This is a genomic window from Mycolicibacterium sp. 624, from assembly GCF_040548615.1.
Taxonomy (GTDB): domain Bacteria; phylum Actinomycetota; class Actinomycetes; order Mycobacteriales; family Mycobacteriaceae; genus Mycobacterium.
On the sequence record NZ_JBEPRZ010000005.1, the window covers coordinates 1 to 115,343 of the forward strand.

The following is a 115,343-nucleotide window of genomic DNA, read 5'->3' on the forward strand; positions in this document are numbered from 1 at the left end:
CGGCGGGGGCCCGGGGGGGGGGGGGCCCCCCCCCCCCCCGCCGCCCCCCCCCCCCCCGCCCCCCCCCCCCCCCCCCCCCCCCCCCCCCCCCGGGGGGGGGGGGGGGGGGCGCCCCCCCCCCCCCCCCCCCCCGCCGAAATCGCTTCAGGATTAGGAGGGGGTTGGCAGGACGTCGGCGATGGGCGCACCGTTGGCGATCTTGGCGCGCGTCTTCATCACCTTGCCCGGCATACCGCCGCCGACGACGCCCACCACGACACCGTCGCGCTCGTAGAAGGCCAGGAACTTGCGGCCGTCGTCCTCGACGATGTGCACGATGTCGTCGGCCTCGGGCTCGCCCAGGCACTGGATCTTGACGTCGTACTGATCGCTCCAGAAGTAGGGCACCACGACCGCCGACGAGGTCGCTTCCGCGCCAAGCAGCGCAGGCACGATCACGCGGGCCTGCTCGGCGACGTTGCTCCAATGCTCAACGCGCACTTGGTGTCCCGAGGCATCCTGCCAGGACGCCACATCACCGATCGCCCACACCTTCGGCGCTGAGGTTCGGCCCGCGGCGTCGCAGATCACGCCGTTGTCGACGGCGACGCCGCTGCCCTCGAGCCAGTCGGTGGACGGACGCGAGCCGATGCCGATCACGACGACGTCGGCGTCGAGCTCGGTGCCATCCGACAGCTGCACCTTCTCGACGTGGCCGGTGCCGCTGACACCCGAGACACCGACTCCACAGCGCACGTCAACACCCTCGGCGCGGTGCAGCCTGGCCACCAGATCGCCGATCTGGGTACCGAGCACCGAGGCCAGCGGGGCAGGCTGCGGCTCCACGATCGTCACCTCGGCGCCGAGCTTGCGCAGGCTTGCGGCCACCTCGCAGCCGATGAAACCGGCTCCGATGATCACGGCGCGCTTCACCGTGCCGGCGTGCTCACGCAGCGCGATGCTCTCGCCGAGAGTGCGCAGCACGCGGACGCCCTCGAGGTCGGGCAGCGACGGAATGCGCTTGGGCACGAGGCCTGTCGCGATGACGAGTTCCTCGTAGGCCACCGTCTCGCCGTTGGCCAGGGTCACGGTCTGCGCAGCGGTGTCCAGCGCGCTCGCCCCAGAGCCCAGCATCAGCGTGATGTTGTTCTCCTCGTAGAACTCTGCGGGTTTGAGCAGGACGTCATCGGTCTCCGCCCGCAGCACTTCCTTCGACAGTGGCGGCCGATCGTATGGCAGATGCTCCTCATCGCTGACGATGGTGATGGGTCCGCTGTACTCGGCACGACGCAGTTGCTCGGCGGTGCGCGACGCGGCAAGTCCACCCCCGACGATGACGATGCCTCCACTAGTAGTCACGTGGGCTTTCTTACACGATGCACCGACAATGCGGTAAGCCACCCCAACCCGGACAGGGCTTCAGGGACGGGTTCGCTCGATGATGTTGGACAGCACGACGATGCTCTCGCTGCGCTCGATGTCGGCGCTGGCGCGAATACGTTCCAGCGCCTCCTCCAGGTGACGCATGTCCCGCGCCAGCACGTGCAGGATGGCGTCGGACGTGCCCGTCACGGTGGCGGCACTGACCACTTCGGGGATATCGACCCAGGCCCGCCGCAACTCGTCAGGGGCGATCGTGCCGTGACAGTAGACCTGCACATAGGCCTCGGTGGTCCATCCGATGGCGTTGCGGTCGACGAGGGTCGTGAATCCACGAATCACACCACTGTCGAGCATGCGGTCGACACGCCTCTTGACCGCGGGTGCGGACAGGTTCACGCGCTGCCCGATCTCGGCGAAGGTCGCACGGGCGTGCTCGGCCAACTCGGCCAGGATTGCCTCGTCGGTCTCGTCCAGACGGTCCATGAGACAGCCCCTTCCCGCTCCACGCAACAAAGCTTCACAATCCTACGCCAGACACAATAGATCGCTACCTAACACGCAACGAGTGGTGATTGATTGCGAGATCAGGGCTCCATATCGTCTATTTCATGACGATCTCACATATCGCGGCGTCGGAGGCTGCGGCGACGCCGCGATCCCGCAGTCCGCGACTGCGCCACTACGTCATGACGGCCCCGACACACTTCGCCGTGGAGTACGCAATCAATCCCTGGATGGACACGTCGACACCCGCAGACGCCGACCTCGCGGTTCGCCAGTGGCAGGCGCTGCACCAGACCTACGTCTCGCTGGGGCACACCGTCGAACTGGTTGATCCGGTCGCCGGCCTCCCCGACATGGTGTACGCCGCCAACGGTGGCCTGATCGTGAACGGCGCCGCCGTCGTCGCGCGTTTCGCCTACCCGCAACGCGCCGATGAGGCAGTCGCGTACGGACGGTGGATGACTGACCACGGCTTCGAGACCGCCGTCACCGAGCACACCAACGAGGGCCAGGGCGACCTGCTGGTCATCGGCTCAATGGTGTTGGCGGGCCATGGATTTAGAACGGATCGTCGCGCGCACGACGAGGTGGCCGCCATCCTGGGAATGCCCGTCGTCAGCCTCGAGCTGATCGATCCGCGGTTCTATCACCTCGACACCGCACTCGCGGTCCTCGACGACGACACGATCGCCTACTACCCGCCCGCGTTCAGCGACGAGGCGCGCGCCAGGCTGCAGGACTTGTTCCCCGACGCCATCGAGGTCGCCACGGCGGATGCCTATGTGCTGGGGCTCAACGCCGTGTCGGACGGATTGCACGTCATGCACCCGGCCGCCGCCACCGGCTTTGCCAAACAACTCGACGATGCCGGGTTCGAGCCCATCGGTGTGGATCTGACCGAACTCCTCAAGGGCGGCGGATCTGTCAAATGCTGCACCTTGGAGGTGTATCCGTGACCATTCTTGAGGACATGATGACCGCAGCGGCTCCTCGGACCGGATCGGTCACCGCGGCGGCGATCGCGGTGGACGATCAGTACGCCGCGCACAACTACTCCCCGCTTCCGGTCGTCGCGGCCTCCGCCGAGGGTGTCTGGATCACCGACGTCGAGGGCCAGCGGTATCTGGACTGTCTGGCGGCGTACTCCGCTGTCAACTTCGGGCACCGCAATCCCGAGATCATCGCGACCGCCCACCATCAGCTCGATACCGTCACGCTGGTCAGCCGGGCGTTCCACTCCGACAGACTCGGACCGTTCTGCGCAGCCCTTGCACAACTGTGCGGCAAGGACATGGTGCTGCCAATGAACAGCGGCGCCGAAGCCGTGGAGAGCGGTATCAAGGTCGCCAGGAAATGGGGCACCGACGTCAAGGGCGTGCCCACCGACCAGTCCAACATCATTGTGGCGCGCAACAACTTCCACGGTCGAACGACGACGATCATCAGCTTCTCCGACGACGACACCGCCCGGCGTGGTTTCGGTCCGTACACGCCGGGTTTCCGCTCTGTGCCCTTCGGCCCCGACGATCCCCATGCCGATGCGCTGGCCGCCGCCATCGACGAGAACACCGTGGCCGTACTGATCGAGCCCATCCAGGGCGAGGCGGGCATCATCGTGCCTCCCGACGACTACCTGCCGAGGGTTCGCGCGCTCTGCACCGCGCACAACGTCCTGATGATCGCCGACGAGATCCAGGCGGGTCTGGCCCGGACCGGGCGCACCTTCGCCTGCGAGCACTGGGGCGTGGTGCCCGACGTCTATCTGCTCGGCAAGGCGCTCGGCGGTGGCGTGGTCCCGTTGTCGGCCGTCGTCGCCGACCGCGATGTGCTCGGCGTCCTGCACCCCGGTGAACACGGCTCCACCTTCGGCGGCAATCCGCTGGCGGCCGCGATCGGTACCACGGTGGTCTCGATGCTGGGTCGGGGCGAATACCAAACCCGCTCAGCAGAACTCGGTGGCGTCCTACATGGGCGACTACGCGCGCTGATCGGTCACGGCGTGCTGGCCGTGCGGGGCCTCGGCCTGTGGGCGGGTGTCGACGTGGACCCGAGCATCGGCTCCGGCAAGGAGATCACCCTGCGCTTGGCTCAGCGCCGGGTTCTCGTCAAGGACACCCACGGCTCCACGTTGCGCTTCGCACCGCCGCTGGTGATCACGGAGGAGGAGATCTGCTGGGCCGTTGACCAGTTCGCGGCCGCGCTGGCCGATGCCCGCGAGAACACCGCTCTCGACTGAACCCTCAACTGGAGGCACCATGACATCACCGACCGTCAGCCTGACAGAACAGATGCTTCGACGCCGACCCGTGATCGGTGCCCCGGTCGCCCATGGCGCCTCCGACCACCTCAAACGGACGATCGGGACCTTCCAGCTCACCATGTTCGGCGTTGGTGCCACCGTTGGGACGGGCATCTTCATCGTGCTGCAGCAGGCGGTGCCCAAGGCCGGTCCCGCGGTGCTGATCTCGTTCGTGATCGCAGGTATAGCCGCTGGGCTGTCAGCCATCTGCTACGCGGAAATGGCTTCCGCCGTTCCCGTTTCGGGATCAACCTATTCGTACGCCTACACCACGATGGGCGAGGTCGTGGCGATGGGTGTAGCCGCCTGCCTGCTTCTGGAGTACGGCGTCTCGATGTCTGCGACGGCAATTGGCTGGAGTGGTTATCTGAACAAGCTGCTGGACAACCTATTTGGGGTTCATCTTCCACACGCTCTGACCGCGGCGCCGTGGGGTGAGACACCGGGCATCGTCAACCTGCCTGCCATGATCCTGATCACCATGTGTGCGCTGTTGCTGATTCGCGGTGCCAGCGAGTCCGCGGCGGTCAACACCGTCATGGTGATCATCAAGTTGGGTGTGCTCGCGCTGTTCATCGCCATCGCGCTGACCGCATTCACCACCGACCACTTCGCTGGGTTCTGGAACGCGGGTTTTGCCGGAATCACAGCGGGTGCGGCCACCATCTTCTTCACCTTCATCGGACTCGACGCCGTGTCCACCGCCGGTGACGAGGTCAAGAACCCACAGAAGACCATGCCGCGCGCCATCCTCGCCGCACTGGTCGTCGTGACCCTCATCTACATCCTGGTGGCGTTCGCCGGCTTGGGCACTCAGTCCGCTGACGAGTTCGGATCCGATGCACAGTCCGAAGCCGGCCTGTCGGTCATCCTGGAGAACATCCTCAACGGTTCGACCTGGGCCAGCACGATCCTTGCTGCCGGCGCGGTGATCTCGATCTTCTCGGTGACCCTGGTGGTTATGTACGGCCAGACCCGCATCCTGTTCGCAATGGGTCGTGACGGGCTACTTCCCGCGATGTTCGCCAAGGTCAATCCGCGCAGCATGACACCGGTGAACAACACGATCATCGTGGCCACGATCACCTCGATCCTGGCCGGCTTCGTCCCACTCGACTACCTATGGGACCTGGTCTCGATCGGCACACTCGTCGCCTTCATCACGGTCTCGGTCGGCGTGATCATCCTGCGGGTCAGAGAACCAAACCTGCCTCGTGGCTTCAAGGTTCCGGGTTATCCGGTGACACCCATCCTGTCCATTGCCGCCTGCGTATGGGTGCTGTACGGCCTGCCCCCGAACACCTGGCTGTGGTTTGGGATTTGGGTGGCCGCGGTCTTGAGCTTCTACTTCCTCTGGAGCCGACGCCACAGCGCACTCAACGATGGCGGCGATGGCATCATCGCAACCGCCGCTCCTGGCGTCGATGATGTCGATGTCATCACGCCGCCGAAGGATCGCGCGTGACTGGCCGGCGAGAAGCGAAGGCGGGTCGCGCATGACAATCGTCGTGGGCTACCTGACCGGGAAGGCAGGAATATCGGCACTGCACCTCGGGGTGGAGGCAGCCCGGACCCGCAAGGTGCCGCTGGCCGTGGTCACCGTCGTCCCCAAGCCGTGGACCACTCCGTCTCCGGCGCGCATCGATGCCGAATATGCCGAGTATGCCGACAGACTGGCGTCCGACTCGGCCACCCAGGCCGGCGAGTGCATCGCATCGCTGGATGCGGGGCTCGAGGTCAGCTTCCACAAGTACGCGCATCGGTCCGCCTCAGGTGGCCTGCTGGATGCCGTACGGGATCTCGACGCCGACGCGCTGGTGCTGGGGTCGGCGGCCGACGGCCAGCTCGGACAGGTGGTCATCGGCTCGACCGCGGACCGGCTGCTGCACTCGTCTCCGGTTCCGCTGGCGATCAGCCCGCGCGGTTATCGCGGTGCGAAGACCCACGGTCTGACCCGAATCACCTGCGCCTATCCCGGTACACCGGAGTCTCGCCACGTCGTGGAGCGGGTCGCGGCGTTCGCGGCGACGCTGGCGGTTCCGATGCGGGTCATCACATTCGCGGTCCGTGGTCGCACGATGTACCCACCGTCGGTCGGCCTGCACGCCGAGGACACCCTTTTGGCCTCATGGGCGTCGCAGGCGCGAGAGGCGTTGGCCCAGTTGAGGTCCGACGGAATCGTGAGTGACGAGGTCGAGTTGCAGGTCGTCACCGGCAATGGTTGGGATCAGGCTCTCGACGCCGCCGAGTGGCTGGACGGTGAGCTGCTGGCGCTGGGCACATCGCCGCAGGGCGCGATCGCACGAGTGTTCCTCGGTTCGAAGGGCACCAAGATCGTGCGCCACAGTCCGGTGCCGGTGCTGGTGCTGCCGAGCTAGGTCCCGAAGGTCTCCGCTAAATAACCGACGAGATCGTTCCACGCCCGCCGGGCCGTGGTCTCGTCGTACTGGATACCGCGTTCGGGCGCATTGGCGAACGTCGCCATGAAGGCGTGCAGCGCATGTCCGTAGGCGTGTAGCTGCCAGTCGGCGCGGCGCTCGGTCAGTTCGGCCGCGAGAGCCAGGACGTCGGATGGCGGCGCGAAGGGGTCATCCCAGCCGTGGTAGACGGCCACCTTGGTGCCGATGGGCGCCTCGGGCGCGTCCGGCAGCGGCGTGAGCAGGCCGTGAAATGCGCCGATGGCCCTCAGCCCCACCCCGTGGCGTGCCGCGTCGAGGACACACAGACCGCCGAAGCAGAACCCGATGGCCGCCAGCGCGTCACGGTCGACGTCGGGCAGGTCACGGATCGCATCGACGACGCCGATGATCCGTTCCCGCAGGGCTTTCCGGTCCTTGAGGAACCCGTCCATCGCGGCTGCACATGCGTCGGGACCGGCGGCTGTGACGTCACGTCCGAACACGTCGACGGCGACGGCCCGATAACCCAACGCCGCCAGCCGAGTACAGAACTCCAGCTGCGCGTCGCTGCGGCCCTCCATACCGTGGAACACCAGGACGGTGGGTGCGCCGCGAAGCTCTCCGCCCACCAACACACCGTCGAACTCGATGCCGTCGAGCGCGTAACCGAAGGTCTGCGAAGTCATATCGCGAACCTACCCACGACGAGTCGCCGAGCGGAACTTCGTTCGCTCAGCGCTTAGGCAGTCAGTACGGTCAGTACTTCGCGGTGCCGCGGTCGATCGCGATCTGGGACCCCGAAATCGTCGCGGATCCGTCACCCGCCAGCCACGACACCACATCCGAAACCTCTTCGGGTGTCATGAACTCCTGTAGGCCCTTCTTGCCCTCGTGGTTGATGGGCTTGTACGGCATCGGGGAGAAGCTGTGCAGGAACTGCGGGTACTTGGTGAAGACCTCCATCATCGCCTCGGGCTCGACCATCGGGGTTCCGATCGAGTACGGGTGTATGGAGTTGACGCGAATTCCGAACTCGCCCACCTCAATCGCCAAGGCGTTGGTGATCGCGACGAGGCCGTGTTTGGACGCCGAGTAGTGCCCGTTGCCGGGTGTGGCCTTCGTTCCGGCCGACGAGCTCACGATGATGATGGAGCCGCCGTTGCCCGCCTCGATCATCGCGGGCACCGCGGCGCGGATGGTGCGCCATGTCCCGTTCAGGTTGACGTCGATGACGCTGTCCCACTGCTCCTCGGACATCTCGAACATCCGGCCCCAGCTGAGGATGCCCGCGTTGGCCACCACGATGTCGAGCCTGCCGAACTGCTCGATGCCGTCGGCGACGACCTTCTGCTGGGCCGCGAGGTCACGGATGTCAACCTCGCGGGCGAGCACCTTGCGGCCGGTCGCCTCGACGGCGCTCACGGTCTCGGCCAGTTCTGCCGACGTCGCGGGCGGGTAGGTGACGGTGTCCGACACCGGGCCGCAGATATCGATGGCGATGATGTCGGCGCCCTCGCTGGCCAGTCGCACGGCATGCGCGCGTCCCTGTCCGCGGGCGGCGCCCGTGATGAATGCCACGCGACCCTCGAGGGGTCCGTTCGCTGCCGCCATTGCCAGTCCTTTCATCAGCCCCGGCCCAGGCTAGCAGCCGAACTGAAACGTGTTCTAGAAAGTCTAAACCACGTCGAGACCGCCGCCACGGTCGCTGAGCGCGCGGCTCAACGACAGGGAACGCGGTTTCGGCGACGCTCTAGTAGTCGACCGCGTCGCGGATGATCGGGCAGGTCATGCAGTGCCCGCCGCCACGTCCGCGGCCCAGCTCTGCGCCGACGATGGTGATGACCTCGATCCCCGCCTTGCGCAGCAGGGAATTGGTGTGGGTGTTGCGGTCATAGGCGAACACCACGCCCGGCTCGACCGCGACGAGGTTGTTACCGCTGTCCCACTGCTGGCGCTCCGAGTCATACGCGGTGCCGCCTGTCTCGACCACCCGCAGCGCACCGAGCCCAAGGGCCGCGGCAACCACCTCGACGAAGGGTTTGGTCTCCACCACGACCTCGACACCGGGGGCCGCATCGCTGGGCAGCAGCGTGAAGGTCTGCATGTTGTCCACGATCTCGGGATAGATCGTCACCACGTCGCGGTCGGCGAACGTGAACACCGTGTCGAGATGCATCGCGGCGCGCAGCTTGGGCATCCCGGCGACGATCACCTTCTCCACCGCTCCCTCGGCGAACAGCTTCGCGGCGACCTGCGTGATGGCCTGACGCGAGGTTCGCTCGCTCATGCCGATGATGGCGACGCCGTTGCCGGGCACCAGAACGTCACCACCCTCGATCGTGGCCATCCCGAAGGAACTCTCGGGGTCACCCCACCACACCTTCGAGCCGACGTAGTCGGGATGGAACTCGTAGATGGCCTTCATCAACAGCGTCTCGTCGTGGCGGGCGGGCCAGAACAGCGGGTTCAACGTCACCCCGCCGTAGATCCAGCAGGTGGTGTCACGCGTGTAGAGGGTGTTGGGCAGCGGCGGCATCAGGTACTCGGTGACACCGGCGGCCTCGCGGGCCAGTGCCCGGTATCCCGACTGGATGTCCGCGGGCAGATCGCGGGTCGACATGCCGCCGATGAGAAACTCCGAGAGCCGACGCGTCTGCAGGGAGTCCAGGAACCCGCGAGTGTCATCGACCAGTCCGAGGCCCACTTCGTTGGGCACGATCTTGCGATCCAGCAGCCACTTCTTGGCCTCTGGAATGTCCATGGTCTCGGTCAGCAGATTGTGCAGTTCGACGACCTCGACGTCGCGATCACGCATCTTGTCCATGAAGTCGAAGTGATCCCGACGCGCGTTCTGCACCCACAGCACGTCGTCGAACAGCAGATCGTCGCAGTTGGACGGGGTGAGCCGCTCGTGAGCAAGGCCCGGCGAGCAGACCAGCACCTTGCGCAGCTTTCCGACCTCGGAGTGCACACCGTAGGAATCAGAAGTCGTGGTCATTTCGGTCCTCTCGGTGACTCTCGGGTGACTTTCGGTCCAGCTAGATTTGGATGGCGCCGGTCGCCAACGACACCACGCCGGCGATCGCGCCCAGCACGATGATCCCGAACAGCACCGCCTCCGCGGGGGTGAAAAGCGCAAGATTGCGCTCCCGGCGGGCCTTGGCGTACAGCAGGGCGCCCGGCGCGTAGAGGATGCACGACAACAGCAGGTGGTCCCATCCCGCCGCGTACACCAGGAACAGGGTGTAGAGCGTCGCCAACGCGGAGACGATCATGTCCGGAACCAGAGACCTTCTGTCGCCGTAGGTCTCCCGGGTGATGGTGAGCTTGAGGGCGTACCCGGCGGCGAGCAGGTAGGGAATCAATGCCAGCGCCGCCGTGAGATCAAGCATGAAGTCCAGGGCCTCGGAGGTGAACAGCAGCAGGATGAGCAGCAACTGCACCAGGCCGCCGGCCATGACGAGCGCGACGACCGGGGCACCCTTGGCGTTCTGCTTGGCCAAGAACTTCGGCATGTCCTCGGATTTCGCTGGGATGTAGAGGATCTCGGCGGCCATCAACGTCCAGGCGAGATACGCGCCCAGCACCGACAGGATGACGCCGACCCGGATGAGAATGGAACCCCATTCCCCGACAACCGATTCCAGCACCGAGGCCATGGACGGCTGTGCCACCCCGGCCAGTTCGGCCTGCGACATGACGCCGTAGGACGACAAAGTGACCAACATGAACACCGCGAGAACGGACAGGAATCCGATCACGGTTGCCCGGCCCACGTCCTCCCGCTTGCGCGCGAAACGGGAGTAGACGCTGGCTCCCTCGATACCGAGGAACACGAACACGGTGATCAGCATCGTGCCCTTGGCCTGCTCGAAGAGTGAACTCCACGAGTAGTTGCCGTCGCCGCCCCAGAAGTTGTCGGTGAAGACGTCCGCCTTGAATGCGATGACAACGATGACAACGAACATCAGAATCGGCACGATCTTGGCGAACGTGGCGATCTGGTTGATGATCGCGGCCTCCTTGACCCCGCGCAGGATCAGGAAGAAGAACAACCACACACCGACCGACGAACAGATCACCGCCAGCACGGTGTCGCCAGCGCCGAGACCGGGGAACAACGTACTGGTGGTCGCCATGATCAGCACCCAGTACGAGGTGTTTCCCGCGCACGCCGACGCCCAGAACCCGAACGCGGAGTTGAAGCCCACATAGTCGCCGAAACCCGCCTTGGCGTATGCGTAGATGCCTGCGTCCAGGTCAGGCTTGCGAGTCGCGAGCCGCTGAAAGACGAAGGCCAGCATCAACATGCCCGCACCGGCGATGGTCCACGCGATGAGCGCCCCGGCCACGCCGGCCTCGACGCTGAACCGCCTGGGCAGCAGGAAGACACCGGAGCCGATCATCGAACCGATGACCATCGCGGTCAGCGTCGGCAGGCTGACCTTCTGTTTGTCGACCGCGGCCTCGGTGCTGGTCATGTGACTCCTTCACCTTCCTGGGCGGGTGAACCGGGGACGATCTTGAAGCCGGTGAACCCGTAGATCACGCTCAGGGCCGGACTGGCGATGTTGAACAGCGCGAATGGCAGATAGGACAACGTCGCAACACCCAACGCCGCGCCCATGAACGCACCGCACGAGTTCCACGGAACCAGAGGCGATGTCACCGTAGCGCTATCTGCGGCGAGTCGAGAGAGGTTCTGTGGAGCCAGTTCACGCTTCTCGAACTCTGCGCGGAACATGCGACTGGGCAATACCAATGCGATGTACTGGTCGCCCGCAACGACGTTGAGACCGAAACCGCAGCCGAACACCGTGAGGTACAGACGGCCGCGGGACGTGGCCCTGGCGATCATCGGGTTGATCAGGCGGTCGATGAGGCCCAACTGTTCGAGCAGCGCTCCGAACGTCACCGCTCCGATGATCAGCCAGATGGTGAGCAGCATGCTGTCCATCCCGCCCCGAGACAGCAGGCGGTCGATATCGCCGATACCCGAGTTCATCGAGAATCCGTTGGCCATCACCTTCCAGATCGCCTGGATCGAACCGGTGACCGCCTCTGAGCTGCCGCCGATCGCCGCCGCGAACTGCTCCACCACATCACGCTGCAGAATCGTGGCCTGCACGCCGGCGAACAATGCCGAGGCCAGCAACGCCAACGACGCGGGTACCTTGCGGATCGACAGGACCGCCAGCAGGACCAGCGGCAACAGGTTGACCGGGTTTATCCAGAAGATGTCACCGAGCTTCGCCAGCTCCACGTCCTCACCGACGGTGTCGTGCACCGGCGGGCCCGCAATGCCCAGGATGGTGAACCCGACCGCCGCGATGATGAACGCCGGCACCGATGTCCACGCCTGACTCCGGATGTGGGTGTAGAGATCGACTCGGACCATCTGGGCGGTCAGGATCGTCGTCTCTGACAGCGGCGAGAGCTTGTCCCCCAGATAGGCACCCGAGATGACCGCGCCCGCGGTGATCGCGGTCGAGACCCCGAGCAGACCGCCGATGCCGACGAGGCCCACACCGATGGTCGCGGCGGTGGTCCAGGAGCTGCCGATCGACAACGCGACGACACCACAGATCACCGCCGCGGCGATGTAGAAGTACCCCGGGGACAGCGCTTGAATGCCGTAGTACACCAGGGTCGGGATGGTGCCCGACAGATTCCAGGTCCCGATCAGCGCACCGACGGCCAGCAGGATGAACAGGGCGCTGGTGATCGACGAGAGGGCGGACTGGCCGGCCTCCTGCACCGCCGACCAGGGGTGGCCGTTCTTGAGTCCGATCAGCGCGGCGACCGCACAACACAGGATCAACGCGACCTGGATGGGCCCATCGAGTGCATCCAACCCGAACAGTGCCAGCGCCGACGCGATCAGAAGCGCCAGCGCGACAAGCGGAACCAGCGCATCGGCTATCGATGGTTGGCGTGGTGGTCCGGGCTCATCGGGATCCGACGCCATCCGCACCGCCCCCGACCTCACGCTGGTTGGAGACGGACGTTACCAAAACTTCGGCCGGGCAATTCGGGTTCCGGCCAACAACAACCCGCTACAGGTCGGCGATGATCTGCTGGCGTTTCGCGCTGTACTCCGATTCAGAGATCGCACCCGTGGCTCGTAGCGTCTCGAGTTCCTGTAGCCGCTGCGATGTCGACGGATTCGGTGCCGACATGAACGATTGGGCAGGGGCTGCCGCGGCGGGGGCCGCCATCTGAGCCGCGGGCGGCGCCTGTTGGGCGGCAGCACGTCGCACGACGTTCATCACCTGGTTACGCACCGCGGGATTGGACCGGATGTCGATGGTCCCGTTCATGGGGACGTTGTTGGCCTTGAGGATTCCCATGATCTCCATCAGAGGCCCGGCCTGACCCGACAGGTCATAGGTGCGATTGTCCTCGGCGAGGCTGAACTGCGCGGGCACCATGCCACCGACCAGAGCGCTTCTGTTCCAGTCGATTTGGTAGGCGTTGGTCGCCGGATCGACGAGCACAACGAGCTTTCGCCCGGTGATGAGCGGCAGTCTCGTCACCGACGCGATCACCGAGTCCTGGGTGTCGAACGGTGTGAGGCCGGGACCCTCGATGTGGAGGCTGACCTTCACCAGCGGCTGTTCATTGATCCGGGTGCCGGTCTCGGCGATCCCCGTCACCTGGGCCAGCGCGAGCACCCCACTGGACTCGAGCATCTGGGTCTTGGCCTGGACCCTCTGTCCGTAGCTCGCCAGCCCCAACGCGATCAGCACGTCGAGGGCGGTGACCAACAGACCGACCCAGAACATCCACTTGACCAGAGGATCCTGGCCCAGCCCGAAGAACACCGCCAGGAAGATCGGGCCCACCAGGCCACCGCACAGCAGAACCATGAGCTGTGCCTTCACATAACGCCAGACCATCTCCCCCACGCTCCTCAGTTAGCCGAGCCGTTCTGGTTGCATCTGGGCGTCAGACTATCGCCGGATGCGATCTACCGATCCCAATGTCCGGCGATAACGTCCGGCTCAGGGGCCCGACTCACACGTCGGCGACATCGACGATGACGAACGAGAAGTTGTCATCGGCACCGTTGGCTCGGACCGCCTCGGTGATCGCGGCACACCACTGCGCGATGTCATCGGACTGCACCGCATCGGCGAACTCGGCGTCGGTCATCATGCCGCTCACCCCGTCGGAGCACATCAGATAACTCCCCTCCTTCAACGGGAGTCTCAGTACGTGGGGTCGCACCGCATCGGGCTGCCCCAATGACTGGGTGATGATGTTGGTGGGCCTGCCGTCGGCGCCGAAGATCGAGTCGTCGATCGACAGCTGCTGCAGCTGCGCGTCGGTGATCGAGTAGATGCGGCTGTCACCGACGTTGAACGCAATGAGTTCGTCTGCCAGAAAGCACAATCCGGCTATCGTCGTGCCGAGGCCCTCCAATTCGGTCTCGGCACCAACGGCACGCACCTGCGCGTTGACGTCGTGCAGTGCCGCCTCGACGTCCGCGGGGGAACGCCAGCTCTGCGAGACCTCCGCGATCACGTTCAACGCGACCCGACTCGCGAGGTTGCCACCGGCATGCCCGCCCATCCCGTCGGCGACCGCGCAGACGAACGGAGGCGTCGGCGCGAACTCGAAGGTCGCCAGCGATCCGTCGTGCGTCTGACACAGCCAGCCAGCGACAAGCACCGCGTCCTCATTGCGTCGGCGCCGAAGCCCGACGTCGGTGAAAGCGCGGACGGTGAACCGGGTCATGCGGCAATCATGGCGCAGAACGGAATCCGATCCGCGCATATCGCGCCACCGCAGTCTCGACGCGTCGCGTGCCGATCTACCCCGCGAACGCAGAAGCGGCACCCACCCGAAGGTGAGTGCCGCTTCCGTGCGTGCTTTGTCAGATCACCAAATTACTTGATGATCTTCGTAACTCGGCCAGCGCCGACCGTACGGCCACCCTCGCGGATCGCGAAGCGCAGGCCCTCGTCCATGGCGACGGGCTGGATCAGCACCACCGAGATGTCGGTGTTGTCACCGGGCATCACCATTTCGGTGCCCTCCGGCAACGTCACAACGCCGGTCACGTCCGTGGTACGGAAGTAGAACTGCGGACGGTAGTTGTTGAAGAACGGCGTGTGGCGGCCGCCCTCGTCCTTGGACAGGATGTAGACGCTGCCCTCGAACTCGGTGTGCGGCGTGGTGGTGCCGGGCTTCACGACGACCTGGCCGCGCTCGACGTCCTCGCGCTTGATGCCACGGACCAGCAGACCGACGTTGTCGCCGGCCTGACCCTGGTCGAGCAGCTTGCGGAACATTTCGACGCCGGTGACGGTGGTCTTGGTGGTCGTCGGCTTGATACCGACGATCTCGACCTCCTCGTTGACGTTGATCACGCCACGCTCGACACGACCGGTGACCACGGTGCCGCGGCCGGTGATCGTGAAGACGTCCTCGACGGGCATGAGGAACGGCTTGTCGGTCTCGCGAACCGGGTCCGGGATGGACTCGTCGACGGCCTCCATGAGGTCCTCAACGGCCTTGACCCACTTCTCGTCACCCTCGAGTGCCTTCAGCGCCGAGACCTTGATGACCGGGGCGTCCTCATCGAACTCCTGGGCGGCCAGCAGTTCGCGGACCTCCATCTCGACGAGCTCGAGGAGCTCTTCGTCGTCGACCATGTCGGACTTGTTCAGTGCGACCAGGATGTAGGGCACGCCGACCTGGCGGGCGAGCAGCACGTGCTCGCGGGTCTGCGGCATCGGACCATCCGTGGCGGCAACCACCAGGATCGCGCCGTCCATCTGGGCGGCACCGGTGATCATGTTCTTGATGTAGTCCGCGTGGCCGGGGGCGTCAACGTGCGCGTAGTGACGCTTCTCGGTCTGGTACTCCACGTGGGAGATGTTGATCGTGATGCCACGCGCACGCTCTTCGGGCGCATTGTCGATCTGGTCGAATGCGCGCGACTCGTTCAACTCGGGGTACTTGTCGTGCAGAACCTTCGTGATTGCTGCGGTAAGCGTGGTCTTGCCGTGGTCAACGTGACCAATGGTCCCGATGTTGACGTGCGGCTTCGTCCGCTCGAACTTCGCCTTCGCCACTGTGGTGTCCTCCTGGACTTGTGTTGGTGCTTGCTAAAAGCAGTGTTGATGTATTCAGTTGTGCGGTCCAACGAACCGACGCGCCAGCTTACTGACCCGTCGCCTTCGCGATGATCTCCTTCGACACGTTGGCCGGCACTTCGGCGTACGAGTCGAACACCATGGAGTAGTTGGCCCGGCCCTGAGTCTTCGACCGAAGGTCGCCGACGTAGCCGAACATCTCTGACAGCGGCACCTGCGCCTTGACGACGCGAGCTCCACTGCGCTCCTCCATGGCCTGGATCTGACCACGGCGGGAGTTGAGGTCGCCGATCACCTCACCCATGTAGTCCTCGGGTGTGATGACCTCGACGGCCATGACGGGCTCCAGGATGGTCGGCTGCGCCTGCGCGGCAGCCTTCTTCAGCACCTGGGAACCGGCGATCTTGAACGCCATCTCTGAGGAGTCGACGTCGTGGTAGGCACCGTCAAGCAGGATGAGCTTGACGTTCACCAGCGGGTAGCCGGCCAGCACGCCGTACTGCATGGCGTCCTGCGCACCGGCATCCACGGACGGGATGTACTCGCGCGGGATACGTCCACCGGAGACCTTGTTCTCGAACTCGTAGGTCGCGCCATCCTCGCCGGTGAACGGCTCGATGCTGACGAGGACCTTCGCGAACTGACCCGAACCACCGGTCTGCTTCTTGTGGGTGAACTCGACCTTCTCGACCGCGCGCTTGATGGTCTCCTTGTACGCCACCTGCGGCTTGCCGACGTTGGCCTCGACCTTGAACTCGCGACGCATCCGGTCGACCAGGATGTCGAGGTGCAACTCGCCCATGCCGCCGATGACGGTCTGGCCGGTCTCGGAGTCCTGGTGGACCTTGAAGGTCGGATCCTCTTCGGCCAGCTTCTGAATCGCCAGGGACAGCTTCTCCTGGTCGCTCTTCGTCTTCGGCTCGATGGCGACCTCGATCACCGGATCCGGGAACGTCATCGACTCAAGCACGATCTGCTTGTTCGGATCACTCAGGGTGTCACCCGTCGTGGTGTCCTTCAGACCGATCGCGGCGTAGATGTGCCCCGCCGAGGCGGACTCCACCGGGTTTTCCTTGTTCGCATGCATCTGGAACAGCTTGCCCAGGCGCTCCTTCTTACCCTTGGTCGCGTTGACGACCTGGGCGCCGGAGTCGACCTTGCCCGAGTACACCCGGATGTAGGTGAGCTTGCCGAAGAACGGGTGCGTGGCGACCTTGAACGCCAGGGCCGCAAACGGCTCGTCGACGCTCGGCTTGCGGCTGATGATCTCGTCCTCTTTGCCGGGCACGTGGCCTTCGGCAGCGGCGACATCCAGAGGGGTGGGAAGGTAGTCGACAACCGCGTCGAGCATGGGCTGCACGCCCTTGTTCTTGAACGCGCTGCCACACAGCACCGGGTAGGCCTCGGAGTTGACGGTCAGCTTGCGGATCGCGCCCTTGATCTCCTCGACGGTGAGTTCCTCGCCACCGAAGTACTTCTCGAGCAGCGCCTCATCGGTCTCGGCGACCGCTTCGAGCAGCTTGGTGCGGTACTCGCCTGCCTTCTCGACCAGATCCTCGGGGATGTCGATGGTCTCGTAGGTCTCACCGAGCTTGGTCTCGCCGCGCCAGACCTTGGCCTTCATCTCGACCAAGTCGACGATGCCGATGAAGTCGTTCTCGGCACCGATCGGCAGCTGGATCGGGATCGCCCGTGCCCCCAGGCGCTCCTCCATGGTGCGCACCGAGAAGTAGAAGTCAGCGCCCAGCTTGTCCATCTTGTTGACGAAACAGATGCGCGGCACGTCGTACTTGTCAGCCTGACGCCACACCTGCTCGGACTGCGGCTCGACACCCTCTTTGCCGTCGAAGACGGCCACTGCACCGTCGAGCACACGGAGGCTGCGCTCCACCTCGACGGTGAAGTCGACGTGCCCGGGGGTGTCGATGATGTTGATCTGGGTGCCGTTCCAGAAGGAGGTCACAGCAGCGGAGGTGATGGTGATTCCGCGCTCCTGCTCCTGTTCCATCCAGTCGGTGGTGGAGGCGCCGTCGTGGGTCTCACCGATCTTGTAATTGACCCCGGTGTAATACAGGATCCGCTCGGTCGTCGTCGTCTTACCGGCATCGATGTGCGCCATGATGCCGATATTGCGGACCTTGCTCAGGTCGGTGAGCACGTCTTGTGCCACGGCTAAATTCCCACTCTTTCGCTTGCTTGGATGCTGTTGTCGTGACGCCCGGGCGCTGCATTACCGCCGGGCGAGTAAATCACCAGCGGTAGTGCGCAAAGGCCCGGTTCGCCTCGGCCATCTTGTGGACATCCTCGCGACGCTTGACAGCGGCGCCCAGTCCATTGCTGGCGTCGAGGAGCTCATTCGCCAACCGCTCGACCATGGTCTTCTCGCGGCGTTGCTTGGAGAAACTGACCAACCAGCGCAGCGCGAGGGTGGTCGAGCGCTCCGGGCGCACCTCGACGGGCACCTGGTAGGTGGCGCCACCGACGCGGCGGCTGCGAACCTCGAGGGCCGGCTTGACGTTGTCCATGGCGCGCTTGAGCGTCACCACGGGATCGGTGCCAGTCTTCTCGCGGGCCTGCTCGAGCGCACCGTAGACGATGCGTTCGGCCAGCGACTTCTTACCGTCCAGCAGGACCTTGTTCACCAGCTGGGTGACCAGCTGCGAACCGTAGACCGGGTCGTTGACCAGAGGACGCTTGGGCGCGGGTCCCTTGCGTGGCATTAGCTCTTCTCCTTCTTGGCGCCGTAACGGCTGCGGGCCTGCTTGCGGTTCTTCACGCCCTGGGTGTCGAGCGAGCCACGGATGATCTTGTAGCGCACACCGGGGAGGTCCTTCACACGACCACCACGCACCAGCACCATCGAGTGCTCCTGCAGGTTGTGACCCTCACCTGGGATGTAGGCGGTGACCTCGACCGCGCTGGTCAGCTTCACGCGCGCAACCTTGCGAAGTGCCGAGTTCGGCTTCTTCGGGGTAGTGGTGTACACGCGAGTGCACACGCCGCGACGCTGCGGACTGCCCTTGAGTGCCGCGGTCTTGACCTTGGCGATCTTGTCGCGGCGACCCTTGCGGACCAGCTGGTTGATGGTTGGCATGTACCGGCTTTCTGTGTTGCTACTGGTTGCTACGTGTAACGCTGTCATCTTCAAGTTTGTGTACTGCGGTTTCACACCCCGCCGCTACCCCGCGACCGGGCGTGTCGCACGCGCCCCCGCATCGATTTCTCCGATGCATAGTGGACATGCGAATTGGCCCGGCGTGCAGGCATGCCTGCGCGTATTACAGCCGCAAGCGCCTTGGCCAGGCACGAGGGACCACGATACCCGCCCGCGGTGGCGCAGGTCAAAGCGCGCCGGAGTGCCCCCGCCCGACCGGGCCGTCAGCGCCTCTCCATGCCTGCTGCCAGCCGCAACACCATATCGGTGAAGACGGCGTCGGTATCGATGTCGTCCATGACCCCGGTCATCTCCAACAATACGAAGCCGTGCAAGGCCGACCAGAACTCCAGCGCCGAGTAGAACGCGTTCTCGTCATCCAACCCGTAGGACATCAGGACCTGGATGACCGGCCCTGCCGCGGCACGTGTCGCTGCCGTGTACTCGGGGTCATCGCCGCCGAACGGCATCCGGGTGAACGCCGAATAGCGTCCCGGATGGTGGTGGGCGTAGCTGCGGTACGCGCTCGCCATGGTGACCACGGCGTCGTCGCGGGTGCGCCCATCACCGACGGTGTTGAGCATCCCGATGAGGTCGTCGACGACGCGCATCCGAACTGTCCTGCGCAGGTCATCGAGGCTGTGCACGTGGTTGTAGAGCGACGGACCCTTGGTGCCGAGCTGGTTGGCAAGGGCGTTGATGGTCAACGCATCCCAGCCGTCGCGGTCGAGGAAGGTCAGGGCGGCGTTCACGATGGCGTCGCGGCTGAGCTTCGTGGTCCGCGCCGGCGGCCTGACGCGCCCGCCCACGGTGAGGGGCTCCGGCCGACCTGCCATGTGTGCCATTTCCTTCGGTTGATTCTGGCCCTGGTGCTCGCTTCCACGAACTTGGGTGACTAATGACTCTAACCGGAAACACGCCCCACAGGTCAGTTCACACGGTCCTGACTGCGCTGGGCGAGTTGCTCGGCGACCACGCACAGATCCGGCAGCATCCCGGGGTTCATCGTCTGGATCGACCAGGTGATGACGTCCTGGCCCTTGGTCACGTAGATGCTGCAGGCGTTGTCATCGTGGGCCTTGAACCCCTTGTTGCCGTCCAGCGACATCTCGGTGAGCTCGCGTCCGGCGCTGCGCTCCAGTGTGCGCTCGGTATCCAGGTCGCTGCCGCGGTACCACCACGTGGAGATCCCCATGCCGACGCCGAAAGTGCCGATGACGGTGTTCTCCTGCCAGAAGCAGCCCGAGTCGTTGTCCACCACCTTCGTGAACGACGTGGCGCCGACCGCCTTCGCGATGTCGGCATCGGTTACGCCGTTGCAGTCCATGGCACGAAACCCCGGACCTGCCGGGGCGGTGGGGGGCGGCGACTTCGGGGCAGGCGCCGAGCCACAGCCGGCGAGCGCCGCGACTGCCAAGACTGCGCCCACCAGCGCGCTGACGGCGCGGGTGGCGCGCGGCGGCATTACGGGCGCCATCACATGTCCGAGGACAGAGTGGCGGCCAGGAGCGTCTCGGCGTCCAGGCATGCCTCGGTCCCAACTCCGGGACGGAACTGCACCCACCAGGTCAGCACACCGGTACCCGCAGCGGCCGTCGCCGCGCACGCCGCGGGATTGTCCTCGGTGGTGGCCGTGAAGGCGGGGTGGCGCTCGATGTCGGTGTCGGCGACCCGTGCGCCGCGTTCGGTGGCCAGGTCGCGTTCGCGGTCCAGCGTGCCGGTCTCGAACCAGGAGAACACCACGTCAACCAGACCGCCCTGCCGGACCAACACGTATTGGCAAACCGCGCCGCTATACGGCCGCACGACACTCTCGGCCCGCAGCGTGTCCTGGACGGTGCTGTCGAGCAGGAACCCGCAGCGGTCATCGACATAGCCGTAACTTCGCTCGGGGTCGGGGACGGCGGCTGTGGACCGTCGTGCGGCCCCGTCGACGGTCTGCGTGCACGCCGCGGCGGTGACAGTCATAGTGACCGCCACAACAGCTAACGTCCTGGACCGCCATCGCATCGGCGTCCACGCTACCCAGGGCTCGCTACCGGGGCGACTCATCCAATCAGCGCGACTGGCATCAAACCGACGAAGTGTTGCCACCAGCGCATCCCGGCGACGTAGGCTGCCATGATCCGTACCGCTACGAGGGGGACCACCGTGATGTTCAAGACGCTTGGCGGGTCACTGGCGACGTGCGTTATCGCACTCCCGATGGCGTTGGCCGTCGGGGCCCCGGTGGCGCAGGCCAAGAACGGTGATACCCACGTCACGGGTCAGGGCATCACCCAGACGCTGGACTGCAACGAGTCCGCGCTGCTGGTGACGGGAACCGGGAACTACGTCACCGCCAAGGGAACCTGCTGGGGCATAGCGGTTCAGGGCTCCTCCAACATCGTCATCGCCGACAACGTCATCAACGACATCACCGTCTACGGATACGACCAGACGGTGCTGTTCCACAACGGCGATCCGCTGATGTGGGACCGCGGACGCGAACTCGGGATGACCAACCGCATCGACCGCGTTCCCGCGTAGTCTGGCAGCGGCGCCGAATCGACGCCGCAATAGCCCGACGAAGCGAGGGAACCATGCGTGCGCGTTACCGCGGTCTGGTCAGTGCAATCGGTGCGACCGCCGCCCTTGTGATTCTGACCGGCTGCGGATCAGACAGCACGGACACCAACGCGCCATCGATCACGGCAGGCACCTCCGGCGCCCAGATCGAGATCGGAAACACCATCAACTACGGCTCGTTCGGGACGACAGCCGATATCGACTGCGCCGACGGCAAGTCCCTCAACGTCGGTGGTTCGAATAACACGCTGACCGTCAAGGGAACCTGCGCCAGCGTGAACATCGGCGGCGCGGACAACAAGATCACGTTCGAGACGGTGAACGACAGCATCAGCGTCGTCGGCCTGAACAACACGGTCAGCTACAAGGCCGGCGATCCCAAGGTCGACGACCGAGGCAGCGGCAACAAGATCACGAAGGGCTGATCCGCACCATCGGTGACGATCCCGATCGGTGCAGGGCGTCAGAAGATCTGGCGGTAGAGGTCGACGATCTCCTCGCGCGTCGGTATCCGCGGGTTGTTGTCAGGGGATCCGGAGGCCAGCGCTTGAACCGCCATCGTGTCCAGCTGCGCCTCCCAATCCGCCTTGCCGATGCCATACGACCGTGGCGTTGGGACTTCCACATCGGTGCACAGCTGCTGCAGTTCGGTCACCAAAGCGCTTGCCGCCTTGGCATTGTCGACGGATTCTGCAACGACCCCCATAGCCTTCGCGCAGTCTGAGTACCTGTCGATCGCCGAGTCGATCGAGAACTCGGTGACCGCCGGCAGGAGCATCGCGTTGGAAAGGCCGTGTGCGACATGGAAGTGCCCACCGATGGGACGGCTCATCCCGTGCACCAACGCGACGCTGGAATTCGAGAACGCCATCCCCGCCTGTGTTGACGCCAGCATCATCGCCTCGCGGGCCTCACGGTCCGCTCCGTCTGCGTACGCGCGTCGAAGGTGCAACGAGATCGACCGCATGGCGGCCAAGGCGAGCGCGTCTGTGAACGCGCTGGCGCGCCGGCTCACATAAGCCTCGATGGCGTGAGTGAGCGCATCGACCCCGGTGTCCGCGGTCAGACGAGCCGGCATCGACACCGTCAGCTCGAAGTCCACGATCATCGCGACCGGCAGGAACGACAATCCGGGACAGAGCATCTTCTCGTCAGTTCGTCCGTCGGTTATCACGGTGAATTGAGTTGCCTCCGAGCCACTTCCGGACGTCGTCGGCACGGCGACGATCGGAAGTGCCGGACCCATGTAGCTGCTGGGGGCCTTGAAGGACGAAATCTCCCCGCCGCTGACCGATAGCACCGCCAGCGCCTTGGCGGTGTCCATCGGGCTGCCCCCGCCGAAACCGATGATTCCGTCGGCGCCGTGTGTACGAACGAGTGCCAGTCCGTCCTCGAGTGAGGCGACTGTTGGGTCAGGCACGGTCTCGGCGAAGACTGCCGGCTCAGATCCCGCTGCCTGCAGGATCTTAACGAGGCGCTCAGTCTGCCCAGTCTCGGTGAGGTACTGATCGGTGACCAGTACCGGCCTGGCGATGCCTAGTTGAGCGACAACGGATCCGAGGTCATCGATCGCCCCGGCACCGAACTTGGCGAAACGGGGCAGGGCGATGTTGATGGCGGCAGTCATGCCCATATGATCGAATCTCGTTCATGCACCAGTCAATGGCGAATCCCGCACTGTACCGTGCGATTTTGCACGTGTAGGTTGGGGGCATGTTCAGTGCGGACAATCTGCGCTTCTTCCTCGAGGTCGCACGTACCGGGCGACTCAATGAGGCCGCCCGCAATCTGGCTGTGGATCACACGACGGTCGGGCGGCGGATCACCACACTCGAGAAATCGTTGGGAGAACGGCTATTTGACCGGTCTCCGGGAGGGTGGCAGCTGACTGAGGCGGGCGCGGATCTACTTCCACGTGCGGAGTCGGTGGAATCTGCCGTCATCGCGGCGTACGACGCTCGGATATCCGGCGCAGGACCGTTGACCGGCACGGTCCGAATAGTGACTCCCGATGGCTTCGGCGCATTCGTCGTCGCACCGCAGCTCGTCGAACTGCGGCGCAGGCATCCCCATCTCGATGTCGAACTCGTCACCGCGACCGAGCACGGCTCACTGTCCGCGCGCCACTTCGATGTCGCGGTCACGCTCGAAGAGCCCCCGCCGCGGTCCGTCCACGTTCAGCAGCTGGCCAGTTACTACCTACGCCTGTACGCCGCCGAGGAGTACCTCGCTGCGGCGTCGCCGATATCGGAGTTGGCGGACCTGAAGAACCACACCCTGATCTGGTACATCGACGCCCTGCTCGACGTGGCGCCGCTGCGCATCCTCGAGTCGCTGCCCCACAAGCAACGAGTCGCCATTCAAACCAACAACATCACCGGCCACTGGACCGCAGCCCGCAGCGGTCTGGGCATCGCCCCGCTACCGCAGTATGTGGGTGAGCCAGACGAGTCGTTGAGAGCTGTTCTGCCGGAATCATTCTCGGTTCGCCGCAACTACTGGCTGGTCATTCCGCGGGAACTACGCCAGGTTGGCCGAGTACGCGCCGTCGCGCAGTTCCTTCGCGCGTCGGTGACGTCCAGCCCCTACCTGACCCAAGGGCAGTAGCGAGGATCAGACGGCGGGGTGTCGTTTGTTCCACGGCGTAACCGCCTGGAGGGCACCCACGATGTCGACGAGCCTGCGCTCCTCGAACGCACTGCCGACCATCTGCAATCCGACGGGAAACGGATGCCCAGCCTCGGTGGTGGTGAAGCCGCCGGGGAAGGTGATCGTCGGGAGCTGCGACAGGGTGAACGGAACGGTGAACCGGTGCACCCCTGCGGTCGTCTCATCGTCCATGCGGACCATCTTCTCGACCGTCGGCGCGATGAAGGACATCGCGGGAATCAGCGCCGCGTCCACGTGGCCGAGAACCTCCTCCATCCGTGCCTTGAACACCAGCCGCCGCTGCAGGAGCACGTCGTAGGCGATACCGGACATACCGATCCCGAGTTCGATCAGTTCGCGCAGCGCCGGGCCATAGGTGTCCTTGTGCACGGGGTACAGATCCCGGTGAGCACGCGCGGTCTGCACGGCGCACACGCCGAACCAGTCGGTGATGGCCTCAGTCGGATCGGGCAGGGTGATAGGTATCAACTCAGCGCCGAGGTCGCGCAGCGTCTGCTCCGCCTCCCGGTGCGCATTCTCGACGTCCAGGCTGACATCGCGATAGCTCCATTCGGGGTCGACACCAATCCGGACGCCCGACAGGGACGCCGGTGGCTGCGTGTCGAATCCGGGCACTGGCCGCAACGAGGCCGTCGGATCGCGCGGATCCGCACCGGCGATCGCGCCGAGCACCAGTCCGGCGTCCCGCGCAGATCGACAGATCGGGCCGACGTGGTCCAGCGTCGCCGCGAGTTCCACGACACCAGCCCGGCTCACCCGACCCCACGTCGGCTTCAGACCCGTCGCGCCATTTGACGCCGACGGCATACGGATCGAACCGCCCGTGTCGGAGCCGAGAGCGCCGAAGCACAGGCCTGCGACTGGAGCCACGCCACTGCCACTCGAGGAGACACCGACCCAACGGTTGGGATCCCAGGGGTTCAGGGGCGCCTTGAACGGGGGCGTGTGCTCGGTGTACACACCCTCGGTGGTGTGCACCTTGCCCATGATGACCGCACCGGCCTGCTCGAGCCTCTCCACAACCGTCGCGGAGGTGGCCGCCACCTGCCCCGCCCGGGCCGCCATTCCGGCTTCGGTGCGCCACCCGGCCTTGTCGTAGATGTCCTTGATGGCCAGCGGTATCCCGTCCAGGGGACCACGTGCCGCGCCGGCCCTGCGTCGCTCGTCGGACTGTGCGGCTTGGGCCATGGCCTGTTCGGCGGCGACGAAAGCGTAGGACCCCAACCGCTGATCCACTCCCGCGATTCTGTCCAGGGTCAGCTGGGTCAGCGCTTGTGCCGTGACGTCGCCGCCAGCCAGCAGATCCGCCACCTCGCAGATCTCAAGGTAGTGCAGATCGTCGGTGGAGTTCTCATCGGTCATATCGTCAATCTCCCTACCGTAGACGCTGTTTCAGCAATATCAGTCGACTGCATCTGCCACAACGACACGAGCGTCACGCTCGTCATCGTCGGCAGCCGCCGCGGGAGTACCGTACTGCGAGCCTCTGGTCAGCACGGTGAGCGGGATGTACACGATGGGCCCGACCAGCATCGCCGCGAATGAGGCGAAGTGCATCGGGTAGACGCCCAGGACACCCAGTGCGCCAACTGTCACGCCGGCCGCCAGCGCCGCCATGCCACACAGGTTCCAGTCCTTGACCCGGCCCTCTCGATACTCGATCTGGCTGCCCGGGGCAAGCTTCAGCAGCTTTCGACATACGAAGTAGTCACTGAGCAGGATGAAGATCCACGTGTTGGTCATGACACCCGTGACGGCGAGGAACTTGTCGGTGTACTGCAGGACATTGATCGGGTACAGCAACACACCGAGACCGACCAGAAGCACCATCCACCATTGCCGGCCAATGCGTTTGGGGGAAAGCACATCCCAGGCATTGGACAGCGCGAGAGAACCCGAATACAGATTCATCACGTTGATTCGCACCTGCGTCAGGACCGCGAACACAACGCCGAGGACTCCCATCACGATCGCGAATATCAGGCCGGGATCGGTCGCAGCGAGTTCCTGCTCGGCCCGGGTCCCGTCGAAGTGGGAGATCATCGTGAAGCCGAGGAAGACACCGAACAGCATCACCACTGCGATCATCAGCAGCTCGACGAGCATCACTCCGGCTGTTCCGACGTACGAGACCGATCGCTTCACGAAGCGTCCGTAATCGGTGGCGATCAGAGCCTGGAACACGACCTGACCATTTGCCAGGCTCAGTGCCTGCCACATGGCAGTCGCTGACACACCGTCCTGCACGGCCCACTCCCCCGGGCCGACCAGCACGTAGCCGTTGGCCAACATCACCATGCCGATGACGAACAGGATCAGAAATATCGGCATCCCGAAGCGTTGCAGGATGTTCATGGAGTGCATACCGCGCCACGAGTAGTAGAGCGCGATGAGGGCGACGATTCCGAACACCACACTGGCGGCAGCGGAGTTGATTGATATACCAGCGATCTCGCTGAGGCCATGCGAGACGATACTGCCCTCGAAAATGAAGTAGAAGACGTAGTTGACGGCGTAGACGAACGAGGCAATCGCAGAGCCTCGACCGCCGAAACCAAGCCCCCGAGAGAGAAGCGGCAGGGACAAGCCCTCCTGGCTCGCAATTCTCATCACCAGCGCTCCGACCACTGTCGCGCCGATGACCATGTAGGCGATCGGAACGAGCACCGTCGGCCACCCCACCAGGAAGCCCATCTGGCCGCCCAGCGCAAACCAGAACATCGCTGTCACATTCCCCGTGAGAACCAGGAGAATGGCCGGCCGGCGCCACCGCTGACTATCCGGGACCCGCGTGGTCGCGTAGCTCTCTATCTGATCATCAAGGCTGGTGGCCGGACCCTGAAAGTAGTTACCGAAGCTCAACGAATAAATCCCTTCTCACCGTCACCACGGGACCGATGACGAAATGCACGCTGCCGCAACGTCCGTCAAACAGGGACTCCGGCACGAACACATCTAGTGATGTGTTCTACATCTCAGCCGCAGAGCGGCCATACGTCAACGGACAGTACTGCAGTCCGTCGTGCAGAAATGCACGGCCACGGGCCAGGAGTTAGGTACTCGCGCCGTGCCTGCCCGCCCCGTCGGCGAATCGCTTTGCACCGGCCAGCGACTCGGACGACACCTTCGACAGGCTGGCGAATTCGGCGTCGATTGCCTCGGCCTCGGCCATCCCCCACTGCCCCAACATCGACAGCCGGTCGGCACGCATGCACAGCTGCGGCAACCCGGCGAGTTCAGCGGCTAGTTCCTCTGCGACGCGGCGTGACTCGCCCTTGGGGGCGATGCGATTGGCCAACCCCATGTCCAACGCCTCCTGGGCGCCGACGGCGCGTCCGGTGAGGATGAGGTCCATCGCCCGACCGTGGCCGATCAGTCGGGGTAGCCGAACCGTGCCGCCGTCGATGAGCGGCACACCCCAGCGCCGACAGAACACGCCGAACACCGCGTCCTCCTCGGCGATCCGCAGGTCACACCACAAGGCCAACTCGAGACCGCCCGCAACGGCGTAGCCGCTGACGGCCGCGATCACCGGCTTGGACAGCACCATCCGCGTCGGGCCCATCGGGCCGGGTCCGGTGCGGTGTGCCGGGTTCATGTCTGGCGTGCCAAATGCTTTGAGGTCCGCGCCCGCACAGAAGGTTTCGTTGTCTCCCCAGAGCACCGCCACAGACGCCGAATCGTCGCGGTCGAACTCCTCGAATGCCGCGAGCAGTTCCGCGGCTGCGGGACCGTTGACGGCATTGCGGGCCGCGGGCCGGTTCATGATTACCGTGGTCACCGCGCCGTTGCGCTCGACCCGTACGCCGCCAGGTGTACTCATGTCGCCTCCATCAGTGCCGCGTCGTCGCGGCGCGCCACCAGTTCGGTGGCGAAGTCGTGATATGCCGCGCGCAGTGCGTCACCGGGCCAGTCGCCGGGAAGCAGTTCAGCGGGTAGCACCGGGTCTGTGAGCAGGTGTCGCACCGCCGCGGCGGCCGCAGTGAACCGGCCTGGGATGTCAGCGGCAGAGGCCATCTCGTCGAGGAGCCGATTCCCGTTGTCCGCCCATGTCGGCAGGTCCCACAGCCGACTGGCGAGATCGGCCGGATTGTCGTCGCGCGCGGCCAGCACCCGCACGCGCTCGCGCAGCCCACCCCGCAGATCAGCCTCAAGGTTCGCGGGCCGCATCCACACGCCCTCGCGCAGCTCACCGAATCGCTTTTCCTGCAGTGCTGTTCGCAGCGCGGCGCGACTACGTGCGTCGATGCCCACGCTCGTCACGATCACCGTCGTCCAGAGCCCGTCCCAGCTGCGCACGCGAGGATCCAGCGCATCATCCTGGCGCCGCTGTCTGGCGAGAAGCCGCTCCGACAGCCGGTAGCCATCTGCCGATCGGACCAGGTCACCGGCGCCCACCATGCGGGTCAGCGCCACCCGAAGCGTGGACTCACGGATGTCGAAATCTGCTGTCAACCTGATCAGTTCACCCGCCGACGCCCACGCCGGGTGCGCGCCGAGCAATACGCTCAGCACCACCGAGCGCGCCGTCATGCGCTTGTCCACCGGTCACACCCCGGACGTCTGGCGCCCGGCGTCGCCGAACGGTTCGTCGCGGCTGCGGACCGCATCCCGGAAGCCATGTTCACGCGCCTCCGCGACGAACGCGTGCCCCTCGGGGGTGTGTCTCGCGACGCCGTCGAACACCGTGCTGACCATCCGAGATGTCGCGATGCCCTGGTTGATCAGCGCGGTGTTGAGCGCCAACTTCGCCATGATCAACTGGTTGACGGGCATCGCCGCGATGCGTCCCACCAGACGTTCGGTGCGCTCGTCGAGGTCTGCGGGATCGGGTGCCTCCACCGCCAGCCCCCAGTCGGCGGCCTGAGCGCCCGAGATGCAATCCCCGGTGAAAAGAAGGCGTTTGGCGCGCTGATCCCCCAGCCGGTGAGCCCACAGTCCGGCGGCGGGCACGCCCCATACCCGCATCGGCGGGTAGCCGATCTTGGCGTCCGATGCGGCGATCACCTGGTCGGCGTGCAGTGCGATGTCGGTGCCGCCGGCCACGCAGTAGCCATGGATCTTGACCACCGTCGGCTTGTCGGCGTGCATCAGGCTGGAGAACCCGCGGACGAACCGGCTCATCATCTGATAGTCGATCATCGGGTCCCATGGCCGATCCGGCAGATGGTTGATCCCCTGAGTCTGGCCGGAGAGCACGGTGTCCCGGTACGGGCTGCCACCTCCCGCCGAGGACGATCCCTCGGCGTAGGCCGAGAGGTCGAAGCCGGCGCAGAATCCCTCACCGCGACCCGACACCAGGATGACGTGCACGGCGGGGTCGAGGTCGGCGCGCTCGACGAGCGCGGAGAGTTCCAACGGCGTGTCGGCGACGATCGCGTTGCCCTTCTCGGGGCGATTGAACGTGATCCGCGCGACGCGGTCGGTCACCTCGTAGGTCATGGTCTTCAGATCATCGAAGTCCACCGGCCTGATCGCGTGCGTCATCCCTTGACCATGGCGCGCTCAAGGATAGGCGCGAGATCCAGTCCCGTGGGCAGGGTTCCGAACGCAGCACCCCACTGCCCGCCGAGCCTGCTGGCCAGGAACGCCTCGGCGACGGCGGGATGGCCGTGGCGCACCAGCAGCGAGCCCTGCAGGGCCAGCGAGATGTCCTCGGCCACCTTGCGCGCTCGGTACTCGATGGTCTCGAGGTCACCTTCGGCGCCAAGTGTCCTCCGCAGGGTGGCGACGTGAGCGTCCAGGCGGGCATCCTGACCGGCAGCGCTGCCCAACTCGTCGAAGAGCACCTCGATGCACTCCGGCCGAGTCGCCATGGCGCGCAGCGTGTCCAGCGCGCTGACGTTGCCCGAACCCTCCCAGATACCCATGAGCGGCGCCTCACGGTAGAGGCGCGGCATACCCGACTCCTCGACGTAGCCGTTGCCGCCGAGGCATTCCATCGCCTCGGCCGCATGCGGTGTCGCGCGCTTGCACACCCAGTACTTCGCGGCGGCCAGGCCGATACGGCGCAGCATCGTCTCGCGTTCATCACCGCGGACGGCCTTGTCGGTGGCGCCGGCCATCCGCATCGCGAGCATTGTCGCGGCCTCGGCCTCCACGGCGAGGTCGGCAAGAACGTTGCGCATCAGCGGCTGATCTATCAGGTACGCGCCGAATGCCTTTCGGTGTGCGGCGTGATGAATCGCGCGGGCCAGGCCGCTGCGCATGCTGGTGGCGCTGCCCAGCGTGCAGTCCAGGCGGGTCAGGTTGACCATCTCGATGATGGTCGGCACACCGCGGCCCTCCTCGCCGACGAGCCAGGCGATCGCCCCGTCGTACTCCACCTCGCTGGAGGCGTTGGCGTGGTTGCCGAGCTTGTCCTTGAGCCGCTGCAGAAACATCCTGTTGCGAGTGCCGTCGGGCAGGATGCGCGGCAGCAGGAAGCAGCTGAGCCCGCCCGGTGCCTGGGCGAGCACCAGGAAGATGTCGCACATCGGCGCCGAGGTGAACCACTTGTGTCCGGTGATGCTGTACGTCCCGAACCCGTTGGGCACTGCCGCGGTGGTGCCCGCCCGAACGTCGGAGCCGCCCTGCTTCTCCGTCATCGACATGCCGGCGGTGATGCCCGCCTTGCGGTTGGGGACCTTGAGTTCGGGATCGTAGACACGACTGCTCAGCAGCGGTTCGTAGACGGCCGACAGCTCCGGGTTGAAGCGCAGCGCTGGCACCACTGCATAGGTCATCGAGATCGGACAGATGTGACCGGGTTCCGGCGTCCACACCGACGTCTTGGCGGCCCGCACCACGTGCGCGCCGGGACGGTCGTCGGCCCACGGTGCGGCGTGCAGACCGTGACCGACCGCGACGGTCATCAGTTCGTGATAGGCGGGGTCGTACTCCACCTCGTCGACGCGATGGCCGGTCCGGTCGTGGGTGTGCAGCACCGGCCGGTTGCGGTCGGCGAGTTCGCCCCAACGCTGCGCCTGCGGACTCCCGGACAGCGCGCCCAGGGCGGCGACCTCGTCCAGGCCCCACTCGCCGCCCTCGCGGATCAGCGCCTCAGTGAGGACCGGCGAGGTCGCGGGGTTGTAATCCTGCAGCGGTGGAACTTGATTGGTGACGACGTGTGTGTCTGCCATACCCCACTGTTACATTTTTCCGACAGTCGCACAAGAGTCGTAACATCGATGTGGGTCCGCGCCAAGCCTGATGTCGGTCCGCGCCAGACATAATGTTCCGCGTGAAGCTCAATACCTCTGTAAGCGCCGCGACCCTGCACCTCGACCACTCGCCCGTGCCCGCCGATCAGTCTGTGGGTGGGGCCCCCACGACGGCCACATCCGCCATCGGCGAGTTCAGTGGCCTTGAGGTCGGCGTGTGGGAGATGACCCCCGGTGTGATGAGCGACGTGGAGGCCGACGAGGTCTTCGTCGTGCTGTCGGGATCAGCGACTGTCGAGTTCGCGGACGACAGTCCGACGCTGCACGTCGGCGTCGGCGATGTCGTCCGGCTGGGCGCTGGCGCACAGACCGTCTGGACCGTCACTGAGACCATCAGGAAGGTATATCTGTCCGTCGGGTGACGGTGGCGGTGGCGGTATCGATGTCGGTGGTGCCGCGGATTTGGACGCCGATCTGGACCGCCACGCCTTGTATCGGTTGATGGCGAGCATCACGCCCGCGGCGAAAGCCCAGCCGAGCAGGATGTCCACCACGTAGTGCTCGGCGGTGTAGACCAGCGTGAACGCCATGATCAGCGGATAGGCCACCAGCAGCGGCCGCCACTTGCGGTTCACCCTGTGCCAGAGGAACGCGGCGATCGCGGCCGTCATACCCGCGTGCAGCGACGGAATCGCCGCCACCAGGTTCACGCTCGCCTGCCCCTGGTCGATCAGCGCACTGGCCGAGTGCAGGTTGAGCTTGCCCCAGCCACGCGCGACGATGCGTTCGATCCAGGGGTTGGCGCCGTCGTTGGTCGTCTGCATGGACCCGAGCAGGCCGCCGTCGGTCACGCCGCGCGCCGAGCGGAACATGCAGCGCGGGTCCGATGGGCCGCCCTCGACGTCACCGGATGTGCATCGTGCGGCCGCCCACGGCGGCGCGGCGGGTACCGCCGCGTAGACGATCAGCGCCGCGAAGTTCAGCAATACGAACAGGCGGACGAAGGCCTTCCACTCCTCGCGGTTGCGCAGCCACAGCACACCGGCCACCACGTACGGGAGGATGAAGAACGACATGTAGACGGTGCTGATGGCCACCTCCCACCACGGCGGATGAGGCAGCTTGAGCCGCTCCTGCAGCCACACCGTGGGCATGGTGCCGAAGAACAGCCACCGGTCCAGGTCGGCCTGCCAGTGCCACAGCGTGGGGCGTCCGATCAGGGTCGCCGCTCCCCTGCTCAGGTCGTAGGCGACGAGTACCAGCGCGAACGGCAGCCAGTCGCGGATGACGTAGAGCATTCGGCGGCCCTGTCCGATGCTGGCCGCCAGGAGGCCGGTGCTGATGTAGAGCAGCAGCAGTTCGCGGTTGAAGGCGAAGCCGTCGGTGGCGGTTCGATACACCACGACGCCCGCCCAGACGGCGATGGCCGTCCATCGAATGACTTTGAGCAGGCGCTCTCGACCGGGTTTGGGACCTTCATCTGGCGTCAAGACAATTGACGACTGGTCAATCGCAGACACGCCAGCGAGCGTAGTTCATGGGTCGGCCAGCGCAAATTAGTCGGCCGTTCATTTACCGAACCGTGTTCAAAGGCATCTCGCCGGATGCGCTCATCGATCACGTGAGGAGCCCGTCACCTGATTAAGTACGCAGGTAGGAAGCGCCGTTGAGGTCCAAGATCGCGCCCGATGCCCACTCGGCGTCCGCCGATGCGAGATAGACAATGCCCGATGCGATTTCGCGTGTGGTGCCTACCCGGGCGAACGGGCTTTGCCCGCGAATCGCGGCGCCCTGCGCGCCGTCGAGCTTGACCTGCTGCCTTTCGGTGGCGACGAAACCCGGTGCGATCGCGCTTACGGCAATGTTGTGTGGTGCCAGCGCAAGCGCCAATGACTGGCTCATGGCGTGCATCGCTGCCTTGCTCGCCGCATAGGCGGGGTGGTCCGGTTCGCCGACGAACGCTCCGCGTGAGCCCACGTTGATGATGCGCCCTCCCGATCCGTGCTCGATCATGTGACGCGCCGCCGCCCACGTCACGTTCGCTGTGCCCAGCAGGTTGACGTCGACCATGCCGGTCCAGGCTGCGCACCACCGCTCGAAGTCGACCTCGGCAATCCGGTGCGCGTTCTCGACGGTTGGAGCGATGCCGGCGTTGTTGATCAGCACGTCAACTCTGCCCAGCGCGGCGATTGCGTCGGCCACGATCTGGCGCGCCTGCAGGGGATCTGCGAGGTCGCCGGCGACGACCGCGTGACCGTCACCGGGAAGTTGCGCCGCGGTGCGCTCGGCGCCTGCGCGGCTGGCCGAGTAGTGGACCGCGACGCGATCGCCCAGTTCGGCGAACGCCTGCGCCACCTCGCGTCCGATTCCGCGCGACGCTCCGGTCACCAAAACACATCTCATACGGAACCCCGCTTGCTAGAGGTCGTCGGGATGCAGCACGGCGTGCAGGAACGTCGCCGTACGGGCCTGGGTGGGTTGAGAGAAGATCTGGTCGGGCGGTCCCGATTCAATGATGACGCCCTTGTCCATGACGATGATGCGGTCGGCGACACGCTGCGCGAATCGCATTTCGTGGGTGACGATGACCATCGTCATGCCCTGCTCGGCGAGATCGCGCATCACCTTGAGGACCTCTCCGACCAGTTCGGGGTCAAGAGCCGACGTCGCCTCGTCGAACAGCATCGCCTTCGGCTGCATGGCCAACGCCCTAGCGATGGCCACCCTCTGCTGTTGGCCGCCGGACAGCTGGTGGGGGTAGTTGTCCGCCCGGTCGGCAAGACCCATCTGCGCGAGCAGCGCGCGAGCTACCGACTCGGACTCTTCCGCCGTGACCTTGTTCACCGAACGCGGCGCACACATCACGTTCCCGAGCGCCGAGAGGTGGGGGAACAGATTGAATCGCTGGAACACCATGCCCAATTCACGACGAGCGTCGCGGATTCGTCGTCGATCCAACTTCTCGAGCTCGCCACCGCTGGCACGCTGCAAGCAGATTCCGTCAACGACGATCTCGCCTTCGTCGATGGTCTCCAGCGCGTTGAGCGTGCGAACCAGGGTCGTCTTGCCCGAGCCGCTGGGCCCGATGATCGCCACCACCTCACCACGGGCGATCTCCAGTGTCACGCCGCGGAGCACCTCGATGTCACCGAACCGCTTGTGCAGGTTCCGTGCCGAGATGAGCGGCGCTTCCTCGGCTTTGGTCATGACGCTCCTGATTTCATCGGATTCTGATTGCATCTGAGGTCTGCCCTTCCTTGGCGCCTTCTGCATGGATAGTCGATGTGTCGCCAGGACCGCTAGCCGGCGCTGGCGGCCAGTGCAGGGTCGCGCGGGCGCTTACGCCGAGGCGGAACGCGAGTCGTCAGGTCGAGCCGTCGCTCTAGTCGAAGTACCGCGCGACTCGTCGGGTAACTCAATGCGAGATAGAGCAGGCCGATAACCAAGTACACCTGCATGTATTTGAACGTCTCGGATCCGATCACCTGGCCGGTGAACAACAACTCGGACACCGAGACCGTCGACGCCAGAGCACTGTCCTTGAAGAGCGCGATCGCGTAGTTGCCCGTCGGGGGGATCGCCGAGCGGAATGCCTGAGGCAGGATCGTGTGCCGCATCATTCCGGTCCACGTCATCGCGAGTGCCTCGGATGCCTCCCATTGACCCTTGTCCACTCCCAGGATCGCGCCGCGAAAGACCTCACTGAGATAGGCACTGGTGTTGAGGCCCAAGCCCAGGATTGCGGCGACCAACGGCGACAGACGAAGCCCCGCCGACGGAAGCGCGAAGTACGCGAAGAACAGCTGAAGGATCAGCGGCGTGCCGCGCAGGATCTCGACATAGATCGTCGCCGGGACGTAGAGCAGTCGTCGACGTGGCGACAGCCGCAGCACCGCCACCACCAGGCCCAGGACGACAGCCAACACGAATGCGCCGAAGGTGATCTGCACGGTGAACACCAACCCGTGCATCATGCGGGGCAACCACTCGCTGAGTTCCTCGACTGTGGGCATCAGCGCGACCCGTTGACCGTCTGGCTCGCCGTGGCGGCTCGCTGCGCACCGCGGCGCTCTGCCACGTGGCCCATGAACTCGACGATCAACTGCGTCGCGAGGAACGCCGTCGACTTGTTGGGGTTGTCCAACATCGGATTGAGTTCGACGATGTCGAGTCCACAAACATCGTAATTGTCCGCAAGCCCACACATGGCGTCTCGAAGCTCGTCATAGAGCAGCCCGGAGGGTTCGGGCGTGCCCACTCCTGGAGCCAAGGTCATGTCCAGGACGTCGACGTCGACGCTGAGGTACACAGGCAGATCCGGCTGCAGGGTGGGGAAGAGACGGTCGTTACCGCCCGCCTGAAACTGCTTGGTGGTGAGGACGAAGTTGCCGTCGCGGACGGAGTCCAGGTAGTCCTCTTGCACGGAACGGTAGCTGCGGATACCGACCTGGGTCAGGCTGCGCACGTTCGCCAGCTCCTTGACCTTCCGGATTGGGTTGCCGTGCGCGTGCTGCACCGCATGCGTGTACGGCTGGTAGTCCAGGTGTGCGTCGAAGTGCACCACCTGAAAGTCGTGGTCGAAGGCACGCGCCACGGAGAACGTCGCCGCGTGGTCGCCGCCACCGATGATCGGTAGTGCCCCCGCCGCGATGATCTGACGCACCGTCTCGGTGCCCTTGTCCCATGTCAGATCCGGCTGGGTGTAGATGATGTCCACATCACCGCAGTCGACGATGCGATTCTGTTCCATCTCGCGCTGCAGGTACCGCTTGCCCTCGTCGATATCCCAGAAGCCGGCGGCCGCCCCGGTATTACAGGAGACGAAACGCAGCGACATCTCGCGGATGCTGCGCGGGCCGAATCGAGAACCTGGATACCACCCGGTGCCCTCATCGCTGGGGAAGCCCAGAAACGCGAAGTCGGCATCGAGATTGGCGAGGTCGGTGACGATCGGTGACCGCAAGAACACCGGAATGCCCGTGAATGCGAGGTCCAGCCGTTCCGGCGATGTGCGTGGTGAGTCCATGGGGTCGCTCCTCAGCTCTTCAGATATGGATGTGTTGGTAGATCGATCAGCAGCGTGTGAGTGCTCACTTCGGCAGGAACTGCTCAGCCGGCGTCAGACCCCACTGCTCGAGAATCTTGCCGACTGTGCCGTCCGCCAGCATCTCGTCATAGATCGGATTGAATGCCTCGGTAAATGTCTGATCGGACTTGTTGACCGCAAGCGCGTTCTGGCTCTGCGCCAATGACGGCGACACATATCCGGCCGCCAATTGCGCGCCGAGTGCCGGGTTTTGGTTCAGCGCATACGCCGCCATGGAGGCATCGATCAATGCGCCGTCGACACGGCCGGCCGCGACGTCCTGGATCACTTCGAAGATGGTGGAGTAGACCTTCACCTCAATCGACTCCCCGTCCGGACAACGAGCGCTTGCGTTCTTGAGGTCCTCAGCCCACGTGGTGCCCTTGTAGGTCGCTCCCACGCGCCCGCACAGATCCGCCACGGTCTCGAGCCCGTCAGGATTGCCCTTGCGCACAACCAGTCCCTCGGGATTCACGAAGATCGTGCGCGTGAAGTTGACCTGCTTGGCGCGCTCCTCGGTGGCGAAGATCGCGTCCCCAATCATGTCGATGCGATTGCTGGTGACCGACGGGATGAGGCTGTCGAACGGCATTGCCGTCGACTTCAACGTCGCCTCTATCCCGGCCCGCTTGAGAAACTCGCGCAGGATGTCGGGCACGACGCCGGTTGCCTCACCTGAGTCCGACACCGTCGACCACGGCGCATCGTTGGACGTGCCGATCGTCAACTCCTTCCGCTCCTTGATCGTCCCCATGACGTCGTCGGGCGCTCCTCCTCCAGAACCCGACGAGCACGCCGTGGCGGCAAGTACGCCAATCACGGTCAGGCACACGGGCAGGAGACGACCTCTTCTAGGCAGTTCGAACACGGCGGGCTTCCTCTCTGTGGGACACGAACATCAGCCGGGACGGTAATCACACGTCGAGCCGTGCGATTTCGTCCCGCCGCGATTGGCAGGACCCGTTACGGTGACTAGACACCAGATCTTGCAGCATCGTACGATGTGATGCAAGACATGGCAGCGGACGAATGTGGTGCGACTCGCACGGAGTCGGCGGGCCAACAGTTGACGATCGGAGGAAATCATGACGGCAACCAGGGTGATCTCGCTCAATACGGACATCGGCGAGGGATTCGGGCCGTGGCAGATCGCCGACGACTCAGCGCTTCTGCGGGTCGTCACCGACGCGAACCTGGCCTGCGGGTTCCACGCGTCTGACCCCGACATCATGCGCCGAACTTGCGATGTGGCCGCCGAGCGAGGGATCACCGTGGGAGCCCAGGTCGGCTATCACGATCTCCGCGGCTTCGGCCGCCGCTTCATAGAAGTCGATCCGACCAGCATCACCAATGACGTTCTGTACCAACTGGGTGCGCTGAGCGCCTTCGTGACTGCCGCAGGCAGCAGGATCGGCTATCTGAAGATCCACGGCGCGCTTTATCACGCCGCCGTGGCCCGCGCCGACTACGCGGACGCCGTGATTCGTGCGATCGCCCTCTACGACCTGGACCTGCCGATGATGTGCCAGCCGGGCACTTCATTGTTCGCGGCAGCCAAATCGGTGGGCCTGCGCACGATCGCCGAGGGCTACATCGACCGCGCCTACACGGCAGAGGGCCTCCTGGTACCTCGCGACGTGGCGGGTTCGGTCGTGACCGATCGAGACGAATGTGTCAGGAGGGCACTGCAACTCGCGCTCGAGAATCGCATCGAGGCGATCGACGGGACGGTGATCGATGTGACTGCCGACTCGTTGTGCATCCACTCCGACTCCGCCGGGGCGCCGGAACTTGCGCGCGCCGTGCGCGATGCGCTGGAGGGAGCCGGGGTCGTCGTCGAAGCGCTCGGCCACCCATCCCGTGCCGGTGCCTAGCCCCCAGGTACACGGCGCCACAACCGCTTCAAGAGCTGAGCACCTTCGCGTGCGCGCCGTGGGCGACATCGGCATCCTTGTCGAAGCCGATTCCACCAACACCGTTCGATCCCTTGCGAAGTGGGTCAACGAGCATCGGCTGCGGCTTGATCTACGGGACGTGATACCTGCGGTGACGACACTCTTCATCACAGGCGGATCATCCACCTTGCGCGCCATCCGAGCAGACCTCGACTCGTTCGACGCATCCCAGTTCATTGCGCTTCCGCAGCCCAGCAGGCGCGTGGTCGTCGACGTACGTTACGACGGTCCAGACCTGGCCGGGGTCGCCAGCCGCGTTGGGCTCACGTGTCGTGAGGTCATCGAGATCCACACGGGCAGCGAATACGTCGTGGAGTTCTTCGGATTCGCTCCCGGACAGGCCTTCTTCGGGGGATTGCCCCCGCGCCTGCAGCTACCGCGCCGAAGCACGCCCCGCACACACGTGCCAGCCGGAGCCCTCGCCATCGCCAACGGCTTCACCGTCATTTACCCGCAGAACTCACCGGGAGGGTGGAATCTGATCGGCACGAGGGTGTCGGACCCGCTGTGGGACATCGGCCGCACTCCCCCGAACCGCCTGGACGTGGGAGACATCGTCCAGTTTCGCCAATGCCGGTGATCGAGGTTGTCCGCGCGGGGATGCAGGCGACGATCCAAGATCTTGGGCGCACCGGATTCGGTCACCTCGGCGTACCGGAGGCGGGCGCCATGGATCCCACGAGCCTGCGCCTGGCTAATCGGCTCGTCGGCAATGACGAACACGCCGCCGCGATCGAGTTCCTCCTGGGCGGCTTCGCAATTCGGTTTCACTGCCAACGGGCATTCGCGGTCTGCGGCGCCCCGCTTGAACTACACCTCAACGACATCCCGGTGGCGTCGGGACAGTGGCAACTCGCCAGGGCGGGCGATCTACTCGTCGCGGGACGCGCCGCGTACGGCTTGAGAAGCTATCTCGCGGTCGCTGGCGGCATTGGCGTACCCGCTGTCCTCGGCAGTCGGTCGACGGACACGCTGTCCGGCTTGGGTCCCGACCCCCTCAAACCCGGCGACCTCGTTCCCGTCGACACACCGAGCCGGTGCGCTCCGCTGGTGAACGCGGTGGACTTCACGGTGTCTAGTCCGGTCGCCGAAGTGCCGATCCGTTTCCGATGGGGACCTCGTGAGGACCGATTCACCGAAGGTGCCAGGCGGACACTGGTCGACAGCGTCTTCACGATCAGCAGCGAGGTGGACCGAATTGCCGCTCGTCTCATCGGTCCAACACTCGAGTTCGCCATCACCGAGGACCTGGCAACGGAGGGATTGGCGCTGGGCTCCATTCAGGTTCCCCCGTCCGGCCAGCCCATCATCCACCTGGCCAATCACCCACCCACAGGCGGCTATCCAGTCGTCGGCGTAGTCGCCACCGAGGACGTCGTGCGACTCGCACAGTTGCCGCCCGGCACCCGGATACGCCTGTCGCCCCTACCGTCAACGATGTCCGCCAACTAGGAGCCAATGCAATGACACGTCCATCGCACCACCTGGCCACTCAACCGCGAGTCGACGGCACACAGACCGGCACCGCCCGCGTGAAGCGCGGTATGGCCGAGATGCTCAAGGGTGGGGTCATCATGGACGTCGTCACCCCGGAGCAGGCTCGTATCGCCGAGGGCGCAGGTGCGGTCGCGGTCATGGCGCTCGAGCGCGTGCCCGCCGATATTCGAGCCCAGGGTGGCGTATCGCGGATGAGCGATCCGGACATGATCTCCGGCATCATCGCCGCGGTCACCATCCCTGTGATGGCCAAGGCCCGCATCGGTCACTTCGTGGAGGCGCAGATCCTGGCCAGCCTCGGCGTGGACTACGTCGACGAGTCCGAGGTGCTCACCCCGGCCGACTACGCCAACCACATCGACAAGTGGCGCTTCACGGTTCCCTTCGTATGTGGCGCGACCAACCTGGGCGAGGCGCTGCGCCGCATCACCGAGGGGGCGGCGATGATCCGCTCCAAGGGTGAGGCCGGCACCGGGGATGTCTCCAACGCGACCACCCACATGCGCACGATCCTCGGCGAGATCCGCAGGCTCAGCTCCCTGTCGACCGACGAGTTGTTCGTCGCCGCAAAGGAACTGCAGGCACCGTATGACCTGGTGGTCGAGGTGGCTCGCGCCGGCAAGCTGCCCGTCACGATGTTCACCGCCGGCGGCATCGCCACCCCGGCCGATGCCGCGATGATGATGCAGCTCGGCGCAGAGGGTGTCTTCGTCGGCTCGGGCATCTTCAAGTCCGGTGACCCCGCCGCGCGGGCCGCGGCAATCGTGAAGGCCACCACCTTCTACGACGACGCCGACGTCCTGGCCAAGGTGTCGCGCGGGCTGGGTGAGGCCATGGTCGGCATCAACGTCGAGGACATCGCACAGCCACACCGGCTCGCCGCACGCGGCTGGTGAGTGTGCGTACGGCGGTGGCGATCAACAGAAGTCTCAGCTCGGCTGGGCGTGGCCGCACACGGCACTGATCTCGATGTCGAACCCCGGCAGATCGGACTGCACGATAGCGCGAGCCGGAAACGGTTCGACGACGAATTCCCGCCAAACGGCGTCGAATTCAAATCGCCGCTCAGGATCCCGCAGATACACAGTGACGCTCAACGCATGTGCCAGCGAGGTCCCTGCCGCAGTGGCCACCGCTTCCACATTGCGCAGCGCCTGCCGGGCCTGCTCCTCGAACGACTGGCCGCTCACGTGGACACCATCGGCGGTGCGGGGCGTCTGGCCCGCGAGCCACACCACCCCGTTGTGCCGAATCGCCTGGCTGTACGACCCCGCCGGCGGCGGTGCATCACTGGTCCGGATCGGTTCACGCTCGGTCACGGTCGGCACTCCGCTTCTGCTGGAACTGCTCGGTCAACCGCTCCTCGAATCCCGGTTCCGCGTCGGTACGCAGCTCGACCAGCCTCACCACGAGCGCGTTGAGCAGCGCCGTCGCCGCAACCGTGGAATTGAAGAACGTGACGCTGTCATGACGAACCGTCAGCGTGTGGAGGTGACGGGCGATGGGCAGCGGGGCCAGGGCACTGTCGGTGACGACGACCGTCTGCGCGCCAACCTCGACCGCTCGTTCGATGGTGGCGATGGTGCGGTGGTCGTAGACCGGAAATGTGAAGGCCAGCAGTGCATCTCCGGGTGCGATCAACGCGACGTCGTCCACGTGCGTACCACCCACACCGTCGATGAGACGGACAGAGCGGTGGATCTGGCGGATGTGAAACTCGGCGAGGAAGGCAAGCGCGAACGACGTGCGGAAGCCGCACACATGAATGCGCTGCGCCTTGATGAGCGCGTCGGCCGCGCTGGCGAGCCGCCCCAGATCGAGCGAGGCCACGGTCTGCTGCAGTGCAGACATGTCGCCGCGAAGCGAATCGGCTGCCTTACCGTCGATTTGACCATGCACGTCGGGATGCGCATCGTCCTCGCGGGACTCCCACGCTCGCCGGATGGCAGCCTGCATATCCGGGAAACCGCGGTAACCCATCTTGACAGCGAACCTCACCACCGTCGACTCGCTGACCTCCAGCTCCTCGGCGATCCGCAGGGCCGACAAGGTACCGGCGTTCTGCGAGCTGGTCAGGCAGTAACGCGCCACCTTCTGCTGACTCACGCTGAGCTGGTTCTTCTTTCGCCGAATTCGCTCGGGAAGCGACTCGTTGTCTGCCATCCACATCATCCTTCGTCCAGCGGTCCGACGCCGTCGCGACCGGCGCCGACCACTTCCAATAATTCAGAGCATCGCCTACTTGCATCATATCACCAGAAGATGCAAGATCTTGGATCATGAATGACGTTCGACGCGCTCACGCTCGCGTCCCGATCGTAGGAGTGTTCGACGCGGGGATCGGCGGTTTACCCCTCGCGGCGGCCATCAGACGTAAACGAGCAGACGTCGGGATCGTGTACCTCGCTGACTCGGCACGCCGCCCGTACGGACCGCAACCACAGCACGCGATCAAGAACTACATGGCCGAGGTTGCCGCCTTCTTCGAGGACACCGACTGCGACGCGTGGGTTGTCGCGTGCAACACCGCCAGCGTCGCTGTGCGCGACCTTCCCGCGGGCCGCACCGCTCGCATCGACATGGTTCAGGCCGTCCAACGCGCCGCCGCGGACGTTGGTGACGCACGAATCGGCCTGCTCGCCACAGCGAGCACCGTCGCGAGTGGGGTCATGGTCGAGGCTCTGCCCAACCACGACGTCGTGCAGATAGCCACCGAGCAGCTGCTGCGCCTTGCTGAGGTCGGCTCATCCGATCACGACGTGATCCGTCGCCTCACCGTTGACGCGATCGCGCAGTTGCACGAATCCGATTGCCAAACCGCGATTCTCGCCTGCACTGACTTCACGGCGGTCCTTCCGGTCATGAGAGAGGTCGCGGGAACGGTGACGCTCATCGATCCCCTCGAGGCGGCCGTGGAGCTGACCTTGAAGACCATCCCCGAACCAACATCGATGCCGCTCAACGGCGACCGCGGAGCTGCCGACCGGCTCCTGTTGACCGGACCACACCCCGTCGACGTCCGCCAGCACGCGCTCACCGCGCTCGGACTCGAGCTGCCCCACCCACAGATCGTCACCCTGCCCACGCCAACAACAGGAGGAACTACGTGACCACACCGCATTTCGAACCCGCGAGCCGGATTCAACGGCTTCAACTCCCCGAACGCGCACAGACACACGGTCGGGCCCTTCGCGAGTTGGAGCGCGAACTGGAGGCGACACCGGCCGGTGAGCCGTTCCTCGACATCACCTATGCGGACACCCATCGGTTCCCCCCGCCGGACTGGGCGCTGCAGGCGTTTTCGGCGGCCGCGTCGGGCGAGGGTATGACCTACACGCCGTATCGCGGCGATCCGGGTGTCCTTGCCCAGGTCGCCGAGAATGTCACCCAGCTGCTGGGGACACCCGTCGACCCGAGCCGCGAGCTCATGGTCACTCCCGGCACACAGGCAGGCCTCTACACCGCGATGGCGGCCTTGATCGAGCCCGGCGACCGCGTTGTCGTGCCGGACCCCGACTACCTGACCAGCGCACGCTCGGTTCGCTACTTCGGTGGTGAGGTGGATTCGGTGCCGCTGCTCTGGGAGGGTGACGAACCTCATCTCGATCTCGAAGCGCTGAGGAACGCGCTGGCCAAGAACCCGAAACTGGTGATGTTCTCCCACCCGAACAACCCGACAGGTGCGGTGTTCAGCAAGGCTCACATCGCCGAGATCGCAGCGCTGCTGCGCGACTCCAGCGCCTTTGCCATCGTCGATGAGCTCTATTGCCGCCTGGTGTACGACGGCCGCGAGTTCGCACACCTCGCCGCCGAACCCGGGATGCGGGATCGCGTCATAACCACACTGGGTCCGAGCAAGACCGAGAGCCTCAGCGGGTACCGCATCGGCGCCACCGTCGGCCCCGCCGACATCCTCACCAGCATGGAAGATGTCATGGGAATTGCCGCGTTGCGATGCCCGGCGTATGCCCAGCATCTGTTGCCGCGCTGGATCCGCGACGACGGGCCCTACGTCGCGCAGCGGATCACCGAGTACCAATCACTACGAGACACCACCACCTCGACGCTTAACGCACTACCCGGCGTCTCAGTGGAGCCATGTGGGGGCTCTGCGTACCTGTTCGTCAATACGTCCGGCATCGCCGCATCCGACCAGGACATCGCCCTGGCGCTCAAGTCTCGTGCCGGCCTGGTGGTCAACCCCGGATACCAATTCGGCGCGTTGGGCGCGCACCACTTCCGAATCTGTGTGGCGCAGGACGAGACCGCATGGAAGGACGCGCTCGAGAGGATGGCGTCAGTCCTCTCGGAGTTCCCCCTCCGCTGACCCCGTCCACGGTGTGAGTGGGCATGCCTGTCTGAGGCAGGCATGCCCACTCACACCGCACCCAGCAGTAAGGCAACGTCATGCCGCATTCGGATCACGATTCGATCCCCCGCTTCCACCTGGCCGTGGCAGTCGACGATCTGACAGCCGCGCGTGGCTTCTACGGCGACACTCTCGGCTTGCACGAAGGCCGCAGTTCGCAGCACTGGATCGACTGGAACATGTACGGCCATCAGGTCGTCACACATCTCTCACCGCGAAACACCGAACCCGCCGAGAGCTCCGTCGACGGACACAACGTGCCCATCCCGCACTTCGGAGTCATCCTGTCGATCAGCGACTTCCACGCCCTCACCGGGCGCCTTCGTGCACACGGCGTTCAGTTCGTTCGTGAACCCCATGTGCGATTCCCGGGCGAAGCGGGAGAACAGTGGACGATGTTCCTACGAGATCCCGCTGACAACGCCCTCGAATTCAAGGCCTTCGCCGACGACACCCAGGTCTTCACCTAGGTAGTGCGCGCAGAGCCAACACGCCGGATCAGCCGAGGTTCTCCCGAAGGAACGCGATGTCGTCCTTGCGGCCCTCATCTGAGGTCTCGCAGATGACCGGTGCGTCGGCCGTCTTGACGACCGCGACCAGCAGCTGCGGGTCGATCTGGCCGGTGCCGAAGTTCGCGTGCCGGTCAGCGCCGGACCCGGCCGCGTCGCGGGAGTCGTTGCAGTGGACCAGGTCGATGCGCCCGGTGATGGACTTGATGCGCTCCACGGCGTCGATGAGCGCCTCACCTGCGGCCCAGGCGTGGCATGTGTCGAGGCAGAAGCCGATGCCCATATCGCCGATGCGCTCCCACAGTCGCGCGATGGTGTCGAAGTGCCGCGCCATCGCGTGGTCGCCCCCGGCCGTGTTCTCGAGGTAGACCGGGACATCGGTCTTGAGGCTGTCGAGCGCCTTGACCCACCGCTCGAAGCCGGCCTCCATGTCCTTGTCGTCGGCGTGCCCGCCGTGCACGATCACGGCCGTGGCCCCGACCTCGGACGCCGCGTCGCACGTGTCCTGCAGGATCTTGCGCGACGGGATCCGGACCCGGTTGTTGGCCGACGCCACATTGATGAGGTACGGCGCGTGCACGTAGAGCGGGACCGTCGAAGCCTTCAGCGCCGCTGCGTCCTCACGCGGTTTGGGCTTCTTCCAGCTCTGCGGGTCACCGAGGAAGAACTGCACGACCTCTGCATCCTCAGCCGCGGCAGCGGACAACGGGTCATCACCGTGGACATGTGAGCCAATCAGCACGGAACCCAGTCTAGGTCGGCCGTCCGACACCCTCCAGACCTCAGCGAACCGTGGCCGATCACGTAGCCCCCACATCCCAGAACCCGCGCTTTAGCATGGGCAATGCCTTGTGGTGGTTCGAAACTCACAGCTCACCCGTAATCACCACCCATCGGCGCACCAGACTCCGTGCCATCCCGCCGCCCACTGCGGACCGCACCATCGAGTGAACGATGTGCCGCCCTATGTCGTGTTAGTCATTGAGAAGGAGTGAGCCCATGAGCGTCATCGCCAGTGTCCGCGGAGAACTACCACCGCACCGCTACACCCAGGCCGAGGTCACCGAGGCCCTGCTCGCGCTTCCCGGCTACGGCGAACACGAGGACGCCATCCGCCAGCTCCACAAGAGCGCGAAGGTCGACAGCAGACACATGGTGCTGCCGCTGGAGGACTACGCCGGGCTCAATGACTTCGGCCGCGCCAACGACATCTTCATCGAGCACGCCGTGGAACTGGGATGTGCGGCGATAACCGGTGCGCTCGCCGAGGCCGGCGTCGAGCCCGCCGACGTGGACGTCATCTTCACGACCACCGTGACCGGCGTCGCCGTCCCGCCCCTGGACGCCCGCATCGCCGGTCGGATCGGGCTGCGGCCCGACGTCCGGCGGGTACCGATGTTCGGCCTGGGCTGCGTCGCCGGGGCCGCCGGGATTGCACGCGTCAACGACTACCTGCGCGGTGCGCCCGACGACATCGCCGTCCTGCTCGCGGTGGAACTGTGTTCGCTGGTGCCCAAGAGCGACCCGACCATCGCCACCGTGGTCGGCAGCAGCCTGTTCGGCGACGGCGCCGCCGCGGTGGTCGTCGTCGGCGATCGACGCGCCGGACAGATCGGGGCCAGCGGACCGGAGGTGCTCGACTCCCGCAGCCAGCTCTACCCCGACTCGCTGCGCACGATGGGCTGGGACATCGACTCGAGCGGCTTCCGCCTGGTGCTGTCCCCCGACGTGCCCAAGGTCGTCGAACGCTATCTCGGTGACGGCGTCACGAGTTTCCTCTCCGACCACGACCTGACCATCGCCGATATCGGCGCGTGGGTGAGTCACCCGGGCGGCCCCAAGGTCATCGAGGCGATCACCGCCACGCTCGGCCTGCCCGACGATGCGCTCGAACTCACGTGGCGATCACTGGCCGAGGTCGGCAACCTGTCCTCGGCATCGGTGCTGCACGTGCTGCGGGACACCATCGCCAAGCGCCCGCCCGCGGGCAGCCCCGGCATGCTGATGGCGATGGGCCCGGGGTTCTGCTCCGAACTCGTGCTGCTGCGTTGGAACTGACGGGAACCCGCAGATGATCTGGTACACGCTGCTGATCGCCGCCGTCGCCCTCGAACGCGTCGCGGAACTGATTGTCTCCAACCGAAACTGGGCATGGTCGCAGGCCCGCGGCGGCATCGAGTTCGGCAAGGGGCACTACCCCGTGATGGTGGTACTGCACACCGGCCTGCTCGCGGCATGCCTGCTGGAGCCGATCCTGCTGCACCGCCCGTTCATCCCCGCACTGGGGTGGTCGATGCTGGCGGTCGTCATCGCCACTCAGGCCCTACGCTGGTGGTGCATCACCACGCTCGGCCCGCAGTGGAACACCCGGGTCATCGTCGTACCCGGCGCGGCACGGGTGACCGGTGGCCCGTACCGCTGGATCCCGCACCCGAACTACGTGGTGGTTGTCGCCGAGGGCATCGCCCTGCCGCTCGTCCACACCGGGTGGCTCACCGCCATCGTCTTCACGGTCCTCAACGCGATGCTGCTGAGAACGCGACTGAAGGTCGAGAACGCCGCGCTGGCGAGCCTGACATGATCGACCTGCTGGTGGCCGGCGCCGGTCCCGCGGGACTTGCGACCGCGCTGTACGGCGCACAGGCGGGCCTCGAAGTCGCCGTCGTCGAACGCCGAACCGGGGTGCTCGACAAGGCGTGTGGCGAGGGAATGATGCCGCACACGCTGAGCCATCTCGAGCACTTCGGCATCGCGGTCACGGGTCGCCCGCTGCGCGGGATCAGCTACATCGCCGGCGAGCGACGCGTCGACGCCACCTTCCGTGCGGGCGCCGGCCGGGGGGTACGCCGGACAGTTCTACACGCCGCGCTGTGGCAGGCCGCCGAGGCCGCCGGGGTGAAACTCGTCCACGGCGAGTTCGGCGAGATCACCCAGGACGCGGAGTCGGTGTGCGCTGGCGGGTTTCGTGCCCGGTATCTGGCGGCGGCGGACGGACTGCACTCCCCCATCCGCACGTCGCTGGGACTGTCGCGACCGAGCCGAGGTCCCCGGCGGTGGGGCATCCGCAGGCACATCGAGATCGCACCGTGGACCGACTCCGTTGAGGTGCACTGGGCGCCGGGCGCCGAGGCCTACGTGACTCCGGTGGCGCACGACTGCGTGGGCATCGCGATCCTGTCCGCCAGCAGGGGCGGATTCGACCGGCACTTCGAGGAGTTCACCGAGCTGCGCGACCGCGTGCACGGTCACGGGCACGGCCAGGACCGGGCCGCGGGCCCTCTTCGGCAGAACGCCAGCAGTCGGGTGGCCGGGCGGGTCCTGCTCGTCGGGGACGCCGCCGGCTACATCGATGCACTCACCGGTGAGGGTATGGGGTTGGCCTTCAGCGCGGCGCAGGCACTGGTCAATTGCGTTGTGCAGGAACGACCCGAGACCTACGACCGGCAGTGGCGCCGGCTCACCCGCAGGTACCGCCTGTTGACCGCGGGCCTGGTCGCCGCGGGCAGCCACGCACCGGTGCGATCGCGGATCGTCCCGGCCGCCACCGCTCTGCCGCGCGTCTTCGCCGCGGCAGTCAACCAACTGGCGTACTGATCCGCGCGAGCCCCGCCGTTTGTGAATCTCACGACGCTGCATGCCGGATTTCGTCGTGAGGTTCACATTCGAGATACGAGAAAGGGCCCCGGAACGAATCCCGGGGCCCTTCTCGTCTTGACTAGCGGTAGTCGCTGAAACCGTAGTCGTCCAGCGGCACAGCCTGACCGGAGCTCTGGCCGAAGTCCGGGCTGTAGTACTGATCCTCGTAGGACGGGATCGTGTACGCCGCGGCGCGGGCCTCCTCGGTCGGTGCAACCTGGATGTCGCGGTAGCGGGCGATACCCGTGCCGGCCGGGATCAACTTACCGATGATCACGTTCTCCTTCAGACCCTGCAGCTTGTCGCTGCGGCAGTTGATCGCCGCATCGGTCAGCACGCGAGTGGTCTCCTGGAACGACGCCGCCGACAGCCACGAGTCCGTGGCCAGCGATGCCTTCGTGATACCCATCAGCACCGGACGTCCGGCGGCGGGCTCGCCACCTTCGGCGACGACGCGACGGTTCTCCGACTCGAACTCGGCACGCTCGGTGAGCGAGCCGGGCAGGAACTCCGTGCTGCCCGAGTCGATGATCGTCACGCGACGCAGCATCTGCCGCACGATGACCTCGATGTGCTTGTCGTGGATCGACACACCCTGGGCGCGGTAGACCTCCTGCACCTCGTTGACGAGGTGCATCTGGACGCTCCGCTGACCCTGCACGCGAAGAACCTCGTGCGGGTTGGCCGAACCCTCCATCAGCTGCTGGCCGACCTCGACGTGGTCACCGTCGGCCAGGAGCCGCTCGGAACCGTCGTCGTGCTTGAACACCTTCAGCCGCTGGCGACGAGAGATCTTGTCGTAGACCACTTCTTCGCTTCCGTCATCCGGCACGATCGTGACCTTGTAGAACTTCTCGGTCTCCTCGAGACGGATCCGTCCGGAGACATCCGCGATCGGCGCATTGTTGCGCGGCACGCGGGCCTCGAACAGTTCCTGCACGCGGGGCAGACCACCGACGATGTCGGCACCGCCGGTGACACCACCCTGGTGGAAGGTACGCATGGTCAGCTGCGTGCCGGGCTCACCGATGGACTGCGCGGCGACGATGCCCACGGCCTCACCGATGTCGACGAGCTTGCCGGTGGCCATCGAGCGGCCGTAGCAGAGCGCGCAGACGCCGTTGCCGCTGGCACACGTCAGCACCGAACGGACCCGAACCTGCGAGATGCCGGCGGCGAGCAATGCGTCGATCGCCGGGTCACCCAGATCGTGGCCACGCTCGACTACGACGTTGCCCTTCTCATCGACCGCGTCGCTGGCCAAGGTGCGGGCGAACGCCGCGGTCTCGACGTGCGGATCGCGGATCAGCGTGCCATCGGGGCCGGCCTCGGCCAGCACGACAGCAATACCGCGCTCGGTATCGCAATCGTGCTCGCGGACGATGACGTCCTGGCTGACGTCCACCAGACGACGGGTCAGGTAACCCGAGTCAGCGGTACGAAGAGCCGTGTCCGCCAGGCCCTTACGAGCGCCGTGCGTGTTGATGAAGTACTCCAGAACCGTCAGGCCCTCGCGGAACGAGGACTTGATCGGGCGCGGGATGAACTCACCCTTCGGGTTGGTCACCAGACCCTTCATGCCCGCGAGCGTGCGGGTCTGGGTCAGGTTGCCCGTGGCGCCGGACTTCACGATCGTGATGATCGGGTTGTCCACCGGGTAGTAGGCCTCGAGCGCGTCGCCGACCTCTTCGGTCGCCTTCTGCCAGACCTTGACCAGTTCGCCGTTGCGCTCCTCCTTGTTGAGGGCGCCGCGCTGGTACTGCTTCTCGATGTGCTCGGCTTCTTGCTCGTGACGCTCGAGGATGCCTTCCTTCTCCGGCGGCACCAGAACGTCGGCCATAGACACCGTGACACCCGAACGGGTGGCCCAGTGGAAACCGGCGTCCTTGAGCTTGTCGACGGTCTGCGCCACCACGATCATCGGGTAGCGCTCGGCCAGGTCGTTGATGATCCTGGCCTGGACCTTCTTGTGCATCTGCTCATCGATGAACGGGTAGCCGCGGGGCAGCAGCTCGTTGAAGAGCACCCGGCCCAGCGTGGTCTCCGCCGTCCAGGCGTCGCCCTGCTTCCAACCATCCGGGAACAGTTCGGCCTCACGGTCGGCCGGCGGACGCAAGTGCGTCAGCCGAACCTTGATCCGAGCCCGAACCGACAGCGCGCGCAGATCGACGGCCATCTGGGCCTCTGCGGCAGAGCTGTACACACCCGTCTCCGGCTGATCCTTGGCGGCGGGCGTGTATTCGCCCGTGTCGCCAGCGATCTCGGTGGTCAGGAAGTACAGTCCGGTCACCATGTCCAGACGCGGCATGGCCAACGGCTTGCCGGACGCCGGGGACAGGATGTTGTTGCTCGACAGCATCAGGATGCGAGCCTCGGCCTGCGCCTCCGCGGACAGCGGAAGGTGCACGGCCATCTGGTCACCGTCGAAGTCGGCGTTGAACGCCTCACAGACGAGCGGGTGCAGCTGAATTGCCTTGCCCTCGACCAGCTGCGGCTCGAATGCCTGGATGCCCAGGCGGTGCAGCGTTGGTGCGCGGTTCAGCAGCACGGGGTGCTCGGCGATGACCTCTTCGAGGACGTCCCACACCTGCGGGCGCTGACGCTCCACCATGCGCTTGGCGCTCTTGATGTTCTGCGCGTGGTTCAGGTCGACCAGACGCTTCATCACGAACGGCTTGAACAGCTCGAGTGCCATCAGCTTCGGCAGACCGCACTGGTGCAGCTTGAGCTGCGGGCCGACCACGATGACCGAACGGCCCGAGTAGTCGACGCGCTTGCCGAGCAGGTTCTGACGGAACCGACCCTGCTTGCCCTTGAGCAGATCCGAGAGCGACTTGAGCGGACGGTTGCCCGGCCCGGTGACGGGCCGGCCACGACGGCCGTTGTCGAACAGCGCGTCCACGGACTCCTGCAGCATCCGCTTCTCGTTGTTGACGATGATCTCGGGTGCACCGAGGTCGATCAGCCTCTTGAGACGGTTGTTGCGGTTGATGACGCGGCGGTACAGGTCGTTGAGGTCGGAGGTCGCGAAGCGGCCACCGTCCAGCTGCACCATCGGACGCAGTTCCGGCGGGATCACCGGGACGGCGTCGAGCACCATGCCCATCGGCGAGTTGCGGTTCATCTGGAACGCGGCGACGACCTTCAGGCGCTTCAGGGCACGAAGCTTCTTCTGGCCCTTGCCGTTCTTGATGGTGTCGCGCAGCGACTCGGCCTCGGCGTCGATGTCGAAGGTCTCGATGAGCTTCTTGATCGACTCCGCGCCCATGGCGCCCTGGAAGTACTCGCCGTAGCGGTCCTGCAGCTCGCGGTAGAGCACCTCGTCGACGATCAGCTGCTTGGGAGCCAGCTTGACGAAGGTCGTCCAGATCTCGTCGAGCCGGTCCAGCTCACGCTGGGCGCGGTCGCGGAGCTGACGCATCTCGCGCTCGCCACCGTCACGCACCTTGCGGCGGACGTCAGACTTGGCGCCCTCCTTCTCGAGTTCGGCCAGGTCGTTCTCGAGCTTCTGGCTGCGCTCGGCAAGGTCCAGATCGCGCTGGTCCTCGACCGACTTCTTCTCGACAACCATCTCGGCCTCGAGCGTGGACAGCTCGTTGTGCCGCATCTCGGTGTCGACGGCGGTGATGACGTAGGCGGCGAAGTAGATGATCTTCTCGAGATCCTTCGGCGCCAGGTCGAGCAGGTAGCCCAACCGCGACGGCACACCCTTGAAGTACCAGATGTGCGTGACGGGCGCGGCGAGCTCGATGTGGCCCATCCGCTCACGACGCACCTTGGCGCGAGTTACCTCGACGCCACAGCGCTCACAGACGATGCCCTTGAAGCGGACACGCTTGTACTTGCCGCAGTAGCACTCCCAGTCGCGAGTCGGTCCGAAGATCTTCTCGCAGAACAGGCCGTCCTTCTCTGGCTTGAGCGTGCGGTAGTTGATGGTCTCCGGCTTCTTAACCTCGCCGAAGGACCAGTTGCGGATGTCGTCCGCGGTGGCCAGGCCGATGCGGAGTTCATCGAAGAAGTTGACGTCTAGCACGTAACTCCCTTTCCCCTTGCGGGATTTCGAATCTAATTTCTAATGGCTGTGCTGGACGGAGGCCTCTAAGCGAGATCCTCGACCGACGGAGACTCGTTGCGGGACAGGTTGATTCCCAGGTTCGCAGCAGCGCGTTCCAGGTCCTCATCGTCCGTATCGCGCATCTCGATCGCAGTGCCCTCGCTGGAGAGCACCTCGACGTTGAGGCACAGCGACTGCAGTTCCTTGAGAAGCACCTTGAACGACTCGGGAATACCCGGCTCGGGGATGTTCTCGCCCTTGACGATCGCCTCGTAGACCTTCACGCGGCCGACGGTGTCATCGGACTTGATGGTCAACAGCTCCTGCAGCGTGTACGCGGCGCCGTAGGCCTGCATGGCCCAGCACTCCATCTCGCCGAACCGCTGGCCACCGAACTGCGCCTTACCGCCCAGCGGCTGCTGGGTGATCATCGAGTACGGGCCGGTGGAGCGCGCGTGGATCTTGTCGTCCACCAAGTGGTGCAGCTTCAGGATGTACATGTAGCCAACCGTCACCGGGTACGGGAACGGCTCGCCACTGCGGCCATCGAACAACTGCGACTTGCCGTCACCGTTGACCATGACGTCGCCGTCACGGTTGGGCAGCGTCGACGAGAGCAGACCCGTGAGCTCGTTCTCACGCGCACCGTCGAAGACGGGCGTGGAGACGATGCTGTTCGGCTCGGCCGCCAGCAGGTTCTCGGGCAGGTTGGAGGCCCAGTCCGGCGTGCCACCGACGACGTCGATGTTCCAGCCGGCCTTGGCGACCCAGCCCAGGTGCGTCTCGAGGATCTGGCCGATGTTCATCCGTCGCGGCACACCGTGCGTGTTCAGGATGATGTCGACCGGCGTGCCGTCCGGCATGAACGGCATGTCCTCGATCGGCAGGATCTTGCCGATGACGCCCTTGTTGCCGTGGCGTCCGGCGAGCTTGTCACCGTCGGAGATCTTGCGCTTCTGGGCCACGTAGACGCGGACCAGCTCGTTGACGCCGGCGGGCAGCTCGTCATCGTCCTCGCGAGAGAACATCCGAACGCCGATGACCTTGCCGGACTCACCGTGGGGCACCTTGAGCGACGTGTCGCGGACCTCGCGGGCCTTCTCACCGAAGATGGCACGCAGCAGGCGCTCCTCCGGGGTCAGCTCGGTCTCGCCCTTGGGCGTGACCTTGCCGACCAGGATGTCGCCGTCGCGGACCTCGGCGCCGATGCGGACGATGCCGCGCTCGTCGAGATCTGCCAGCACCTCGTCGGAGACGTTCGGGATGTCCCGGGTGATCTCCTCGGCGCCCAGCTTGGTGTCACGCGCATCGATCTCGTGCTCTTCGATGTGGATCGACGTGAGCACGTCCTCCTCCACGAGCCGCTGGCTCAGGATGATGGCGTCCTCGTAGTTGTGACCCTCCCACGGCATGATCGCGACCAGCAGGTTCTTGCCGAGCGCCATCTCACCGTTCTCGGTGCACGGACCGTCGGCGATGACCTGGCCGGACTCCACACGCTGCCCGGCGTCCACGATCGGGCGCTGGTTGGCGCACGTGCCGTGGTTGGAGCGGGCGAACTTGCGCATCCGGTAGGTGTGCCGGGTGCCGTCGTCGGCCATCACCGTGACGTAGTCGGCGGAGACCTCCTCGACGACACCGGGCTTGGCCGACACGACGACGTCACCGGCGTCGATCGCGGCACGCAGTTCCATACCGGTGCCGACCAGCGGGGCCTCGCTGCGAACCAGCGGAACCGCCTGGCGCTGCATGTTGGCACCCATGAGGGCACGGTTGGCGTCGTCGTGCTCGAGGAACGGAATCATGGCCGTGGCCACCGACACCATCTGGCGCGGCGAGACGTCCATGAAGTCGACGTCGGCGGGCGTGACGTTCTCGACCTCGCCACCCTTACGACGAACCAGGATGCGCTCCTCAGTGAAGCGACCCTCCTCGTCGATCGGCGAGTTGGCCTGCGCCACGACGTGGCGGTCCTCCTCGTCGGCGGTGAGGTGCTGGATCTCGTCGGTGACCTTGCCGTCGATGACCTTGCGGTACGGCGTCTCGATGAAGCCGAACGGGTTGACCCGTGCGTACACCGAGAGCGAACCGATCAGACCGATGTTCGGACCCTCAGGGGTCTCGATCGGGCACATCCGGCCGTAGTGGCTGGGGTGCACGTCGCGGACCTCGAGGCCGGCACGCTCACGGGACAGACCACCGGGGCCAAGCGCCGACAGGCGACGCTTGTGCGTCAGACCCGACAGCGGGTTGTTCTGATCCATGAACTGCGACAGCTGGCTGGTTCCGAAGAACTCCTTGATCGCCGCCACGACGGGACGGATGTTGATCAGGGTCTGCGGGGTGATCGCCTCGACGTCCTGAGTGGTCATCCGCTCGCGGACGACGCGCTCCATGCGGGACAGGCCGACCCGGATCTGGTTCTGGATCAGCTCGCCCACGGTCCGCAGACGACGGTTGCCGAAGTGGTCGATGTCATCGACCTCGACGGGCACCTCGATGCCGCCGGGGGCGGTCATCGTGGTCTCGTTGTCGTGCAGCCGCACCAGGTACTCGATGGTGGTGGCGATGTCCTCGGGCGTCAGCGTCGAGCTGGTGATCGGAACGCCGGGGTTGAGGCCCAGCTTCTTGTTCACCTTGTAGCGGCCCACGCGGGCCAGGTCGTAGCGCTTCTCCTTGAAGAACAGGTTCTCCAGCAGGGTCTGCGCGGACTCCTTGGTCGGCGGCTCGCCCGGGCGCAGCTTCCGGTAGATGTCGAGCAGTGCCTCGTCGGGACCGGCGGTGCTGTCCTTCTCGAGGGTGGACATCATGATCTCGGAGAAGCCGAAGCGCTCGGTGATCTGCTCGCTGGTCCAGCCGAGTGCCTTCAGCAGCACGGTGACGGGCTGGCGACGCTTGCGGTCGATGCGCACACCCACGGTGGCGCGCTTATCGACGTCGAACTCCAACCATGCGCCGCGGCCGGGGATGACCTTGACGCTGGTGAGGTCGTTCTCGGTGGCCTTGTCCTTCGACTTGTCGAAGTAGACGCCAGGCGAACGGACGAGCTGGCTCACCACGACACGCTCGGTGCCGTTGATGATGAACGTGCCCTTCTCGGTCATCATCGGGAAGTCACCCATGAACACCGTCTGGCTCTTGATCTCGCCAGTGGTGTTGTTGATGAACTCAGCGGTGACGAAGAGCGGGGCCGCGTAGGTCTGGTCCTTCTCCTTGCAGTCGTCGACGGGGGCCTTGACCTCGTCGAAGCGCGGGTCGGAGAAGCTCAGCGACAGTGTGCCGGCGAAGTCCTCGATCGGGGAAAGCTCGGTGAGCACCTCTTCGAGACCACCAACGGGGTTGACCTCGCCACGGGCGATGGCCTTCTCCCGCCAACCGTCCGAACCGATCAGCCACTCGAACGAGTCCGTCTGCACGTCAAGAAGCCCCGGAACCTCGAGGGGCTCACGGAGCTTGGCGAAGGAGACTCGGTTGGGTGCTCCAGGAACGGAGTTGTTGGTGGTTTCGACTGACTTGCTCTGGCTAGAGACTGCCAAGATGCATCCTTCCAGCACCTCATGCGACCATCCGGAGGGCGCGAGCGCCGGTTCCTTGTAATCGCGATATCTGCGTCGGTGTCGGCTGGCATTCTCAAGTCCGAGCCTCCGACGCACCGCACACCACTAGTTGACTGAGCAGGGCTCAGGCTAGGACCACGGTGTCGAGTGCGATGAGGTGGGCAGGATGCAGCCAGCGCAACGTCCAACAGTACCGCAGGACGGCGTATTCCTCAACTAGCGCATGCAGCGGCGAACTAGGCGCTGGCTGGCGTCCTCAAACCGTGCATTCATGCTGCCCAACAGATTGGCCCGTTTGCTTCCGTCCGTCAAGAGATAGCGCCGTGTTTCCTGTGGAGTGTCGCGCCGAGTTTCCGTGCGGCTCGCCCGGCACGCCGTGCTGAAGACGGCGTCGACGGGGAGCGGCGGGGCGGCCGGCACGGGTGGCACGTGGGCGCGAGCCAGGCCGGCATCGTGCCAACAGCGCTGGTCAAGCCGAGGATTTCGTCGAATTCCATTGCTTCGCACACGAATTCAACGACTCAGATGTGTCGCTATGTCACCTGAGGCCGGCGGCCGGCGACGGTCTGTGAGGCGGCGCTGATCCGGCGCGTCACATCGACGAGTCCCGCGTCGTGCATGACACCGGTGATCTCATCGACGTCGAACAGTCGCAGCGGCGCCCAGCGCGACGCGGCGACACTCATTCGCCGCACGACGGCGGGCCCCCTCGCGGAGGTCGTCAGGATGGCGATCCGCCCGCCGGGAGCGAGCACCCTGATCATCTCCACCAGCGCCGCAGCCGGGTCATCCATCAGATACAGCGCGCCGTAGCAGCTGACGGCGTCGAACGTCGCGTCGGCGAAGGGCAGGTCGATCGCGTCGGCGCGGACGTACCCCACAGGACTGTCTGCCGGGCTGTCGCGCACCGCCTGAGCGAGCATCGTGGCCGAACTGTCCACCCCCACAGCGAGCCCGTCGGGCCCGACCTCTGCGACCAGGGTGCGGGTGGTGTTGCCGGGCCCACACGCGACATCGAGCACCACATCACCGGTGTCGACGGCGAGCAGGCGTCGCTTGATGCGGTCCTCATCGGCGGTGTTGCGCATCGTGAAGCCGAAGAAGGCCACGGGTCGCCAGATTCGCTCATAGATCCGCGGCAGCGCGGTCGATGCCATAAGACGCTGGGCGGTTGTCTGCGGGACGCTGGCCCGACCCATGACGTCGAGGTAGCCGTCCACCTCGACGGCCGGACGGTTCAGCCGATCGCGGACGGCCGCAAGGGCCGTCCGCCGATCGGGATCGGAGGTGCTCAGCCCTCGCTCTGGACCGGGATGGACGCCGTCGGCGCCTCGTCCTCGGTGCGGTGGCGGGCGATGATGTCGCCGTGACCGGGCTCGTGGGCGGCGTACTTGTGGGTGCCCTCGAGGTCGTCGCGGATGGCTTCCTGTGCCGCGGGCGGCAGGGTGTGCATGATCTCGCGCACGCGAGCCTGACGACGGTGCACGGCCTGGCGCTCGGGCATGCCCGGGGTGGCCTGGATCTGCGGCGGCACGCCCTCGATCTCCTCGACGCCACCGTCGTGGTGACCGGCATCGGCGAGCGCCTGCTCCTCGGCCATCGTGCCCTCGTCCTTCTCCTCGGACATACCGATGGGGCCGAGGCGGCGACCGTTGAGGAACTGCTTGACGACGGGCTCGTCGCTGGTCAGCAGCACCTCGCGCGGACCGAACATCACCAGGTGCTTGCGGAAGAGCATGCCCATGTTGTCGGGCACGGTGCGAGCGATGTTGATGTTGTGCGTCACGATCAGGATCGTGCAGTCGATCTGGGCGTTGATGTCGATCAACAGCTGCGACAGGTAGGCGGTACGAACGGGATCCAGACCGGAGTCCGGCTCGTCGCACAGGATGATCTGAGGGTCGAGAACCAGCGAGCGGGCCAACCCGGCGCGCTTGCGCATACCGCCGGAGATCTCACCGGGAAACTTGGTCTCGTCACCGGTCAGACCGACCAGGTCAAGCTTCTCCATGACGATCTGGCGGATCTCGGATTCCTTCTTCTTCGTGTGCTCACGAAGCGGGAACGCGGTGTTGTCGTACAGGCTCATCGAGCCGAACAGCGCGCCGTCCTGGAACATCACGCCGAACAGGGTCCGGATCTCGTAGAGCTCCTTGGCCGAGCACTCGATGATGTTGGTGCCATCGACGATGATCTTGCCGCGCTCGGGGCGTAGCAGGCCGATCAGCGACTTCAGGAACACTGATTTACCGGTACCGGAGGGTCCAAGCAGAACGCTGACCTCACCCGGCGGGATATCGAAAGTGACATCTTCCCAGATTCGCTGAGACCCGAAGGACTTGGTCAGTCCCTCAACCTGAATGCCGATACCCACGCGAGATCCTTCCACCAGTATGTCGCACTACCACTGGGCGCCCCGCCTGTGGCTTGAGTCACTGTAGCTTACGGTCCCGCGCGGCAAGGAGTAACCGCCCACGCAGCAGGAGGACCTCCCCCAGAGACGCCACATGGCATCCCCCAGAGACGACTGTGGGGCCGATCCGTTTGCCGGATCAGCCCCACAGTGCAATTTTTGTCGGCATGCCGACGAGCGTTTGTCGGCAACGCCGACGAGCGCGGAACTACTTGACGGTGACCGTCGCGCCTGCGGCCTCGAGCTTGGCCTTGGCGTCCTCGGCGGCGTCCTTGGAGACCTTCTCGAGCAGCGGCTTGGGTGCGCTGTCGACCAGATCCTTGGCCTCCTTGAGGCCCAGGCCGGAAACGATCTCGCGAACGACCTTGATGACGCCGATCTTCTTCTCGCCGGCACCCTCGAGGATGACGTCGAACTCGGACTGCTCGTCGGCAGCCTCGGCGGGCGCACCGGCGGGGCCGGCAGCGGCGACGGCCACGGGGGCGGCCGCGGTGACGTCGAAGGTCTCCTCGAACTGCTTCACGAACTCAGAGAGCTCGAGCAGGGTCATTTCCTTGAACGCGTCGAGCAATTCGTCGGTGCTGAGCTTGGCCATGTGAATGGTCCTTCCTTACTTAATTTCTTGGTACGAACTTGGTGATGGGTGGATCAGGCGGCGGATTCTTCGCCGGCCTTCTTCTCTTGCAGAGCTGCGGCAAGTCGAGCGACCTGCGAAGCCGGAGCGACGAACAGTGCAGCCGCCTGGGACTGCTTGGCCTTCATTGCACCAGCCAGCTTGGACAGCAGCACCTCGCGCGACTCCAGGTCGGCGATGCGCTCGACTTCAGCGACGGTCAGTGCGCGACCGTCCATGTAGCCGCCCTTGATGACCAGCGCCTTGTTGTCCTTGGCGAACTTCTTGATCGCCTTGGCGGCGTCGACCGGCTCACCATTGATGAACGCGATCGCGGTCGGTCCTGCGAACAGCTCGTCGAGGCCTTCGACACCGGCCTCACTCGCTGCAAGCTTCACCAAGGTGTTCTTGGCGACGGTGTAGGTCGCGGCGTTACCCAGCGACCTGCGCAGCTCGGCAAGGTTGGCAACCGTCAAGCCGCGGTACTCGGTGACGACGGTGGCCGTCGACTCCTTGAACTTCTCGGCGATGTCGGCGACCGCGGTGGCCTTTTCAGCCTTGGCCATGCTTGCCTCCTCGTGTTGGGTTGGACGTACCACCAACCGCCGGACGCGAGGGGCCGGGAAATGACGAACGCCCCGACGCAGACGGTCGGGGCGCGCACAGAGGCGGACGATTGATCCGCGTTACGTACCTCGTCCTCCTGCGTGGGCCGCCGGGTAATCCCGGACCTTCAACCGATTGCTCGGTGACCAACGGTCTGTGGTGGAACTCGGAAAGGATAGCGTGCCGCCCCGCGATCAGCCAAAACGCACACCTTCTGAATGCGATTTCGGCGCGGAAACGCTCGCTGAGCGATCGTTAGCGCGCCGAAATCGCGAGGAGCACGAACACCGTTGCGAGCATCGCCACCCGCAACCAGTGGAACGCGTCCCAGCGCGCCGTAAGGCCCCGGTCGACATCGTCGTCCGTTCTCCACCGAGCGACGCGATTGTTGATCGGCACCAGAATCGTCACCGTCAACAGCACCGCCGCCGCCATGACGACGGCCGCCGCGACCGCCGGTCCGCTGGTGTGGACGACGGCCACGGCGACCAGAAGCGCCATCGCGCCGAAGTACCAGAACGGCATCAGCGCACCGAGCCACCGACTCCCACCGCTGCGGATCACGCGGAAACCGCTATCGGGCAGCTTGGCGGCCAGTGGTCCGACGACGGCCGCGACGCCCAACTCGATACCGACCAATGGCCCCGTGACGACAAGGGCCACGATCCAGACAATCCGCTCCATGTCGTCAACCCTGGCGGCTATGCTGACAGAAAACAAGGTACTGACAAATTTGGCAGCACTCGGAGGTGGCGATGGCAGTGTCAAAGAAGGGTGTGAGCGACTGCCCGATCGACTCGGCGCTGTCGGTGATCGATGGCCGATGGAAGGGCACCATCATGTGGCGGCTGCTCGACGGCCCGATGCGCACTGCCGAACTCCGTCGCAGCATCCCCGACATCACCGAGCGCATGCTGATCCGCCACCTACGCGAGATGGTCGACGACGGGATCCTCGACCGTCACGATGCGCGGACCGTACCGCCGTGCGTGCACTACTCGATCTCGGAGTACGGCATGACGCTCGGGCCGGTGCTGGCGAGTCTGTGCGACTGGGGCCGCACCCATATGGAGCGCAGGGCTGCGGCTACTTCGGCGCGGAAACGCTCGCCCAGCGATCGTTAGCGCGCCGAAGTCGCCAGGGCGGCGGCTCCGACCAGGCCGGCGTCGCCGCCGAGTTCAGCGGGCAGGACGCGGATGTCGCGGATGAAGTCCAGGCCGGCGAACGAGGCCAGGGCCTCACGCAGGGGGTCGAAGAGCAGCGCACCCGACTTGGCCACGCCGCCGCCGATGACCACCAGGTCCAGATCGCACACCGCCGCCACCGAGGCGATGGTCGCGGCCACGGCGGTCGCCCCGCGACGGAACGCGCGCAACGCCACCGGATCACCCCGCCCGGCGGCTTCGGCGAGTTCCCTCGCGTCGGCCTCCGGTCCCGCGTCCCAGCCGTTATCGCGCGCCCACGCCGCCAGGTGCGGCCCTGACGCGACGGTCTCGACACATCCATGGCCTCCGCACGTACACGCCGCACCATCGAGGTCGACGACGACATGCCCGACGTGTCCGGCGTTGCCGGTGCGTCCGTCATACGGTGCGCCATCGAGCACCAGACCACCGCCGACACCGGTCGACACCACCATGCCCAGCAGGAACTCCGCGCCCCGGCCTGCGCCACGCCAACGCTCGCCAAGGGCCATGCACAGTCCGTCGCCGCCGAGTCGGACCGGCGCATCGGTCAGCTTCGACACCCGGTCGACGATCGGAAATCGCCGCCACGCCGTGATGTTGATGGGGCTGACCGTGCCGCTCGGCAGATCGATCGGGCCTGCCGACGCAATGCCGACGGCCACCACCGGACCGCCGGCCTCGCGCAGCTCCTCGGCGATGAGTTCTGCGGCGACGGCCCACACCGCCTCTGCGTCGGCAGCGGGGGTCGGCTGTTGTGCGCGGTGCACCAGCGTGCCGTCGGCATCGACCAGGCCCACGGCGATCTTGGTGCCGCCGACGTCGAGCGCGAGGGTGTATCCGGTCATCAGTGCCTATGGGTGTTGTCGGGTTGGCTGGGGTCGCCAGGATGCTCGTACCCGGGCGCCAGTTCCACCAGCGCGGCACGCCGGGCGTCCAGCCAGATCCGGAACATGCGGCGGCGCGCCCAGGCCAGCAGGTGTGCCGCGACGGCGGGCCGGGCATCCTCGAGCGACAACGTCGCGGCAGGCCGGTGCCAGCCTCCCGCGGTCGGCTCTGGCGCGGCGAACCGCAGGGGGTTTCGTGCGTGGTACGCCGAGACGTCACGGTCCTCGACGACGATGTCGGCGGTGACGCTGACGAACACCGCGCGGGCCAATGGGTCCTGCAGCGCCGACGCGGCGATGCTGCCTATCTCCAGTCGCGCGGTGGTGTCCGGCAGCAGGTCGTCCTCCGTGGGAGCGCTGTCGGGGTCGACGCCGACAGCGGCTGCCTCAATCGCGATGACGCGTTCGGTGACGAGCAGCTGGACCAGCCAACGGCGAAGCTGACGGCCCTCGCTGGTGCCCGGCCTGGGCAGCGCGGCGGCCAGAGGCGAGCGGCGTAACCGGTCCTCGCGGTCATCGATCTCGGCCACGGACACAGGACAACCGCTGACGCTCGCGACCACCTCAGCACCGCTTGTATGAGCCCTCACCGGACCGTCACCTTCACTGCGGGCGAGTAGAGAAGGTGCCCCGCGGAGGCCACCCGGATCAGCGCCCACCACTGGCCGGGCTCAATCCAGGCCGGCGGCGCCGCCTCGAAGATGAGCTCGGCGGTGCCACTCGGCGGCAGTTCCGCGGCAACGACGGCGGGCCCCAGCCAGTCCCATGTACCCCACGGGCTGATCAGGTGTGCCTCGAGAGACAGTGCGGCCCGCGCATCGGTGCCGACCGTGATCCCGATGGTCGCGGTCTCCCCCGCCGCCATCTCGACCGCCGCCGGTTCGGTGACCAGCCGCAGCATCTCGTCTCCTGTGTCACCGACGACGACGGTGCACACGTCCTCGACCACCTGCCGCCATGAGGTGGGCATGCGGCCGTTGCCGGTGACGGCGAGCTCGGCGCGCACGGGATAGCGGCCCGGCTCCGTTCCCGGCGGCATGGTCAGCGTCAGCGCGGTCTCCAGGTAGTCGCCGGGCGGCAGCAGAAACGGCAACTCGTCGGGATCACTCGTCCATCCCGGCGGGCAGACGAGCCGCACCGTGCCGTGCAGGGATGCGTCGGTGCAGTCGCTGGCGGCGGTGAGCCGCAGCTCGATCGACTCCCCCGGCGCCGCCGTCACCAGATGCGGGTGCAGGTGGGCGACGGCGGGCAGCCCACCCAGTGGCGCGGGTCCACGGTTGTGCAGCCAGTACCGCGCGTAGAGCGGTTGTGCCACTTCGGCTTCCGGCGCGATGGCATCGGGGCTGCCGGTGATCACGCGGGACAGGTTGAGCTGCGCGTGCAGCGTGGCGATCTCGTATCCGTGCAGCGCGGGCCGCGGATCGGCGTCGGCCAGCGGCTGCTCCAGCAGATCGAGACGATGCGATGTCGTCACGGACCGCAGCCCGGAGCGCAGCGCCACCTCGGTGGCGCGCCCGTGGGTCTCCACCAGGCGCAGCGTGATGCCGTCGGCGGGCTCGGCCGCGGCGGTGCTGCCGTGGGCGATCGGGTTACCCGTTGACTTCAGCGCGCCGAGGGCCACCTGACCCGCGGGTTCGATCTCGAGCAGCGAACCCGACGTGGGCAGGCCGCCGGAGTTCACGACGTGGCGGGAGGCCACACCCAGAAGGGGTTGGGAGTACTCGGCGCTGCGGGCGGGCAGGCCGGCGTCGCGCCAGTCCCCCGCGGCGGCCACCACCGCGTGGTCGAATGCGTGGGTCCAGTGCTGCAGTTGGAAGTTCGATCCGTCCGGTGCGGTGCGTCGCGGCGGGTCGATCCAGGTGCCCGACGGCCAGCCCGTGCAGGACCGCATGAGCGAGGTGTGCAGGGTGCCGTCGGAGTCGACGGCGAAGCCCGGTACGCCGCGGTTGAGGACGGCGACGGTGCGCGCGTCGAAGGCGCCAACGCCATGCGGTGCCGTCTGCTCGACGGTGATCTCGGCGTCGGCCAGGTCGTCGACGACCGGCAGGAGAACGTCGGAGAGATCGCCGGCCGAGGCGAGCACCAAAACAGGCAAATCGTCCGCGTCACGAAGGTCGGCTCCGGGCACCCAGCGCTCGGCGAGATCGGCGGCGGCCGGAACCCACACGCGCGCTACGCCGTCGGTGTCGAGTTGGCGGCGCAGCTCTTGCGTGTAGGCCGGACCGGCACCGGCGAGGACCGCGGCGGTGAATGCGTTGACGTCGGGACCACCGACCGCGATGCGGGCATCGGGCAGGTTCGAGTCGACCGACAGATCGCCGTAGCGCGGCTTGTCCGCGCTACTGCAGGTGGCGGTGACGCCGGCACGGACCAGAGCGACGACGAGGTCTCGGATCGGTGCGGCGGCCTCCTGCCCGTCGGGGGCCACCACCTCGGCGACGGCCACCGCGCGAACGTCGTCACCGACGCGGATCCGTACGGCTGAGGACAACCCGAACCAGCCGTAGGCGGGGTTGTCCAACGTGTACGGGTGGGTCGCGCTGTCGACGGCGTGATCGTGATCGTGCATCAGGCCGAATCCGCGCCCGATCACGGCGTCTCCGACCTCGCTGACCGGCATCGCCCCTGGCACCGGGCACGGCCACCGCAGCCGCAGTAGCCGGTCCTCACCGGTGAACTCGTCGATGGTGGTTCGGCAGTCCACCCGGTCCACCCCGCGCAGGAGCGTCAATGTCTGTGTGTAGCGCAGCAATCCGTCGATGGCGCCATGCACGATCAACCGCTCCCCCAGCGCGCATCGCTGGGCCTGCACCTGCGCGGGATAGGACGACGAGGACACCACCGGCCCCTTGGGAAGCAGGTGCCACGGGCCCTCACCCGCCTCCGGATGCGCCGGATACTCGTCGTAGACGGCCAACTCGTTGCCGACGCGTCCGTCGGCGATCAGCTCGCGGCCCGTCGCGGTCAGCGATGACACCCCGCCGCCACGGGCGGCGTCCACGCGCAGCCGGTAGTACTCGTTGTCGATCTCGTCACCGTCGACCGGCTCCCAGGTCGACGACGATCCGTCACGCAGCCGGTAGGCGCGCCACCCCAGGGACGGCACGTCGGCGGCGATCCAACTGACCGAGCGGCCACCGTGTTCGACCAGTGTCGGAACCTGCGCACCGTCTGAGTCATACACCGCACCGGTCAGCGGTTCGTCGAGTCGCACGGTAACGAGGTCGGTCCTGCTGTGGGCCAACGGATTCCACACCACGATGTCACCGTCGACGGCGCTGGACAGCAGCTTGAGCGCGTTGTCCCGGGCGGTGCGGCCCAGTTCCCAGGCATCGCGCCAGCCCGTCAGCAAGTCGAGGTAGACCTGGTCTGACTCCGAGCCTGTGATGGCGTCGTGGTGGGCGCCGTATGCCAGTTGCACCCACGCCTTGGCGAGCGCGGAGTGCGGATACTTCGTCCCGGCGAGCAGTCCGGCGAACACCGCGAAGCGCTCGGCCTCGAGCACTGCGTGCTCGGCGGCGCGATTGGCCTGCTTGGTGTCGATGTATGACACGTCCTTGCCGGTGTAGATCGGGTTCATGTCACGGGTCTGCGGAGCCGGTGCCGAACCTCGTTGCGCCAGTTCGGAACGCACGGCGGCGAAGAACTCGCGGGGTAGGGCGCACACGAACCTGGGCCACGTGTAACGCGCATTCCAGTCGCGATGAATCTCGGTGACCCACTTGTTCGGTGGCGTGTAGTCGGTGCCGACGGGCAGCAGCACGTTCCGGGTAAGCGCCACCTTCTTCAAACCCGCGAACAGGTCGTAGGTGGCGGTCTGGGCCTCGGCCAGCGAGGCCGCCGAGTCCATCCACCATCCGCCGGCGTAGTGCGCGGGCATGTAGTGCGTCAGCAGGCCGCGGCCCGACGGCGCGGTCCACTCGAACTCGCTGGCGAACTGCATGCGCTCGGGGTCACCGTCACCGGCCATCGGCCCCCACTGGTGGTGCGGGCCGCGCGCCCACGAGCTGGACGTCAGACCGGCGTCGGCGGCCATCCCGGGAAACTGCGGATCGTGGCCGAACACGTCGAGCTGCCACGCGGTGGCTGGATCGGCTCCCATCACGTCACGCTGGAATCCGATGCCAGCCACGATGTTCCGGATCGCGGTCTCGGGGCTGGTGAGGTTGGTGTTGGGCTCGTTGTACGTACCGCCCATCACCTCCACGCGGCCCTGGGCGATCAGCCGCTTCAGTTCGGCGCGGTCCTCGGGACGGGCATCCCAGTACGGCTTGAGGTAGTCCACCTCGGCGAGCACGAACTTGTACTCCGGTTCGCGACGGGCCATTTCGAGGTGGGCGGCCACCAGGTCGAAACCGTTGGTCTGCCTGCACCGGCCGGGTGGGTCCTCGGTCCACAGACTGGTGTAGGCCGCCTGCGTGTTCCACCACACCGGGTCGTAGTGGAAGTGGCTGATCATGTGCATCGTCCAGCCCGGCTCGGCGTCGACGAACGTGAACGGTGTCACGGTGCCTGCCGCCAGCACCCGGGCCTCCCGTCGGCGCCCGGGCACGGGGGCGGTCACCGCGACGGGAATCTCGACGACGCCGGGGGCGGCCAATCCAGTACCGACGCCGGGGGCGGCCAGAATGGCTGCGTCGCAGGTCAGACCGTCGCCCTCAACCCGAATCGACACCGGCTGCGCCACTGCGGACAGCTGCACACGGACCACTTGACGCAGCGCATCCTCGGCTCCGACGAAGAGATCGGTTGACTCCGCTGAGACCTGCGGGACCTCCTCGACGGCCATCACCGCACTGTACGTTCGCCATCACGGTCCGCCGCGAGTTTTCGGGAACCGAATGGGTCGGGGACCCAAATCGCCGTGAACAGTGCTGTTGGGCAGCAATTCATTTCACCGACGCACGACGTGTCCCCGTCCCGGCGTGCCAGCTTCGTCGAAATCTGGGACAGTGGAGTCATTGTGAATGAACACGGCACCGCACCCGAACCGTCGCGACCGCGACGTGATCCGCTGTCGCTGGGCTTCGAGGCCCACCGCGGCCTGCTGCTGCTGCGTCTGCGCCTGCACAACGCCGCCACGGCCCGCCGACAGTCCCGCCAGGGCTGACGCCGTCAGCGCGGCGCGGCCGCCCGGCGCAGGCGTTCGGCCACCGATGCCACGGCCTCGACCACCTCAGGCGGTTCGAGCACCTCGAATTCCACGCCCGGCATCGCCAGCCACGGCACCATCCGTTCGGGGTCGTCGGCACCCGTGGTGACGATGCATGCGTCCGGACCGTCGGGCTCGACCTGGACTGACGCCGCGGGAAAGCGCGCGGCCAGGACCTCCTGCGCCGCCTGGTATCGGACCCGGGCCACATAGCGGTAGGGCGAGGAACTGATGGCGCGTCGCACGTAGCTGGCGGCATCGGGGGCGTCCCGCGGGGTGAAGGTGCTGCCGAGCGCCCGGACGTCGGACATCCGGTCCAGCCGCAGGCTGCGCCAGTCCTGTCGGTCGCGGTCGTAGGTCAGCAGGTACCAGCGTCGTCCCGTCGTGACGAGTTGGTAGGGCTCCAGTCGCCGCGCAGTGGCGTTACCCCGGATGTCGACGTAGCCGGCCGTGACGTGTTCGTGGTCGCGGCATGCCCGGGCCAGCGTCATCAGCACGTCGGGTTCCACCGGAGTGTCGGGATGGCCGAAGGTCAGGGTCACGGTGGCGTCGTGCACCGCGGAGACCTGCGAGCGCAGCCGGGCTGGCATGACCTGGTCGAGCTTGGACAGCGCCCGCAGCGCGGACTCGCCGACCCCGGCGACACTGCCGCCGGCCGCGACGCGCAGGCACACCGCCATGGCTACGGCCTCCTCGGGATCGAGCAGCAGCGGCGGCAGGGCGGCGCCCGCGCCAAGTTGGTAGCCGCCGCCGTGGCCCTTGCTCGCGTGCACCGGGTACCCCAGGTCGCGGAGCCGATCGACGTCGCGCCGCACGCTGCGGCCCGTCACGCCAAGACGCTCGGCCAGCTCCTCACCGCTCCACACCCGGCGGGACTGCAGCAGGCCCAGCAGTTGGAGCACCCGGCTGGTCGTCTCGGACATGTCCACAGTCTGCCGCAGTCTTAGGACAGAAACTGTCCTATATGCGTGCGAGGGTGAGTGCATGACCAAGAACCTGACCGACGAGCTGGCGGAGCAGCTGGACTTCCACTGGCAGGGAGCGCTGCGTCCGCGCCTGGAGGGGCTCACCGACGACGAGTACTTCTTCGCGCCGGTGCCCGACTGCTGGACGGTCCACCCCGACGGCGGGATCGACTTCGCCTACCCGCCGCCGCAGCCCGAACCGTTCACCACCATCGCGTGGCGGATGGCTCACATCATCATCGGCGTGTTCGCCGCGCGCACCCACTCGCACTTCGGCGGCCCGCCCGCGGACTACCAGACGTGGGACTACGCAACCGACGCCGACACAGCACTCCGACAGCTCGACGACGCCTACGCCGGCTGGATCACCGGGGTACGCGGCCTCGACGAGGCCGACCTGGCCAAGCCGTGTGGCCCCGCCGAGGGCCCATACGCCGACGAACCGATGATCACGCTGGTCCTGCACATCAACCGCGAGGCGATTCACCACGGCGCCGAGATCGCCTGCATCCGTGACCTTTACGCACACACCCACCCCCAGAAGGAGCACTGAGAATGGCCGCTATGCCCCCACCCATCGCCGACGAGCGCGAGGGCCTCAAGGAGTACGTCGCCGCGCAGCAGTACGCCTTCCACGCGATCGCGTTCGGTCTCACCGACGACCAGGCCCGGTCCGCCCCGTCGGTCAGCGCACTGTCGATCGGCGGCCTGATCAAGCACGTCACCACCTGCCAGAAGTCCTGGATGGATCGCGTGGCAGCCGCCCCGGATCTGACCGAGGCCGACAAGCGGCCGATGGAGGAGCAGGCAGGCGACTACCAGGACGACTTCGTCATGCGCGAGGACGAGACGCTGGCGGAGGTTCTGGCCCGGTTCGACGAGCAGAACGCTGAGACGCTGCGGCTCATCGAGACCGCGGATCTCAGTGCGGCGGTGCCGATTCCACAGCATGTGCCGTGGTTTCCCAAGGACGTGCCCGCGTGGTCGGTGCGCTGGGTGATCTTTCACATGATCGAGGAGCTGGCCCGGCACGCGGGGCAGGGTGACATCGTGCGCGAGACCATCGACGGCGCCACGCTCTACGAACTGCTGGCCGGCCTCGAGGACTGGGAGGCCACGCCGTGGCTCACACCGTGGGGCAAGACGCCGGTCTGACCCTCGAGACCGACGAAATGGCTGCTCTCGGGGTATCGAGGGCCGCCATTTCGTCGATCTCGCGCGGGGCCCCTACGCCGGGAGGCCCGACCAGCCGCGGGACAGCAGCGTGTCCCGGGCGTGCGCGACGATATCGGCGCCGCGGTCCTCCTTGATGACGTGAATGACGTGCCAGTTCAACCGCTGCAGTTCGCGATTGGCCCACACGTCCTTGGTGTACTGCGACCGCTCGGTCAGGTGCTGTTGACCGTCGTACTCGGCGCCGACCTTGAACTGCTCCCAGCACATGTCAATGCGACGGATGTATCTCCCCGATTCGGTACGGATGACGACTTGCGTGGTGGGCTTCGGCAGTCCGGCGTCGACGAACAGCAGATGCAGCCATGTCTCCTTCGGAGATTCAGCGCCGCCGTCGACGACTGGCAGCGCGGCCCTGAGTCGCGTCAGGCCGCGCACGCCCCTGTGCACCTTCGCGAGCAACTCGACGTCCCCGACCGCGAACGGCCGGGCGTTCAGCAATGCGTCGATACGCGCGACGGCGGACCCCCTCGCCAGATGCCGCGCGAGGTCGAATGCCGTGCGGGCCGGCGTCGTCACCCGGATGCCGTCCACCTCCACGACCTCGCCCGCCGCCAGGGTTTCGTCGCGGACGACGAGACCGCGCTGACGCCGGCAGGCCCCAACCAATTCGACGGGCACGTCGTCGTCCACCCATCGCGCACCGTGCAGCGCTGACGCAGCGACCCCGCTGATCACCGCGGATGGTGCAGCCAGGACCGCGCCGTCGATCCGTTCGCGCAGGGTCGGCTGGTGAAGCCTCGGGACGTAGATGCCGTGGAAGATCGGTCGAAACCGGTGACGGAGCTGGGCCCGGGTGAGATGGCCCGCCGCCACTGCGTCGCCCCCGACAAATGGAATCGGCATACATCTTGGACGCAGCGGGACGCTGGCCGGCTCCGCATCACGCCGAGACCGACGAAATGGCTGCTCTCGGGGTATCGAGGGCCGCCATTTCGTCGATCTCAGCGGAGAAGTTGATAAACTGACAACGTACGTAGCCAGTTTCTCGGGAGGCCGCCGTGTTGATGCCACACCAGTTGGTCGAGCAGTCCCTCCAGAGCCACTTCGACCGCAATGTCCGCCAGCACTACTTCCGCGGCATGGAGTTCGCCGGCCCGGCGGGCGACCCGGGCTGGTTCGGACCGGGCAGCGCTGTCTGGCACGTCCACTCCCACACCGAGGCTCTGATCTTCGGCCTGCAGTGCGCGGCCTACATCGAGCGTCTCGATCCGTCCATCTACTGGATGGGCATGCACCACTCCCGGCTGGTCAAGCGCGATGAGGACGGCACCGCGATCCCCGCCATCGATCCCGAGGGCGCCGCGGTGCGACTCGGGCACTCCATCGCGTTCTTCATCGGCACCGCCTACGGCAGCACCGAGACCGCCGAGCGCGTGTCGAAGACCGTGCGCGCCATGCACCACACCATCAAGGGGACCCGCCCCGACGGTGCGGCGTATGACGCCGACGATCCCGCGTGGCTGCGCTGGAACTACGCCACGGTGGTGTGGGGGCTGGCCACCGCCCATGAGATCTATCACCCAAACCCGTTGCGCGGCAAGAAACTCGACCAGTATTACGGCGAGTTCGTCCGGGTCGGGCACGCGCTGGGCGGCACCGATCTGCCCAGCACCAAGGCCGAGACGCTGGACTGTCTGCACTCCTACCTACCCAAGCTGGCGCTGACCCACGGCGCGGCCATGGCCACCGGGTCCAACCTGTCGATGCCCCAGAGCGCGGTGGACTGGGCGATACGGGACACCATGCCGAAGTGGGCCAAACAGCTGATCGGACACAACGACCCCAACCCCATCGAGCGCAGGGCCCGGCGCGCCGTGGTCTGGTCGATCATCAACGGCTTGCACATCGCCGCGGGAGACACCTTGGAGTTCAGACAGGCCCGGGCGCGGGTGGCCGGCGGCACCACCGTCTCGCACACCGAACCGGCATACGTTCCGGGCAGCGATCCCGAACTCAGCCGCGATGAGGTGGAGCATTCCTTCGCATGACTCCCGGTCTGAGCGATGCCCGCGACACACGAGCGCTATGACCCAATCCACACATCTGTTCGCCTCACCGCGACCTTTTGAGACACTGGGTCCATGAGCACCACCAAGCACCGCGAGGTAGCCCAACTGGATCGGGTGCCGTTGCCGGTCGAGGCCGCCCGCATCGGCGCGACCGGGTGGCAGATCACCCGGACCGGCGCGCGAGTCATCGGCAACCTGATGGGCCGCGGTTCCCTACAGCACAAGATCACCAGACAGATCCCCAAGACCTTCTCCGATCTCGGCCCCACCTACGTGAAGTTGGGTCAGATCATCGCGTCGAGTCCGGGTGCGTTCGGCGAGCCGCTGAGCCGGGAGTTCCGCAGCCTGCTCGACCGCGTGCCGCCCGCCGACACCGCCGAAGTGCACAAGCTGTTCAAGGAGGAACTCGGCGACGACCCGGCCAACCTCTTCAAGTCGTTCGACGAGCAGCCGTTCGCCTCGGCCTCGATCGCCCAGGTGCACTACGCGACGCTGCACTCCGGCGAGGAGGTGGTGGTCAAGATCCAGCGGCCCGGCATCCGCCGCCGGGTGGCCGCGGACCTGCAGATCCTCAAGCGCGGCGCGCAGCTCGTCGAGCTGGCCAAGCTGGGCAGGAGGCTGTCCGCGCAGGACGTGGTGGCCGACTTCGCCGACAATCTCGCCGAGGAACTCGACTTCCGGCTCGAGGCTCAGTCGATGGACGCGTGGGTCTCGCATATGCACGCCTCCCCGCTGGGCGAGAACATCCGTGTGGCACAGGTGTATTGGGACCTGACGAGCACACGCGTGCTCACCATGGAGCGCATCCAGGGCACCCGAATCGACGACGTCGCCAACATCCGCAAGAAGGGGTTCGACGGCACCGATCTGGTGAAGGCGTTGCTGTTCAGTGTGTTTGAGGGTGGACTTCGTCACGGCCTGTTCCACGGCGACCTGCACGCGGGCAACCTCTATGTCGACGACGACGGCAAGATCGTCTTCTTCGACTTCGGCATCATGGGCCGCGTCGACCCGCGCACCCGCTGGTTGTTGCGTGAGCTGGTGTACGCGCTTCTGGTCAAGAAGGACCACGCGGCGGCGGGCAAGATCGTCGTCCTGATGGGCGCCGTGGGCACGGTCAGGCCAGAGGGTGAGGCCGCCAAGGACCTTGCCGCGTTCGCCACCCCATTGACCACGAAATCGCTTGGCGATCTGAGCTATGCCGAGATCGGCAAGCAGCTCTCAGCGCTGGCCGACGCATACGACGTAAAGCTGCCGCGCGAGCTGGTGCTCATCGGCAAGCAGTTCCTCTACGTCGAGCGGTACATGAAGCTGCTCGCCCCCAAGTGGCAGATGATGAGCGACCCGCAGCTCACCGGGTACTTCGCCAACTTCATGGTGGAGGTCTCCCGTGAACACAAGTCCGACGAGCCAGAGGGCTGAGTGGTGGACATCCGCACGGGCACCGCACGGTCGGGTGATCTGGAGATTCACTACGAGGACATGGGTGACGAGAACGACCCCGCCGTCCTGCTGATCATGGGCCTGGGCGCGCAGTTGTTGCTGTGGCGCACGGGTTTCTGCGAGCGCCTCACCAACCAGGGACTGCGCGTCATCCGCTTCGACAACCGCGACGTCGGCCTGTCGAGCAAGGTCGAGGGCACTCACACCGGCGCGAAACTGCTACCGCGCATGGTGCGCTCCTACCTGGGGCGTCGCAGCGACGCGGTGTACACGCTGGAGCACATGGCCGACGACGCCGCCGCCGTGCTCGATCACCTGCGCATCGAGAAGGCGCACATCGTCGGCGGGTCGATGGGAGGGATGATCGCCCAGGTCTTCGCCGCCCGATACCAGCACCGCACCAAGACGCTGGCGGTGATCTTCTCGAGTAACAACCAACCGCTTCTCCCCCCGCCCGGTCCCCGGCAGCTGCGTGCCATCACGACCCGGCCAGCGGACACCTCGCGTGAGGCAGTGCTGGCCAACGCTCTCACGGTCGGCAGGATCATCGGGAGCCCTGGCTACCCCGTGCCCGAGGACCAGATGATGGCCGATGCCATCGAGAGCTACGAGCGGTCCTATTACCCCGCGGGGGTGGCGCGCCACTTCAGCGCCATCCTCGGTAGCGGCAGCCTGGTGGGCTATGACAGGCAGATCACAGCGCCCACGGTCGTCATCCATGGCCGCGCAGACAAGCTGATGCGCCCGTCGGGTGGCCGCGCGATCGCCAAGGCGATTCGTCGCTCGCGACTGGTGCTTTTCGACGGGATGGGACACGACCTGCCCGAGCCGTTGTGGGATGACATCGTGGGCGAACTGAAGACGACATTTTCCGAAGTGCCCTGACCTGCGGAGAACCAACCCTTGGGGTGACGGCACGGATGCGCGTACAGTTCGACACGAGCACCCGGAGGGGCCTGCCGACGTCACCGTCGATGCGCGCAGACCTCTGTAACCTCCGAGAGGTAGTTTGCTATGGCTCAAGCCAAGGGCAGAAAGCGCCTGACCCCACACTTCGATAACGTGCAGGCGCATTACGACCTGTCTGACGACTTCTTCCGGCTGTTCCTCGACCCCAGCCAGACCTACAGTTGCGCCTACTTCGAACGCGATGACATGACGCTGGAGGAGGCGCAGCTCGCCAAGGTCGATCTGGCGCTGGGCAAACTGGGACTGGAGCCCGGTATGACACTGCTCGACATCGGCTGCGGTTGGGGGTCGACCCTGCTGCGGGCAATCGAGCGCTACGACGTCAACGTCGTCGGGCTGACACTGTCCAAGAACCAGAAGACGCACGTCGAGCGGGCGTTCGCCGCCTCGGACAGCCCGCGGTCCAAGCGGATCCTGCTGGAGGGCTGGGAGCAGTTCGACGAACCGGTCGACCGCATCGTCTCCATCGGCGCATTCGAGCACTTCGGCAGGGACCGGTGGGATGACTTCTTCACGATGGCCTACAAGGCCCTCCCCGACGACGGCGTGATGCTGTTGCACACCATCACGGCGCTGACGCTGCCGCAGATGACCGAGCGTGGGCTGCCGCTGACATTCTCAATCGCCCGGTTCGTGAAGTTCATTCTCACCGAGATCTTCCCTGGCGGATACCTGCCGACCACCGAACTGGCAGCTGAACACGCGACGAAGGCCGGCTTCGACCTCACACGCACGCAATCGCTGCAGCCGCACTACGCCAGGACGCTGGATCACTGGGCGGCTGCGCTGGAAGCGCACCGCGACGAGGCGATCGCCGTGCAGTCCGAGGAGGTGTACGACCGGTACATGCACTACCTCACCGGCTGCGCCAAGGGCTTCAAAGATGGCTACATCGACGTCTGCCAGTTCACCCTGGCCAAGCGACGTCCCGCGGATTAGAGCCCACTTCTTACAAAACGCTAGGGTGTAGGGCTAGTTACGCATTTTGTGGAGTTCAGCCACGTAGGGTGCGTCACACCAGTATCTATGCGTGACGGTCGCGCATGCGGCCATCACGAAGGAAAGGCCACAGCAGCGAATATGTCTGATAACTCCCCAGGCACCAAGGATATGACTCCTCATTTCGAGGACATCCAAGCTCACTACGACCTTTCGGATGACTTCTTCGGCGTCTTCCAGGACCCGACCCGCAAGTACAGCTGCGCATACTTCACCGGGCCTGATGTGACGCTGTCGGAAGCACAGATCGCCAACGTCGACCAGCATCTGGATCGGCTGGACCTCAAGCCCGGGATGACGCTGCTCGAGGTCGGTTGTGGTTGGGGTGTCACCCTGCGGCGCGCGATGGAGAAGTATGACGTCAACGTCATCGGACTGACGTTGAGCAAGAACCAGCAGGCGTACTGCTCGCAGCTGCTGAGCAAGGTCGACAGCAATCGCACCTTCGACGTGCGGCTCGAGGGGTGGGAGCAGTTCAACAGCCCGGTCGACCGGATCGTCTCGATCGAGGCATTCGAGCACTTCGGCTTCGAGCGCTACGACGACTTCTTCAAGACGTGTTACGACATCCTTCCTGACGACGGCCGGATGACGATCCAGAGCAGCGTCGGCTACCACCCATACGAACTGGCCGAGCGCGGCAAGAAGCTGACGTTCGAGCTGGCCCGGTTCGTCAAGTTCCTGATCACCGAGATCTTCCCCGGCGGCCGTATCCCGAGTACCTCGATGATGGTCGAGCACGGCGAGAAGGCGGGCTTTGTCGTGCCCGACCCGATCTCGCTGCGCAACCACTACATCAAGACCCTGGGCATCTGGGCCAATCGGCTTGAGAACGCGAAGGACGAGGCGATCGCGGCCACCGATGAGGAGAACTACCACCGGTACATGAAGTACCTCACCGGGTGCCAGTACTACTTCATCGACGAGACCATCGACGTCAGCCTGGTCACCTACCTGAAGCCTGGCGCCGCCGCCTAACGGTTCACGCGAAACGCCCCGGCACTCGATGAGTGCTGGGGCGTTTCGCTGTCAGTCGCGCCTCGGTCGCGCACTTGCCATCGCAGCGCGACTGCCCACGCCGCTCACCATCAATCCCGCTGCGGGACAGCGGCGTTGCAGGACTGATGGTTGTGAGACCGCGTGAGCCCCAGCCAACGGCTCACTGAGCCACTCAGCGCTTCGTACGACCACCCCGCACCACGCGTCGGGGCTGCGACGCGTCAGCCGAAGTATTCGCCACCATCGGGTCCTACGGTGCACAACACCTTCGGAGCCGCCTGCCGGTCCTCATCGGCACTACACGCCGAGCGAAACCTGGCAACTTCATTCGAAGCCCCTGCGTGGTCGTTCTACCAGACAAAAGCACGCGCAACGAATACGAACGGCGAACAAGAGTCCATTAAAGGGAGTAATCGCTTTCAATACGCCGAAGCCCACCTGCGACGTCGCCGTGACTCAGGATGAAATTTGCGCAATTTGCCGTCCCATTGATGACCAAAGGTATTAATTGACGCGATAAACGAAATCTGCAATGCTTCCTCCATTCTCAGGTTGTATTCAGAATCGACTGTTAAAGGGGGCATAGTGACTACGGTTGCAGCCAAGCTTTCCGGCGTTACCACCAAATTCAATGCCAGCGCGGCAGCACTGGCGATTGCAGGCGCTGCAGTCCTCACTCCCCCGCTGGTCGCAAACGCGGAACCCGTTGGTGCGACGCAGATTGCACAGACTCTGGGGTCGGCTGCGTCCGCCAACGACAACCTCTGGTACCTGGAGAATGATCAGGCTACCGCCGCCCGCGCCGGCCTTGTCACGTCCGCCGCCGCCGCCTCAGCGCCGTCGTTTAACTCGATATTCCAGAATCGACTTATTTGGATCGGCCCCGCCAATCCGAATCCTCCGGCCGGCACAAAGACGGTCTTTGAATTCGCGCCTTTGGCCTTGATCCCGGGCTTCCTGCGGCCGCTTTACAGTTGGTTCACTCAAAGCCTCAATTTCCAGATCTGCATCGGCGGGATTTCCGCGAAGGTGGGTCCTTACGGCACGATCTCCGGCTCTGTCAGTAGCCGAGGCTGCTGACAGCACTCAGGCGCGGCTCGTCACCCAGCGCATCAAATGAACGAACACCGCCGTGGCCGCATGCTCGTGGTGTCGGCCGCGCCTGAACGCCGGAAAGTCTGAGTGAAGTCCTTTTCGAAACGTCCGTTCGCAGCTAGCTCCGTCGACAGTGAGGATGATGGTTTGGCCGCGGACGACGAGCCTCAACGGTTCCGCTGGCTGACACATCCTCGGCGACGCAATCTGGTGTGGACCGGCGTCGTGGCGATCGTGGCCATCGTGGCATTCGGATGCTGGTTGGGCATCAGTGCACGTGACGCGAAGTCGAATCTGGAGCAGGCGCGCAACAGCGCACAACAGGCAAAGGACGCGTTGCTTCAGGGGAACGCCCAGGATGCCTCGCAACATGCGGATGCCGCGCAAGCCCACGCACAGGCGGCACGGGATGCAGCTCATTCGTTGCCGTGGAACGTCGCCTCAGTGGTGCCATGGCTGGGCAGCCCGTTCAAGACAGGTCAACAGATAACCGACGTGGTACTCGGACTGGCAGCCGATGTCCTGCAGCCCTCCGCGCATGCTGGCGCGGCGCTGTCACCAGACAGGTTGCTGCAGGGCAACCGTGTGGACATCCAGACGCTCCGCGACCAGGAGCCCGTGCTGAGCGGCCTGTCCGAGGCTGCCGCCCAACTCGACGTCGAAGCCAGCGCGATTGCCGAGCCCCGCTTCATGTCGGCCCTCGGTGATGCTCGCACGCAGCTGCAGGGCCAGACGTCTGAACTCGCTCACCTGTTGGAGAACACCGCCCTCGCCGCTCGCATCGCCCCGACGATGATGGGCGCAGACGGCCCCCGCAAGTACTTCATGGGCTTTCAGACCAACGCTGAAGCCCGAGGCACCGGAGGACTGCTCGGCGGCTTCGGAGTGCTCCGGTTCGACGACGGCACTGCGACAGTGGACGACCTCGGACCGAACACCGAACTCGTCGGGGCCTTCAAACCGATTGACCTCGGCCCGGAGTACGAACAGCAGTACGGATTCACCAATCCGTTCTCCGACGTCCGGAACAGCAATTTGAGTTCCCACTTCCCTTACACAGCCCAGATATGGAAGTCCATGTGGGCGCAGCAGTCTGGGATGAACGTCGATGGGGTCATTGCCATCGACCCGATCGCTCTGAGTTACATCCTCGGTGCGGTCGGTCCAGTGACCATGCCAGACGGCGAACTCGTGACGAAGGACAACGTCGTCGAGCTGACTGAGTCGACCGCCTACGCCCGTTTCCCGACGGACCAGACGGCGCGCAAGGAGTATCTGCAGGGCATCGCCAACGAGATCGTCAAGAAGATGACCGGGAAGAAGGTGGAGTCGCCGCGCAAGTTGCTCGACGCCCTGGGCAAGGCTGTGGGCGAACGACGTATCGCCGTGTGGGACTCGACCCCGGCGGTCCAGGAGGCCCTGGAGCTGACGCCACTTGCGCATGCCATTCCCGAGGACGCCGCACCTTATGCCGAGGTGGTGATCAACAACCTCGGAGGCAACAAGATGGACTATTACCTCGAGCGAGAGATCGAGTACGCCGCCGACGGTTGCTCAGGCGACACGCGAATGTCAACAGTCACCATTCGCCTGAAGAACGCCGCACCCACCACTCCCCTCCCGGACTACGTGGCCGGTTCCACGGGCCTTCTCCCCGACATCCCCATCGCGGTCCCGAGCGGCACCATGGTGTCCTCGGTACGGCTCGTTGCCACCAGCGGCGCCAAACTGGTTAGCGCTGTTGCCAATAACGAGAAGGTGCCGACGTTCACCAGCATGGAGCGCGGTCACCCCAGCTTCGAAGTGCAGGTGGCCATTCCACCCGGCAAGTCCGGTGAGTTGACCTTCCGCCTGTCCGAGCCGACATCTCCAGGTGCTCCGCGCGTTCCGATTCAACCCTTGGTCAGCTCGGTCGCTCCCGTGATTTCGGTGCCCGAATGTCCGAGATGAACCGGGGTTCGCGCAAATTCGCGGCATCAGGTGACAGAAGCTCAGCACGGGCAATCAGTGGCGAAGGGGCGGCTTTGAAACTTCAGGACTACGCCAAAGTGCTGCGCAATCGGTGGATCACCGTAGCCGTGACGATCCTGGTGACGGTTTTGGGAGCCGTCGCCTACACGTTGATGACAACTCCGGTCTATGAGGCCAACACGAGGCTCTTCGTGTCCACCTCCACGGGCGGTTCGTCGGGGGCCGACCTCTACCAGGGTAATCGTCTCTCGCAGGAGCGAGTCATCTCGTATGCCGAGCTGCTCAAGGGAGAGACCTTGGCGCAGCGCACCATTGACAAGCTCGACCTCGACATGAGCGCGCAACAGCTCCGAGGGAACACCAAGGCGAAGGCTAAGCCCGATACCGTCCTGATAGACGTCGGTGTCCTTGACGAGTCACCCGTGCGGGCACGCGATATCGCCAACGCGCTGTCCGACGAATTCGTCGTGATGGTGCGCGAACTGGAGACTGAGGAGGACGGCGCGAAACCCGACGCCCGCGTTGTCGTTGAGCAACGCGCGTCGATTCCCGCGCACCCCGTCTCACCAAAGAAGCTCCGAAATCTCGTCGGCGGCATTGGCCTCGGAGTGCTCCTTGGTGTTGGTCTCGCGTTCCTGCGCGACCTTCTCGACAACACCGCCAAAACCCGAGAGACCGTTGAGGACATCACGGGCGTCGGACTCGTCGGCAGTATCCCGCTCGACAAGGAACGACGGAAGCACGCGGCGATCTCCTTCAGCAGCGACAACTCGCCGATCGCAGAGGCCTTCCGCAAAGTCCGAACGAATCTGCAGTATCTCGCGGTCGATAATCCGCCGCGTGTGATCGTCGTGACCAGTTCGATGCCGACCGAGGGAAAGTCCACCACTGCCATAAACATTGCACTGGCTTTGGCGGAAGCCGAAAACAACGTGGTCCTCGTCGATGGCGATCTGCGGCGGCCCATGTTGCACAACTACCTTGACTTGGTTGGGTCGGTCGGCTTCAGCACCGTGCTGAGTGGGCGCGCATCCCTGTCCGAGGCACTCCAGAAGACGAGTTTTCCGGGCTTAACAGTCCTCACCTCGGGCGCGGTTCCGCCCAATCCAAGCGAGCTACTCGGTTCGTTGACAGCGAAGAAGCTGCTAAGCGAACTCCGGGCAGACTTCGACTACGTGATCGTCGATTCGACACCGCTACTCGCTGTTACGGATGCTGCCCTGTTGGCGACCAGCGCCGACGGCGTCTTGGTCGTGGCGCGATACGGTCAGACCAAGCGCGACCAGCTCCGGCACGCCATCGCGAGCCTCAAGGATGTCGACGCATCCCTCATCGGTGCAGTCTTCGCAATGATTCCGGCCCGTGGAAACTCCTCGTACGGTTACGGCTACTACGGCGAGGACAGCACACAGCGGCCGTCTGCACGTCGAATCGACAGCGACGACGCAAGTGACGCCGAACCGCCCGCATCACCCGAGAAGGTGGCGCACAGCCAGACGGCGGAAGCGGGAACGTCCGAATGACACCCATTTCTCTCAGGCACGCAGGCGATCCCACACCACTTTGCGTGTGCAGCGCGGTCGTTCGAAGGCTCAGGTGGCCGAGGGTCGATTGACTCTCGTAGTGGTTTCACTCTTGGAGGTAACGATGAAATTCCTTATGCGAGTTGTTGTCGTCGTCTGTGGCGCACTCTTAACGCTCACCGCACTGGGCGCCGGTCCTGCGTCGGCTGACCCATACGTCGGCAAGACGTATGCAGAAGCCGCGTCGAAGATCTCGCAACGGAACGGCAAGCCCGTTGTGGCAACGGTTAGCGGTAGTCAGCTGTCCACAGACAAATGCATCGTGGTCAGCTGGTCCAAATCCATCTTCCGCGATTCCAGTGGAGACGCCCGTCGCAAAGAATTCCTGCTGAACCTGAACTGCAATAGAGCACTCGCCTCACCAGGGCATCCGGGTAGTTCAATAATGACGCCGGAGGGTCGGCAGGGAAAGAAGGACGAGGCTGCCGCGGCGTCGATAACAAAGAATCCAGCAGTCTGTCAGCGGAGCGAGAAGCACGCCAAGTGGTGTGCCAGGGTCTGCACCGCGACCGGGTTGTGCAAGGTTCCGGCGTAAGCATGCCGTTCAGTCGGATTTCCCCCACTCCCCTAAGGAACGTATGCCCAAGCGCGCGTTGATTACTGGAATCACTGGACAGGACGGCTCATATCTAGCGGAGTTCCTGCTCAATAAGGGCTACGAAGTGCACGGGATTATCCGCCGCGCCTCGACGTTCAATACCTCACGTATTGACCACTTGTACGTCGATCCGCATACCCCGGACGCCAAACTCTTCTTGCACTATGGCGACCTCAGCGACGGTGCCCGGCTGGTCACGTTGCTCGCCGAACTCAAGCCCGACGAGATTTACAATCTCGCTGCTCAGTCGCATGTGCGGGTGTCGTTCGACGAACCCGAACACACTGCCGACACCACCGGGTCTGGGACCGTCCGCATGCTCGAGGCCGTGCGGCTGTCTGGAATCAACGCGCGTTTCTACCAAGCATCATCATCGGAGATGTACGGGGCTACACCCCCGCCTCAGCACGAGGACACGCCGTTCTATCCTCGGTCGCCCTATGGCGCAGCCAAGTTGTACAGCTATTGGATAACAAGGAACTACCGCGAGGCATACGGTCTCTTCGCCGCCAATGGAATCCTGTTCAATCACGAATCACCCCGTCGGGGCGAGACTTTCGTGACACGAAAGATCACCCGTGCGGTGGCCGCCATCAAAGCCGGCCGGCAGGACTACGTCTACATGGGAAACCTCGATGCCGTACGTGACTGGGGCTACGCCGCCGAATATGTTGAGGGTATGTGGCGAATGCTGCAGGTCGACGAGCCCGACGATTATGTTCTCGCCACCGGGGAAGGATTCACAGTTCGGGAGTTCCTGGAGATCGCATTCGCGCACGCAGGCCTCAACTGGCAGGACCACGTTCGGTTCGACGAGCGTTACCTTCGTGCCAGCGAGGTGGACTCGTTGATCGGGGACGCGACGCGAGCCCGCGAGAAGCTGGGTTGGGTACCCACCATCCACGGCCGGGAGCTGGCACGGCTCATGGTCGACGCCGATATCGACGCTCTTGAGCATGCGGGGCAGCCCTGGATCGACAACGTGCGGTTGGAGTCGTGGGGGACCGCCGCTGCGCCTGTAGGTAGCTGATGACGGCCGACCAGTTGCGGTACGCGACCGGTGAACTTGACCGCGACGCAACATTTTACGTTGCCGGACATCGTGGGCTGGTGGGTTCCGCGATCGTTCGTCGACTCCGGCTCGCCGGGTTTCAGAACATCGTAGGCAAGTCCTCGGCGGAACTTGACCTGAAGGATCGTGACGCGGTCTTCGACTTCATCGCCGAAACCAAGCCGAAGTACGTCGTGCTTGCCGCGGCCAAGGTCGGGGGCATCTTGGCCAACAGCACCTACCCCGTCGACTTTCTGAGCGACAACATCCGCATTCAGATCAATGTCCTCGATGCAGCGCTGGCGGCCGAAGTGGAACGCCTGCTCTTTCTCGGGTCTTCGTGCATCTACCCGAAATTCGCGGAGCAGCCAATCCGCGAGGATTCCCTGCTCACCGGCCACCTCGAGCCGACCAACGACGCTTACGCGATCGCAAAGATCACGGGGATACTGCACATCCAGGCAGTACGTCGGCAGTATGGACTGCCGTGGATCTCGGCCATGCCTACAAACCTCTACGGGCCGAACGACAACTTCTCGCCGACGGCTTCGCACGTGTTGCCCGCGCTGATCAGGCGATACGACGAAGCAGTGAGGTCGGGAGCGAAGTCCGTGACGAACTGGGGTACCGGCTCACCGCGACGCGAGTTCCTGCACTCCGACGATATGGCTGATGCGTGCCTTCACATTCTCGAGCATTACGACGGCCCGGAACAGGTAAACGTTGGCAGCGGAACCGATGTCACGATCCGTGAGATCGCCGAGACAGTTGCGTCAGTGGTCGGCTACACCGGTGACACCGAGTGGGACTCCACGAAACCCGACGGCACACCGCAGAAGCTGCTCGACGTCTCGAAACTTGCACACGCAGGTTGGACGTCGAAGATCTCTCTGCACGACGGGCTGGAACGCACGGTGGCCTGGTATCGAGAACATATCGATGGACTGCGGAGTCGATAGTCCCGATTACCAAGCCACCCAGCCATTTACGAGTAGCTGATCTGCAGGTGCTTCGTCGTGGTTGCGCTGGCACTTATGACGGCAATACCGACAAATCGCAGATCGACCGTCAGCGCGTAACGCGGATCATTCACAACGTGTTGCCACGCACGGACCATCCCGTCGGACCAGCTGATGTCGTCAAAAACCAGAACAGCCTCGTCCGCGAGGTGTGGCAGCAATTGGTCTGCGTACGCGATGGTGGCGGACTCGTCATGGTTGCCATCGATGAAGGCGAAATCGATGGGTTCGAGGTCGGTGATCGCCTGGGACAGAGTCGTGCCGAATTCTCCGACCCGTATCTCAGCCCTGTGGCTCAACCCGATCTCTTCGATGGTGCGCGTGGAGCGCTCAGCGAGCGCCTCGACTCCCTCCAGCGATATCAGCCTGCCTTCGCCACCGTTAAGTTCAAGAGCAGCAGCTTGATATGCAGCGGAAATACCAACGCAAGAACCAAGTTCCAGCAGAGAGACCGCACCGGTCGACCGCACCAAGCGGAACAGCAGGTCGGCCCATCGCGGCGGCTTGCTTGCGCGCGCCACGTTCCCAATCGTCCTGGTCGTCGTGATTCCCGCTCCGCTGTAACCATCCCTGCGAGTGCCAGCACCGTAGTCGGTCATCTGGAACTCACTGGGCGATGTCAGCAACAGCGCTCGCAATGCCTCGATCTGGTCAATCCAGCCCTGTTCAGCGGAATCATGCCGACCGATCAATGCCGCGCGGACACCAGCAAGAACTGCCGATGGCATTTGCCCTGGCGCCGACAGGTCGCGAGTCTGCCAAACACCCTTGGCGCGTCGGGAATTTCGAATGGCCGTATGCAGCGGACCGATCAACGTATCCATGGCATAATCATATCTGTATTCGCGCCTATAGGTGGGCGCTAATGCACACCGGAATCGACACATTATCGCGTGACAAACCGTCAACGGCCGCTGCGGCGCAATGCATTTGCATCAGTCGGCTCGTCATCCGCGGTGGCATGCGACAACCGGGCCAAAGACCAGGGAGGTCAACGTTGCCGTCGCTGTCCGGCATCCGCAAGGGCCTGAGCATTGTTACCCGCCCCCATTTTCTCCAAGCGCTCGTTCGGCATCGCGTGGCGGCAGCGTCCGAACATCTGGACGCCATACGCCATTGCGCCGCCGAGACTTTGATCGACGCCGGCGCCAATAAAGGACAGTTCAGCCTCGCATTCCGACGACTTCGCCCCGGTGCGCGGATCATCGCCTTCGAGCCGCTGCCCGAAGCGGCCGACACCTTTGAGCGGGTGTTCGTAGACGACCGCCTGACTGAACTGTTGCCTCATGCACTTGCTAGCGCCGAGGGGTCGGCTCAGTTTCATGTAGCCGATAGGACAGACAGCTCCTCCCTTCTCGCGCCAGGCGAGGGTCAGGCGCTGGCCTTCGGTGTTCGCGAAGCACACACCATTGATGTGTCGCTGAAACGCCTTGATCAGTCTCTCGAGATCAGCGCCCTGGCTCACCCCATCATGTTGAAAGTCGATGTCCAAGGTGGTGAACTCGGCGTCTTCGAAGGATGCGATCTCCTCGCGGACATCGACTTCATCTACGTCGAGCTGAGCTTTGTTGAGCTCTACGACGGCCAGCCACTGTTCCAGGAGGTCATGGACTATCTAGTGGCGAGGGGATTCGCGATCGTGGGCACGTACAACCAGGTCAGCACTCCCCAGTTCGGACCCACGCAGGTCGACGTGCTGTTCAAGAGCACTGGCCGAGGGTAACTCTCATGGGAAGTCCCGGGAACATAGACCGCCCGCCAGTAGCGGTCTTTGCATACAACCGACCCGAGAAGCTTGCCGCGATGATGCGCAGCCTTCAGGCTTGTCGCGGGTTCGCAGAGAGTCCGGTGACAGTATTCGTCGACGGTCCCAAGCCGAATCCGGAGGATAGATCGTCGGTCGAGGCGGTTCGCGCGTTTGTGCGCGGGCTGAACTCGCCGAACGTGTCGTGGTCGTTCCAAGACACCAATCGCGGGCTCCGCCAATCCATTTACGACGGGGTTACCGAACTAACCAAAGAGCATGGTCAGGTCATCGTCTTCGAAGACGATCTCGTTGTCTCCCCCATCGCCCTTGACTACTTCAATGCGGCGCTATGCCGATACCAGTCAGCTCACAGGGTATGGAGCATCGTCGGGTATGCCTATGACGCGCCGCCATTGAGGAATCTCACGGCCACTCTCACGCTCCCGTTCACGCACCCGTGGGGGTGGGCGACCTGGGGACGCGCGTGGGATCGGTTCTCGCTCGACAACCAGCCGACGGCCAACCAGCTCAATTCTCAGTCATTCAGATCGGCATTCGATATGAACGGGCTGTACCCCTTCACAGCCCTGCTGAAGAACTCAATCGAAGGTCGGGTGAACAGTTGGTTCATCCATTGGTACTACACGGTGTTCCAGCACGGCGGTGTGTCAATCTTTCCGTCCCGCAGGATCGTCGACAACTTCGGCCACAGCGATGGCTCGCACGGCGGAGTTCTGAATCCATATGACCGACTGGTGAAGCGGCCACAGCTACTTGACACGTTGCCTGAGTTCGGCGACCCGCACACCGTCGACTACGAAGCTCTCGACTCCCTCCGAAGAAGTCACGAACTGCGGGTGCAACGCTTCATTGCCCTCGCGGGGCGGACGAAGCGGACCCTGCGACAGCGAGGTGAACATTGACAACTGAACAGCAGACGACCGAACAGCAGGGGCCCTTTCGCTCCTACCCCTGGCCTCTTGAGCGCTTACGCGACGCGCTTCGTTGCATCCGACTGAAGCGCGTCAAGATCAGGGGGCCTGCGCAGTTCTCCCATGGAAATTCAATCAGCTTCGCCAAGGGCGCGGATGTTCGGTCGCCACATTCGGTCGAGCTGGGTCACCATATCTCGTTCGGCAAGAACTTCACCTGTGAAGTCGACGTTCGAGTCGGCAGCCATGTGCTCGTCTCGAGCAATGTGTCGTTCGTCGGCCGCGACCACCCATTCGACGACCCCGCAGTGACGGTCTACGAAGCCGCACGGCTCGACGACACCGTGATTGAAATAGGGAGCGATGTTCTCATCGGTTTCGGCACCATCGTCGTGGGACCAGCGAAAATTGGAGACGGCTGCATTGTTGGCGCAGGCTCAGTGGTCGTAGGAGACCTTCCCCCGTCGACAATCTGCGTAGGAGTTCCCGCCAAACCGGTGAGGCAGCGATACCCAGACATAATGCGGTGAATCAGGCGTTACCCTTGGCGACCAGGTGTGCGAGGATGCCTGCCAGCCAGGGAGCCATTTGATCGTGTCCCTCAGGCATTTTCGGGTGAACGAAGTCGGCCATATTGTCTCCGGCCACCGCGCCGAGGAATGAGATTACGTACACCCCCCTCATGCGTTGTTCCGCAGTGTCATACGTCGCGTACAGGCGCTGGGCATGGTTGATGATGCGCCGGTTGAAGTCGGTGCCCTTGACCTTCTGATTCGCCCACAGGTCGGCGGGCCCCCCGTTGGGCGCCCCGATCAGCACAATCGGCACATCGGGATTCCAGGCTCGGATCGAGGAGATCATGGTGTCCAGTCGTCGCTCGTAGTCCGACCACGATGCGTCGGTGAGTGACGAGAGAAAGTCGACGGTTCCCAACATGACGCTGACGGAGGTCGGTGCCCCACCGGAGAAGGCTGGTGCGAAACGTTTCAGGTACTTGGCGAACGAGAACTCGACTGCCGGCTGGGGATTCAGCGGCGTCCACGTGGCGCCATCGTAGTTCCTCCACTGCGTTCCATCCGGTAGGGATGGATCGACGATGACATCCCCTGTTTTCGGAGATGTCGGGTATCCCGCTGCGTCGAACTGGTACGGCCCCTCCGCCTGCCACCCTCGGGCGATCATCTGGAACCCGTCGTAGTCGTAGCCCCGAGGGTCGCCGACCGTCACATCTCTCCAGAACGACGTGTTGCCAAGAAACTTGTCACCGTCAACACCGCGTGGGAAGAGGAATGGCGAGTCACCTCCCACAGGCTGTCCGGCGCGACTCATATAGCGCCCCAACGTCCACCCGCCGCGGCCTTCCTCGCAGAGTAGCCCGCCGTCGTAGGTGCGGGTGCCGACCGTCTCGCCGTCAAGAATGCACTCCACCGCAAGTTGGACGTAGCCACCGGCTCGCGTGATCGAGTCGCCAATGCTCAGGTGTCGAAGCGTCTTTCCCGTGTGCGCCGCCGAGACAACGATCGGCCGCGAGGCTGACACCAACGTCGTCCCCGTCGCGTCCTTGACGGCTATGGAGAGCGTGGATGACCCTGTCTCTGCCGGCGTGTACTCCCAGAAGTTCGCGTGACTCACCGATCCGGATGGCCCTGTGACCTCTACCGGTGTGCTGCCGTCGTACCCGCTGATGACGTTCTCGTACTGCAGGCGGTACGTCTCACCGGGAACAAGGTAGAGCTTGGACGGCAGAACAATCTGAGGTGACGAGGCAAGGGCCGGAACAGGATCATCCGCGGTCAACGCTGGTGTATCCGCGGGAAACACCGTGTTCCTGCCATCAACGACGGTGCCGACTCCCCCATCGTGGGCAGTCACCAATGGATGTACGGCTGCAGGGCCTGCGGACTGGGCGCTAGCCTGCGGAACAGTCAGTGCGCACTTGGTTGAAGTGGAGGAGTTCGAGGCGCAGCCAGTAAGGGTGAGTGCGGCCACCAACACGATGCGAAGAAGCCAATGCAGGGTCACGGCCCGCAGTAACCGCAGCTCACGCCGTAGCTTCCACGGCCATTTGCGCTCCACCCTCGTGGCTACGAATATCAAGCCCGCACAGGGCACTATGTCGACTCACGCCGAGTTCGACGCGCGTCGGCTCGGTGAATCCGGCACGCTCCAGTTCAGCAGCCAGCGTGTCGAAGTCGTATAGATAACCCTGATGGTGCCCGAAGGATGCGATGGGTATCCGAACGAGATCAACGGGATGCTCGACATCCAACCCGAGACCTCGATAGTGGCTGGCTGCCTCATTGCGCAGCGATGCGGTCCCGCTCAGGTACATCTCGACATGCGCGCGCAAGTCAGGCGTCACGATCCGGATGGTTCCTCCCGGCTGTAGACATCTGCGCGATTCCTCCAGCATCGCCCGGCCTGCCTGCAGCGTGAGGTGCTCGATGACATTGTCCGAGAAGACGAATTCGACGGTGTTGTACTCCAGCGGCCACCGCTTGGTGGCATCGAGGTGCAGTCGCGCGACGGCATTGACATTGGTGACGATCCATCCCTCTCGGGACTTGTGTCCACCAATCTCAAGTTTGATCAGCGGGTGGGTCCGGGAGAGTTCCCGGCGAAGACGCGCCTTGGCGAATGGTGCGTTCACTGCCTGCACGCACGAACGCGCAAGCGGCCGCGCTCCCGGCACCGCCGAGAGCATGCGGTCGATCGGACCACCGACGGCTGCGCTACTGGCGACAAATGCTCCCCTGGCCATGGGGACACACTATACGGCCAAGGACACAAAGGCAGCGATGCGGAAAATGGACGGTAACAATACTTTTCGGACGAAACGGGTCACCGAGATGTCTCCGCGACGGAGTCGTTAGCTGCGGAACATGCCGCTAGTCGGGCGACGAGGTTCGCGCGTACTCGTGTATCCGGTAGTTGAGAAGCGCCGCGAAGCGTCCATAGCCGAGGAACAGATAGTTGAACGGCTTAGCCTGCAGACCGCGACCTCTGACCAGTCCGATACCGAGAAACACAATCCCGTACCCGGCGTAGACCAAGCCGCCCGCCAAGCCTTTCAGCAACGAGTCACCGTGCTTCAAACGGACACGGGTCTGGGCAATCCCGTTTCGAGTCGCCCGCCGGCGAAGCCAACGCAGCGAGAGTCTTTCGACGGGTACATCTTCGTGCACCACTGCGTCCGCGCAGTAGAGGATGGTGGCCCCAGACTTGCAGATCCCCCGGAAGAGGTCAGCGTCGGAGCCGCCGGTCACCGAGAAGGACCGGTCGAATCGCGGCGAGCCCGCACGCACCCACGCATCCCGCAGCAGCAGAGTGTTGTTAGTCGGTGCCGTAGCCAGCTGATGCCCGCTCTGCAGCTTGGGACGCTGGATGAAGCCACCGCGCCGTATCCATTCAGGCGCGTCCTCCGGAAGTACGCTAACCACCGGCCCAACGACCACGTCTGCGCGCGTCCGTGCCGCGTATTCGGTTAGCGTCGCCAACCAGTCTTCGGAGACCCACTCGTCGTCATCGACGAAGATGATTGCCCGGTAGTCGTTGTCGAAGTGCGCAAGTGCGCGGTTTCGCGCCTCGGCGATTCCGGGCTCCGATTCCACCACGTACACAGGGCGGAGCGGATGTTCGGCCGCGACTGATCGCGCGGACCCCTCGGGGTCATTGTCGACCACGAGGATCTGCGCGCTTATTGACCCGATTCCCGCCTCCAGACTGTCGAGCAGCTGCTGCAATCCGGCCGGGCGGCGGTAAGTGGCAATCGCGATGAGGTAGCAATCAGCCATTGCACGATTATTGCCGAACGCGGCTCGTTGCGTAGCGGGCGGGGGCGGTTTGCCTGCAGCCTCGTTGCCCGAATTGCACGAGCGGGTCGTTGAGCTTTGGGTCAGCCCGTGTTCCGCGGCTCGCGCCTACGGCCTCAAGGAAGATCCGTGGGTGACCAGAATGGTTGCAGGACTAGATGATCGGTCCGCATTCGGCGCCTCGACTCTGCCTCACCTTGGGTGGCGCTTCGGCAGCAATCAGATCCCGACCCGCGAACGCCCTCCTCGTTGCCGGCACGAAGGTGCGACAACACCAAAGTTCGACCAGAACAAACCCGTTCTACCGCAACGTGTTCCAGAGCCCGGTGTCGATCACGACTGTCGGGCCCGACTGGCTTGACCACGGGCCGCTGATCGGCAACCATCACCCACACGGTCCGTGGTCAACAACCCGGCCCCATCTGCGCCGTGCTCAGCAGGTCGAGCACGCCGCGCGCAGCAGGCTCGAGCAGCGAGAGGAACTGCAATTGGGGCGCGAATCGACGAGGCCGGAGCTGTTCGTGGTGGGAACCGGCCAGGACGACAACGTCGGTGACGTCGTACTCCGCCGCGAGTACTTCGACCGTCTCCGCAGGGTGGGGCGGCTCCACATATACATGGGAATCGCATCTGCGGACTTCCTTGACGGTCTTCGCCTCTGTGATTCCGACGTCGTTTATACAAGCTTTCGGCAGTGGCATAACGCCGGTTGGCGTGCGCTATTCCGCGGAGAAGTTTGGTTCATCGACAAACCAGGTCAGCTGCTGCTCGATAGTCAGACGCTTCGCCGAAACCTGAAACTCCTCCCACTGGTCATCGGCATCCGGATTCGAAAAGGCCAAGTGCTCCGCCTCGGGCTGGCGATCCGAGCCCTTGACTCGAAGTATCTGCGATATCTACGCCCCCTGTTTCGACTGTCAACGCTAATCCGCTGGCGGGATACTTCCACGAGCTCAGCGTTCCGCCTCGGTGCGGTTAGTCCTGACTGGGCATTCGGATGGGATAAGACCGGGCAGGATGCACTCGCCGTCGATCGGACCGACATCGTGGTCACATACCGAGGAGATCGTGAACCACCGTCCGAGAGAGTTCTCGAGGCGCTGAGCACACTGACACGAGACGGGTCTCGCCGCGTGGTTGTCGTGTCTCAAGTCCGGCGAGATGCGGAGCGCAGCAATTACCTCGCTCACCGCCTAAATGCGGAACTGGTTCCGTGGCCTGCCGGGCGCAGCCTCGCTGATCATGAGAAAGCCCTCCGAGAGGTCTATGGAAAAAGCGCCATCGTGATAAGCGATCGTCTGCACGCACTTATCGTGGGGATGACAGAGGGCGCCGTACCACTCTGCATCACCGACGGTGGTGAACCGAAAGTCGCGCGACATCTAGACGCGGCCGGCTTCAACAGATCCACAGTTCGCATCGACACCGCCTCACAACCACTATGTGAGCTTATTGAGGATCAAATCGGGCGGCGCGCGGAAGCTCATGCTGCAACGCGTGCGGCTCTTGACTGCCTGGACGATCTGACCACTGCGCTGGCGACTCTCGCATCGACGGGACGCCCGGGAGGCCACGTCCATTGAGTTCCTTGGCGGGAAGAGCGTTCAGTGGCGCAACTGCCACCCTCTTCTGGCAGGGAACACGCATTGCACTTCTGGTTGTGTCAATCGTCGTACTGGCTCGATTGCTGTCGCCGACGGACTTTGGCCTCATCGCCATGGTCACGGCCGTTATCGGAATCGGCGAGCTGCTCCGAGACTTCGGGCTTTCGGTTGCCTCGCTCCAGGCAAAAACACTTAGTGACCATGAGAAGTCGAACCTGTTCTGGCTCAATACCCTGATTGGGGCATTGCTTGCCATCGTGGTGTTTGGCGCGTCGTGGCCCATTGCGCTTCTTTACGGCGACGACAGGCTGATCGCGATCACGCAGGCCCTATCGATCACGTTCCTCATCAATGGCATTGCCACCCAGTTCAAGGCACAGATCAATCGTGACCTCAGATTCGTGGCACTCGGCGCGACCGAGGCGATTCCGCAGGCCGTTGGACTCACCGTGGCGATAGCAGTCGCTGCGTCCACACATAGCTATTGGGCGCTGGTTCTTCAACCGCTTGTCGTTGCCAGCCTTGACGGAATTCTGTGCGTCGTGTTGGCGCGCTGGCGCCCGGGCAGGTACCGGCGCGGGGTGCCGATCGGAAGGTTTGTCCGATTCGCGGGAGCACTCGTCAGCACGCAGGGACTTGCATACCTCTCAAAGAACATCGACAGCGTCTTGCTGGGCGCCCTTCGAGGTCCCGCAGAACTCGGCCTGTACAGCCGCGCCTATCAGGTGGTGGTGCTTCCGCTTTCGCAGATCACCGTCCCACTGTCTCGGGTAGCCATCCCAGTGCTGTCACAGCTGCAGGACACGGCTCAGGTCTTCATGAGCTACCTGAGGACCGCTCAATTTGCGACCGTGACAGCGACCTCCATCTTCTATGGAGCGATAATTGGCTTCGGAGAGCCGCTCGTCAGGATTGCGCTAGGCAACCAGTGGATCGGCGCGATCCCAATTCTCCAAGTTCTCGCAGTATCGGGCATTTTTCGCGCACTTGGCCAAGTTCCGTACTGGACCTTCGTGAGCTTGGGTCAAACAAGCAAGCAATTGTTGATCTATCTGGTCGGCCAGCCAGTCATCATCGCCTCGATTGCGATTGGGGCGATCTGGGGTGCTATCGGCGTCGCGACCGGATGTGCGGTCGGATACGCCATCTTCTGGATCCTGAACATGTGGTGGGCGGCCCGCGTCACAGGACTTCCGATAGGTCAGCTCGCTGCGTCCGGTCTTGGTCTTGTGGCGGTGTTTGCATTGCCCGTGGCCATAACGGGCGCATTCGCGGTTCACTATTTCGAGCATGACTGGGCAGCGCTCGCGGTCGGCGGGATCCCAGCGATTGCCTGGATTGCGGCCATGCTCTTCGGTTTTCCGCGCTATCGAGCCGAGATGATGCGGTTCGCCCGGCTTGCACGACAACGCAAGGTGACATCTAGCGCAAGTGACTCACCCGCATGAAATGGCAGCCTTCGCGAGTGCATCAGAACGCGCGCCACCCAGTGCTAGGTCCTTCCAGGAAAGACCGGCACCGCGCCGGGGAGTTTGTTACGTTTGGCATCGGTGTCAATAAGGATTTGGGGGCAGATAAATCGTGTCTTCGGGGCGGCTCGCCATACCACGCGAGTGGGTTTGGTGTGATCTGTAAGTGACGTCGCTGCAATCGGCCCGTGCCAAATCCGGGCCACCGTTGAAATCTGAATCGCAGCCACTGCCTTCTCACCCTGAGGCCTTACGCCCGTCGTGGTTCTGGACCGGATTCTGGTCACTTATCGCTGCGCTGATTCCAATAATGCGGCTGCAGTCAGCCGAGGGCCTATGGCAAATGCCACTGCGCCGCGTCAAGTACGTGATTTTCCTGGCCCTTATTGTCTCTGCGCTGTTCCGCTTGGTGGCCCGGCCGATCGGCCTTCCAGTGTGGCTCGGCGCGGCCGTGTTCATCCCATTCGCCGGCTTCCTATCCGGCTACTCCAGCTCACCGACCACGAGCGTCATCATGGCAACGCAACTTGCCCTGCTGTGCGCGCTGGCGCCGCTGGTTTTCCGGTACCACGTGGTGCACACACGGGATTTTCTGCCCTGGGTGCTCGGAGCGTTCCTGATCTCCCAGACGCTCTCCGCGACGGCCGGCCTGATTCAGCTAACGGCGGCGCCGGTACTCGGGCAGGCAGCCATCGCCGAACGATCGACGGGGTTCGCCGGCCACCCGAACACGCTCGGGATCATGTCTGTGATCGCCATCCTGACGACTCTGACCCTGACGGGGCAATCGTCACAGCTCGTGAAGGTGGGACTGTGGGGTGCATTTGGCGTCAACGCCGTCGCCTTGATCGCCACAGGCAGCCTCAGCGCGATGCTTGCGGGAGCGGTTGGCGCTGCGGTGGTGGCGATCGGTCGACGACGCGTGGCGGCGGCACTTGCCGTCGGTGTCGCTGCGTGGGGCGCGGGCGCGCTCTTTGGACTCGGCAATACGTGGTTCGCCAATTTCGTGGAGTACCGAATCGCCCTGGTCACCGGCGAGGCTGCTTCTGCTGGTGACGCTTCGCTCGAAATTCGTGCTCTCACATACCAGTGGGCGTTTGAGCACATCTCGAACGATCCCGTGTTCGGCGTCGGGATGGACAACCTCAACTCAGGCACGTTCAACGGCGTCACGGTCGTGCACAACTATCTGCTCCACGCCTGGTATCAGGGTGGTCTGATGCTCTTCCTGTGGTTCGTCGGAGTAACCGCGGTAGTGGTCGTCGGCACGGTGCGCGCAATCAGATCTCGGCGAGGTCTGGGCGGCGCGGCTGTCGCTACGGCGCTGATCGCTTTTGCGGCGACATCGAGTTTCTTTCTTCAACAACAGTATTGGATACCACTGCTGTTCGCCGTGGCCATGCTGCCCGTCCGCCGGGACCGAGAGGCGCCATCCGAGGCCCCCGCGCTTGAGAGCCCGCCAACAGGTGCATTTACCGGCGACGCTCGCAACCGTCGCTGGGTTTAGGTCCGGCGGCCGCGCCCACTCGCGACGTCACCGAGTACCTGTTCGAAGGCGTCGATAGCCACATCTGCATCCAGCACCTTCGCGCGGAAACTACGGCCGGCCGCGCCGTACGCCGCTGCCCGCGCGCTGTCCGACGACAGCTCAAGAGCGGCCCCGAGCAGCGCCTCAGGGTCACCAGCTGGCACCACGACGCCAGCCCCGGACTGCTCGATCTCCCCTGCGGTGATGCCGTTCGAGTCGGTGGCCGCGACGATCGGCCGTGCTGCATCGAAGTAGGAGGTCAGCTTGCTCGGCACCGCCATCGTGGCTACACCAGGCAGCTCGTTGACCACCAAGCAGTCGGCGGCGGCGAGTGCGCGCCGATAGTCGGCATCATCCAAAGGATCGACGAACTCGATTCTGTCGACTCCCCGCGCCAATTGTTCGAGCCTGTCCCGCTCACCGCCGTCACCGACCAGAATGAATTTGATAGGGACCCCACGTTCGTCGGCCAACCGCGCCGCCTCGACAATGTTCTCCAAGCCCTGTTTCGCACCCATGTTGCCGGTGTGAACTGCCAGCGCGACGTCGGACGGCCACCCAAGTGCGACGCGCGCATCGAGTTGCGATATCGAGGCCGTCGGCTTCAGATGGGTCCAGTTCCTGATAACGACGATGCGATCCCGCTCGACTCCCAAATCCTCGACGAGGTAGTCCGCAAAACGCGGGTGAATGGCGATGACTGTATCCGCGGCACGAAGAGCACACTTTTCGACGATTTTCGTAATCCAGATGGAAAGGCCACCCCCCTCCTTCGTCTCCTCCATCCCGAGTGTGTAAATGTCCTGGACCCAAATGACGACACTCGGACGCGCAGGGGTAAGCCTGATACGCAATACCGCGATAGCAGTTGCAAACAGCGCAGGTGAAATTGCGACTACTACGGAGTCAGAGCCCAGTTTGCTAAAAAGCAATCTCATACCCAAGCTGAGTTCTGACAGTAACCTGCGCACTCCTCTCGGGGGTCGTGGCACGTAGTGGCGCAGACGGTGAACGGTGACACCGTCGATGTTCGCCGTACTTTTCCACTGGCCATATCCAGGACGAATTGCCCACTCGGGATAGAACGGGTGCGCGACGTACGCGGTCACGCGATGCGCCCGCGCGCTGAGACCGGCCGCCAACGCTCCGGCATACGGTGCGATGCCCGTGGCGTCTGGGGGATAGTGCAGGCTCAGTATCGACACTCGATGTCCGCGCATGGCGCGACAGTACAAGCCGCCGGCTCCCGAGCGAACACAACCGACGACATCCTCCACGATGCAGCCCCCAACATCGGTGATAGTTCACGGCGCCGGGGCCGGCCCCGCGCTTGGTCGACGAAAGAACTTGCTGGGCAGTGGGTTACTACGCCTACGCTCTGACACGCGTACGGAGGGAGCGACGCCCCGGCGGATGCGGCCGAGATGACTCCGGCGGGCAGCGTCAGCATTTGACGGCCGCAGCGAGTCCGCTGGCAGCGTCGCCACTCCACGAATGAGATGCCCAGCGTTGCGAGGCACCATCACAGTGCGCGATCACACGTAGCCGATGCACCACCGCCACGTCAAAGAGCACAACGAATCGACCTACCCGCGGCACCCGGCGGCGGCGCCCGCACTGCCAAGACCGTCCTAGCCGTTTGCCAATTGTTGAACTATCAAAGGCGTGCGACCGCGCTCACGACTGGCTAGCTGGCAACAAAGTCGCTGGAAACGACGGTATTTGCTGAAACTCAAGATCACCGTGAAACCTACTATCAGTACGGATTTGACGGGTGACAGGGTTCGCTGATCGCCTTGCTCGTCCCTTTTACTGGTGCTAACGTCAATTTCCTAAGCGAGGGCGAAATCACAAGAACTTCGCGATGGGAATCGACTGTAAAACGGGCGTGGGAGCTCCAAACCGCGTCGTGAACAGTTGTGGCCTTCGAGTGACCCGATGAGTGAATCTGGGAGAAGAATGGTGCAGCGGGCTGTATTAACTGGCGGCGCAGGATTCGTCGGCTCACACCTCGCGGAGCGCCTACTGGCACGGGGCATCGAAGTCATCTGCCTCGACAACTTCATAACCGGGGCTCCGGAGAATGTCGCCCACCTTATGGGGACCGACGGCTTTCGTCTGATGAAAGTCGATGTGAGCGACTATATCTCGATCCCGGGACCGGTTGACTACGTCTTGCACTTCGCTTCGCCGGCCTCGCCGGTCGACTATGCCGGACTCCCCATTCAGACGTTGAAGGCCGGCTCGCTCGGAACGCTGCACACGCTGGGTTTGGCCAAGGAGAAGGGCGCTCGTTACCTGCTGGCGTCCACCTCGGAAACGTACGGCGACCCGCTCGTTCATCCGCAGCCCGAAAGCTATTGGGGCAACGTCAATCCGGTCGGTCCTCGAGCATGCTACGACGAGGCCAAGCGGTTCGCCGAGGCGCTCACCATGTCGTACCGGCGCAAGCACAGGGTCGACACGGCGATCATGCGCATCTTCAACACGTACGGCCCGCGGATGCGCGCGGACGACGGTCGCGCGATCCCGAACTTCATCACCCAGGCCCTGGCCGGTACCCCCATGACAGTCCAGGGCGACGGCAGTCAGACGCGGTCGCTGTGCCATGTCGACGACTTGGTCGAGGGCGCTCTGCAGTTGTTGTTCTCCGACCTGGCCGGTCCGGTCAACATCGGTAGCCCGCACGAGATGACGATCTTGGAGTTGGCCGATCTCATCCGCGAACTCGCCGGGTCAGACGCCCGTCCCGAGTTCGTCGAACGTCCACAGGATGATCCGTCGCAGCGCAGGCCCGACATCACCCTGGCGCGCACCGAACTGAAGTGGGAGCCAAGGGTAGATATCCGGGAGGGCCTGACGGACACCATCGCCTGGTTCCGCGACCGGTCCGAGGGCACCTCGCAAGCGGTATCACCTGCACTGCTTGGGTTTCAGGTCGAGCACGTGCAGCCGAGCCACAAGGTCGCGGTGATCGGCACCGGTTACGTCGGTGCTGTCACATCGACGAGCCTGGCGTTCCTCGGGCACTCCGTCTGCGGCCTCGACACCGACTCGGCGCGAGCTGGGCAGCTCAACAACGGGCAGGTCCCATTCGTGGAACCGGGCCTGCAGGAGATGCTCACGGCAACGTTGGCCTCCGGTCGACTTCGGTTCACCGACCGCCCAGCCGAGGCCCTATCCGATGCGGACTTCGTCTTCCTCTGTGTGGGTACGCCACCTGGCCCCGATGGGTCACCTGACCTCACGCAGCTGGAGAGTGCCATCCAATCTCTGGCCCCGTACCTACGTGCCGGGGCAGTGATCGTCAACAAGTCGACCGTGCCTGTGGGTTCGGGCAACTGGACGCGCACGATTCTTGAGGACGCCCTCGAGGGCAACCGGCAGCTGTTCTTCCACGTCGTCTCAAACCCGGAGTTCCTCCGGGAGGGCTGTGCCCTCGACGATTTCCTCTACCCGGATCGCATCGTGCTTGGAGGCGCGACAGAGGACGTCAGTCGGGTAGCGGAGCTGTATCAGCCGGTACTCAATCAGTCATTCGAAGGTGGACGGCGAGATCTCCGACCGTCGCTCATCACGACTGAACTGGCGTCTGCCGAGATGATCAAGTACGCGGCGAACGCATTTCTGGCGACGAAGATCAGTTTCGCCAACGAGATGGCGCAGATGTGCGAGCTCTTCGGTGCTGACGTTCGTGAGGTCCTGCCCGCCATCGGCGCGGACCACCGTGTCGGTAACGCCTTCCTGAATCCCGGTGTCGGGTGGGGTGGCTCGTGCTTCGGCAAGGACGTTGCGGCGCTGATCTCGTCAAGTCAGGAGTATGGCTACACGCCCTCAATGCTGCAGGCGACGGTCGAGATCAACAAGACGCAGAGAAAGAGCGCGGTACGCAAGCTCCAGCGAGAACTTCACATCTTGAAGGGACGCCGAATTGCGCTACTGGGGTTGACATTCAAGCCGGGCACGGATGACCTGCGGGATGCTCCGGCGCTGGACATCGCGCGACGGCTCCTCAGCGCCGGTGCCGTGGTCTCCGCCTTCGATCCAGTCGTCAAATCGCTGCCCGAGGAGTTCGGAGCAATCCGACTGACACGCGATGTCTACGACGCATCCGACAGGGTGGACGCAGTCGTCTTGACGACGGAATGGCCTGAGTTCCTCCAGATCGACCCTGCCGCGTTGCGTCGAGTGATGCGTGGAGATCTCGTCGTGGACGGCCGAAACTTCCTGTCCGAAGCCAAATTCGCCGGTTCCGGCCTACAACTGGTCGGATTCGGCTGGTAACACCGCCACCTCGCATCCCCAAGGAGTCAGTATGACTATCGAGATGCCGCCGAAGCACTCGCCCACCTTCAGTTCCTCCGGGCAAGCCACATCGGCACAAGCGGTGCCTCCGAATGACACCAGGCAGGCGGAGAAACTCGGCCTGCAACATCGTTACTTTCTCCAGATCGCCGATGTGGTCGCGCTGACGGCCTCCGCATTCCTCGGCGCGGTCACCCTGAGTCACCTCAGCGCAGAACGCGCAGGCAGTCTCGGTATTCGAGATGTCGCCCTCGCGGCCGTCGCAATGGCAGTCGCCATGCACCTTCACGGGCTGTACCGCCGACCCGCGTCGCGGCTGCGACCCAGCGAGTGGTGGCGACCCGCGGTCATCGCACGTTGCCTGCCCACCGCCGCCCTACTCTCCCTCGCCGCTGACGCCCTGCTCCTCCACGGCGAGCGAATGATGACCCTGACGGCTGCTGTGGCCATGACGCTGCCTGCGGTAGTCCTGGTCCCGCTCGGGCGCCGAATGGTCGTTCGGATGTTCGACCCGACGGTCACCCGAATCCTGGTGATCGGGACCGGGCCAATCTCCGATCGACTCACCTCGAGACTGCAAAGGTGCCCCGACACGCTTGTGGTCGGGCATGTGGACGACTACGCCGCACCAGGCACGCCCGTCCTCGGCGGACTTGCCGACCTCTCCGCCGTCTGCACCGCATACGAGATCGACCGGGTCATCGTCGGGTTCACCAACACCTCCGACGCCATCGTGCTCGAATCCCTTCGCCAGCTCCAGGGCCAGGTGCCTGTGTCGGAGATCCCGCGTTACTTCGAACTACACAACTGGCGCAGCGAGGCCGAGGAGTTGCACGGCCTTACTCTGATGCACCTGCCCACCGCGTCGCTGGGTCCGACCGCCCGAATCATGAAGCGGCTCATAGATGTCACGCTTGCAACCTGTGCACTGATGGCCGCAGCGCCAGTTCTGCTGATGATCGCGGTGGCAATCAAGGTCGACACCCCAGGGCCCGTGTTCTTCCGGCAGGAGCGAATCGGCCGGGCCGGCAAGCCATTCCGGATCTTCAAGTTCCGCTCGATGACTGCCGACGCATGGCAGCGACGCGACGCGGTTGCACAGCTCAACGAGGTCGACGGACCGTTGTTCAAGATGGAGCACGACCCGAGGGTCACCCGGGTCGGTGCCTTCATCCGCAAGACCAGCCTCGACGAACTGCCTCAACTCATCAACGTGGTCCGTGGCGAGATGTCGTTGGTAGGCCCGCGGCCATTGCCGACCGAGGAGTCAGATCGCATGGACGGTGCGGCGCTCGCGCGCCTCGACGCCAAGCCCGGCATCACCGGCCTTTGGCAGGTGTGCGGTCGCAGCGACTTGGCCTATGCCGATCTCCAGCACCTCGACTCTGTATACGTGCGGTCATGGTCCCTGATGTGGGATGTGCGAATCATTTTCAAAACACCAAAGGTTGTGTTCGCACGCAAAGGCGCCTACTGACTCTCGACCGAGGAGTTGCTCTGCACGTCCTGTTTGTCTGCACTGGAAACATCTGTCGGTCGCCTACGGCGGAACGACTTGCCGCCGCCTACGGCGCTGCGCGTCGACTCCCTGACTTCAAAGTATCCAGCGCTGGAACACGCGCGGTGATCTCGCATCCGATTCACCAATCCGCAGCCCTAGCCCTCGAGAAGTTGGGTGGTGACGTAGCCAACTTCACCGCGCGACAGCTCACGTCCAAGGTCGCGTCGAATGCAGATCTTGTTCTCACCATGACAAGGGCGCATCGCGACGCGGTCCTGGAACTTGCTCCGCGCCAACTCCACAGGACCTTCACGCTCCGCGAAGCCGCCCGAATCGTATCCGAGTGCGATGCCCAAGATATCGCGGACCTCGCGGCACTCCGCCCCCACTCGGCCGCGCCGGAGCTGTCGGACATTCCCGACCCCATTGGTCAGAGCGAAGAGGTCTTCGCAAGGGTTAGTGAGGAGATCGCCGAGCTCCTCCCGCCGATACTCGAGCTCTGCCGTCGCACTTGATCCGTTAGGACTTGCGGATCCAACAGGACGTGGGCTTCCACGCGCCAAGGGGCCATTGGTGGCATTCGTCATGAGCGGGTATGAAGAAAGGACTACGTCTGAGGGGGCCCGCTGAACATCAGCCGACGAGTGATCGGCACCGTTTTCGGTGTTGTCCAGTTGTTCGTGGCGAGCGTTGCCTTCGCCGTGCGTTACATGCCACTGCCGAGCCATCTATGGGTGTACATCGCAGTGGCCGCACCGTTCCTGCTATGGGTCACGCCGTTGGCTCTCGTCATACTGCTGTGGAGTCGACGATGGGTACTCAGTGCGCTCGCGGCTGGTCTCACCGCGGCCACGGTCGCGGTGCAGGCGCCGTTGTACGTCGCCGCCAAAGTCGACGGGCCGTCAGTCGCCGTCCGCGTGATGACGGTCAACATGTTGTACGGCCGTGCGGACGCGGTAGCGATCACCGCCATCGCCAACGACCGGGCTGACGTCCTGCTGGTTCAGGAACTCACGCCAGACGCGACTCGCCGACTGGAGGCAGCTGGCATTGAGGAGAAGTTCTCCCATCACCGGTTGGAGCCTCGCAAGATGGCCGCCGGGGCCGGCGTGTACAGCAGATTCCCAATGCCGGCGACTGCGCTAGTCGGAGGGTTGGAGAGGGTCATGGTCACTGCCCGGCTCAGAGTCAAGGGAGTGAAAACCGACCCCACCGTGGCGTCAGTGCACCTCGCCTCGCCGTGGCCGCAGGAGATCGACGGCTGGCACCGCGACCTCGACGAGTTCCCCAGCGTTCTGGACGAGATCACTGCCGGATCCGACGAAGGCTCGATCGTCGTCGGCGGCGACTTCAACTCAACGATCGACATGCGCCCATTCCGCCGTCTGTTGACTGGCGGCTACCGTGATGCGTCTGAACAGGCCGGCGCAGGAAGACAGTTCACCTTCCCGAGCAACCGACGAATCCCGCCCTTCATGGGGCTCGACCACGTGTTGACCCGCAACGCCACCGCGGTGTCGACCGAGACCGTCACCGTTCCCGGCACCGATCACCGGGCCCTATTGGTCACTGTGCAGTTGCCCCGCAACTGAATTGAAGCCCCACCCAGACCCTCGCTGTTCGCGGTGCGTCAGGCGGCGGCCTTCTTGTCGTCGGCGCCAGTGTCCTTGTTGTCTGACTCGCTGGCCTTCTTGGCCGGCTTGGCGTCGATTTTCTTGGGCTCGGCCTTCTTGGACTCGTCGTTCTTCTCGTCAGCCTTCTTCTCGTCAGCCTTCTTGGCCGGCTTGGCGTCGACCTTCTCGGTCTCGTCTTTTTCGGGCTCGTCCTTCTTGGTCACACCCGTCTCGGTCTCGCCCGTCTTGGTCGTGGACTCCTCCGTCTCGGGCTTCGTCGTATCGGGCGCCGCGGCCACGGGCGCGGACGGCTCCTGCACCTCGGCGACGGTCTCGACCGGCTCAACCGCCTCGACCTGGGCCCGCACCTCTTCAACCGTCTCGACGGGCTCGACCGGCTCAACGAGCTCGGTCACCGGAGCCTGCACACCGGTGGCGACATCGGCCGGCTTCAGCTCCGTCACCGACGCCAGCTGCGCGACGTCCACGAACTTCTTGGCGGCGGCGGCCAGCGTCGAAGTGGGGTCGGGGACCGTGGCAGGCCCAACGATGGACGGCCCGCCTCTGATGGCGTCCTCAATGCCCTGGATGACCGCGCCGACCAGCTTGCCGGCGACAATCGACCAGTCCTGGAACGGATTGAACGGCAGAATCGACAGCGATGTCGACTTGCCCGGATCGCCCGACCAGTCGTAGCCCAGATCGGCCAGCACCTTGTACACCGGCGAGATCAGGTCGATGATCGGCTTGACGAACGGCTTCAAGGCGGCTGGCGTCAACGACATGACCAAGTTCATGATCGGCAACGACGTCGCAGGAATCATGATGTATTCGTTGCCGTACTCGTCCAGACGGCAGTTCACTCCGACGTTGCACACCAGATGCGGCGCGAGCGTCGCCGGCGTGTAGCCATAGGGCATCGTGGAGTCGGGACCATTGCCGTTGGGCGACAGGTAGTAGCCGTGCACGTTGTCGAACGCGGCGAGCGCGTTCAACATCGCGAACGGGTTGCCCCAGTACCGCGGCGCGTAGACCACCGGGTCGTACTCGAATCCGTAGGTCGTGGTCTTGATGTTCGGGTCGACGGGCATCGGCGGACCGAACGTCACGTCGAGGCCGGGGATGTACCCCAGGAACGCCAGGCGCTGCCAGAGGCCACCGTCGGGATTCTGGATGCCACCGATGGTGACCACCCGGAGCCTGGCCTTCTCCTCCTCCGTCAGGCCGTACTCCTTGAGCACCTTGGACAGAACGGCGCCGCCCTGCGAGTAGCCGAAGACGACGATCTCATCCTCCGGTGAGGCCAGCGCCGCGTTCAACGCGGCTGTGAGGGCCAAAGCACCCTTGCCGACCGACTCATCCCACTTGTCGCAGCCATCCGGACCCGAGCGGCACCAGCTGGGGAAGATCGACAGCGGCCAGAACGATGCGGGGTAGTTGATGCCCTTGAGATCGGGGTCGGTCGGGCAGTTCACCTCGTTGGTGCAACTGGTGGTCTGCAGGAACCTGTCGCGGATGTTCTCCCGATAGTCCGCGACGATGTTGGCATTGGGGGTTCCGGTGCCGGGCACCAACAATGCGATCGCGCCTGCCGCGAACGCGGCGCCGAACACCGCCCCGATCGCCAGGCCGATGGTTCCGATGATGGACACGAAGACCAGGCCGATCACCCTTGCCGACTTACGCATTCGTAAATACTCACACAGCGACGGCCGCAGAAACGACGGAACCAGAATGACGTTTCCGCAGAAATTTCTCGATGCCTGTCGGATTCGGCAGGCCTCGTTCGTCGAATCGGTAGAGAGTGAAACGTAGGGTTCCGCTCACTATCAGGAGGTGTACCGATGCACTACTTCGCGCTTCTGCTCGGCCCTGAGTCGACCGAACAACCCGACGCCGCGACACAGGCCGACATCATGGCGGCGTATCAGAACTTCCACGCCGCGGCGGGCGCGTCCATCCGGGCCGGTGACGCACTGACCCCGTCGGCGACGGCCGTACGGATCAGCGGCGGACCGGCCGCGCCAACCGTCACCGACGGCCCATTCGCCGAGAGCGCCGAGGTGGCCGGGGGCTACTACGTGTTCGAGGCGGAGAACCTCGACGAGGCGCTGGATCTGGCTCGCCAGATTCCCGCCTGCGCGTCCGGCGGCGTTGAGGTGTGGCCCATCGTGGAGTGGAACCAGCCGGAGAAGTCGCTGGAAGGCGACCACTGGTTGGCGCTGCTCCTCGAGCCGGCCGACGAGGCCGTGCCACCCGGAACGCCGGAATGGGACGCCTGCACCGTCGCCCACGGCGAGTTCGGCACCGCGGCTGGCGATCGAGTCAAGGGTGGCGCGGCGCTGCATCCGCCGTCCACGGCGACGACGGTGCGGGTGCGTGACGGCAAGGCCACGTACACCGACGGACCCTACGTCGAGGGCGCCGAGGTCGCCAGCGGCTTCTACCTGTTGAGCGCCGCCGATCGAGACGAGGCCGTCAAGGTCGCGTCCATGATCCCCGCCTCGGCGGTGGAACTGCGGCAGTTGGCCGGCGTATCGGGTCTGTAGCACTCACGAATGACCAACCTGGAAGGCATCTTTCGGCGCGAGTGGGGACCCGCCGTAGCGGCGCTCTCCCGCTGGTCCGGCGACCTCACCGTCGCCGAGGACGCCGTCCAGGAGGCGTTCACGGAAGCGCTGCGCTCCTGGCCGCGTGATGGCGTGCCCAACAACGTGGGCGGTTGGGTACTGACGGTCGCACGGAACCGCGCGCTGGACCGCTTGCGTCGCGAATCCAGCCGCCCAGGAAGGGAACTCGCTGCGGTGGTCGAGAACAGCTGGCCACACATCGAGGGCGTTCCGGTGCACCCGGTGCGTGACGACGAGCTTCGGATGATGTTCATGTGCGCGCACCCGGCCCTGGACAGCGCGTCGCAGCTAGCGCTCACACTGCGGTTGATCTCCGGACTCACCGTCGCCGAGATCGCCAGGGCGCTGCTGCAGTCCGAGGCCGCTGTCGGGCAGCGAATCACACGGGCCAAGACCAAGATCCGCGGTGCGAACATTCCACTGCGGGTGCCACCGGCTGAGCTGTTGATGGAGCGGATGCCGCACGTCCTGGCATGCATCTACTCCGTGTTCACCGAGGGCTACTGGTCGACGGCGGGGCCGTCAGCCATCCGCGACGAACTGTGCGATGAGGGCGTGCGACTGGCCGGTGAACTGTGCGCGCTGATGCCCGACGAGGCGAACGCCCGCGGGCTGTCTGCCCTCGTCCTGCTGCACGATTCGCGACGCACCACGCGGGTGGACGGCGCGGGCGCGCTGGTGCCGCTCGACGAGCAGGACCGGCAGCGGTGGGATCGAGGCCGCATCGCGCGTGGCCTCGATGACCTGCGACGGGCGCGGGGCGCGACGGACAGCTACCTGCCCCAGGCGGTCATCGCGGCGGCGCACGCCACCGCGCCGTCGTGGGCCGCGACTGACTGGGCGCTCATCTGCCAGGCCTACGACCGGCTGATCGCGATCACAGGATCACCCGTGGCACGGGCCAATCGGGCGTTGGCAATCGGATTTCGGGACGGGTTCGACGCGGGCCTGGCAGCGCTCGACGAGGTGGCGTCCGATCCCCTGCTCGCGAGGTCGAACACCGTGGCCACCATCCGCGCGGATCTCCTACGCAGAGCGGGACGCCGCGATGAGGCGGCCGACTGGTACCGCATCGCGCTGGAGCACGGCGGCTCGACGCCTTCGCGGGAATTCCTGCGGCGCCGCCTGTCCGAGGTGTCCGGGTGAGTCAGCTCAGCGGGACGTCGAGAATCGGGCGAGGCTCAGCCGAACCCGGACCATCGAAGTGCCACCACTCCCCCGAGTACACCGTCAAGCCACCAGCGCTCATCGCGTCGCGCAGCAGCGCGCGGTTGGCCTGTTGTTCGGGGCTGACGCCCTCGGTGGCGCGCGCGAGGCTGCGCGGGGTGAAGTCGTCGAAGTCGGTGCCCATGTCCAGCGGCCGGCCGTAGTGGAGGTCTGCCACCGTCACATCGACGGAGCGGCCGGACTCGTGGCTACGTGCGAAGTCCGTCGGCCGGGCCACCCAGTTCGGGTTGGGCACCGCCTCGAACATCCGGACCTGGACCTCGTGTGGCCGATAGCAATCCCAGAACACCAGCCGCAGCCCCTGCTCCCGTAGTCGCTCGGCCGCCACGGCCAGGCCGGGAGCGAGCGACTCGTGTATCAGGCAGCGGGCATCGGCCGGATACAGCGGGATGCCGACGAAGTTGTTGGCGGTGGCGTAGCGCAGATCGATCCGGGCGTCCGGGACCACCGTGCGCACGTCGACCAGTCCCGCAGCCTTCGCCTGGGGTGAGACCGGGGGGACGTCAGCCGACGCCGGTACAGGTGTCACGAGCGCCATGATCGCAGCGAAACAAACGACCGCAGTGCGGTTTCGTACGCGCCGCGCCGAGGCGAGCGTACGAAACCGCACTGCGGTCGTTGTCAGAGGTCTTAGGCCTCGGCGAAGTTGCGCGTGACCGTCGGATCCACCGGGATGCCGGGGCCCGTGGTCGTCGAGATGACGACCTTCTTCAGGTAGCGGCCCTTGGAGGAGGACGGCTTCGCGCGCAGAACCTCGTCGAGTGCGGCGCCGTAGTTCTCGGCCAGCTTCGTCTCGTCGAAGGACGCCTTGCCGATGACGAAGTGCAGGTTGGCCTGCTTGTCGACGCGGAAGTTGATCTTGCCGCCCTTGATGTCGGCCACGGCCTTGGCCACGTCGGGGGTGACGGTGCCGGTCTTCGGGTTCGGCATCAGGCCACGCGGGCCCAGCACGCGGGCGATCTTGCCGACCTTGGCCATCTGATCCGGCGTCGCGATCGCGGCGTCGAAGTCGAGGAACCCGCCCTGGATCTTCTCGATCAGGTCGTCGCTACCCACCTCATCGGCGCCTGCGGCCAGGGCCGCCTCGGCCTTCTCACCGACGGCGAACACGATGACGCGGGCGGTCTTGCCGGTGCCGTGGGGCAGGTTGACGGTGCCGCGCACCATCTGGTCGGCCTTGCGGGGGTCAACGCCCAAGCGGATCGCGACCTCGACGGTGGCGTCCTGCTTCTTCGACGACGTCTCCTTGGCCAGCTTCGCGGCCTCGAGCGGCGTGTAGAGGTTGTCGCGGTCGACCTTCGCGGCGGCTTCGCGGTATGCCTTGCTGTTCCTGCTCATGTGCTTTCCAATCAGTTTCGTTGGTTGTGGTTGGTGCGGGCCGAAGCTGGCCCTCCCACGGATCGGCCGGGATGTCCCGACCGACCGGTCCTACGTACTACTTACTACCTACTTGACCGTGCTACCTGGTCAATCCGACAAGCTACTTGACCGTGATGCCCATGGAGCGGGCGGTTCCGGCGATGATCTTGGAAGCGGCCTCGACGTCGTTGGCGTTGAGGTCTTCCTTCTTGGTCTCCGCGATCTCGCGCACCTGGTCCCAGGTCACCGTGGCAACCTTGGTCTTGTGCGGCTCGCCGGAGCCCTTCTGCACGCCTGCGGCCTTGAGCAGCAGCTTGGCGGCAGGCGGCGTCTTCAGCGCGAACGTGAAGCTGCGATCCTCGTAGACGGTGATCTCCACGGGGATGACGTTGCCGCGCTGCGACTCCGTCGCGGCGTTGTACGCCTTGCAGAATTCCATGATGTTGACGCCATGCTGGCCGAGCGCAGGACCGACCGGCGGGGCGGGGTTGGCCTGCCCGGCCTGGATCTGCAGCTTGATCAGCCCGGCGACCTTCTTCTTCGGGGCCATGCTGTGGTGTTCCTTTTCTTTCTCGGGGCTTCGTCCCAGTTACCCGGGGGTGCCAGTTAGATCTTGGAGACCTGGGTGAAGGTCAGTTCGACAGGTGTCTCACGACCGAAGATCGACACGAGCACCTTGAGCTTCTGCTGCTCGGCGTTGACCTCACTGATCGACGCGGGCAGCGTCGCGAACGGGCCGTCCATGACGGTGACCGACTCGCCCACCTCGAAGTCCACCAGGATCTCGGGACGCTCCAGGCTCGCCTCGGACGACGCGGCGGCCGTCGAGGAGGCCTTGCCGGGCTTCTTCGCCGCAGCGGGCGGCAGCAGGAACTTCACGACGTCGTCGAGGGACAACGGCGACGGCTTCGACGTGGCGCCGACGAACCCGGTGACACCCGGGGTGTTGCGCACCGCGCTCCACGACTCGTCGGTGAGTTCCATGCGAACCAGGATGTAGCCGGGCAGCACCTTGCGGTTGACCTGCTTGCGCTGGCCGTTCTTGATCTCGGTGACCTCTTCGGTCGGCACCTCGACCTGGAAGATGTAGTCGCCCACATCCAGGTTCTGCACGCGGGTCTCGAGGTTGGCCTTCACCTTGTTCTCGTAGCCGGCGTAGGAGTGGATCACATACCAGTTGCCGGGGCGCCTGCGCAGATCCTTCTTGAGGGTCTCGGCGGGATCGGCGTCCTCGTCCTCTTCCTCGGGGGCCACCTCGTCAACGGTCTCGTCGGTCACGATCTCGTCGGACTCGTCGGTCACAGACTCGCCGGACTCGGTGGTCTCGTCGATGATCGCCTCGGACGCCTCAGGTGCCTCGTCGGACGTCAGGGTCGACGACTCCGCGGCTCCATCGAGCACGTCGGACTCATCCGAGGGCGTATCGCCTTCGAAGGTCGTCACTGTTGTCAGTCCTCTCTAAGTTTCTTCAGCTCGTCACGCGGCCGGTTCGGTCAGCCGAACACCATCGTGATGAGCTTGGCGAAGCCGAAGTCGACTCCACCGATAAGCGCCACCATGAACGCCAGGAATATCAGCACCACGGTGGTGTAGCTGACCATCTGCTTGCGGTTCGGCCAGATCACCTTGCGCAGCTCGGCGACTACCTGCTGCAGGTAGTTGATGACGAAGGTGATCGGGTTACGGGACGGACCCGTCTTTGCCGCCTTGGGCTTCTTGGGTTTCTTTCCGTCACCGTTCTTGGCGGTGTCGGCGACAACGGCGGCGGCTGTACCAGCACCCTCGCGCCGTGATCGCTTTCCCGACGGCCGCTGGGGCCGGGTCACCACGGCGGTCGGGCTGCCGGTGTCACCCTCGTCCGGAGTGTCGGTGCCGTCGCCTGCGGAGACGGCACCGTCGCGCTCGTCGCTCACCGCGTGCTCCCTTGTCCGATCGTGCTTGTCATCGGTGGTCACCTTCCAGTGTCCACGCCTGTCGAATATTCAGTTGAGCAGGGGCGACAGGACTTGAACCTGCAACCTGCGGTTTTGGAGACCGCTGCTCTGCCAGTTGAGCTACGCCCCTTCGGGGTTGGCAGGCCAACCCGCGAGGTCGAGGTTCACACAATTCACGCGCTCCCCGATCGGCCGATCATAAACCGACGGACAGCGCGTGACTTGGGGAAACCCCGAGGACCGAGTGTACATCGGCCCAAGTCTGACTTACTAATCCGCAACGGCGGCGGTTCGAACCACCTGACCTGTCTCCGGATCCCACTTGGCCGAGATCGAGTTATCACCCTCGTGACCCATCAGCGTGGTGAACGCCTCCATCACGATCGTGCCGTCCTCATCGGCGCAGACGTTCCGGGTGGTGACGATATCGGCACCGAACCGCTCTGTAACCGACTCGACGTGCATGGTGCCGGTCAACGCGTCACCGACCTTGATCGGCCGGTGGAAGAGGAACTTCTGGTCGACCTGGACGATCTGCAGGGTCTCCATGCCGATGTCGACGTTCGCGAAGAAGTGGTTCTGGATCATCACGGCGAAGATCGAGATGAAGGTGAGTGGCGCGACCAGCGAGTCGTGGCCCATCTCCTTGGCGGCGGCCTCGTCGACAGTGGCCGGATCCATCGACTTCACGGCCCTGGCGTATTGACGAACCTGCTCGCGACCCACGACGAACGTGTCGGGGTACTTCCAGATCATCCCGCGGATGTCAGTCTTGAGAGCCATGGGTCAGGCCAGCTTCGCCGTAGCGACGGCACGGCCGAAGATCTTCTTTCCCCCTGTTGTGGCGGAAAGCGCAATGACCACCGACTTAGTTTCTGGCTCAACAGATTTCACACGTCCGCTGAACACGATTTCAGCGCCGATGCCGTCATTGGGGACGGGCACGACCGCGGTGAAGCGGACGTTGTACTCGGTGACCGCGGCCGGGTCGCCCACCCAGGACGTGACGTAGCCGCCGCCCAGGCCCATCGTCAGCATGCCGTGCGCGATGGCGGTGTCGAGGCCGACCTGCTTGGCGATCTCGTCGTCCCAGTGGATGGGGTTCAGGTCGCCGGACACCCCGGCGTAGTTCACCAGGTCGCCGCGAGTCAGCGGAATGATCTTCTCCGGAAGCTGGTCGCCCACCTTCACCGAATCGAACTCACGCAGTGGCATCGCTAAAACCCTCTTCTCCCGATTCGCCCGACCGACCCGCGAGGGTCGTGTACGTCTCCTGCACAACATCACCCTTGTCATTGGTGATGATGGTCTTCGTCACGATGATGTCGGTGCCGTGCGCCTGCCGGAGCCCGTGCCCGTACACGTCGCAGTACAGCTTGTCGCCAGCCCTGATCGGCTGAAAGAACTTCAGCTCCTGGTCGACCTGGACGATCTGAGCGTCCTTGATGCCGATGTTGGCGTCGGCGAAGAACGCGATCTGCGCCTGGTACCCGAAGACCGAGATGAAGGTCAGCGGTGCCGGCAGCGAGCTGTGCCCGAGGTCTGCGGCTACGGCCTCGTCGAAGTAGACGGCGTCGTCGTTCTTGACGGCGGTTGCGTACTCCCGAAGCTTCTCCCGACCCACGACGTAGTGGTCCGGGTATCGGTAGTGCATACCGATGATGTCCGAGGAGATAGCCACAAAGCTTGAACCTATCCGGTCAACCGTGGGCGACGCCCAGGGATCGACCGCCTAGCGCGATTCCTTGTGCGGCTGGTGGTGTCCGCAGTTCGGGCAGAACTTCTTGATCTCCAACCGATCGGGATCGTTGCGGCGGTTCTTCTTGGTGATGTAGTTGCGGTGCTTGCACACCTCGCAGGCCAAGGTGATCTTGGGCCGTACGTCTGTACTTGAGGCCACGTTCGTCGTCCTTCTTCGGGTGATTCGTTGTCTTGTAGCGGTGGGGGGACTCGATCCCCCGACCTCACGATTATGAGTCGTGCGCTCTAACCAGCTGAGCTACACCGCCATGATGGCGCCGCCGGTCGGGCTTAGCTTCTCCCGTCGCCTCGCTCGCCCGGTGTCCACCGAGCCCCCTAACGGAATCGAACCGTTGACCTTTTCCTTACCATGGAAACGCTCTACCGACTGAGCTAAGGGGGCCTGCCCCACAGCGTTGGACGGTGTCCATGCGGTGGGCCTTAAAGAGGGTACATTCTCGCCGATTGCCTAGCCAAACCGCTGGTGACAGTCGACCCGCCGCGGGGGGCCAGAACTGCCCCTCACGCAGCGAAATCAGGCTCCGCCAGCACCCTCCCGGGAGCCCGAGTGTTGGCGCCAGAGCGCGCCAATACTCTGGAGGTATGGCGAACCAAGGGGTCGATGACCGTCTGTACTTCCGACAGCTGCTCTCAGGCCGCGACTTCGCTGCCGGCGACGCGATCGCGCAGCAGATGCGGAACTTCTCGTACCTGATCGGCGACCGGGAGACCGGGGACTGCCTCGTCGTCGATCCGGCCTACGCCGCGGGTGACCTCGCCGACATCGTGGAGTCCGACGGCATGCGGCTCTCCGGTGTCCTGGTCACCCACCACCACCCCGACCACGTCGGCGGTTCGATGATGGGCTTCGAGCTCAAGGGCCTCGCCGAACTCCTGGAGCGGGTCGCGATTCCGGTCCATGTGAACACCCATGAGGCGGAATGGGTTTCGCGCACGACCGGTATCGCGTTGACCGACCTGACATCGCACGAACACGGCGACAAGGTCAACGTCGGCGATGTCGAGATCGAGTTGCTGCACACCCCCGGACACACCCCAGGCAGCCAGTGCTTCCTGCTCGACGGCCGGCTCGTCGCGGGCGACACCCTGTTCCTGGAGGGATGTGGGCGCACCGACTTCCCCGGCGGCAACTCCGATGACATGTTCCGCAGCCTGCAGGCGCTGGCCAAGTTGCCGGGCGACCCGACGGTCTTCCCCGGGCACTGGTACTCGGCCGAGCCGAGCGAGCCTCTGTCCGATGTGCGTCGCCTCAACTATGTCTACCGGGCCAGCACTCTCGACCAGTGGCGCACGGTTATGGGCGGCTGACGCTGCCCACCTGCGATAGTGTCCGATCTCGCAGCGCCCCTTGAAAGGCGCGTGACGGGGAGGACCCTGCGATGACCACACCATCCGTGCCTGCCGGTTGGTACTCAGATCCCGATGACCCGCAAGCCCTGCGCTACTGGGACGGCACCGCCTGGACCGCCGGGCCAGTTGCCGAGCAGGCCGCGCCGGAGGTCACGCAACCCGAGCGCCAACCGTCACTGGAGCCCGTCGGGCTCGAGCTACCCGTATTCGAGTCGTTCGAGACACCCTCCTTCGAGTCCATCTCGTCGGGACCGGCCGAGACACCCGCAACGCCGCCCGCCGCCGACGCAACCCCTGCGCCCGAGGCACCGGAGTCCTTCGACGAACCTGGCACCCCGACCCCGACGGATGCGCCCACCACCACCGCAGGGCCGCACCCCGAGTTCCAGACGCCGCCGTGGGAGTCGCCGACCACCGCGGTCCCGCTGTTCACACCCCGCTATGACGCGCCACCACCGAATCCGCCGGCCGGCACCGACAACCGCAGATTGATCATCGGCTTCCTCAGCGCCGTCGGCGCGCTGCTGTTGATCTTGATCCTGGTTCTGGTTTACGCCTTGGTGATCCGCGATGACGCTGTACCCGATGTCACGCCGTCTCCCACATCGGCCTCTGCGGCGCCTTCGGCGGAATCAACGACGTCGGCCGCATCCGAGACCCCCACCGAGGCCGTGGCCGCGCCTGCGGCCGGTGAGATCGTCGACGGTCCGTTCACCATCTCGGTCGCCTCCACCGAGCGCGGTGACACCATCTCCTCGACCGTCAACGAGTCCCTCGAGAAGACCGCTGTCGGCGAGTTCCTCGTCGTGTACCTGAATGTCGGCAACACCAGTGGCGACGTGCAGGAGTTCCTGTCGAACCTGCAGGTACTCAACACCGACGCGGGCACCATCGCACCGGACGACGAGGCGTCCCTCTATCTCGGCGGTGGCGTCGTCATCGTCAGTCCCGGTGAGACGCTCGAGACCGCGGTCGTGTTCGACGTGCCCGTCGGCACGGTGGCCAGCGGAATCATCGTGCACGGCGTCCCCGGCATGGCCGGTGGCGAACTGCCGGTCGAATAGAACCCTGCCGAATACGCAATTCGCAGCAAACAGAACAGCGGTAGCGGGAATCCGTTGCCCGTTGCCGATCCAGATGTGCAAATCAGCTGACACCGGCCCGGGTGGTTGCCACACTGGACAGTAGGCGCCGACAATTGCGCCATCGGGGGTTCAGTCGTGAAGAACGTCGTGCTGTGCTTTGACCAGGTTCGCCATCTGGGGGTCGGGGGCGACACCAATGCCACGGCTCTGTTCGGCATGCTCGATCAGTCGAGCGGACAAGTCTGCTGGTATCACTCGGGTTCGACGCGTTGGACCCGGGCTCGCGACCAGCACGCCGAGGCCCGCGCGGCGATCGACGGCGGTTATGCGTTTCTGCGGCGCTGCTGGGAGCCGGGCGATTCGATCCTCGTCTTCGGGGCGGGCCACGGCGCGTTCTGCGCGCAAGCGCTCATCCGACTGGTGAACACCGTGGGCATCCTCCCGTGGTCGTTGGACGACATGGTCGGCCACGTGGTTTCGGCGTACGCGATGCCGCGCACCCGTCGCACGCCGCGGGAGTGGCAGGCAGTGCGCGCGACGTTCGCCGCATTGACGGGCGGCAACGAGCAGCCCGTCGTCGCCTACCTCGGTTTGTGGGATGCGCTGCGGGACGCCACGCTGCCGATACCGCCGCCGGAGTTGCTCGCCGTTCGCGGGGGCAGACACGCGATGGCCGCCGACGCCGCATCGGTGCTGGATCGCCCGGTGACGATGATGGGCGATGCGGTGGAGCAGGCGTGGTTCCGCGGCGGACACTGTGATGTCGCGGGCGGCCCAGGCGCCTGCCGCCCCCTCGCGGGTATCGCCCTGAACTGGGTGCTCGACGCCGCCACCGCCGCCGGACTTCGGGTCCGGGACCGCGCAACGACGACACCTCCAGAACACGCGGACGCACTGGCGGGCAGCGCGCGCAGCCTGCCGTTGCGGAAGGTGCCCGACGACGCCGTGGTCCACGCCAGTGTCGAGGCCTACGTTGCGGCGCACCCGCAGTACTGGCGCCGGTTGCCTGCCCAGTTCACCTGGACCGACCGCGACTGGCTGGCACGCGGCGAACGCCTGGTCTCCGCGCCCGCGCCGACACCCGCCCCCTCCGAGCTGACCGCCATCGCGTCTTGAGCGGCGCAGCTGTCGGTGCGCGCGGACCGATCCCACGGTAGGTTCCGAGTCGAAACTTCAGCAAACTTCGGTCGGCGCGGTTCCCGAATGCGTCAGCGAAGCGTTAGTGTCCTGAGCAAACCTGATGACCGCGTGAAGGCAGTGGGGATTCGATGACCATCAGTTGGGACGACGTGACAGGCCTCGGCTCAGCGGGATGGTTGGCCATCGCCGCGTGGGGGGCCCTGATCCTCGGCGTGATCGTGCTCGTTTACGCAAACCGCCAGATCAAGAGGAATCGGCTGCTCAAGACCGAGCAGATCCGCCCGCAGGTCGCGATGTACATGGAGCCGCACGCCGCGGACTGGCACGTCATCGAACTCGTGGTGCGCAACTACGGCCAGACCGCCGCACACGACATCCGCTTCGACTTCGCCAACCCGCCGACGGTGGCCGCCTACGAGGACCACGGTTACGACGGGCCGCCCGAAGTCGCCGAGCTGGATCTCCCCAGCGAACTGCCCCTCCTCGCCCCCGGGCAGGAGTGGCGAACGGTCTGGGACTCGGCGATCAGCCGGGAGGAACTCGGCGGCTCGATCCGGTCCCGCTTCGACGGCACGCTGACCTACTCCGACGAACCCCGCCCGGTGGGCGGCAAGAAGTCGCGGGCGTGGAGCAGGCGCCAGACATTCGAGTCGAAGGTGTGCCTGGACTGGGCGACACTGCAGCCGGCCCAGCGCCTCGAGCTGTTGACGACACACGACCTGGCCAAGCGAGAGAAACAGAAGCTCGAGTTGCTGCGCAACGTACTGACCTACTTCCACTACGCATCCAAGGAGACGCGTCCGGACGTGTTCCGGGCCGAGATCGAGCGAATGAAGCATGCCGTGGCGGAGACTCAAGATCGTTGGCGGACAGCGCAGTTCGACCAGACCACCGAACTCGACTTCCCCTGGATCAAGGACGACGCCGCCGGAAGGCACCACGTCAACAATCGCTGACGGTGCGCTGCGTAACATCGGCCACAACAACCGCACTTGAGGGAGCATCAACGATGAGCAGCCCGGTCAGCTATGCCCAGAACGAACTCGTTGCCACGATCACGCTGGACGACGGCAAGGTCAATGTGCTGTCGCCGGCGATGCAGCAGCACATCAACGCCGCACTCGATCAGGCCGAGGCGGCCGCGGCCAGCGGTGACGTCAAGGCGATCGTGCTGGCGGGCAACTCGAAGGTGCTCAGCGCAGGGTTCGACCTGGGGGTTTTCAACTCCGGTGACGCCGCCGCCGCGCTCGGGATGCTGTCCGGCGGTTTCGAACTCTCGATCCGGCTGTTGACCTTCCCGGTGCCCGTCGTCATCGCCGCGACGGGGCCTGCCATCGCGATGGGGGCCTTCCTGCTCCTGAGCGGTGACCACCGGGTCGGTTCTCCGAGTTCGCGGTGCCAGGCCAATGAGACCGCCATCGGCATGGTGCTGCCGATCTCCGCGATCGAGATCATGCGGATGCGGTTGACGCGCGCGGCGTTTCAGCGCGCCGTCGCCCTCGCGGCGACCTTCGCCGGAGATGCCGCGGTGTCGGCGGGGTGGGTCGATGAGATCGTCGAGACCGAGAACGTGCTCGCCCGCGCCCACGACGTGGCTGCGGAGTTCGCGACGACCCTGCACGCCAAGGCGCACCTCGCCTCCAAGCTGAAGGCCCGCGAGGACGCTCTGGCGGCCATTCGCGCCGGGAT

Annotated in this window: 106 protein-coding genes, 3 tRNA genes and 2 pseudogenes (1 of these 111 running past the window's edge); 48 read left to right on the forward strand and 63 right to left on the reverse strand. The window is 64.9% G+C overall.

Annotation, left to right across the window (positions count from 1 at the left end; all coding sequences use genetic code 11):
* Nucleotides 1–150: 150 nt before the first annotated feature.
* Entirely contained in the window at nt 151–1,338 is a 1,188-nt protein-coding gene (locus ABIA65_RS19660; protein WP_354524652.1) for an NAD(P)/FAD-dependent oxidoreductase, read from the reverse strand.
* 60 nt (nt 1,339–1,398) lie between these two features.
* Nucleotides 1,399–1,845 (reverse strand): Rv2324 family transcriptional regulator, encoded by a 447-nt coding sequence (locus ABIA65_RS19665; RefSeq protein WP_354524653.1) that lies wholly within the window; start codon nt 1,843–1,845, stop codon nt 1,399–1,401.
* Between the two features lie 125 nt (nt 1,846–1,970).
* Between ABIA65_RS19665 and ddaH the strand changes: the two genes are divergently transcribed.
* The 4 genes from ddaH to ABIA65_RS19685 are packed head-to-tail and all read left to right on the forward strand — an operon-like array spanning nt 1,971 to nt 6,543.
* Nucleotides 1,971–2,822: a dimethylargininase gene (ddaH, locus tag ABIA65_RS19670; protein ID WP_354524654.1), complete on the forward strand. Its 852-nt coding sequence runs from the start codon at nt 1,971–1,973 to the stop codon at nt 2,820–2,822.
* Nucleotides 2,823–2,839: 17 nt separating this feature from the next.
* Nucleotides 2,840–4,102, forward strand: a complete 1,263-nt coding sequence (gene rocD / locus ABIA65_RS19675; RefSeq protein ID WP_354524918.1) for an ornithine--oxo-acid transaminase — start codon at nt 2,840–2,842, stop codon at nt 4,100–4,102.
* A gap of 19 nt (nt 4,103–4,121) precedes the next feature.
* Nucleotides 4,122–5,630, forward strand: a complete 1,509-nt coding sequence (locus ABIA65_RS19680; RefSeq protein WP_241400816.1) for an amino acid permease — start codon at nt 4,122–4,124, stop codon at nt 5,628–5,630.
* 31 nt (nt 5,631–5,661) lie between these two features.
* Nucleotides 5,662–6,543: a universal stress protein gene (locus ABIA65_RS19685; RefSeq protein WP_241400817.1), complete on the forward strand. Its 882-nt coding sequence runs from the start codon at nt 5,662–5,664 to the stop codon at nt 6,541–6,543.
* Here ABIA65_RS19685 and ABIA65_RS19690 read toward each other — a convergent pair.
* From ABIA65_RS19690 to ABIA65_RS19755, 14 genes are all read right to left on the reverse strand, one after another.
* Nucleotides 6,540–7,250 carry a dienelactone hydrolase family protein gene (locus ABIA65_RS19690; protein ID WP_241400818.1) on the reverse strand — a complete coding sequence of 237 codons (711 nt, stop codon included), beginning with the start codon at nt 7,248–7,250 and terminating at the stop codon, nt 6,540–6,542. The genes ABIA65_RS19685 and ABIA65_RS19690 overlap by 4 nt on opposite strands.
* A gap of 70 nt (nt 7,251–7,320) precedes the next feature.
* Entirely contained in the window at nt 7,321–8,175 is an 855-nt protein-coding gene (locus ABIA65_RS19695; protein WP_241400819.1) for a mycofactocin-coupled SDR family oxidoreductase, read from the reverse strand.
* A 139-nt stretch (nt 8,176–8,314) separates the two neighbouring features.
* On the reverse strand, nt 8,315–9,562 hold the full coding sequence (arcA, locus tag ABIA65_RS19700; protein WP_354524655.1) for an arginine deiminase: 1,248 nt from the start codon (nt 9,560–9,562) through the stop codon (nt 8,315–8,317).
* 40 nt (nt 9,563–9,602) lie between these two features.
* Nucleotides 9,603–11,045: a basic amino acid/polyamine antiporter gene (locus ABIA65_RS19705; protein WP_354524656.1), complete on the reverse strand. Its 1,443-nt coding sequence runs from the start codon at nt 11,043–11,045 to the stop codon at nt 9,603–9,605.
* The gene (gene nhaC, locus ABIA65_RS19710; RefSeq protein ID WP_354524657.1) at nt 11,042–12,532 is read right to left on the reverse strand and encodes a Na+/H+ antiporter NhaC; all 1,491 of its coding nucleotides are present in this window, start codon (nt 12,530–12,532) and stop codon (nt 11,042–11,044) included. Before nhaC ends, ABIA65_RS19705 begins: the two co-directional genes overlap by 4 nt.
* Nucleotides 12,533–12,620: 88 nt before the next feature.
* Nucleotides 12,621–13,463: an SHOCT domain-containing protein gene (locus ABIA65_RS19715; RefSeq protein ID WP_354524658.1), complete on the reverse strand. Its 843-nt coding sequence runs from the start codon at nt 13,461–13,463 to the stop codon at nt 12,621–12,623.
* 118 nt (nt 13,464–13,581) lie between these two features.
* Entirely contained in the window at nt 13,582–14,304 is a 723-nt protein-coding gene (locus ABIA65_RS19720; protein ID WP_241400823.1) for a PP2C family protein-serine/threonine phosphatase, read from the reverse strand.
* A gap of 152 nt (nt 14,305–14,456) precedes the next feature.
* Nucleotides 14,457–15,647, reverse strand: a complete 1,191-nt coding sequence (gene tuf, locus ABIA65_RS19725) for an elongation factor Tu (protein ID WP_241400824.1) — start codon at nt 15,645–15,647, stop codon at nt 14,457–14,459.
* 88 nt (nt 15,648–15,735) lie between these two features.
* Nucleotides 15,736–17,838: an elongation factor G gene (fusA, locus tag ABIA65_RS19730; protein WP_354524659.1), complete on the reverse strand. Its 2,103-nt coding sequence runs from the start codon at nt 17,836–17,838 to the stop codon at nt 15,736–15,738.
* Nucleotides 17,839–17,917: 79 nt separating this feature from the next.
* Nucleotides 17,918–18,388 carry a 30S ribosomal protein S7 gene (rpsG, locus tag ABIA65_RS19735; RefSeq protein ID WP_099037227.1) on the reverse strand — a complete coding sequence of 157 codons (471 nt, stop codon included), beginning with the start codon at nt 18,386–18,388 and terminating at the stop codon, nt 17,918–17,920.
* Nucleotides 18,388–18,762: a 30S ribosomal protein S12 gene (rpsL, locus tag ABIA65_RS19740; protein ID WP_135126427.1), complete on the reverse strand. Its 375-nt coding sequence runs from the start codon at nt 18,760–18,762 to the stop codon at nt 18,388–18,390. Before rpsL ends, rpsG begins: the two co-directional genes overlap by 1 nt.
* Nucleotides 18,763–19,046: 284 nt before the next feature.
* On the reverse strand, nt 19,047–19,658 hold the full coding sequence (locus ABIA65_RS19745) for a TetR/AcrR family transcriptional regulator (RefSeq protein ID WP_241400825.1): 612 nt from the start codon (nt 19,656–19,658) through the stop codon (nt 19,047–19,049).
* A 92-nt stretch (nt 19,659–19,750) separates the two neighbouring features.
* A complete protein-coding gene (locus ABIA65_RS19750) occupies nt 19,751–20,299 on the reverse strand; it encodes a DUF3558 domain-containing protein (RefSeq protein WP_354524919.1) in 549 nt (182 codons plus the stop codon).
* The gene (locus tag ABIA65_RS19755) at nt 20,299–20,790 is read right to left on the reverse strand and encodes a DUF3558 domain-containing protein (protein ID WP_241400826.1); all 492 of its coding nucleotides are present in this window, start codon (nt 20,788–20,790) and stop codon (nt 20,299–20,301) included. Before ABIA65_RS19755 ends, ABIA65_RS19750 begins: the two co-directional genes overlap by 1 nt.
* Before the next feature lie 186 nt (nt 20,791–20,976).
* On the opposite strand from ABIA65_RS19755, the gene ABIA65_RS19760 reads away from it, so the two are divergent.
* Nucleotides 20,977–21,351, forward strand: a complete 375-nt coding sequence (locus ABIA65_RS19760; protein WP_371747135.1) for a DUF3060 domain-containing protein — start codon at nt 20,977–20,979, stop codon at nt 21,349–21,351.
* Between the two features lie 53 nt (nt 21,352–21,404).
* The gene (locus ABIA65_RS19765) at nt 21,405–21,815 is read left to right on the forward strand and encodes a DUF3060 domain-containing protein (protein WP_241400827.1); all 411 of its coding nucleotides are present in this window, start codon (nt 21,405–21,407) and stop codon (nt 21,813–21,815) included.
* Nucleotides 21,816–21,853: 38 nt separating this feature from the next.
* Here the strand turns inward: ABIA65_RS19765 and ABIA65_RS19770 are convergent, their stop codons facing one another.
* Nucleotides 21,854–23,017, reverse strand: coding sequence for an iron-containing alcohol dehydrogenase (locus ABIA65_RS19770; RefSeq protein WP_354524660.1), 1,164 nt, complete (start codon nt 23,015–23,017; stop codon nt 21,854–21,856).
* Between the two features lie 86 nt (nt 23,018–23,103).
* Here ABIA65_RS19770 and ABIA65_RS19775 point away from each other — a divergent pair, with 86 nt between their 5' ends.
* The gene (locus tag ABIA65_RS19775; protein WP_354524661.1) at nt 23,104–23,997 is read left to right on the forward strand and encodes a LysR family transcriptional regulator; all 894 of its coding nucleotides are present in this window, start codon (nt 23,104–23,106) and stop codon (nt 23,995–23,997) included.
* Between the two features lie 6 nt (nt 23,998–24,003).
* Here ABIA65_RS19775 and ABIA65_RS19780 read toward each other — a convergent pair whose 3' ends face one another.
* The 6 genes from ABIA65_RS19780 to ABIA65_RS19805 all read right to left on the reverse strand — a co-directional run bounded on the left by ABIA65_RS19780 (nt 24,004) and on the right by ABIA65_RS19805 (nt 31,181).
* On the reverse strand, nt 24,004–25,422 hold the full coding sequence (locus ABIA65_RS19780) for an amidase (protein ID WP_241400830.1): 1,419 nt from the start codon (nt 25,420–25,422) through the stop codon (nt 24,004–24,006).
* A 39-nt stretch (nt 25,423–25,461) separates the two neighbouring features.
* Complete coding sequence (locus ABIA65_RS19785) at nt 25,462–26,781, reverse strand: purine-cytosine permease family protein (protein ID WP_354524662.1); 1,320 nt, start codon at nt 26,779–26,781, stop codon at nt 25,462–25,464.
* Between the two features lie 331 nt (nt 26,782–27,112).
* Nucleotides 27,113–27,883 (reverse strand): crotonase/enoyl-CoA hydratase family protein, encoded by a 771-nt coding sequence (locus tag ABIA65_RS19790; RefSeq protein WP_354524663.1) that lies wholly within the window; start codon nt 27,881–27,883, stop codon nt 27,113–27,115.
* Nucleotides 27,880–28,593 carry a PaaX family transcriptional regulator C-terminal domain-containing protein gene (locus tag ABIA65_RS19795; RefSeq protein ID WP_241405823.1) on the reverse strand — a complete coding sequence of 238 codons (714 nt, stop codon included), beginning with the start codon at nt 28,591–28,593 and terminating at the stop codon, nt 27,880–27,882. Before ABIA65_RS19795 ends, ABIA65_RS19790 begins: the two co-directional genes overlap by 4 nt.
* Before the next feature lie 15 nt (nt 28,594–28,608).
* Complete coding sequence (locus tag ABIA65_RS19800) at nt 28,609–29,547, reverse strand: crotonase/enoyl-CoA hydratase family protein (RefSeq protein WP_241400833.1); 939 nt, start codon at nt 29,545–29,547, stop codon at nt 28,609–28,611.
* Nucleotides 29,544–31,181 (reverse strand): acyl-CoA dehydrogenase family protein, encoded by a 1,638-nt coding sequence (locus tag ABIA65_RS19805; RefSeq protein WP_241400834.1) that lies wholly within the window; start codon nt 31,179–31,181, stop codon nt 29,544–29,546. The genes ABIA65_RS19800 and ABIA65_RS19805 overlap by 4 nt, the downstream gene beginning before the upstream one ends.
* A 92-nt stretch (nt 31,182–31,273) precedes the next feature.
* Between ABIA65_RS19805 and ABIA65_RS19810 the strand changes: the two are divergent.
* A pseudogene (locus tag ABIA65_RS19810) lies at nt 31,274–31,549 on the forward strand (cupin domain-containing protein); the annotation flags it as partial.
* Here the strand turns inward: ABIA65_RS19810 and ABIA65_RS19815 are convergent.
* From ABIA65_RS19815 to ABIA65_RS19840, 6 genes are all read right to left on the reverse strand, one after another.
* Nucleotides 31,487–32,722, reverse strand: a complete 1,236-nt coding sequence (locus ABIA65_RS19815; protein WP_354524664.1) for a phosphatase PAP2 family protein — start codon at nt 32,720–32,722, stop codon at nt 31,487–31,489. The pseudogene ABIA65_RS19810 and the gene ABIA65_RS19815 overlap by 63 nt on opposite strands.
* Before the next feature lie 121 nt (nt 32,723–32,843).
* Nucleotides 32,844–33,590, reverse strand: coding sequence for an SDR family NAD(P)-dependent oxidoreductase (locus ABIA65_RS19820; protein WP_241400836.1), 747 nt, complete (start codon nt 33,588–33,590; stop codon nt 32,844–32,846).
* Between the two features lie 30 nt (nt 33,591–33,620).
* The gene (locus tag ABIA65_RS19825) at nt 33,621–34,409 is read right to left on the reverse strand and encodes an amino acid ABC transporter ATP-binding protein (protein WP_241400837.1); all 789 of its coding nucleotides are present in this window, start codon (nt 34,407–34,409) and stop codon (nt 33,621–33,623) included.
* A 92-nt stretch (nt 34,410–34,501) separates the two neighbouring features.
* Nucleotides 34,502–35,215 carry an amino acid ABC transporter permease gene (locus ABIA65_RS19830; protein WP_241400838.1) on the reverse strand — a complete coding sequence of 238 codons (714 nt, stop codon included), beginning with the start codon at nt 35,213–35,215 and terminating at the stop codon, nt 34,502–34,504.
* Complete coding sequence (locus ABIA65_RS19835) at nt 35,215–36,228, reverse strand: arginase family protein (RefSeq protein WP_241400839.1); 1,014 nt, start codon at nt 36,226–36,228, stop codon at nt 35,215–35,217. The genes ABIA65_RS19830 and ABIA65_RS19835 overlap by 1 nt, the downstream gene beginning before the upstream one ends.
* A 64-nt stretch (nt 36,229–36,292) precedes the next feature.
* Entirely contained in the window at nt 36,293–37,156 is an 864-nt protein-coding gene (locus tag ABIA65_RS19840) for a substrate-binding periplasmic protein (RefSeq protein ID WP_241400840.1), read from the reverse strand.
* A gap of 217 nt (nt 37,157–37,373) precedes the next feature.
* Between ABIA65_RS19840 and ABIA65_RS19845 the strand changes: the two genes are divergently transcribed.
* The 4 genes from ABIA65_RS19845 to pdxS are packed head-to-tail and all read left to right on the forward strand — an operon-like array spanning nt 37,374 to nt 40,636.
* Nucleotides 37,374–38,162, forward strand: a complete 789-nt coding sequence (locus ABIA65_RS19845) for a LamB/YcsF family protein (protein ID WP_241400841.1) — start codon at nt 37,374–37,376, stop codon at nt 38,160–38,162.
* Nucleotides 38,163–38,211: 49 nt separating this feature from the next.
* Nucleotides 38,212–38,823 carry a 5-oxoprolinase subunit B family protein gene (locus ABIA65_RS19850; protein WP_354524665.1) on the forward strand — a complete coding sequence of 204 codons (612 nt, stop codon included), beginning with the start codon at nt 38,212–38,214 and terminating at the stop codon, nt 38,821–38,823.
* Nucleotides 38,814–39,695: a 5-oxoprolinase subunit C family protein gene (locus ABIA65_RS19855; protein ID WP_241400843.1), complete on the forward strand. Its 882-nt coding sequence runs from the start codon at nt 38,814–38,816 to the stop codon at nt 39,693–39,695. Before ABIA65_RS19850 ends, ABIA65_RS19855 begins: the two co-directional genes overlap by 10 nt.
* An 11-nt stretch (nt 39,696–39,706) precedes the next feature.
* On the forward strand, nt 39,707–40,636 hold the full coding sequence (pdxS, locus tag ABIA65_RS19860) for a pyridoxal 5'-phosphate synthase lyase subunit PdxS (RefSeq protein ID WP_354524666.1): 930 nt from the start codon (nt 39,707–39,709) through the stop codon (nt 40,634–40,636).
* Nucleotides 40,637–40,669: 33 nt separating this feature from the next.
* On the opposite strand, the gene ABIA65_RS19865 is transcribed toward pdxS, so the two are convergent.
* Nucleotides 40,670–41,059, reverse strand: coding sequence for a RidA family protein (locus ABIA65_RS19865; RefSeq protein WP_241400845.1), 390 nt, complete (start codon nt 41,057–41,059; stop codon nt 40,670–40,672).
* A complete protein-coding gene (locus tag ABIA65_RS19870; protein WP_241400846.1) occupies nt 41,046–41,903 on the reverse strand; it encodes a MurR/RpiR family transcriptional regulator in 858 nt (285 codons plus the stop codon). Before ABIA65_RS19870 ends, ABIA65_RS19865 begins: the two co-directional genes overlap by 14 nt.
* A 116-nt stretch (nt 41,904–42,019) precedes the next feature.
* On the opposite strand from ABIA65_RS19870, the gene ABIA65_RS19875 reads away from it, so the two are divergent.
* From ABIA65_RS19875 to ABIA65_RS19885, 3 genes are all read left to right on the forward strand, one after another.
* Entirely contained in the window at nt 42,020–42,850 is an 831-nt protein-coding gene (locus ABIA65_RS19875) for a glutamate racemase (protein ID WP_354524667.1), read from the forward strand.
* Nucleotides 42,847–44,067 carry a pyridoxal phosphate-dependent aminotransferase gene (locus ABIA65_RS19880; RefSeq protein ID WP_241400848.1) on the forward strand — a complete coding sequence of 407 codons (1,221 nt, stop codon included), beginning with the start codon at nt 42,847–42,849 and terminating at the stop codon, nt 44,065–44,067. The genes ABIA65_RS19875 and ABIA65_RS19880 overlap by 4 nt, the downstream gene beginning before the upstream one ends.
* Nucleotides 44,068–44,147: 80 nt before the next feature.
* Entirely contained in the window at nt 44,148–44,579 is a 432-nt protein-coding gene (locus ABIA65_RS19885) for a VOC family protein (RefSeq protein WP_241400849.1), read from the forward strand.
* 28 nt (nt 44,580–44,607) lie between these two features.
* On the opposite strand, the gene ABIA65_RS19890 is transcribed toward ABIA65_RS19885, so the two are convergent.
* Nucleotides 44,608–45,360 (reverse strand): deoxyribonuclease IV, encoded by a 753-nt coding sequence (locus tag ABIA65_RS19890; protein ID WP_241400850.1) that lies wholly within the window; start codon nt 45,358–45,360, stop codon nt 44,608–44,610.
* Nucleotides 45,361–45,617: 257 nt separating this feature from the next.
* On the opposite strand from ABIA65_RS19890, the gene ABIA65_RS19895 reads away from it, so the two are divergent.
* The 3 genes from ABIA65_RS19895 to ABIA65_RS19905 are packed head-to-tail and all read left to right on the forward strand — an operon-like array spanning nt 45,618 to nt 48,212.
* Nucleotides 45,618–46,676 (forward strand): type III polyketide synthase, encoded by a 1,059-nt coding sequence (locus ABIA65_RS19895; protein ID WP_354524668.1) that lies wholly within the window; start codon nt 45,618–45,620, stop codon nt 46,674–46,676.
* Nucleotides 46,677–46,689: 13 nt separating this feature from the next.
* Entirely contained in the window at nt 46,690–47,199 is a 510-nt protein-coding gene (locus tag ABIA65_RS19900; RefSeq protein WP_354524669.1) for an isoprenylcysteine carboxyl methyltransferase family protein, read from the forward strand.
* Entirely contained in the window at nt 47,196–48,212 is a 1,017-nt protein-coding gene (locus tag ABIA65_RS19905) for an NAD(P)/FAD-dependent oxidoreductase (RefSeq protein WP_354524670.1), read from the forward strand. Before ABIA65_RS19900 ends, ABIA65_RS19905 begins: the two co-directional genes overlap by 4 nt.
* 121 nt (nt 48,213–48,333) lie before the next feature.
* Here ABIA65_RS19905 and ABIA65_RS19910 read toward each other — a convergent pair whose 3' ends face one another.
* The 7 genes from ABIA65_RS19910 to ABIA65_RS19940 all read right to left on the reverse strand — a co-directional run bounded on the left by ABIA65_RS19910 (nt 48,334) and on the right by ABIA65_RS19940 (nt 60,181).
* Nucleotides 48,334–52,287 (reverse strand): DNA-directed RNA polymerase subunit beta', encoded by a 3,954-nt coding sequence (locus tag ABIA65_RS19910; RefSeq protein ID WP_241400854.1) that lies wholly within the window; start codon nt 52,285–52,287, stop codon nt 48,334–48,336.
* A gap of 65 nt (nt 52,288–52,352) precedes the next feature.
* Entirely contained in the window at nt 52,353–55,862 is a 3,510-nt protein-coding gene (gene rpoB, locus ABIA65_RS19915; RefSeq protein ID WP_241400855.1) for a DNA-directed RNA polymerase subunit beta, read from the reverse strand.
* Between the two features lie 536 nt (nt 55,863–56,398).
* The gene (locus ABIA65_RS19920; protein WP_241400856.1) at nt 56,399–57,064 is read right to left on the reverse strand and encodes a methyltransferase domain-containing protein; all 666 of its coding nucleotides are present in this window, start codon (nt 57,062–57,064) and stop codon (nt 56,399–56,401) included.
* A 92-nt stretch (nt 57,065–57,156) separates the two neighbouring features.
* Entirely contained in the window at nt 57,157–58,239 is a 1,083-nt protein-coding gene (locus ABIA65_RS19925; protein WP_241400857.1) for an ABC transporter ATP-binding protein, read from the reverse strand.
* Between the two features lie 247 nt (nt 58,240–58,486).
* Entirely contained in the window at nt 58,487–58,873 is a 387-nt protein-coding gene (gene rplL, locus ABIA65_RS19930) for a 50S ribosomal protein L7/L12 (protein ID WP_241400858.1), read from the reverse strand.
* A 53-nt stretch (nt 58,874–58,926) separates the two neighbouring features.
* Nucleotides 58,927–59,457: a 50S ribosomal protein L10 gene (gene rplJ, locus ABIA65_RS19935; protein WP_241400859.1), complete on the reverse strand. Its 531-nt coding sequence runs from the start codon at nt 59,455–59,457 to the stop codon at nt 58,927–58,929.
* A gap of 295 nt (nt 59,458–59,752) precedes the next feature.
* Nucleotides 59,753–60,181 carry an anthrone oxygenase family protein gene (locus tag ABIA65_RS19940; RefSeq protein WP_354524671.1) on the reverse strand — a complete coding sequence of 143 codons (429 nt, stop codon included), beginning with the start codon at nt 60,179–60,181 and terminating at the stop codon, nt 59,753–59,755.
* 71 nt (nt 60,182–60,252) lie between these two features.
* Between ABIA65_RS19940 and ABIA65_RS19945 the strand changes: the two genes are divergently transcribed.
* Complete coding sequence (locus ABIA65_RS19945; RefSeq protein ID WP_241400861.1) at nt 60,253–60,621, forward strand: winged helix-turn-helix transcriptional regulator; 369 nt, start codon at nt 60,253–60,255, stop codon at nt 60,619–60,621.
* Here the strand turns inward: ABIA65_RS19945 and ABIA65_RS19950 are convergent.
* The 3 genes from ABIA65_RS19950 to ABIA65_RS19960 are packed head-to-tail and all read right to left on the reverse strand — an operon-like array spanning nt 60,618 to nt 66,357.
* On the reverse strand, nt 60,618–61,529 hold the full coding sequence (locus ABIA65_RS19950; protein ID WP_354524672.1) for an ROK family protein: 912 nt from the start codon (nt 61,527–61,529) through the stop codon (nt 60,618–60,620). The two genes, ABIA65_RS19945 and ABIA65_RS19950, sit on opposite strands and share 4 nt — an antisense overlap.
* A complete protein-coding gene (locus ABIA65_RS19955; protein ID WP_354524673.1) occupies nt 61,529–62,158 on the reverse strand; it encodes a DUF7158 domain-containing protein in 630 nt (209 codons plus the stop codon). Before ABIA65_RS19955 ends, ABIA65_RS19950 begins: the two co-directional genes overlap by 1 nt.
* Complete coding sequence (locus tag ABIA65_RS19960) at nt 62,155–66,357, reverse strand: glycoside hydrolase family 38 N-terminal domain-containing protein (RefSeq protein ID WP_354524674.1); 4,203 nt, start codon at nt 66,355–66,357, stop codon at nt 62,155–62,157. Before ABIA65_RS19960 ends, ABIA65_RS19955 begins: the two co-directional genes overlap by 4 nt.
* A gap of 174 nt (nt 66,358–66,531) precedes the next feature.
* Here ABIA65_RS19960 and ABIA65_RS19965 point away from each other — a divergent pair, with 174 nt between their 5' ends.
* Complete coding sequence (locus tag ABIA65_RS19965; RefSeq protein ID WP_354524675.1) at nt 66,532–66,678, forward strand: hypothetical protein; 147 nt, start codon at nt 66,532–66,534, stop codon at nt 66,676–66,678.
* A gap of 5 nt (nt 66,679–66,683) precedes the next feature.
* Here ABIA65_RS19965 and ABIA65_RS19970 read toward each other — a convergent pair whose 3' ends face one another.
* Nucleotides 66,684–67,643 (reverse strand): helix-turn-helix transcriptional regulator, encoded by a 960-nt coding sequence (locus ABIA65_RS19970; RefSeq protein WP_354524676.1) that lies wholly within the window; start codon nt 67,641–67,643, stop codon nt 66,684–66,686.
* A 61-nt stretch (nt 67,644–67,704) separates the two neighbouring features.
* Between ABIA65_RS19970 and ABIA65_RS19975 the strand changes: the two genes are divergently transcribed.
* Nucleotides 67,705–68,238 carry a DinB family protein gene (locus tag ABIA65_RS19975; protein ID WP_241400867.1) on the forward strand — a complete coding sequence of 178 codons (534 nt, stop codon included), beginning with the start codon at nt 67,705–67,707 and terminating at the stop codon, nt 68,236–68,238.
* 2 nt (nt 68,239–68,240) lie between these two features.
* Nucleotides 68,241–68,840 carry a DinB family protein gene (locus tag ABIA65_RS19980; protein WP_241400868.1) on the forward strand — a complete coding sequence of 200 codons (600 nt, stop codon included), beginning with the start codon at nt 68,241–68,243 and terminating at the stop codon, nt 68,838–68,840.
* Nucleotides 68,841–68,912: 72 nt separating this feature from the next.
* Here the strand turns inward: ABIA65_RS19980 and ABIA65_RS19985 are convergent, their stop codons facing one another.
* Nucleotides 68,913–69,764 (reverse strand): type IV toxin-antitoxin system AbiEi family antitoxin, encoded by an 852-nt coding sequence (locus ABIA65_RS19985; RefSeq protein ID WP_354524677.1) that lies wholly within the window; start codon nt 69,762–69,764, stop codon nt 68,913–68,915.
* A gap of 155 nt (nt 69,765–69,919) precedes the next feature.
* On the opposite strand from ABIA65_RS19985, the gene ABIA65_RS19990 reads away from it, so the two are divergent.
* The 10 genes from ABIA65_RS19990 to ABIA65_RS20035 all read left to right on the forward strand — a co-directional run bounded on the left by ABIA65_RS19990 (nt 69,920) and on the right by ABIA65_RS20035 (nt 82,597).
* Complete coding sequence (locus ABIA65_RS19990) at nt 69,920–70,909, forward strand: oxygenase MpaB family protein (RefSeq protein ID WP_354524678.1); 990 nt, start codon at nt 69,920–69,922, stop codon at nt 70,907–70,909.
* Between the two features lie 93 nt (nt 70,910–71,002).
* Nucleotides 71,003–72,352, forward strand: a complete 1,350-nt coding sequence (locus ABIA65_RS19995) for an ABC1 kinase family protein (RefSeq protein WP_354524679.1) — start codon at nt 71,003–71,005, stop codon at nt 72,350–72,352.
* Nucleotides 72,353–72,355: 3 nt separating this feature from the next.
* Nucleotides 72,356–73,258, forward strand: a complete 903-nt coding sequence (locus tag ABIA65_RS20000; protein WP_241400872.1) for an alpha/beta fold hydrolase — start codon at nt 72,356–72,358, stop codon at nt 73,256–73,258.
* A gap of 129 nt (nt 73,259–73,387) precedes the next feature.
* A complete protein-coding gene (locus tag ABIA65_RS20005) occupies nt 73,388–74,281 on the forward strand; it encodes a cyclopropane mycolic acid synthase family methyltransferase (protein ID WP_354524680.1) in 894 nt (297 codons plus the stop codon).
* 141 nt (nt 74,282–74,422) lie between these two features.
* Nucleotides 74,423–75,319 carry a cyclopropane mycolic acid synthase family methyltransferase gene (locus ABIA65_RS20010; RefSeq protein WP_241400874.1) on the forward strand — a complete coding sequence of 299 codons (897 nt, stop codon included), beginning with the start codon at nt 74,423–74,425 and terminating at the stop codon, nt 75,317–75,319.
* A 606-nt stretch (nt 75,320–75,925) separates the two neighbouring features.
* Complete coding sequence (locus ABIA65_RS20015) at nt 75,926–76,420, forward strand: hypothetical protein (RefSeq protein WP_241400875.1); 495 nt, start codon at nt 75,926–75,928, stop codon at nt 76,418–76,420.
* A 162-nt stretch (nt 76,421–76,582) separates the two neighbouring features.
* Complete coding sequence (locus tag ABIA65_RS20020) at nt 76,583–78,385, forward strand: DUF4012 domain-containing protein (RefSeq protein ID WP_371746863.1); 1,803 nt, start codon at nt 76,583–76,585, stop codon at nt 78,383–78,385.
* Nucleotides 78,386–78,459: 74 nt separating this feature from the next.
* Nucleotides 78,460–79,929 carry a tyrosine-protein kinase domain-containing protein gene (locus ABIA65_RS20025; protein ID WP_241400876.1) on the forward strand — a complete coding sequence of 490 codons (1,470 nt, stop codon included), beginning with the start codon at nt 78,460–78,462 and terminating at the stop codon, nt 79,927–79,929.
* Nucleotides 79,930–80,567: 638 nt separating this feature from the next.
* Entirely contained in the window at nt 80,568–81,617 is a 1,050-nt protein-coding gene (gene gmd, locus ABIA65_RS20030) for a GDP-mannose 4,6-dehydratase (protein WP_241400877.1), read from the forward strand.
* A complete protein-coding gene (locus tag ABIA65_RS20035) occupies nt 81,617–82,597 on the forward strand; it encodes a GDP-L-fucose synthase family protein (RefSeq protein WP_241400878.1) in 981 nt (326 codons plus the stop codon). Before gmd ends, ABIA65_RS20035 begins: the two co-directional genes overlap by 1 nt.
* A 26-nt stretch (nt 82,598–82,623) precedes the next feature.
* On the opposite strand, the gene ABIA65_RS20040 is transcribed toward ABIA65_RS20035, so the two are convergent.
* Nucleotides 82,624–83,481 (reverse strand): O-methyltransferase, encoded by an 858-nt coding sequence (locus tag ABIA65_RS20040; protein WP_241400879.1) that lies wholly within the window; start codon nt 83,479–83,481, stop codon nt 82,624–82,626.
* Between the two features lie 173 nt (nt 83,482–83,654).
* On the opposite strand from ABIA65_RS20040, the gene ABIA65_RS20045 reads away from it, so the two are divergent.
* The 3 genes from ABIA65_RS20045 to ABIA65_RS20055 all read left to right on the forward strand — a co-directional run bounded on the left by ABIA65_RS20045 (nt 83,655) and on the right by ABIA65_RS20055 (nt 85,866).
* On the forward strand, nt 83,655–84,380 hold the full coding sequence (locus tag ABIA65_RS20045) for an FkbM family methyltransferase (protein WP_241400880.1): 726 nt from the start codon (nt 83,655–83,657) through the stop codon (nt 84,378–84,380).
* A gap of 125 nt (nt 84,381–84,505) precedes the next feature.
* Nucleotides 84,506–85,327 carry a hypothetical protein gene (locus tag ABIA65_RS20050; protein WP_354524681.1) on the forward strand — a complete coding sequence of 274 codons (822 nt, stop codon included), beginning with the start codon at nt 84,506–84,508 and terminating at the stop codon, nt 85,325–85,327.
* Nucleotides 85,324–85,866, forward strand: coding sequence for an acyltransferase (locus tag ABIA65_RS20055; RefSeq protein ID WP_354524682.1), 543 nt, complete (start codon nt 85,324–85,326; stop codon nt 85,864–85,866). The genes ABIA65_RS20050 and ABIA65_RS20055 overlap by 4 nt, the downstream gene beginning before the upstream one ends.
* 1 nt (nt 85,867) lies before the next feature.
* On the opposite strand, the gene ABIA65_RS20060 is transcribed toward ABIA65_RS20055, so the two are convergent.
* The 4 genes from ABIA65_RS20060 to ABIA65_RS20075 form a co-directional block, all read right to left on the reverse strand.
* On the reverse strand, nt 85,868–87,208 hold the full coding sequence (locus ABIA65_RS20060; RefSeq protein WP_354524683.1) for an SGNH/GDSL hydrolase family protein: 1,341 nt from the start codon (nt 87,206–87,208) through the stop codon (nt 85,868–85,870).
* A 169-nt stretch (nt 87,209–87,377) separates the two neighbouring features.
* On the reverse strand, nt 87,378–88,097 hold the full coding sequence (locus ABIA65_RS20065; RefSeq protein ID WP_354524684.1) for a class I SAM-dependent methyltransferase: 720 nt from the start codon (nt 88,095–88,097) through the stop codon (nt 87,378–87,380).
* Nucleotides 88,098–88,224: 127 nt separating this feature from the next.
* Nucleotides 88,225–89,130: a glycosyltransferase family 2 protein gene (locus ABIA65_RS20070; RefSeq protein WP_241400885.1), complete on the reverse strand. Its 906-nt coding sequence runs from the start codon at nt 89,128–89,130 to the stop codon at nt 88,225–88,227.
* A 422-nt stretch (nt 89,131–89,552) separates the two neighbouring features.
* Nucleotides 89,553–89,759 carry a hypothetical protein gene (locus tag ABIA65_RS20075; protein ID WP_241400886.1) on the reverse strand — a complete coding sequence of 69 codons (207 nt, stop codon included), beginning with the start codon at nt 89,757–89,759 and terminating at the stop codon, nt 89,553–89,555.
* A 977-nt stretch (nt 89,760–90,736) separates the two neighbouring features.
* Between ABIA65_RS20075 and ABIA65_RS33515 the strand changes: the two are divergent.
* A pseudogene (locus ABIA65_RS33515) lies at nt 90,737–91,687 on the forward strand (lipopolysaccharide biosynthesis protein); the annotation flags it as partial.
* A 700-nt stretch (nt 91,688–92,387) separates the two neighbouring features.
* Complete coding sequence (locus ABIA65_RS20085; protein ID WP_354524686.1) at nt 92,388–93,728, forward strand: O-antigen ligase family protein; 1,341 nt, start codon at nt 92,388–92,390, stop codon at nt 93,726–93,728.
* On the opposite strand, the gene ABIA65_RS20090 is transcribed toward ABIA65_RS20085, so the two are convergent.
* Nucleotides 93,725–94,969 (reverse strand): glycosyltransferase family 4 protein, encoded by a 1,245-nt coding sequence (locus tag ABIA65_RS20090; RefSeq protein ID WP_354524687.1) that lies wholly within the window; start codon nt 94,967–94,969, stop codon nt 93,725–93,727. The genes ABIA65_RS20085 and ABIA65_RS20090 overlap by 4 nt on opposite strands.
* Nucleotides 94,970–95,687: 718 nt before the next feature.
* On the opposite strand from ABIA65_RS20090, the gene ABIA65_RS20095 reads away from it, so the two are divergent.
* From ABIA65_RS20095 to ABIA65_RS20110, 4 genes are all read left to right on the forward strand, one after another.
* Nucleotides 95,688–98,033 carry a UDP-glucuronate decarboxylase gene (locus ABIA65_RS20095; RefSeq protein ID WP_354524688.1) on the forward strand — a complete coding sequence of 782 codons (2,346 nt, stop codon included), beginning with the start codon at nt 95,688–95,690 and terminating at the stop codon, nt 98,031–98,033.
* A 31-nt stretch (nt 98,034–98,064) separates the two neighbouring features.
* The gene (locus tag ABIA65_RS20100) at nt 98,065–99,531 is read left to right on the forward strand and encodes a sugar transferase (RefSeq protein ID WP_354524689.1); all 1,467 of its coding nucleotides are present in this window, start codon (nt 98,065–98,067) and stop codon (nt 99,529–99,531) included.
* 20 nt (nt 99,532–99,551) lie between these two features.
* On the forward strand, nt 99,552–100,070 hold the full coding sequence (locus tag ABIA65_RS20105) for an arsenate reductase/protein-tyrosine-phosphatase family protein (protein ID WP_241405825.1): 519 nt from the start codon (nt 99,552–99,554) through the stop codon (nt 100,068–100,070).
* A gap of 129 nt (nt 100,071–100,199) precedes the next feature.
* Nucleotides 100,200–101,147 carry an endonuclease/exonuclease/phosphatase family protein gene (locus ABIA65_RS20110; RefSeq protein WP_241400892.1) on the forward strand — a complete coding sequence of 316 codons (948 nt, stop codon included), beginning with the start codon at nt 100,200–100,202 and terminating at the stop codon, nt 101,145–101,147.
* 38 nt (nt 101,148–101,185) lie between these two features.
* On the opposite strand, the gene ABIA65_RS20115 is transcribed toward ABIA65_RS20110, so the two are convergent.
* The gene (locus ABIA65_RS20115; protein WP_354524691.1) at nt 101,186–102,856 is read right to left on the reverse strand and encodes a PE-PPE domain-containing protein; all 1,671 of its coding nucleotides are present in this window, start codon (nt 102,854–102,856) and stop codon (nt 101,186–101,188) included.
* Between the two features lie 156 nt (nt 102,857–103,012).
* Here ABIA65_RS20115 and ABIA65_RS20120 point away from each other — a divergent pair, with 156 nt between their 5' ends.
* Both ABIA65_RS20120 and ABIA65_RS20125 read left to right on the forward strand, forming a co-directional pair.
* Entirely contained in the window at nt 103,013–103,717 is a 705-nt protein-coding gene (locus ABIA65_RS20120) for a YciI family protein (RefSeq protein ID WP_354524692.1), read from the forward strand.
* A 9-nt stretch (nt 103,718–103,726) separates the two neighbouring features.
* Nucleotides 103,727–104,944: an RNA polymerase sigma factor gene (locus ABIA65_RS20125; protein ID WP_354524693.1), complete on the forward strand. Its 1,218-nt coding sequence runs from the start codon at nt 103,727–103,729 to the stop codon at nt 104,942–104,944.
* 1 nt (nt 104,945) lies between these two features.
* On the opposite strand, the gene ABIA65_RS20130 is transcribed toward ABIA65_RS20125, so the two are convergent.
* The 12 genes from ABIA65_RS20130 to ABIA65_RS20185 all read right to left on the reverse strand — a co-directional run bounded on the left by ABIA65_RS20130 (nt 104,946) and on the right by ABIA65_RS20185 (nt 110,461).
* Nucleotides 104,946–105,563, reverse strand: coding sequence for a M15 family metallopeptidase (locus tag ABIA65_RS20130; RefSeq protein ID WP_354524694.1), 618 nt, complete (start codon nt 105,561–105,563; stop codon nt 104,946–104,948).
* 92 nt (nt 105,564–105,655) lie between these two features.
* Nucleotides 105,656–106,363, reverse strand: coding sequence for a 50S ribosomal protein L1 (gene rplA, locus ABIA65_RS20135; protein ID WP_241400897.1), 708 nt, complete (start codon nt 106,361–106,363; stop codon nt 105,656–105,658).
* Nucleotides 106,364–106,505: 142 nt separating this feature from the next.
* Nucleotides 106,506–106,934: a 50S ribosomal protein L11 gene (gene rplK / locus ABIA65_RS20140; protein WP_241400898.1), complete on the reverse strand. Its 429-nt coding sequence runs from the start codon at nt 106,932–106,934 to the stop codon at nt 106,506–106,508.
* Nucleotides 106,935–106,990: 56 nt separating this feature from the next.
* Nucleotides 106,991–107,827, reverse strand: coding sequence for a transcription termination/antitermination protein NusG (gene nusG, locus ABIA65_RS20145; RefSeq protein WP_354524695.1), 837 nt, complete (start codon nt 107,825–107,827; stop codon nt 106,991–106,993).
* Nucleotides 107,828–107,877: 50 nt separating this feature from the next.
* On the reverse strand, nt 107,878–108,297 hold the full coding sequence (gene secE / locus ABIA65_RS20150; RefSeq protein WP_354524696.1) for a preprotein translocase subunit SecE: 420 nt from the start codon (nt 108,295–108,297) through the stop codon (nt 107,878–107,880).
* A 78-nt stretch (nt 108,298–108,375) separates the two neighbouring features.
* Nucleotides 108,376–108,448: transfer RNA gene (locus ABIA65_RS20155), tRNA-Trp, on the reverse strand.
* A 140-nt stretch (nt 108,449–108,588) separates the two neighbouring features.
* Nucleotides 108,589–109,101, reverse strand: a complete 513-nt coding sequence (hadC, locus tag ABIA65_RS20160) for a (3R)-hydroxyacyl-ACP dehydratase subunit HadC (protein ID WP_354524697.1) — start codon at nt 109,099–109,101, stop codon at nt 108,589–108,591.
* Nucleotides 109,102–109,104: 3 nt separating this feature from the next.
* On the reverse strand, nt 109,105–109,533 hold the full coding sequence (gene hadB / locus ABIA65_RS20165) for a (3R)-hydroxyacyl-ACP dehydratase subunit HadB (protein ID WP_241400902.1): 429 nt from the start codon (nt 109,531–109,533) through the stop codon (nt 109,105–109,107).
* Nucleotides 109,520–109,972, reverse strand: a complete 453-nt coding sequence (gene hadA, locus ABIA65_RS20170) for a (3R)-hydroxyacyl-ACP dehydratase subunit HadA (RefSeq protein ID WP_502919603.1) — start codon at nt 109,970–109,972, stop codon at nt 109,520–109,522. Before hadA ends, hadB begins: the two co-directional genes overlap by 14 nt.
* A gap of 78 nt (nt 109,973–110,050) precedes the next feature.
* Nucleotides 110,051–110,218 (reverse strand): 50S ribosomal protein L33, encoded by a 168-nt coding sequence (gene rpmG / locus ABIA65_RS20175; protein ID WP_023985310.1) that lies wholly within the window; start codon nt 110,216–110,218, stop codon nt 110,051–110,053.
* A gap of 35 nt (nt 110,219–110,253) precedes the next feature.
* Nucleotides 110,254–110,327: transfer RNA gene (locus tag ABIA65_RS20180), tRNA-Met, on the reverse strand.
* Nucleotides 110,328–110,388: 61 nt separating this feature from the next.
* Nucleotides 110,389–110,461 (reverse strand) — tRNA-Thr (locus ABIA65_RS20185).
* Between the two features lie 200 nt (nt 110,462–110,661).
* Between ABIA65_RS20185 and ABIA65_RS20190 the strand changes: the two genes are divergently transcribed.
* From ABIA65_RS20190 to ABIA65_RS20210, 5 genes are all read left to right on the forward strand, one after another.
* Nucleotides 110,662–111,387, forward strand: a complete 726-nt coding sequence (locus ABIA65_RS20190) for an MBL fold metallo-hydrolase (RefSeq protein WP_354524699.1) — start codon at nt 110,662–110,664, stop codon at nt 111,385–111,387.
* A 71-nt stretch (nt 111,388–111,458) separates the two neighbouring features.
* Nucleotides 111,459–112,493 carry a DUF2510 domain-containing protein gene (locus ABIA65_RS20195; RefSeq protein ID WP_354524700.1) on the forward strand — a complete coding sequence of 345 codons (1,035 nt, stop codon included), beginning with the start codon at nt 111,459–111,461 and terminating at the stop codon, nt 112,491–112,493.
* Between the two features lie 156 nt (nt 112,494–112,649).
* Nucleotides 112,650–113,630: a phospholipase effector Tle1 domain-containing protein gene (locus ABIA65_RS20200; protein ID WP_354524701.1), complete on the forward strand. Its 981-nt coding sequence runs from the start codon at nt 112,650–112,652 to the stop codon at nt 113,628–113,630.
* 152 nt (nt 113,631–113,782) lie between these two features.
* Entirely contained in the window at nt 113,783–114,610 is an 828-nt protein-coding gene (locus tag ABIA65_RS20205; RefSeq protein WP_354524702.1) for a DUF8453 domain-containing protein, read from the forward strand.
* A 53-nt stretch (nt 114,611–114,663) separates the two neighbouring features.
* Nucleotides 114,664–115,343: the 5' portion of a crotonase/enoyl-CoA hydratase family protein gene (locus ABIA65_RS20210; protein WP_241400908.1), read on the forward strand. Its footprint extends 34 nt past the window's final position; the window shows 680 of its 714 coding nt (coding positions 1–680); it begins with the start codon at nt 114,664–114,666; its stop codon lies off the right edge, out of view.

Coding starts and splice junctions, on each gene's coding strand:
- ABIA65_RS19665 (WP_354524653.1), bottom strand. CDS start 1,845: ATGGACCGTCTGGACGAGACCGACGAGGCAATCCTGGCCGAGTTGGCC.
- ddaH (WP_354524654.1), top strand. CDS start 1,971: ATGACGATCTCACATATCGCGGCGTCGGAGGCTGCGGCGACGCCGCGA.
- rocD (WP_354524918.1), top strand. CDS start 2,840: ATGACCGCAGCGGCTCCTCGGACCGGATCGGTCACCGCGGCGGCGATC.
- ABIA65_RS19680 (WP_241400816.1), top strand. CDS start 4,122: ATGACATCACCGACCGTCAGCCTGACAGAACAGATGCTTCGACGCCGA.
- ABIA65_RS19685 (WP_241400817.1), top strand. CDS start 5,662: ATGACAATCGTCGTGGGCTACCTGACCGGGAAGGCAGGAATATCGGCA.
- ABIA65_RS19690 (WP_241400818.1), bottom strand. CDS start 7,250: ATGACTTCGCAGACCTTCGGTTACGCGCTCGACGGCATCGAGTTCGAC.
- ABIA65_RS19695 (WP_241400819.1), bottom strand. CDS start 8,175: ATGGCGGCAGCGAACGGACCCCTCGAGGGTCGCGTGGCATTCATCACG.
- arcA (WP_354524655.1), bottom strand. CDS start 9,562: ATGACCACGACTTCTGATTCCTACGGTGTGCACTCCGAGGTCGGAAAG.
- ABIA65_RS19705 (WP_354524656.1), bottom strand. CDS start 11,045: ATGACCAGCACCGAGGCCGCGGTCGACAAACAGAAGGTCAGCCTGCCG.
- nhaC (WP_354524657.1), bottom strand. CDS start 12,532: ATGGCGTCGGATCCCGATGAGCCCGGACCACCACGCCAACCATCGATA.
- ABIA65_RS19715 (WP_354524658.1), bottom strand. CDS start 13,463: ATGGTCTGGCGTTATGTGAAGGCACAGCTCATGGTTCTGCTGTGCGGT.
- ABIA65_RS19720 (WP_241400823.1), bottom strand. CDS start 14,304: ATGACCCGGTTCACCGTCCGCGCTTTCACCGACGTCGGGCTTCGGCGC.
- rpsG (WP_099037227.1), bottom strand. CDS start 18,388: ATGCCACGCAAGGGACCCGCGCCCAAGCGTCCTCTGGTCAACGACCCG.
- rpsL (WP_135126427.1), bottom strand. CDS start 18,762: ATGCCAACCATCAACCAGCTGGTCCGCAAGGGTCGCCGCGACAAGATC.
- ABIA65_RS19745 (WP_241400825.1), bottom strand. CDS start 19,658: ATGGCAGGTCGGCCGGAGCCCCTCACCGTGGGCGGGCGCGTCAGGCCG.
- ABIA65_RS19750 (WP_354524919.1), bottom strand. CDS start 20,299: ATGGCGCCCGTAATGCCGCCGCGCGCCACCCGCGCCGTCAGCGCGCTG.
- ABIA65_RS19755 (WP_241400826.1), bottom strand. CDS start 20,790: ATGACTGTCACCGCCGCGGCGTGCACGCAGACCGTCGACGGGGCCGCA.
- ABIA65_RS19760 (WP_371747135.1), top strand. CDS start 20,977: ATGTTCAAGACGCTTGGCGGGTCACTGGCGACGTGCGTTATCGCACTC.
- ABIA65_RS19765 (WP_241400827.1), top strand. CDS start 21,405: ATGCGTGCGCGTTACCGCGGTCTGGTCAGTGCAATCGGTGCGACCGCC.
- ABIA65_RS19770 (WP_354524660.1), bottom strand. CDS start 23,017: ATGACTGCCGCCATCAACATCGCCCTGCCCCGTTTCGCCAAGTTCGGT.
- ABIA65_RS19775 (WP_354524661.1), top strand. CDS start 23,104: ATGTTCAGTGCGGACAATCTGCGCTTCTTCCTCGAGGTCGCACGTACC.
- ABIA65_RS19780 (WP_241400830.1), bottom strand. CDS start 25,422: ATGACCGATGAGAACTCCACCGACGATCTGCACTACCTTGAGATCTGC.
- ABIA65_RS19785 (WP_354524662.1), bottom strand. CDS start 26,781: ATGTTCTGGTTTGCGCTGGGCGGCCAGATGGGCTTCCTGGTGGGGTGG.
- ABIA65_RS19790 (WP_354524663.1), bottom strand. CDS start 27,883: ATGAGTACACCTGGCGGCGTACGGGTCGAGCGCAACGGCGCGGTGACC.
- ABIA65_RS19795 (WP_241405823.1), bottom strand. CDS start 28,593: ATGACGGCGCGCTCGGTGGTGCTGAGCGTATTGCTCGGCGCGCACCCG.
- ABIA65_RS19800 (WP_241400833.1), bottom strand. CDS start 29,547: ATGACGCACGCGATCAGGCCGGTGGACTTCGATGATCTGAAGACCATG.
- ABIA65_RS19805 (WP_241400834.1), bottom strand. CDS start 31,181: ATGGCAGACACACACGTCGTCACCAATCAAGTTCCACCGCTGCAGGAT.
- ABIA65_RS19825 (WP_241400837.1), bottom strand. CDS start 34,409: ATGACCAAAGCCGAGGAAGCGCCGCTCATCTCGGCACGGAACCTGCAC.
- ABIA65_RS19830 (WP_241400838.1), bottom strand. CDS start 35,215: ATGCCCACAGTCGAGGAACTCAGCGAGTGGTTGCCCCGCATGATGCAC.
- ABIA65_RS19835 (WP_241400839.1), bottom strand. CDS start 36,228: ATGGACTCACCACGCACATCGCCGGAACGGCTGGACCTCGCATTCACG.
- ABIA65_RS19845 (WP_241400841.1), top strand. CDS start 37,374: ATGACGGCAACCAGGGTGATCTCGCTCAATACGGACATCGGCGAGGGA.
- ABIA65_RS19855 (WP_241400843.1), top strand. CDS start 38,814: ATGCCGGTGATCGAGGTTGTCCGCGCGGGGATGCAGGCGACGATCCAA.
- pdxS (WP_354524666.1), top strand. CDS start 39,707: ATGACACGTCCATCGCACCACCTGGCCACTCAACCGCGAGTCGACGGC.
- ABIA65_RS19870 (WP_241400846.1), bottom strand. CDS start 41,903: ATGGCAGACAACGAGTCGCTTCCCGAGCGAATTCGGCGAAAGAAGAAC.
- ABIA65_RS19875 (WP_354524667.1), top strand. CDS start 42,020: ATGAATGACGTTCGACGCGCTCACGCTCGCGTCCCGATCGTAGGAGTG.
- ABIA65_RS19885 (WP_241400849.1), top strand. CDS start 44,148: ATGCCGCATTCGGATCACGATTCGATCCCCCGCTTCCACCTGGCCGTG.
- ABIA65_RS19895 (WP_354524668.1), top strand. CDS start 45,618: ATGAGCGTCATCGCCAGTGTCCGCGGAGAACTACCACCGCACCGCTAC.
- ABIA65_RS19900 (WP_354524669.1), top strand. CDS start 46,690: ATGATCTGGTACACGCTGCTGATCGCCGCCGTCGCCCTCGAACGCGTC.
- ABIA65_RS19905 (WP_354524670.1), top strand. CDS start 47,196: ATGATCGACCTGCTGGTGGCCGGCGCCGGTCCCGCGGGACTTGCGACC.
- ABIA65_RS19920 (WP_241400856.1), bottom strand. CDS start 57,064: ATGGGTCGGGCCAGCGTCCCGCAGACAACCGCCCAGCGTCTTATGGCA.
- rplL (WP_241400858.1), bottom strand. CDS start 58,873: ATGGCCAAGCTCAGCACCGACGAATTGCTCGACGCGTTCAAGGAAATG.
- rplJ (WP_241400859.1), bottom strand. CDS start 59,457: ATGGCCAAGGCTGAAAAGGCCACCGCGGTCGCCGACATCGCCGAGAAG.
- ABIA65_RS19940 (WP_354524671.1), bottom strand. CDS start 60,181: ATGGAGCGGATTGTCTGGATCGTGGCCCTTGTCGTCACGGGGCCATTG.
- ABIA65_RS19945 (WP_241400861.1), top strand. CDS start 60,253: ATGGCAGTGTCAAAGAAGGGTGTGAGCGACTGCCCGATCGACTCGGCG.
- ABIA65_RS19950 (WP_354524672.1), bottom strand. CDS start 61,529: ATGACCGGATACACCCTCGCGCTCGACGTCGGCGGCACCAAGATCGCC.
- ABIA65_RS19960 (WP_354524674.1), bottom strand. CDS start 66,357: ATGGCCGTCGAGGAGGTCCCGCAGGTCTCAGCGGAGTCAACCGATCTC.
- ABIA65_RS19970 (WP_354524676.1), bottom strand. CDS start 67,643: ATGTCCGAGACGACCAGCCGGGTGCTCCAACTGCTGGGCCTGCTGCAG.
- ABIA65_RS19975 (WP_241400867.1), top strand. CDS start 67,705: ATGACCAAGAACCTGACCGACGAGCTGGCGGAGCAGCTGGACTTCCAC.
- ABIA65_RS19980 (WP_241400868.1), top strand. CDS start 68,241: ATGGCCGCTATGCCCCCACCCATCGCCGACGAGCGCGAGGGCCTCAAG.
- ABIA65_RS19985 (WP_354524677.1), bottom strand. CDS start 69,764: ATGCCGATTCCATTTGTCGGGGGCGACGCAGTGGCGGCGGGCCATCTC.
- ABIA65_RS19995 (WP_354524679.1), top strand. CDS start 71,003: ATGAGCACCACCAAGCACCGCGAGGTAGCCCAACTGGATCGGGTGCCG.
- ABIA65_RS20005 (WP_354524680.1), top strand. CDS start 73,388: ATGGCTCAAGCCAAGGGCAGAAAGCGCCTGACCCCACACTTCGATAAC.
- ABIA65_RS20010 (WP_241400874.1), top strand. CDS start 74,423: ATGTCTGATAACTCCCCAGGCACCAAGGATATGACTCCTCATTTCGAG.
- gmd (WP_241400877.1), top strand. CDS start 80,568: ATGCCCAAGCGCGCGTTGATTACTGGAATCACTGGACAGGACGGCTCA.
- ABIA65_RS20035 (WP_241400878.1), top strand. CDS start 81,617: ATGACGGCCGACCAGTTGCGGTACGCGACCGGTGAACTTGACCGCGAC.
- ABIA65_RS20040 (WP_241400879.1), bottom strand. CDS start 83,481: ATGGATACGTTGATCGGTCCGCTGCATACGGCCATTCGAAATTCCCGA.
- ABIA65_RS20065 (WP_354524684.1), bottom strand. CDS start 88,097: ATGGCCAGGGGAGCATTTGTCGCCAGTAGCGCAGCCGTCGGTGGTCCG.
- ABIA65_RS20070 (WP_241400885.1), bottom strand. CDS start 89,130: ATGGCTGATTGCTACCTCATCGCGATTGCCACTTACCGCCGCCCGGCC.
- ABIA65_RS20090 (WP_354524687.1), bottom strand. CDS start 94,969: ATGCGCGGACATCGAGTGTCGATACTGAGCCTGCACTATCCCCCAGAC.
- ABIA65_RS20095 (WP_354524688.1), top strand. CDS start 95,688: ATGAGTGAATCTGGGAGAAGAATGGTGCAGCGGGCTGTATTAACTGGC.
- ABIA65_RS20100 (WP_354524689.1), top strand. CDS start 98,065: ATGACTATCGAGATGCCGCCGAAGCACTCGCCCACCTTCAGTTCCTCC.
- ABIA65_RS20115 (WP_354524691.1), bottom strand. CDS start 102,856: ATGCGTAAGTCGGCAAGGGTGATCGGCCTGGTCTTCGTGTCCATCATC.
- ABIA65_RS20120 (WP_354524692.1), top strand. CDS start 103,013: ATGCACTACTTCGCGCTTCTGCTCGGCCCTGAGTCGACCGAACAACCC.
- ABIA65_RS20125 (WP_354524693.1), top strand. CDS start 103,727: ATGACCAACCTGGAAGGCATCTTTCGGCGCGAGTGGGGACCCGCCGTA.
- ABIA65_RS20130 (WP_354524694.1), bottom strand. CDS start 105,563: ATGGCGCTCGTGACACCTGTACCGGCGTCGGCTGACGTCCCCCCGGTC.
- rplA (WP_241400897.1), bottom strand. CDS start 106,363: ATGAGCAGGAACAGCAAGGCATACCGCGAAGCCGCCGCGAAGGTCGAC.
- rplK (WP_241400898.1), bottom strand. CDS start 106,934: ATGGCCCCGAAGAAGAAGGTCGCCGGGCTGATCAAGCTGCAGATCCAG.
- hadC (WP_354524697.1), bottom strand. CDS start 109,101: ATGGCTCTCAAGACTGACATCCGCGGGATGATCTGGAAGTACCCCGAC.
- hadB (WP_241400902.1), bottom strand. CDS start 109,533: ATGCCACTGCGTGAGTTCGATTCGGTGAAGGTGGGCGACCAGCTTCCG.
- hadA (WP_502919603.1), bottom strand. CDS start 109,972: ATGCACTACCGATACCCGGACCACTACGTCGTGGGTCGGGAGAAGCTT.
- ABIA65_RS20190 (WP_354524699.1), top strand. CDS start 110,662: ATGGCGAACCAAGGGGTCGATGACCGTCTGTACTTCCGACAGCTGCTC.
- ABIA65_RS20195 (WP_354524700.1), top strand. CDS start 111,459: ATGACCACACCATCCGTGCCTGCCGGTTGGTACTCAGATCCCGATGAC.
- ABIA65_RS20205 (WP_354524702.1), top strand. CDS start 113,783: ATGACCATCAGTTGGGACGACGTGACAGGCCTCGGCTCAGCGGGATGG.